This window comes from Enterococcus dispar ATCC 51266, from assembly GCF_000406945.1.
GTDB classification, from domain to species: Bacteria; Bacillota; Bacilli; order Lactobacillales; family Enterococcaceae; genus Enterococcus_C; species Enterococcus_C dispar.
The window spans coordinates 769,406-884,748 of sequence record NZ_KE136354.1; the positions used below are offsets into that span (position 1 = coordinate 769,406).

The 115,343-nt window shown below is 37.0% G+C and carries 113 protein-coding genes, 1 other RNA gene and 1 pseudogene (2 of these 115 running past the window's edge); 77 read left to right on the forward strand and 38 right to left on the reverse strand.

Features of this window, described 5'->3' with window-relative positions; all coding sequences use genetic code 11:
* From pcrA to budA, 12 genes are all read left to right on the forward strand, one after another.
* Nucleotides 1–1,491, forward strand: the 3' portion of a protein-coding gene (gene pcrA, locus RK01_RS03685; protein ID WP_420864520.1) for a DNA helicase PcrA. 756 nt of this gene lie to the left of the window's left edge; the window shows 1,491 of its 2,247 coding nt (coding positions 757–2,247); the start codon falls outside the window, past its left edge; the stop codon is at nucleotides 1,489–1,491.
* Nucleotides 1,492–1,513: 22 nt separating this feature from the next.
* Nucleotides 1,514–3,541: an NAD-dependent DNA ligase LigA gene (ligA, locus tag RK01_RS03690; RefSeq protein ID WP_016171934.1), complete on the forward strand. Its 2,028-nt coding sequence runs from the start codon at nucleotides 1,514–1,516 to the stop codon at nucleotides 3,539–3,541.
* Complete coding sequence (locus tag RK01_RS03695; RefSeq protein WP_016171935.1) at nucleotides 3,531–4,625, forward strand: CamS family sex pheromone protein; 1,095 nt, start codon at nucleotides 3,531–3,533, stop codon at nucleotides 4,623–4,625. Before ligA ends, RK01_RS03695 begins: the two co-directional genes overlap by 11 nt.
* A 95-nt stretch (nucleotides 4,626–4,720) precedes the next feature.
* Nucleotides 4,721–5,026 carry an Asp-tRNA(Asn)/Glu-tRNA(Gln) amidotransferase subunit GatC gene (gene gatC / locus RK01_RS03700; RefSeq protein ID WP_016171936.1) on the forward strand — a complete coding sequence of 102 codons (306 nt, stop codon included), beginning with the start codon at nucleotides 4,721–4,723 and terminating at the stop codon, nucleotides 5,024–5,026.
* Nucleotides 5,026–6,495, forward strand: a complete 1,470-nt coding sequence (gene gatA, locus RK01_RS03705) for an Asp-tRNA(Asn)/Glu-tRNA(Gln) amidotransferase subunit GatA (protein ID WP_016171937.1) — start codon at nucleotides 5,026–5,028, stop codon at nucleotides 6,493–6,495. The genes gatC and gatA overlap by 1 nt, the downstream gene beginning before the upstream one ends.
* Nucleotides 6,495–7,925: an Asp-tRNA(Asn)/Glu-tRNA(Gln) amidotransferase subunit GatB gene (gene gatB / locus RK01_RS03710; protein WP_016171938.1), complete on the forward strand. Its 1,431-nt coding sequence runs from the start codon at nucleotides 6,495–6,497 to the stop codon at nucleotides 7,923–7,925. The genes gatA and gatB overlap by 1 nt, the downstream gene beginning before the upstream one ends.
* A gap of 7 nt (nucleotides 7,926–7,932) precedes the next feature.
* Nucleotides 7,933–8,985 carry a diacylglycerol kinase gene (locus RK01_RS03715; RefSeq protein WP_016171939.1) on the forward strand — a complete coding sequence of 351 codons (1,053 nt, stop codon included), beginning with the start codon at nucleotides 7,933–7,935 and terminating at the stop codon, nucleotides 8,983–8,985.
* 145 nt (nucleotides 8,986–9,130) lie between these two features.
* On the forward strand, nucleotides 9,131–10,510 hold the full coding sequence (rlmD, locus tag RK01_RS03720) for a 23S rRNA (uracil(1939)-C(5))-methyltransferase RlmD (protein WP_016171940.1): 1,380 nt from the start codon (nucleotides 9,131–9,133) through the stop codon (nucleotides 10,508–10,510).
* 264 nt (nucleotides 10,511–10,774) lie between these two features.
* Nucleotides 10,775–10,930, forward strand: coding sequence for a hypothetical protein (locus RK01_RS13605; protein WP_155855679.1), 156 nt, complete (start codon nucleotides 10,775–10,777; stop codon nucleotides 10,928–10,930).
* Nucleotides 10,931–11,156: 226 nt separating this feature from the next.
* Nucleotides 11,157–11,972 carry a bifunctional hydroxymethylpyrimidine kinase/phosphomethylpyrimidine kinase gene (gene thiD, locus RK01_RS03725; protein WP_016171941.1) on the forward strand — a complete coding sequence of 272 codons (816 nt, stop codon included), beginning with the start codon at nucleotides 11,157–11,159 and terminating at the stop codon, nucleotides 11,970–11,972.
* Between the two features lie 239 nt (nucleotides 11,973–12,211).
* Complete coding sequence (alsS, locus tag RK01_RS03730) at nucleotides 12,212–13,864, forward strand: acetolactate synthase AlsS (protein ID WP_016171942.1); 1,653 nt, start codon at nucleotides 12,212–12,214, stop codon at nucleotides 13,862–13,864.
* A gap of 80 nt (nucleotides 13,865–13,944) precedes the next feature.
* A complete protein-coding gene (budA, locus tag RK01_RS03735) occupies nucleotides 13,945–14,658 on the forward strand; it encodes an acetolactate decarboxylase (RefSeq protein ID WP_016171943.1) in 714 nt (237 codons plus the stop codon).
* A 113-nt stretch (nucleotides 14,659–14,771) separates the two neighbouring features.
* Here budA and RK01_RS03740 read toward each other — a convergent pair whose 3' ends face one another.
* Complete coding sequence (locus tag RK01_RS03740; protein WP_016171944.1) at nucleotides 14,772–16,094, reverse strand: metallophosphoesterase; 1,323 nt, start codon at nucleotides 16,092–16,094, stop codon at nucleotides 14,772–14,774.
* A gap of 298 nt (nucleotides 16,095–16,392) precedes the next feature.
* Here RK01_RS03740 and RK01_RS13990 point away from each other — a divergent pair, with 298 nt between their 5' ends.
* Nucleotides 16,393–16,521 carry a hypothetical protein gene (locus RK01_RS13990; RefSeq protein WP_016171945.1) on the forward strand — a complete coding sequence of 43 codons (129 nt, stop codon included), beginning with the start codon at nucleotides 16,393–16,395 and terminating at the stop codon, nucleotides 16,519–16,521.
* 298 nt (nucleotides 16,522–16,819) lie between these two features.
* On the opposite strand, the gene RK01_RS03750 is transcribed toward RK01_RS13990, so the two are convergent.
* The 5 genes from RK01_RS03750 to lexA form a co-directional block, all read right to left on the reverse strand.
* On the reverse strand, nucleotides 16,820–17,602 hold the full coding sequence (locus RK01_RS03750; RefSeq protein ID WP_016171946.1) for an alpha/beta hydrolase: 783 nt from the start codon (nucleotides 17,600–17,602) through the stop codon (nucleotides 16,820–16,822).
* An 11-nt stretch (nucleotides 17,603–17,613) separates the two neighbouring features.
* Nucleotides 17,614–17,982, reverse strand: coding sequence for a hypothetical protein (locus tag RK01_RS03755; RefSeq protein ID WP_016171947.1), 369 nt, complete (start codon nucleotides 17,980–17,982; stop codon nucleotides 17,614–17,616).
* 18 nt (nucleotides 17,983–18,000) lie between these two features.
* Nucleotides 18,001–18,621, reverse strand: coding sequence for a hydrolase (locus tag RK01_RS03760; RefSeq protein WP_016171948.1), 621 nt, complete (start codon nucleotides 18,619–18,621; stop codon nucleotides 18,001–18,003).
* Between the two features lie 301 nt (nucleotides 18,622–18,922).
* Nucleotides 18,923–19,135, reverse strand: a complete 213-nt coding sequence (locus RK01_RS03765; protein WP_016171949.1) for a hypothetical protein — start codon at nucleotides 19,133–19,135, stop codon at nucleotides 18,923–18,925.
* 114 nt (nucleotides 19,136–19,249) lie between these two features.
* A complete protein-coding gene (lexA, locus tag RK01_RS03770; protein WP_016171950.1) occupies nucleotides 19,250–19,870 on the reverse strand; it encodes a transcriptional repressor LexA in 621 nt (206 codons plus the stop codon).
* Nucleotides 19,871–20,037: 167 nt separating this feature from the next.
* Here lexA and RK01_RS03775 point away from each other — a divergent pair, with 167 nt between their 5' ends.
* From RK01_RS03775 to nth, 8 genes are all read left to right on the forward strand, one after another.
* Nucleotides 20,038–20,280, forward strand: coding sequence for a DUF896 family protein (locus RK01_RS03775; protein WP_016171951.1), 243 nt, complete (start codon nucleotides 20,038–20,040; stop codon nucleotides 20,278–20,280).
* A gap of 88 nt (nucleotides 20,281–20,368) precedes the next feature.
* Complete coding sequence (gene tkt / locus RK01_RS03780; protein WP_016171952.1) at nucleotides 20,369–22,363, forward strand: transketolase; 1,995 nt, start codon at nucleotides 20,369–20,371, stop codon at nucleotides 22,361–22,363.
* 249 nt (nucleotides 22,364–22,612) lie between these two features.
* The gene (locus RK01_RS03785; RefSeq protein ID WP_016171953.1) at nucleotides 22,613–23,512 is read left to right on the forward strand and encodes a glucosaminidase domain-containing protein; all 900 of its coding nucleotides are present in this window, start codon (nucleotides 22,613–22,615) and stop codon (nucleotides 23,510–23,512) included.
* A 129-nt stretch (nucleotides 23,513–23,641) separates the two neighbouring features.
* Nucleotides 23,642–24,574 (forward strand): cysteine synthase A, encoded by a 933-nt coding sequence (cysK, locus tag RK01_RS03790; RefSeq protein WP_016171954.1) that lies wholly within the window; start codon nucleotides 23,642–23,644, stop codon nucleotides 24,572–24,574.
* Nucleotides 24,575–24,739: 165 nt separating this feature from the next.
* Complete coding sequence (locus tag RK01_RS03795) at nucleotides 24,740–25,177, forward strand: Fur family transcriptional regulator (RefSeq protein WP_016171955.1); 438 nt, start codon at nucleotides 24,740–24,742, stop codon at nucleotides 25,175–25,177.
* A gap of 1 nt (nucleotide 25,178) precedes the next feature.
* Entirely contained in the window at nucleotides 25,179–25,556 is a 378-nt protein-coding gene (locus RK01_RS03800) for a RidA family protein (protein WP_016171956.1), read from the forward strand.
* A gap of 113 nt (nucleotides 25,557–25,669) precedes the next feature.
* Nucleotides 25,670–26,356, forward strand: coding sequence for a DnaD domain-containing protein (locus RK01_RS03805; protein ID WP_016171957.1), 687 nt, complete (start codon nucleotides 25,670–25,672; stop codon nucleotides 26,354–26,356).
* Nucleotides 26,357–26,358: 2 nt separating this feature from the next.
* Complete coding sequence (gene nth, locus RK01_RS03810) at nucleotides 26,359–27,030, forward strand: endonuclease III (protein WP_016171958.1); 672 nt, start codon at nucleotides 26,359–26,361, stop codon at nucleotides 27,028–27,030.
* A 30-nt stretch (nucleotides 27,031–27,060) separates the two neighbouring features.
* On the opposite strand, the gene RK01_RS03815 is transcribed toward nth, so the two are convergent.
* The gene (locus RK01_RS03815) at nucleotides 27,061–29,355 is read right to left on the reverse strand and encodes a PBP1A family penicillin-binding protein (RefSeq protein ID WP_016171959.1); all 2,295 of its coding nucleotides are present in this window, start codon (nucleotides 29,353–29,355) and stop codon (nucleotides 27,061–27,063) included.
* A complete protein-coding gene (recU, locus tag RK01_RS03820) occupies nucleotides 29,345–29,980 on the reverse strand; it encodes a Holliday junction resolvase RecU (protein WP_016171960.1) in 636 nt (211 codons plus the stop codon). The genes RK01_RS03815 and recU overlap by 11 nt, the downstream gene beginning before the upstream one ends.
* 62 nt (nucleotides 29,981–30,042) lie before the next feature.
* Between recU and RK01_RS03825 the strand changes: the two genes are divergently transcribed.
* The 8 genes from RK01_RS03825 to RK01_RS03855 all read left to right on the forward strand — a co-directional run bounded on the left by RK01_RS03825 (nucleotide 30,043) and on the right by RK01_RS03855 (nucleotide 35,903).
* Nucleotides 30,043–30,585, forward strand: coding sequence for an SLOG family protein (locus tag RK01_RS03825; protein ID WP_016171961.1), 543 nt, complete (start codon nucleotides 30,043–30,045; stop codon nucleotides 30,583–30,585).
* 76 nt (nucleotides 30,586–30,661) lie between these two features.
* Nucleotides 30,662–31,090: a cell division regulator GpsB gene (gpsB, locus tag RK01_RS03830; protein ID WP_016171962.1), complete on the forward strand. Its 429-nt coding sequence runs from the start codon at nucleotides 30,662–30,664 to the stop codon at nucleotides 31,088–31,090.
* A gap of 19 nt (nucleotides 31,091–31,109) precedes the next feature.
* An RNA gene (rnpB, locus tag RK01_RS13460) (RNase P RNA component class B) lies at nucleotides 31,110–31,474 on the forward strand.
* A gap of 149 nt (nucleotides 31,475–31,623) precedes the next feature.
* Nucleotides 31,624–32,784, forward strand: a complete 1,161-nt coding sequence (locus RK01_RS03835) for a THUMP domain-containing class I SAM-dependent RNA methyltransferase (protein ID WP_016171963.1) — start codon at nucleotides 31,624–31,626, stop codon at nucleotides 32,782–32,784.
* A complete protein-coding gene (locus tag RK01_RS03840) occupies nucleotides 32,784–34,283 on the forward strand; it encodes a carboxypeptidase M32 (RefSeq protein ID WP_016171964.1) in 1,500 nt (499 codons plus the stop codon). Before RK01_RS03835 ends, RK01_RS03840 begins: the two co-directional genes overlap by 1 nt.
* 209 nt (nucleotides 34,284–34,492) lie before the next feature.
* On the forward strand, nucleotides 34,493–35,149 hold the full coding sequence (locus RK01_RS03845; protein WP_016171965.1) for an HD domain-containing protein: 657 nt from the start codon (nucleotides 34,493–34,495) through the stop codon (nucleotides 35,147–35,149).
* A 226-nt stretch (nucleotides 35,150–35,375) separates the two neighbouring features.
* Nucleotides 35,376–35,666 carry a hypothetical protein gene (locus tag RK01_RS03850; RefSeq protein WP_016171966.1) on the forward strand — a complete coding sequence of 97 codons (291 nt, stop codon included), beginning with the start codon at nucleotides 35,376–35,378 and terminating at the stop codon, nucleotides 35,664–35,666.
* Between the two features lie 12 nt (nucleotides 35,667–35,678).
* Nucleotides 35,679–35,903 carry a hypothetical protein gene (locus RK01_RS03855; protein WP_016171967.1) on the forward strand — a complete coding sequence of 75 codons (225 nt, stop codon included), beginning with the start codon at nucleotides 35,679–35,681 and terminating at the stop codon, nucleotides 35,901–35,903.
* Nucleotides 35,904–36,014: 111 nt separating this feature from the next.
* Here RK01_RS03855 and RK01_RS03860 read toward each other — a convergent pair whose 3' ends face one another.
* Nucleotides 36,015–36,335, reverse strand: a complete 321-nt coding sequence (locus tag RK01_RS03860; RefSeq protein ID WP_016171968.1) for a hypothetical protein — start codon at nucleotides 36,333–36,335, stop codon at nucleotides 36,015–36,017.
* A gap of 99 nt (nucleotides 36,336–36,434) precedes the next feature.
* On the opposite strand from RK01_RS03860, the gene RK01_RS03865 reads away from it, so the two are divergent.
* Together RK01_RS03865 and RK01_RS03870 are read left to right on the forward strand one after the other, a co-directional pair.
* The gene (locus RK01_RS03865) at nucleotides 36,435–37,586 is read left to right on the forward strand and encodes a VanZ family protein (RefSeq protein ID WP_016171969.1); all 1,152 of its coding nucleotides are present in this window, start codon (nucleotides 36,435–36,437) and stop codon (nucleotides 37,584–37,586) included.
* A gap of 57 nt (nucleotides 37,587–37,643) precedes the next feature.
* Entirely contained in the window at nucleotides 37,644–38,993 is a 1,350-nt protein-coding gene (locus RK01_RS03870; protein WP_016171970.1) for a DEAD/DEAH box helicase, read from the forward strand.
* 99 nt (nucleotides 38,994–39,092) lie between these two features.
* Here RK01_RS03870 and RK01_RS03875 read toward each other — a convergent pair whose 3' ends face one another.
* Nucleotides 39,093–39,524, reverse strand: a complete 432-nt coding sequence (locus RK01_RS03875) for a GNAT family N-acetyltransferase (RefSeq protein ID WP_016171971.1) — start codon at nucleotides 39,522–39,524, stop codon at nucleotides 39,093–39,095.
* Nucleotides 39,525–39,604: 80 nt separating this feature from the next.
* Between RK01_RS03875 and RK01_RS03880 the strand changes: the two genes are divergently transcribed.
* The 4 genes from RK01_RS03880 (at nucleotide 39,605) to cls (ending at nucleotide 46,493) form a co-directional block, all read left to right on the forward strand.
* Nucleotides 39,605–40,660: a DUF7278 family profilin-like fold-containing protein gene (locus tag RK01_RS03880; protein WP_016171972.1), complete on the forward strand. Its 1,056-nt coding sequence runs from the start codon at nucleotides 39,605–39,607 to the stop codon at nucleotides 40,658–40,660.
* 274 nt (nucleotides 40,661–40,934) lie between these two features.
* Nucleotides 40,935–43,577: an alanine--tRNA ligase gene (gene alaS, locus RK01_RS03885; protein ID WP_016171973.1), complete on the forward strand. Its 2,643-nt coding sequence runs from the start codon at nucleotides 40,935–40,937 to the stop codon at nucleotides 43,575–43,577.
* Nucleotides 43,578–43,847: 270 nt separating this feature from the next.
* Nucleotides 43,848–44,993 carry a cation diffusion facilitator family transporter gene (locus tag RK01_RS03890; protein ID WP_016171974.1) on the forward strand — a complete coding sequence of 382 codons (1,146 nt, stop codon included), beginning with the start codon at nucleotides 43,848–43,850 and terminating at the stop codon, nucleotides 44,991–44,993.
* A 33-nt stretch (nucleotides 44,994–45,026) separates the two neighbouring features.
* Entirely contained in the window at nucleotides 45,027–46,493 is a 1,467-nt protein-coding gene (cls, locus tag RK01_RS03895) for a cardiolipin synthase (RefSeq protein WP_016171975.1), read from the forward strand.
* 197 nt (nucleotides 46,494–46,690) lie between these two features.
* Here the strand turns inward: cls and RK01_RS03900 are convergent, their stop codons facing one another.
* The gene (locus RK01_RS03900) at nucleotides 46,691–47,101 is read right to left on the reverse strand and encodes a ribonuclease HI family protein (protein ID WP_016171976.1); all 411 of its coding nucleotides are present in this window, start codon (nucleotides 47,099–47,101) and stop codon (nucleotides 46,691–46,693) included.
* 61 nt (nucleotides 47,102–47,162) lie between these two features.
* Here RK01_RS03900 and RK01_RS03905 point away from each other — a divergent pair, with 61 nt between their 5' ends.
* From RK01_RS03905 to RK01_RS03980, 16 genes are all read left to right on the forward strand, one after another.
* Entirely contained in the window at nucleotides 47,163–47,585 is a 423-nt protein-coding gene (locus RK01_RS03905; RefSeq protein WP_016171977.1) for an EbsA family protein, read from the forward strand.
* Between the two features lie 21 nt (nucleotides 47,586–47,606).
* On the forward strand, nucleotides 47,607–48,296 hold the full coding sequence (locus RK01_RS03910; RefSeq protein WP_016171978.1) for a CBS domain-containing protein: 690 nt from the start codon (nucleotides 47,607–47,609) through the stop codon (nucleotides 48,294–48,296).
* A gap of 16 nt (nucleotides 48,297–48,312) precedes the next feature.
* A complete protein-coding gene (gene lspA, locus RK01_RS03915; RefSeq protein WP_016171979.1) occupies nucleotides 48,313–48,774 on the forward strand; it encodes a signal peptidase II in 462 nt (153 codons plus the stop codon).
* Nucleotides 48,771–49,676 carry an RluA family pseudouridine synthase gene (locus RK01_RS03920; RefSeq protein WP_016171980.1) on the forward strand — a complete coding sequence of 302 codons (906 nt, stop codon included), beginning with the start codon at nucleotides 48,771–48,773 and terminating at the stop codon, nucleotides 49,674–49,676. Before lspA ends, RK01_RS03920 begins: the two co-directional genes overlap by 4 nt.
* Nucleotides 49,677–49,915: 239 nt before the next feature.
* Complete coding sequence (gene pyrR / locus RK01_RS03925; RefSeq protein WP_016171981.1) at nucleotides 49,916–50,452, forward strand: bifunctional pyr operon transcriptional regulator/uracil phosphoribosyltransferase PyrR; 537 nt, start codon at nucleotides 49,916–49,918, stop codon at nucleotides 50,450–50,452.
* A gap of 33 nt (nucleotides 50,453–50,485) precedes the next feature.
* A complete protein-coding gene (locus tag RK01_RS03930; protein ID WP_016171982.1) occupies nucleotides 50,486–51,412 on the forward strand; it encodes an aspartate carbamoyltransferase catalytic subunit in 927 nt (308 codons plus the stop codon).
* Between the two features lie 88 nt (nucleotides 51,413–51,500).
* On the forward strand, nucleotides 51,501–52,781 hold the full coding sequence (locus RK01_RS03935) for a dihydroorotase (RefSeq protein ID WP_016171983.1): 1,281 nt from the start codon (nucleotides 51,501–51,503) through the stop codon (nucleotides 52,779–52,781).
* Between the two features lie 2 nt (nucleotides 52,782–52,783).
* The gene (locus RK01_RS03940) at nucleotides 52,784–53,881 is read left to right on the forward strand and encodes a carbamoyl phosphate synthase small subunit (RefSeq protein ID WP_016171984.1); all 1,098 of its coding nucleotides are present in this window, start codon (nucleotides 52,784–52,786) and stop codon (nucleotides 53,879–53,881) included.
* Nucleotides 53,859–57,041: a carbamoyl-phosphate synthase large subunit gene (carB, locus tag RK01_RS03945; protein WP_016171985.1), complete on the forward strand. Its 3,183-nt coding sequence runs from the start codon at nucleotides 53,859–53,861 to the stop codon at nucleotides 57,039–57,041. The genes RK01_RS03940 and carB overlap by 23 nt, the downstream gene beginning before the upstream one ends.
* Nucleotides 57,042–57,113: 72 nt before the next feature.
* Nucleotides 57,114–57,887 (forward strand): dihydroorotate dehydrogenase electron transfer subunit, encoded by a 774-nt coding sequence (locus RK01_RS03950; protein ID WP_016171986.1) that lies wholly within the window; start codon nucleotides 57,114–57,116, stop codon nucleotides 57,885–57,887.
* A complete protein-coding gene (locus RK01_RS03955) occupies nucleotides 57,881–58,810 on the forward strand; it encodes a dihydroorotate dehydrogenase (RefSeq protein ID WP_271858544.1) in 930 nt (309 codons plus the stop codon). The genes RK01_RS03950 and RK01_RS03955 overlap by 7 nt, the downstream gene beginning before the upstream one ends.
* Before the next feature lie 3 nt (nucleotides 58,811–58,813).
* Nucleotides 58,814–59,536: an orotidine-5'-phosphate decarboxylase gene (gene pyrF, locus RK01_RS03960; RefSeq protein ID WP_016171988.1), complete on the forward strand. Its 723-nt coding sequence runs from the start codon at nucleotides 58,814–58,816 to the stop codon at nucleotides 59,534–59,536.
* Nucleotides 59,529–60,161, forward strand: a complete 633-nt coding sequence (gene pyrE / locus RK01_RS03965; protein ID WP_016171989.1) for an orotate phosphoribosyltransferase — start codon at nucleotides 59,529–59,531, stop codon at nucleotides 60,159–60,161. The genes pyrF and pyrE overlap by 8 nt, the downstream gene beginning before the upstream one ends.
* Nucleotides 60,162–60,333: 172 nt before the next feature.
* A complete protein-coding gene (locus tag RK01_RS03970) occupies nucleotides 60,334–60,876 on the forward strand; it encodes an RNA polymerase sigma factor (protein WP_016171990.1) in 543 nt (180 codons plus the stop codon).
* Complete coding sequence (locus RK01_RS03975) at nucleotides 60,873–61,688, forward strand: PH domain-containing protein (RefSeq protein ID WP_016171991.1); 816 nt, start codon at nucleotides 60,873–60,875, stop codon at nucleotides 61,686–61,688. Before RK01_RS03970 ends, RK01_RS03975 begins: the two co-directional genes overlap by 4 nt.
* Before the next feature lie 21 nt (nucleotides 61,689–61,709).
* The gene (locus tag RK01_RS03980) at nucleotides 61,710–62,405 is read left to right on the forward strand and encodes a carbonic anhydrase family protein (protein ID WP_016171992.1); all 696 of its coding nucleotides are present in this window, start codon (nucleotides 61,710–61,712) and stop codon (nucleotides 62,403–62,405) included.
* Between the two features lie 131 nt (nucleotides 62,406–62,536).
* On the opposite strand, the gene efbA is transcribed toward RK01_RS03980, so the two are convergent.
* Together efbA and RK01_RS03990 are read right to left on the reverse strand one after the other, a co-directional pair.
* Entirely contained in the window at nucleotides 62,537–64,237 is a 1,701-nt protein-coding gene (gene efbA, locus RK01_RS03985) for a fibronectin-binding protein EfbA (protein WP_016171993.1), read from the reverse strand.
* 114 nt (nucleotides 64,238–64,351) lie between these two features.
* Nucleotides 64,352–64,750, reverse strand: coding sequence for a DUF1622 domain-containing protein (locus tag RK01_RS03990; protein ID WP_016171994.1), 399 nt, complete (start codon nucleotides 64,748–64,750; stop codon nucleotides 64,352–64,354).
* A 189-nt stretch (nucleotides 64,751–64,939) separates the two neighbouring features.
* Between RK01_RS03990 and RK01_RS03995 the strand changes: the two genes are divergently transcribed.
* The 18 genes from RK01_RS03995 to RK01_RS04080 all read left to right on the forward strand — a co-directional run bounded on the left by RK01_RS03995 (nucleotide 64,940) and on the right by RK01_RS04080 (nucleotide 86,015).
* On the forward strand, nucleotides 64,940–65,515 hold the full coding sequence (locus RK01_RS03995; RefSeq protein ID WP_016171995.1) for a hypothetical protein: 576 nt from the start codon (nucleotides 64,940–64,942) through the stop codon (nucleotides 65,513–65,515).
* 343 nt (nucleotides 65,516–65,858) lie between these two features.
* Nucleotides 65,859–66,899, forward strand: a complete 1,041-nt coding sequence (gene trpX, locus RK01_RS04000) for a tryptophan ABC transporter substrate-binding protein (RefSeq protein ID WP_016171996.1) — start codon at nucleotides 65,859–65,861, stop codon at nucleotides 66,897–66,899.
* A gap of 1 nt (nucleotide 66,900) precedes the next feature.
* Nucleotides 66,901–67,782, forward strand: coding sequence for an ABC transporter permease (locus tag RK01_RS04005; RefSeq protein ID WP_016171997.1), 882 nt, complete (start codon nucleotides 66,901–66,903; stop codon nucleotides 67,780–67,782).
* A gap of 3 nt (nucleotides 67,783–67,785) precedes the next feature.
* On the forward strand, nucleotides 67,786–68,550 hold the full coding sequence (locus tag RK01_RS04010; RefSeq protein WP_016171998.1) for an ABC transporter ATP-binding protein: 765 nt from the start codon (nucleotides 67,786–67,788) through the stop codon (nucleotides 68,548–68,550).
* A gap of 385 nt (nucleotides 68,551–68,935) precedes the next feature.
* On the forward strand, nucleotides 68,936–69,802 hold the full coding sequence (locus RK01_RS04015) for a shikimate dehydrogenase (protein ID WP_016171999.1): 867 nt from the start codon (nucleotides 68,936–68,938) through the stop codon (nucleotides 69,800–69,802).
* A gap of 16 nt (nucleotides 69,803–69,818) precedes the next feature.
* Nucleotides 69,819–70,844, forward strand: coding sequence for a 3-deoxy-7-phosphoheptulonate synthase (gene aroF, locus RK01_RS04020; RefSeq protein WP_016172000.1), 1,026 nt, complete (start codon nucleotides 69,819–69,821; stop codon nucleotides 70,842–70,844).
* Between the two features lie 3 nt (nucleotides 70,845–70,847).
* A complete protein-coding gene (gene aroB / locus RK01_RS04025) occupies nucleotides 70,848–71,912 on the forward strand; it encodes a 3-dehydroquinate synthase (RefSeq protein WP_016172001.1) in 1,065 nt (354 codons plus the stop codon).
* A complete protein-coding gene (gene aroC / locus RK01_RS04030; protein WP_016172002.1) occupies nucleotides 71,912–73,078 on the forward strand; it encodes a chorismate synthase in 1,167 nt (388 codons plus the stop codon). The genes aroB and aroC overlap by 1 nt, the downstream gene beginning before the upstream one ends.
* Nucleotides 73,079–73,091: 13 nt before the next feature.
* Nucleotides 73,092–74,183, forward strand: coding sequence for a prephenate dehydrogenase (locus tag RK01_RS04035; RefSeq protein WP_016172003.1), 1,092 nt, complete (start codon nucleotides 73,092–73,094; stop codon nucleotides 74,181–74,183).
* Between the two features lie 12 nt (nucleotides 74,184–74,195).
* Nucleotides 74,196–75,488 carry a 3-phosphoshikimate 1-carboxyvinyltransferase gene (gene aroA / locus RK01_RS04040; protein WP_016172004.1) on the forward strand — a complete coding sequence of 431 codons (1,293 nt, stop codon included), beginning with the start codon at nucleotides 74,196–74,198 and terminating at the stop codon, nucleotides 75,486–75,488.
* A complete protein-coding gene (locus RK01_RS04045; protein WP_016172005.1) occupies nucleotides 75,481–75,990 on the forward strand; it encodes a shikimate kinase in 510 nt (169 codons plus the stop codon). Before aroA ends, RK01_RS04045 begins: the two co-directional genes overlap by 8 nt.
* Nucleotides 75,987–76,811: a prephenate dehydratase gene (pheA, locus tag RK01_RS04050; protein ID WP_016172006.1), complete on the forward strand. Its 825-nt coding sequence runs from the start codon at nucleotides 75,987–75,989 to the stop codon at nucleotides 76,809–76,811. Before RK01_RS04045 ends, pheA begins: the two co-directional genes overlap by 4 nt.
* Before the next feature lie 111 nt (nucleotides 76,812–76,922).
* On the forward strand, nucleotides 76,923–78,143 hold the full coding sequence (locus RK01_RS04055; RefSeq protein ID WP_016172007.1) for an LCP family protein: 1,221 nt from the start codon (nucleotides 76,923–76,925) through the stop codon (nucleotides 78,141–78,143).
* Between the two features lie 198 nt (nucleotides 78,144–78,341).
* Complete coding sequence (locus RK01_RS04060; RefSeq protein ID WP_016172008.1) at nucleotides 78,342–79,190, forward strand: DegV family protein; 849 nt, start codon at nucleotides 78,342–78,344, stop codon at nucleotides 79,188–79,190.
* Nucleotides 79,191–79,461: 271 nt separating this feature from the next.
* Complete coding sequence (locus RK01_RS04065; protein WP_016172009.1) at nucleotides 79,462–79,941, forward strand: DUF6530 family protein; 480 nt, start codon at nucleotides 79,462–79,464, stop codon at nucleotides 79,939–79,941.
* Nucleotides 79,942–79,962: 21 nt separating this feature from the next.
* Nucleotides 79,963–82,215, forward strand: a complete 2,253-nt coding sequence (locus RK01_RS04070; RefSeq protein WP_016172010.1) for an AAA family ATPase — start codon at nucleotides 79,963–79,965, stop codon at nucleotides 82,213–82,215.
* 190 nt (nucleotides 82,216–82,405) lie between these two features.
* Nucleotides 82,406–84,148, forward strand: a complete 1,743-nt coding sequence (locus RK01_RS04075) for an ABC transporter ATP-binding protein (RefSeq protein WP_016172011.1) — start codon at nucleotides 82,406–82,408, stop codon at nucleotides 84,146–84,148.
* Nucleotides 84,141–86,015, forward strand: a complete 1,875-nt coding sequence (locus RK01_RS04080; RefSeq protein WP_211212126.1) for an ABC transporter ATP-binding protein — start codon at nucleotides 84,141–84,143, stop codon at nucleotides 86,013–86,015. The genes RK01_RS04075 and RK01_RS04080 overlap by 8 nt, the downstream gene beginning before the upstream one ends.
* 87 nt (nucleotides 86,016–86,102) lie before the next feature.
* Here the strand turns inward: RK01_RS04080 and RK01_RS04085 are convergent, their stop codons facing one another.
* Entirely contained in the window at nucleotides 86,103–86,654 is a 552-nt protein-coding gene (locus tag RK01_RS04085; protein ID WP_016172013.1) for a TIGR01440 family protein, read from the reverse strand.
* A 108-nt stretch (nucleotides 86,655–86,762) separates the two neighbouring features.
* Here RK01_RS04085 and RK01_RS04090 point away from each other — a divergent pair, with 108 nt between their 5' ends.
* The 6 genes from RK01_RS04090 to RK01_RS04115 all read left to right on the forward strand — a co-directional run bounded on the left by RK01_RS04090 (nucleotide 86,763) and on the right by RK01_RS04115 (nucleotide 92,668).
* Nucleotides 86,763–86,987, forward strand: a complete 225-nt coding sequence (locus RK01_RS04090) for a hypothetical protein (protein ID WP_016172014.1) — start codon at nucleotides 86,763–86,765, stop codon at nucleotides 86,985–86,987.
* Between the two features lie 132 nt (nucleotides 86,988–87,119).
* Nucleotides 87,120–88,643, forward strand: a complete 1,524-nt coding sequence (locus tag RK01_RS04095; protein ID WP_016172015.1) for an ABC-F family ATP-binding cassette domain-containing protein — start codon at nucleotides 87,120–87,122, stop codon at nucleotides 88,641–88,643.
* Between the two features lie 352 nt (nucleotides 88,644–88,995).
* A complete protein-coding gene (locus tag RK01_RS04100) occupies nucleotides 88,996–89,577 on the forward strand; it encodes a GNAT family N-acetyltransferase (protein ID WP_016172016.1) in 582 nt (193 codons plus the stop codon).
* A complete protein-coding gene (locus RK01_RS04105; protein ID WP_016172017.1) occupies nucleotides 89,570–90,040 on the forward strand; it encodes an AAA family ATPase in 471 nt (156 codons plus the stop codon). The genes RK01_RS04100 and RK01_RS04105 overlap by 8 nt, the downstream gene beginning before the upstream one ends.
* Nucleotides 90,041–90,256: 216 nt before the next feature.
* Nucleotides 90,257–90,535 carry a DUF3781 domain-containing protein gene (locus RK01_RS04110; protein ID WP_016172018.1) on the forward strand — a complete coding sequence of 93 codons (279 nt, stop codon included), beginning with the start codon at nucleotides 90,257–90,259 and terminating at the stop codon, nucleotides 90,533–90,535.
* A gap of 669 nt (nucleotides 90,536–91,204) precedes the next feature.
* A complete protein-coding gene (locus tag RK01_RS04115; protein WP_016172019.1) occupies nucleotides 91,205–92,668 on the forward strand; it encodes an APC family permease in 1,464 nt (487 codons plus the stop codon).
* Nucleotides 92,669–93,719: 1,051 nt separating this feature from the next.
* Here RK01_RS04115 and RK01_RS04120 read toward each other — a convergent pair.
* From RK01_RS04120 to RK01_RS13880, 4 genes and pseudogenes are all read right to left on the reverse strand, one after another.
* Nucleotides 93,720–94,214 (reverse strand): ECF transporter S component, encoded by a 495-nt coding sequence (locus tag RK01_RS04120; protein WP_016172020.1) that lies wholly within the window; start codon nucleotides 94,212–94,214, stop codon nucleotides 93,720–93,722.
* A gap of 38 nt (nucleotides 94,215–94,252) precedes the next feature.
* Nucleotides 94,253–95,041 (reverse strand): hydroxymethylpyrimidine/phosphomethylpyrimidine kinase, encoded by a 789-nt coding sequence (locus RK01_RS04125; protein WP_016172021.1) that lies wholly within the window; start codon nucleotides 95,039–95,041, stop codon nucleotides 94,253–94,255.
* Between the two features lie 236 nt (nucleotides 95,042–95,277).
* Entirely contained in the window at nucleotides 95,278–95,565 is a 288-nt protein-coding gene (locus tag RK01_RS04130) for a hypothetical protein (protein ID WP_016172022.1), read from the reverse strand.
* Nucleotides 95,566–96,135, reverse strand: a pseudogene (locus RK01_RS13880) (NADPH-dependent FMN reductase). It abuts the gene before it with no gap.
* 80 nt (nucleotides 96,136–96,215) lie between these two features.
* On the opposite strand from RK01_RS13880, the gene RK01_RS04145 reads away from it, so the two are divergent.
* Nucleotides 96,216–96,665 carry a MarR family winged helix-turn-helix transcriptional regulator gene (locus RK01_RS04145; protein WP_016172025.1) on the forward strand — a complete coding sequence of 150 codons (450 nt, stop codon included), beginning with the start codon at nucleotides 96,216–96,218 and terminating at the stop codon, nucleotides 96,663–96,665.
* Nucleotides 96,666–96,781: 116 nt separating this feature from the next.
* Here RK01_RS04145 and RK01_RS04150 read toward each other — a convergent pair whose 3' ends face one another.
* The 10 genes from RK01_RS04150 to RK01_RS04195 form a co-directional block, all read right to left on the reverse strand.
* Nucleotides 96,782–97,129, reverse strand: a complete 348-nt coding sequence (locus tag RK01_RS04150; RefSeq protein ID WP_016172026.1) for a type II toxin-antitoxin system PemK/MazF family toxin — start codon at nucleotides 97,127–97,129, stop codon at nucleotides 96,782–96,784.
* Complete coding sequence (mazE, locus tag RK01_RS04155; protein WP_016172027.1) at nucleotides 97,129–97,350, reverse strand: type II toxin-antitoxin system PemI/MazE family antitoxin; 222 nt, start codon at nucleotides 97,348–97,350, stop codon at nucleotides 97,129–97,131. The genes RK01_RS04150 and mazE overlap by 1 nt, the downstream gene beginning before the upstream one ends.
* A 257-nt stretch (nucleotides 97,351–97,607) precedes the next feature.
* Nucleotides 97,608–98,723, reverse strand: coding sequence for an AI-2E family transporter (locus tag RK01_RS04160; RefSeq protein WP_016172028.1), 1,116 nt, complete (start codon nucleotides 98,721–98,723; stop codon nucleotides 97,608–97,610).
* Between the two features lie 147 nt (nucleotides 98,724–98,870).
* The gene (locus RK01_RS04165) at nucleotides 98,871–99,338 is read right to left on the reverse strand and encodes a GNAT family N-acetyltransferase (RefSeq protein ID WP_016172029.1); all 468 of its coding nucleotides are present in this window, start codon (nucleotides 99,336–99,338) and stop codon (nucleotides 98,871–98,873) included.
* Nucleotides 99,339–99,409: 71 nt separating this feature from the next.
* Nucleotides 99,410–101,182, reverse strand: a complete 1,773-nt coding sequence (locus RK01_RS13995; protein WP_016172030.1) for a metal ABC transporter permease subunit — start codon at nucleotides 101,180–101,182, stop codon at nucleotides 99,410–99,412.
* On the reverse strand, nucleotides 101,179–101,898 hold the full coding sequence (locus RK01_RS04175; RefSeq protein ID WP_016172031.1) for a metal ABC transporter ATP-binding protein: 720 nt from the start codon (nucleotides 101,896–101,898) through the stop codon (nucleotides 101,179–101,181). Before RK01_RS04175 ends, RK01_RS13995 begins: the two co-directional genes overlap by 4 nt.
* 145 nt (nucleotides 101,899–102,043) lie before the next feature.
* Nucleotides 102,044–102,901, reverse strand: coding sequence for a sce7725 family protein (locus RK01_RS04180; protein WP_016172032.1), 858 nt, complete (start codon nucleotides 102,899–102,901; stop codon nucleotides 102,044–102,046).
* A complete protein-coding gene (locus RK01_RS04185; protein ID WP_016172033.1) occupies nucleotides 102,901–103,572 on the reverse strand; it encodes a hypothetical protein in 672 nt (223 codons plus the stop codon). Before RK01_RS04185 ends, RK01_RS04180 begins: the two co-directional genes overlap by 1 nt.
* 100 nt (nucleotides 103,573–103,672) lie before the next feature.
* The gene (locus RK01_RS04190; protein WP_016172034.1) at nucleotides 103,673–104,017 is read right to left on the reverse strand and encodes a hypothetical protein; all 345 of its coding nucleotides are present in this window, start codon (nucleotides 104,015–104,017) and stop codon (nucleotides 103,673–103,675) included.
* A complete protein-coding gene (locus RK01_RS04195; RefSeq protein ID WP_016172035.1) occupies nucleotides 104,014–104,667 on the reverse strand; it encodes an endonuclease III domain-containing protein in 654 nt (217 codons plus the stop codon). Before RK01_RS04195 ends, RK01_RS04190 begins: the two co-directional genes overlap by 4 nt.
* Nucleotides 104,668–104,739: 72 nt before the next feature.
* Here RK01_RS04195 and RK01_RS04200 point away from each other — a divergent pair, with 72 nt between their 5' ends.
* Nucleotides 104,740–105,306, forward strand: coding sequence for an SOS response-associated peptidase (locus RK01_RS04200; RefSeq protein ID WP_016172036.1), 567 nt, complete (start codon nucleotides 104,740–104,742; stop codon nucleotides 105,304–105,306).
* A 47-nt stretch (nucleotides 105,307–105,353) separates the two neighbouring features.
* On the opposite strand, the gene RK01_RS04205 is transcribed toward RK01_RS04200, so the two are convergent.
* From RK01_RS04205 to RK01_RS04250, 10 genes are all read right to left on the reverse strand, one after another.
* Entirely contained in the window at nucleotides 105,354–106,706 is a 1,353-nt protein-coding gene (locus RK01_RS04205; RefSeq protein WP_016172037.1) for a TrkH family potassium uptake protein, read from the reverse strand.
* Nucleotides 106,707–106,834: 128 nt separating this feature from the next.
* Nucleotides 106,835–107,467, reverse strand: coding sequence for a V-type ATP synthase subunit D (locus RK01_RS04210; RefSeq protein WP_016172038.1), 633 nt, complete (start codon nucleotides 107,465–107,467; stop codon nucleotides 106,835–106,837).
* Between the two features lie 5 nt (nucleotides 107,468–107,472).
* Nucleotides 107,473–108,849 (reverse strand): V-type ATP synthase subunit B, encoded by a 1,377-nt coding sequence (locus RK01_RS04215; RefSeq protein ID WP_016172039.1) that lies wholly within the window; start codon nucleotides 108,847–108,849, stop codon nucleotides 107,473–107,475.
* Nucleotides 108,842–110,623: a V-type ATP synthase subunit A gene (locus RK01_RS04220; RefSeq protein ID WP_016172040.1), complete on the reverse strand. Its 1,782-nt coding sequence runs from the start codon at nucleotides 110,621–110,623 to the stop codon at nucleotides 108,842–108,844. The genes RK01_RS04215 and RK01_RS04220 overlap by 8 nt, the downstream gene beginning before the upstream one ends.
* 14 nt (nucleotides 110,624–110,637) lie before the next feature.
* Nucleotides 110,638–110,949, reverse strand: coding sequence for a V-type ATP synthase subunit F (locus RK01_RS04225; RefSeq protein WP_016172041.1), 312 nt, complete (start codon nucleotides 110,947–110,949; stop codon nucleotides 110,638–110,640).
* On the reverse strand, nucleotides 110,939–111,931 hold the full coding sequence (locus tag RK01_RS04230) for a V-type ATPase subunit (RefSeq protein ID WP_016172042.1): 993 nt from the start codon (nucleotides 111,929–111,931) through the stop codon (nucleotides 110,939–110,941). The genes RK01_RS04225 and RK01_RS04230 overlap by 11 nt, the downstream gene beginning before the upstream one ends.
* 58 nt (nucleotides 111,932–111,989) lie before the next feature.
* Nucleotides 111,990–112,586 (reverse strand): hypothetical protein, encoded by a 597-nt coding sequence (locus RK01_RS04235; RefSeq protein WP_016172043.1) that lies wholly within the window; start codon nucleotides 112,584–112,586, stop codon nucleotides 111,990–111,992.
* Between the two features lie 27 nt (nucleotides 112,587–112,613).
* Complete coding sequence (locus RK01_RS04240; RefSeq protein ID WP_016172044.1) at nucleotides 112,614–113,084, reverse strand: V-type ATP synthase subunit K; 471 nt, start codon at nucleotides 113,082–113,084, stop codon at nucleotides 112,614–112,616.
* Nucleotides 113,081–115,057 (reverse strand): V-type ATP synthase subunit I, encoded by a 1,977-nt coding sequence (locus RK01_RS04245; protein ID WP_016172045.1) that lies wholly within the window; start codon nucleotides 115,055–115,057, stop codon nucleotides 113,081–113,083. The genes RK01_RS04240 and RK01_RS04245 overlap by 4 nt, the downstream gene beginning before the upstream one ends.
* Nucleotides 115,047–115,343, reverse strand: partial view of a hypothetical protein gene (locus tag RK01_RS04250; RefSeq protein ID WP_016172046.1) — the 3' portion only. It continues 24 nt past the right edge of the window; only the last 297 of its 321 coding nucleotides appear in the window; the start codon falls outside the window, past its right edge; the stop codon is at nucleotides 115,047–115,049. Before RK01_RS04250 ends, RK01_RS04245 begins: the two co-directional genes overlap by 11 nt.

The window sequence follows — 115,343 nt, forward strand, 5'->3', positions numbered from 1 at the left end:
CAAAGTATTTATGGTTGGCGTGGCGCGGATATGCAGAATATTTTGGATTTTGAAAAAGATTATCCCGATGCTAAAGTCATTTTGTTGGAGCAAAATTATCGTTCGACGCAAAATATTTTAACCGCGGCCAATCAAGTGATTCAAAATAATCAAAACCGTAAAGATAAAAAATTATGGACTGAAAATGATGCAGGCGAAAAAATTACTTATTATCGCGGAGATAATGAGCGTGACGAAGCACGTTTTATTGTTAGTGAAATTCAGACAAAACGCCGTGAAGCGCAGCGCGATTATGGTGACTTTGCTATTTTGTATCGTACCAATGCGCAATCTCGGGTGGTAGAAGAAACGCTATTAAAATCCAACATGCCATACAAAATGGTAGGTGGTCATAAGTTCTACGATCGTAAAGAAATTAAAGATATTTTGGCTTATTTGCAAGTCATCGCCAACCCGGCGGATTCATTAAGCTTTGAGCGAATTGTCAACGTGCCCAAAAGAGGTATTGGAGCTACGTCTTTAGAAAAATTGCGGCAATTTGGCAATCTTCATGGTTTTTCGCTTTTGGAAGCTGCCAGCAATTCAGCCTTAGCCAATATTAGCGGTAAAGCCGGTAAAGAGCTTGAAAATTTCGCTGAATTAATGGCTAATTTTCAAAAAATGCGTTCTTTTTTAACCGTGACCGAATTAACCAAAGAAGTTTTAGCCAAAAGTGGTTACGAAGACGAGTTAAAACGCCAAAACACTTTGGAAGCTCAAAATCGCCTCGAAAACTTAGAGGAGTTTTTAACTGTAACTCAAGAATTTGATAAAAATTATGAACGAGAAAACTCAGAAGACTTGGAAAATGTGGATGATAAATTATCGGTCTTTTTAAATGATTTAGCCTTACTATCTGATGTTGATAGCTTTGAAGAATCTAATAGTCAAATTACCCTGATGACACTTCATGCCGCTAAAGGTTTGGAATTTCCAGTTGTCTTTTTGATTGGACTAGAAGAAGGGGTATTCCCATTATCACGCGCTCTGATGGAAGAAAGTGAATTGGAAGAAGAACGGCGTTTGGCTTACGTTGGTATCACTAGAGCAGAAGAAGAGTTATATCTGACGAATGCTTTCACACGAACGCTATATGGTAAGACACAATATAATCGTCCCTCACGCTTTGTAGAGGAAATAGAAGAAGATCTACTAACAAAGCCTGGTCAAGTAGTGCAGCCAACTAATAATCGTCCTTTTGCAACACGAAAAGCATATGCGACGAAACCGGCATATCAGCAGCCTTCTGTTGCTGGTGTAAGTGCTAAGCAAAGTACCGGTGGTGAACAAGCCGCATGGCAAGTGGGAGATAAACTGCGTCATAAAAAATGGGGGATTGGCACTGTCGTAAAAACTAATGGTACTGCTAAAGATATGGAATTAGACGTAGCTTTTCCAGAACAAGGGATTAAGCGCCTTTTAGCAGCCTTTGCTCCCATCGAAAAAATTTAGTTTTTAGAAAGGAAAAATGGATATGTCAGAATCAATGGCGGAGTTAACCAAAAAAGCGGCCGCATTAAGGCAAGAATTAAATAAATATGCTTATGAATATTATGTCAAAGATAATCCAACCGTAGAAGATTATGTTTACGACAAACTCTATCACGATTTAGTAGCAATCGAAACGCAATATCCAGAGCTTACAACTGCTGACTCTCCAACCCAACGAGTGGGCGGACAAGTCTTACAAGGATTTGAAAAAGTTGTTCATGATGTTCCTTTGTACAGCTTAAATGATGTTTTTAATAAAGAAGAAATTAAGGCTTTTATTAATCGTGTAACCAAAGAGTTAGGGGAGAATGTATCTTATATCTGTGAGTTGAAAATTGATGGGTTGTCTGTGACATTACGCTACGAAGAAGGTCTTTTTGTTCGAGGTGCTACTCGTGGCGATGGAACTGTAGGAGAAAACATTACGGAGAATTTAAAAACTGTTCGTTCGATTCCACTACGGCTAGAAGAACCACTAACTATTGAAGTGCGCGGGGAGTGTTTTATGCCCAAAAAGTCTTTTGTGGCTTTAAATGAAAAACGCGATGAATTAGGACAAGCAATTTTTGCCAATCCTCGCAATGCTGCGGCTGGAAGCTTGCGTCAATTAGATCCAAAAGTAACCGCTAAACGAAATTTAGATACCTTTTTATATACAGTAGTAGATTTTGGTCCACTACATGTTGATAGCCAATCTGCCGCTTTAAAGCAGTTGGAAAATATTGGTTTCCATGTTAATCGCGAGCGACGCTTATGCAAAGATATTGCTGAAATTTGGGATTATATTGAAGAATTTCAAGCCCGTCGAACCACATTGCCTTATGAAATTGATGGTGTTGTTATCAAAGTCAATGATTTTCACCAGCAAGATGAATTAGGCTTTACTGTTAAGGCACCACGATGGGCTACGGCATATAAATTTCCTCCTGAAGAAGCCCAGACAGAACTTTTAGACATCGAATGGACGATTGGACGAACCGGTGTTGTCACCCCAACTGCAGTAATGACTCCGGTACGGGTGGCGGGTACCACAGTGAGTCGTGCCAGTTTGCATAATGTTGATTTTATAAAGCAAAAAGACTTACGCATTGGAGATACAGTAACTATCTATAAAGCAGGAGATATTATTCCTGAAGTCTCACAAGTTGTTTTAGATTTACGAAAAAAAGATAGTGAACCCTACCCTATTCCTACAAAATGTCCTGTTTGTGGTAGTGAGTTAGTCCATTTAGATGAGGAAGTGGCACTACGTTGTATCAATCCAAAATGTCCGGCTTTAATTAAAGAAGGATTGCGCCATTTTGTCTCACGGGATGCTATGAATATTGATGGTTTGGGTCCTAAAGTTTTAGCGCAAATGTATGACCATCAGCTACTGACAGATGTAGCTGGATTATATAGTATAACCGAAGAACAATTATTGACTTTGCCAAAAATAAAAGAAAAATCAGCTAATAATATCTTACAAGCTATTCGTGCTAGTAAAGATAATTCGGTTGAACGTTTATTATTTGGTTTGGGTATTCGACATGTAGGATCTAAAGCGGCAAAAATATTAGCCGAAAATTTTGGTAATCTTGAGGCGATTGCCAAAGCAGATAAAGAAAGTATTGTTGTTTTGGATACTTTAGGAGAAACCATCGCCGACAGTATTGTCACGTATTTTGAAAATGAAGAAGTCCACGACCTTTTACAGGAATTAAAAACTGCAGGCGTAAATTTTGATTTTAAAGGACGTATTTTAAACCAGAGTGAGATAGATTCTCCTTTTAATGGCAAAACAATTGTTTTAACAGGCAAATTAACTCATTATAATCGCAATGAAGCCAAAGAAAAAATTGAAAATCTAGGTGGTAAAGTAACAGGTAGTGTTTCAAAGAAAACTGATATCGTGGTGGCTGGCGAAGAGGCAGGCAGCAAACTTTTAAAAGCAGAAGAATTGGGGATTACTGTCTGGAACGAGCAGCAGATGGTAGAGGCTTTAGATCGGAGTTTAGTTCATGAAGATTAAATCATTATTTTTAACGAGTGCCTTATTGCTGCTACTGGCTGGTTGTGGCAATTTAGATAAGGGTGTCAGTAATGTCGATAATGGTAAAACAGATGGCGGTAATATGACAACAGGCCGAATAGATCGCTCAGAATATCAAGCTGTCATTAATGACGGACGCTATAAAACAAGTGCAGCAAGAGAATTAAATGCCACTAAATTAAACAGTGGCTACAATCAGGATAATTTTGAAACAGGTCTATTACGCTTGTCTCACCAAACTTTTTCTCCAGATAAATATTTCTTTCAAGAAGGTCAAAAATTAGACTACGATACAATTGAAAAATGGTTAGCGCGTAATTCAGATGAAAACAATCAAGGGTTAAATCCTGCTGATGAAAAGCAACCCATTATTTTTCAACAATTAATGGAACAAGATTTCTTAAAAGAGGATGGAAAAACCTTAGCCGGCATGTCTTTAGGTTTTGCTTTTAATTCGGTCTACTATAGTAATGATAGTGAGACCGCGATTTCTCGGGATGAATTAATGGCCAATGCCCGAAAAACAATCAACGCAGTTTTAACAAGAGTACGTAAAATGGATGGTCTAAAGAATATTCCAATTGTGGTAGGAATTTTTGAGCAAGCTTCAAAAGAAGATATTAATGGTGGCAATTATATTTACACAGCCGTTAGTAAAGATGGAGGTACGACCATTGCTGACTTTAAAGGGGTAAATGAGAGCCATTTATCGTTACCTGTGGCGTCTGATACGAAAAATACAGCGACACAAGATGGAATGAGTACAAAGTTCAATTCTTTTCAATCGGCTGTTCAAAACTTCTTCCCCAATCTAGTCGGTGTAACTGGGGAAATTTACTACACAGATGAACAAGTCGAAAGTTTGACGATAAATATTGAAACAAAGTATTATAGTAAAACGGAAATAACTAGCTTTACACAGTATGTTGGCAAACAAGTAGAGTCTATTTTTGATTCTGTCAGCGGCAATGTTGAGGTTCAAATTAATTCTGTCGAAGGACCACAAGCTTTTGTCGCCAAAAAAAGCGAACAAAAAGAGATTATTTCCTATATTTTCAATTAGTGACTTGAAAAATAGGCAGAATTATTTCATTATAGAAAAGAAAAAGTATTTTATGTTTCTTTTGAAATACTTAGTGGCAAGAAAGAAGGGGTAGTATGGCAATTAATGAAGAACAAGTCCTGCATGTAGCAAAACTTGCAAAACTTTCATTTACCAAAACAGAAGCAGCAGAATTCACCGACCAATTAGGAAAAATTATCGAAATGGTCGAACTTTTAGAAGAAGTAGATACAACTGGTGTTCCATTTACTTCCAATGTGGTGGAAACAGTCAATGTTATGCGCCCTGACCGCGCAGAAGCGGGCATGAATCGGGATGATTTAATGAAGAATGTACCAGAAAAAGAAGACGGCTTTATTAAAGTACCGGCGATTATTGATAATGGGGAGGCTGGCGCTTAATGGAAAAATTGTACGATAAAAATTTGAGTGATTTACATGATTTACTCGTTTCAAAAGAAATTACAGCTACTGATTTAACAGCAGCTACAATCGCACGAATTAAAGAGACAGAACCAAAAGTAGAGGCTTTTATTACGGTTAATGAAGAAAAAGCACTAGCCCAAGCTAAAGCTTTAGATTTAAAAGGTATAACAGAAGACAATATTTTAGCGGGTATTCCAATTGGGATTAAAGACAATATTGTCACTAAAGATATTTTAACCACTGCGGCTTCCAAAATTTTATCAAATTTTGAACCGGTTTATGATGCAACCGTTATGGATAAAGTTTATCAAACAGATATGATTCCTGTTGGAAAATTAAACATGGATGAATTTGCTATGGGCGGCAGTAGTGAGACTTCTTACTTCAAAAAAACCAAAAATGCTTGGGATGAAACCAAAGTACCAGGGGGTTCTTCTGGTGGTTCGGCGGCAGCAGTCGCTGCAGGGCAAGTTCCAGTATCTTTAGGTAGCGATACTGGAGGCTCTATTCGCCAACCAGCTGCATTTAATGGAATTGTGGGAATGAAACCAACATATGGTCGTGTCTCTCGCTTTGGCTTAATTGCTTTTGCGTCTTCTTTAGACCAAATTGGACCTTTAACCCGCAATGTGAAAGATAATGCCTTAACATTAAATGCTATTAGTGGATACGATGAAAAAGATGGTACTAGCTCTGGTATTTCTGTGCCAGATTTTACCGCTAATCTTGAAAAAGGCGTGAAAGGTCTTAAAATTGGGTTGCCTAAAGAGTATCTTGGCGAAGGTGTAGATCCTGGCGTTAAAGCAGCCATTGAAAAGGCCGCTGCTACCTTTGAAAAATTAGGTGCGACAGTTGAAGAGGTAAGTTTACCCCATTCAAAATATGGCGTTGCGGTATATTACATTATCGCTTCTTCTGAAGCAAGTTCAAACTTGCAACGTTTTGATGGTATTCGCTATGGCTTCCGTGCTGAAGATGTCGCAAACTTAGAAGATGTTTATGTGAAATCACGTAGCGAAGGCTTTGGTACCGAAGTTAAACGACGGATTATGCTAGGTACCTTCTCATTAAGCGCGGGTTATTATGACGCATATTTCAAAAAGGCGGGTCAAGTACGGACGTTAATCAAACAAGATTTTGATAAAGTGTTTAATGATTATGATTTAATTATTGGGCCAGCTTCACCCACTGTCGCTTTTGGCTTAGGTGAAAAAATCAACGATCCGATTACAATGTATATGAGTGATATTTTGACGATTCCAGTTAACTTGGCAGGCCTGCCAGGAATGTCGATTCCAGCTGGATTTTCAGAAGGGTTACCGGTAGGCTTACAAATTATTGGCAAACAATTTGATGAAGTCACAATGTATCAAGCGGCAGCAGCTTTTGAAGGTGCTACTGATTTCCATTTACAAAAACCAGTGATTTTAGGGGGGAATAAATAATGAATTTTGAAACAGTTATTGGGTTAGAAGTTCACGTGGAACTAAAAACCAACTCTAAAATCTTCTCACCTGCACCGGCTCATTTTGGAGCAGAACCAAACAGTAATACCAATGTTATTGATTGGGGCTATCCCGGTGTTTTACCAGTAATGAATAAAGCGGCGGTTGAATTTGGTATGAAAGCAGCGCTAGCATTAAATTGCGAAATTTCAAAAGAAACCCATTTTGATCGCAAAAACTATTTTTATCCTGATAATCCTAAAGCTTATCAAATTTCACAGTTTGATCAACCAATCGGACATGATGGTTGGATCGAAATTGAAGTAGAAGGTAAAAAGAAAAAGATTCGGATTGAACGAGTGCATTTAGAAGAAGATGCCGGTAAAAATATGCATGGTATCGGTGGCTATTCTTATGTCGATTTAAATCGTCAAGGCACGCCTTTGATTGAAATTGTTTCAGAAGCGGATATGCGCTCACCTGAAGAAGCGTATGCTTATTTAGAAGCGTTGCGTTCTATTATTCTATTTACTGATGTATCAGATGTGAAAATGGAAGAAGGCTCTATGCGTTGTGATGCCAATATTTCCATTCGCCCGTATGGACAAGAAGAATTCGGGACGAAAACGGAATTGAAAAACTTAAATTCCATGAGCTTTGTTAAAAAAGGTTTAGCTTTTGAAGAAAAACGCCAAGCAAAAGTATTACTTGCCGGTGGTGAAATTCAACAAGAAACACGTCGCTTTGATGAAACCACAAATAAAACAATTTTAATGCGGGTTAAAGAAGGTTCAAGTGATTACCGTTACTTCCCAGAACCTGATATTCCCCGGTTTGTTATTGATGATGAATGGATTAGTAAAGTAAAAGCGACTTTACCTGAGCTGCCAGCTTCTCGGCGTTTACGTTACATCAATGAATTTGGCTTACCAGAATACGATGCAAAAGTCTTGACCTTAACCAAAGAAATGTCTGATTTCTTTGAAGCGACACTTGCTGCCGGTGCAGATGCAAAATTGGCTTCCAATTGGCTAATGGGTGAAGTTTCAGCTTACTTAAATAGCGAAAAGCTTGAATTAGGCGAAACCCAACTATCACCAGCTAACTTGGCCGGAATGATTGTCTTAATCCAAGATGGCACGATCAGTTCAAAAATTGCCAAAAAAGTTTTCCGTGAATTGATTCAAAACGGTGGCGATGCCAAAGCGGTCGTGGAAGCAAAAGGATTAGTTCAATTATCTGATCCAGCGCAATTGCTGCCAATCATCAATGAAGTTTTAGATAACAATGCACAATCGATTGAAGATTTTAAAAATGGTAAGGATCGCGCTGTGGGCTTCTTAGTAGGACAAATTATGAAACAAACGAAAGGAAAAGCGAATCCAGCCGTTGTGAACCAATTGTTACAGACTGAATTGGCCAAACGTTAATAAGAGTATGAAAAAAGCACGTGTAATTTACAATCCAACTTCAGGTAAAGAGGCCACCAAACGCAGTTTAGCCGATATTTTACAAGTTTTGGAGCAAGCGGGTTTTGAAGCAAGTGCTTTTGCTACAACCCCTGAACCAAATTCAGCAAAAAATGAAGCTACCCGGGCTGCCAAAGCTGGCTTTGACTTAATTGTTGCCGCCGGTGGTGACGGTACCATTAACGAAGTCGTTAACGGTATTGCCCCTTTAAAGAAACGTCCTAAAATGGCGATTATCCCGGCAGGAACTACAAACGACTACGCCAGAGCTTTAAAAATTCCTCGTGACAATCTAAAAGCTGCCGCTGAAGTCATTTTGAAAAAACAAACGATTAAAATGGATATTGGTCAAGCCAGAGAAAATTATTTTATTAATATTGCTGCTGGTGGTCATTTGACTGAACTGACCTATGATGTTCCTTCTGAATTAAAAAGTATTTTTGGGTATTTAGCCTACTTAGCTAAAGGCGCAGAATTATTGCCCCGGGTAAAACCTATTAAAATGCATTTAAAATATGACGAAGGCGAATACAAAGGAAATGCTTCGATGTTTTTCTTGGCTTTAACGAACTCAGTTGGTGGCTTTGAACAAATTGCTCCCGATGCAAAATTGGATGATGGTAAGTTTTCACTAATCATTGTGAAGACTGCCAATATTTTTGAAATTGTCCATTTGGTGGCTTTAATGTTGAACGGTGGTAAGCATATCAATGACAAACGGATTATTTATACCAAAACAAGTCACTTAGAAGTGGATACAATTGGTGAAAAAAATCAACTGATGATTAATCTCGATGGCGAATATGGTGGCGATGCGCCCATGACGTTTGTCAATCATCATCATCATATCGAAATGTACGCCAATCTCGATGCGATTCCCGATGATGCCGTAGTGGGTTATGAAGAAGAGGAAGCGGAATACGAAGAAGTAAGTCGTGATTTTATTAAAGAAGTCGAAAAATTGACAGATGAAGATATTGATGGCGATGGCAAAATTGCCGATCAAAATGATAAGAAATAATTATAAACTCCACATTCATAAAGACGGATGTGGAGTTTTTGGTTGTATATGTCTAGCTTATGCCTTAGAATAAACAAGGATTGTTTTATGAAAAATCAGTCAGCAACCCAAGTGGTTGTTTTTTGTTCTAAATTTAGGAGGAACTATGAAAAAAACAGATCAAGTATATCCAGTAGAAAAAAATAATGTGTATGAAGTCAGCATTTCTGATTTAACCTATGAAGGAATGGGTGTGGCTAAAATTGACCATTATCCGTTATTTGTTGATAACGCTCTTCCTGGTGAAAAAGTTAATCTAAAAGTGATTAAAGTAGGCAAAAAATTTGGGATTGGTAAAGTTATTTCTTATTTGGAAAAAAGTCCAAAACGGGTAGATATTCCCAATGAAGATTTATTACGGACTGGTATTGCGCCTTTAAGTCACTTAGCATATGAAGAACAGTTACTCTTTAAACAAAAACAAGTTGAAACTGTTTTGCAAAAAATTGCTAAAATGCCCACTATTCCAGTACTACCTACAATTGGAATGGCAAAACCTGAAGGCTATCGTAATAAAGCTCAAATTCCTGTGCGCCGCAAAGATGGAAAGCTCCAAACCGGTTTTTATCGTAAGAATAGCCATGATTTGGTGGCAATTGAAGACTTCTATATCCAAGATCCAGCCATTGATGCCGCAATTATTAAAATTCGCGATATTTTAGAACGATTTAATGTAAAGGCCTATAACGAACAACAACACGAAGGTTTATTGCGTCATATTGTAATTCGACAAGGCCATTATTCTCGTCAAATGATGGTAGTGTTGGTAACATTGCGCAATAAGTTCTTTAAAGGTGAAGAAATTGCGGCCCAAATCCACAAAGAACTCCCCGCAGTTGTTAGTGTCATGCAAAATGTTAATACAGAAAAAACCAACGTTATTTTAGGGGAACACGAAAAAGTTCTTTATGGGACAGATTATATTGAAGATACATTATTGGGAAAAACTTTCCGTATCTCTGCCAAGTCTTTTTATCAAGTCAATACAGAGCAAACCGAAGTTCTATATGAAACTGCTTTTGAAATGGCTGCCTTACAACCTGACGATGTAGTGATTGATGCCTACGCTGGGATAGGGACTATTGGTTTATCCGTTGCAGATCGTGTCAAACACGTTTATGGGATGGAATCAATCCCTGAAGCAGTAGCGGATGCCAAGAAAAATGCGAAATTAAATGAAATTGATAATGCGACTTACTTAGTAGGTGATGCGACCAAGGTAATGGGACAATGGTCAAAAGAAGAAATGCAGCCAGCTGTTATCTTTGTCGATCCACCACGAAAAGGCTTAACGACTGATTTTATTAACGCGGCTTGTGATATGAAGCCAGAAAAAATTATTTATATTTCATGTAACCCAGGGACAATGGCCCGTGATCTGGTTGATTTTAAGGCTAAAGGGTATACGTGTAAAAAAATCCAGCCAGTTGACTTATTCCCACAAACTACACATGTTGAAACGGTAGGACTATTAACAAAGGATTAATCCTTTGTGTCTTTTACTGGCTGAGAGAGTTGTTAAATTGAATAAAAAGTTTTGCGTTGCACGGGAAATTACAACAAAGACGTCTCTTTTTAGAGGCGTCTTTGTTGTATACGAGAATATAAATGATAATCTCGCGAAAATTTTAGCATTGATAAGTTATTAGAGACTTAAAATACATTTTATGCATTAATCTTTTAAAGAATATACATCCTATATTCAAAGCTAAAAAAACAAGAAAATTAGTAAGGGTGATATAATAATAGTGTGGTCATCTATGGTACAAATGCGGGGGCCAATAATCGTGAAATTACGTTCTATTTGGTACCCCCAGATGGTATTGTGGCAAAAGAAAAGCGTGTTTTTCAAGTAATGGCAGATGGAATGTTCTATCAATTAGAATACCCAAAAGAAAATTGGTGACAAGATTACCAGAAAGAAGAATAGGTTTTAATCATTTAGAGAAGCGTGAGAGTTGATTCAAATAAGCAAGTACATAAGAAAATACTCTTATGATTAAAATAATAGGCTAGTTATATGTTTGATTGTTTAAATTTGTACTTCAAACGAGTTTAATTATGCTGTATTAGTCGATTCTATTCGTTCTTTTGATTAGAATTGTCACTGATATAAAAAGGAGATATGGAAAATGGAACAATACCCACAAGCTTTAACAATCGCAGGCTCTGATAGTGATGGATCTGCTGGTATGCAGGCGGATTTACATACATTTTTTGCCAGAAAGGTGTATGGTGCTTCTGTCATTACGGCTTGTGTAGCAGGTAATTCCTATGGTATTCAAGCAAGTATTACATTACCTACAACATTTATTGATAAAGAATTTGAATTATTGGCCGCAGATTACAAGATTAGAGCGAGTAAAACGGGAATGCTGGCAAACTCTGAATTAATCAAAACTGTCGCTAAAAACTATCGCTTATATGATTTTGGACCGTTAGTCGTAGATCCTGTAATTGTAACCAAACACGGTAATATGCTCATTGAAGAAGATGCGCTAGCAACTTTGAAAGAAGAATTACTTCCTTTAGCTACGGTTTTAACCCCCAATTTTTACGAAGCAGAAAAATTAACTGGGATAACGTTAAAAGAGGAACAGGATTTTGTCACAGCCGCAGCTGTTTTACAAAAAATGGGTGCTAAAAATATAGTAATAAAAGGTGCTCATCAAAGTGAAAAGCAAAAAAATGTTGCTGATTACGTGTTGTTAGAAACAGGTGAGAGTCATTGGTTAAAAGCGCCCTATCACAAAACAGATCGGATTAATGGTACTGGCGATTCCTTATCAGCTTGTATTGCCGCTGAGTTGGCAAAAGGTACCGATGTCTTAACCGCTGTGAAAATTGCCAAAAAATTTGTTAATCATGCTATTGCAGAAGAATTGATTATTGGCCACAAATTTGGCCCCATTAATCATTGGGCAGGTAATAATTTTGAATTAGCATAAGCGTTGTGGATTAAAAATAAGAGTAAAAGCCTGATTACAAGCTTATACTCTTGTTTTTAGTTTAAATCGAATCGTTACTAACTAAGCACAGTTTAAAGTCCATAGTTTTCAATTGAAAGAATGTAGAAAATATTTTTCTGCAAAACAGATAATTTTAGTGTATCATCTTTGATAAATAAAGAAATGAGTGGTATATTAACTCTTGTTAGTGATACAGTTTTTCAAGGAGATGTAACACAGTGAGTAAAAAAGGTGCAGAAATCATTGTTAATAGTTTAGAAAATCATAACGTACCATTTATTTTTGGAATTCCAGGTGCCAAAATTGATGGTGTTTTTGATACATTAGCCGATCATGGCCCCAAATTAATTCTTGCTCGTCATGAACAAAATGCGGCTTTTATGGCTCAAGCAATTGGTCGTTTAACAGGGGAGCCGGGTGTGGTAATTGCTACTAGTGGTCCAGGGGCAAGTAATTTAGCTACAGGATTAGTCACAGCGACAGCTGAAGGTGATCCCGTTTTAGCTTTGGCCGGTCAAGTAAAACGTGCAGATTTATCAAAATTAACCCACCAAAGTATGAATAATGCAGCATTATTTGCACCCATTACTAAATATAGTTCTGAAATACAAGATCCTAATACTCTTTCAGAAAATATTGCCAATGCTTATCGCATCGCAAAAACAGCTAAAAAAGGCGCAAGTTTTTTATCTATCCCGCAAGATGTTACTGATGGAAAGGTTAACGGAGCAGCGATTAAACCTTTGGCAACGCCAAAACTAGGGGCTGCTTCTGATGCAGATATTAATGAATTAGTAAAACGTATCAAAGAAGCAAAATTACCCACTCTATTAGTAGGCATGCGAGCTTCTGGTAAAAAAGAAACAGCTGCGATTCGACTACTGGTTGAAAAAACTGGCATCCCTGTTGTGGAAACTTTTCAAGGTGCTGGTATTATTTCTAGAAAATTAGAAGAACACTTTTTTGGCCGTGTGGGATTATTCCGCAACCAACCAGGGGACATGTTGTTAAAACGTAGTGATTTAGTAGTAGCGGTGGGATATGATCCAATTGAGTACGAAGCTAGAAACTGGAACGCAGAAAAAGATGCGCGCATTGTTGTCATCGATGAAGTACCAATGGAAATTGATCAATATATGCAACCAGAAGTAGAACTAATTGGTAATATTGAAAAAACAATTGAAAAGTTAAGTGAAGCCATTGAAAATTATCATTTATCAACAGACGCTAACCATTACTTAGCGACTTTACAAGCAAAATTGAGCCATAATACGCAAGAACATCCAATCAAACAAGGAAAGGTTCATCCTTTGGAAATTATTGACACTTTACAAAAAAATGTTTCAGATGAAATGACTGTTACTGTGGATGTAGGTAGCCATTATATTTGGATGGCGCGTCATTTCCGTAGTTATGAACCAAGACATTTATTGTTTAGTAATGGGATGCAAACATTAGGCGTTGCTCTTCCATGGGCGATTTCAGCTGCATTGGTACGACCAAATACGCAAATTTTCTCTATTTCAGGAGATGGTGGCTTTTTATTTTCTGCTCAAGAATTAGAAACAGCAGTGCGTTTAAAACAAAAAATTATCCATCTTATTTGGAACGATGGAAGTTACAATATGGTGGAATTCCAAGAAGAAATGAAATATGATCGTTCATCTGGTGTGCATTTTGGTTCTGTTGATTTTGTGAAATATGCTGAGGCTTTCGGTGCCAAAGGCTTACGAGCTACTTCAAAATCAGAGTTAGAAAAAGCAATCCAAGAAGGTTTGGCTACAGATGGTCCGGTAATAATTGATATACCCGTTGATTACGCAGATAACAAAGAATTAGGCAAGACAATTTTACCCGATCAATTTTATTAGATTTTAGATATTTACGTGGTTTATGTATTTCATAAACGAATTCTATGTTTTTCTAAAGTCAAAATAGGAGAGGATTTAATATGACTGTGAAAACGACAAGTTATCTTTATCAACATGGGACCTTAGGTGGTCTAATGCAAGATTTAATGGATGGAACAGAAAAAATTGGCACGCTGTCCAAGTATGGCGATTTTGGATTGGGAACATTAGAAGGTTCCAATGGCGAAGTCATTTTTTTAGACGGTACAATTTATCATGCTGATGAAACAGGAAAAATTAATCGATTGACAGGAGAAGAATTAACGCCTTATGCAGCAGTTACGCAATTTGAATCGGATCGTAATTTTTTTGTTGCTGCTAGTGATGATGATGCTTTGAAAACAGAAATTTTGCAAAAGATTAGTCATAATTTATTTGCTGCGATTAAAATTCACGGGACATTTACGCACATGCATGTACGCGTAGCTCCCAAACAAGTGAAGCCATATCCGCGCTTTGTAGAAATAGCGCGCAATCAACCTGAGTTTGAAGCAACTAACATAACAGGAACGATTGTTGGATTTTTCACGCCCGAATTATTTCACGGGGCTGCTGCCGCGGGTTTTCATCTACATTTTATTAGTGATGACCATAAATTTGGTGGACATGTACTAGATTTTACAATAGCCAAAGGAAAAGTAGAACTAATGGAATTAGCGGAGTTCAGACAACATTTTCCTACCGAAAATCCGGACTATTTAGAAAAAGAAATCGAAATTTCAAAAATAGCTAACGACATTAAAGAAGCTGAATAAAAAGTAATAGTTAAGATATTGGATTTCATATTAATTTTGAAAAAGGGATGAGTAATGAAAAGACTTTAGAAAAACGATTAATAATTTGTTTTTCTAAAGTTTTTTTAGTATCACTATTTTAATGGATGGACTACTATCTTTTGATCCGATAAATTATCGTCTTGTAGACTATAGTCAAGATATTGTTGTAAAAAAGGAGAATATTTTTTTAAGTTATCATAGGCTTCGGATTCTTTTATAGCTGCTATTTGGTTTGAAGAATAGTTATCATTACCAGTAAAATAGTTATAATTAACTTTTGCAACTAACTTTGCTGCAGGGGCTAAAATTTCTTCATCTCTAACATTTTGCTCCAATAGTTGTTGATAAGCTAGCCTTTCACCATCTTTTATAAAAAGATTCTTTAAATAGGTATTGTGATGACGCAGGTTTTGACCAGTTTTTTTATTTTCTTTTGCCCATGTCTGGACATTAACTTGTTTACGCTTATAAATAATTTGATTATCTTGTAGTTGTAATTCGCCATAACTATGATCTGCAATTGCAAATGAACTCGTAACAACTTCTATGATTGCCGTTTGTCCAGTCGGATCTTTCATGATGTCTTGAGCATGAATATGGCCAGAAAACACGATGGGAACGTGGTATTTAGCAAAAAGTTTTTTTACGATTTTGTCATTTGATAGAACATATCCTTTATAAATAAGGGGATTATGTTTAAACAAATTGTGATGCATAAAAACAATGGGGATTTTATGATTGTTTTCGGTGGTTTTTAACGTCTCTTCAAGCCAAGCGAGCGTAGCTTCTTTTACTTGTCCACCAGTATGTGGTTGGGCACGACTATTCTGAATCGGATATTCATTTGTGTCTAAAAAAATGAAATCATAAGTTTTGTTAATATTTACCGCATAACTTAATGAAGCAGAATCCGTATCAAAAGCCATTTTATACCCATCAGGAAAAAACTGTTTAAAGTCTGCCGGTGAAACTTGATCGATACGCTCTTTTTTATCTTCTTGATACTTTCTAGCCCAACCGTCATAAATATCATGATTACCCGGGATGGCCAAAACGGGAATATCATTAGTTCTTAATGGAGAAAAAATTTGTGCCATTTCTTTGGCACTTTGCCTTTCACCGTTTAAGGTTAAGTCACCCGTTAATATAATGGCTGCAGGTCGCTCTTTTTTTGCCTTTGCGACAAATGCGCTTAATGATGCTACTTGATAATCCAGATCTTTTCCGGCCGCTGTTTTTTTGATAAACTGAAATTCTTTTCCGTCGTCGTGAAGTGACGGGGCAATAAAGTGAATATCTGTAGCTATCCAAAAGGTATCATTAGTCGATAAACTTTTTGCGAATTTTTCATTTTCTTGGCAGCCAACTAAAAAGAAGCTAGTACCTAACAGCAAAAATAGTAGTATTTTTTTCATTATTCTCACTCCCGCAGTTTATGATAGCACAAAGAAGAAATACAAGTTGAAATTTTTCTTGCAAATTACCGCTTGATTTAAAACGATATGAAATCTTTTTAAAAACTTTACGCTAATATTGGGCTTTTATAAGGGAGGAATAAAGATTAGATTTATTTTAGTGATTACTTTTGAAAATAATGTCCGATTTGCTTTCAATAGAAGCTTCTTGTATAATCAGTAGGCACTGTGTGGAATACACAGCAAGTTGTAAAAGAATAGGTAATTAGTAGCAGGTTGAGCTAATCAAGGAGAAAAAATGAATACAAAAGAAAAGATGCTAGAATTAATTAAGAAAAAACAAGGTGGCGGACGCGTAAAAGAAATGCAAGCCCCAAAAAACGATCGCAAGAATATGCGCAAGGGACCCAAAATTTATAATAAATAGCTTAAAAAGTGTACTTTCTCATTGAGAAAGTACACTTTTTTATTGCCACTAATTAGATGGCCTCTGGATCTATGTTTTGTTTAGCTGCTTTTATTACTTGTCAGACTCTGAATTTGTTACTTTACGAAAGATTAAATTAACAGAAATTTCAATGTAGTGCATTTATAAAAAAAGTTCACTATCATAATAATATGTAAACTAAAAGGATATCGCAATTTATTAATTAAAAGGTTAAAAAACCGCCTTTGAATGAAGAAATCATTCTAGGCGGTCAAAATGAAATGTTGTTTTTCAAATTTTAATTTGCTAAATAGGAAGAAAAGAACGCTAATGTTTGAGGTAATGCCAATTCCCAATAACCTTCACCGTGGACTGTTCCAGAGATTAGTTTTACATCACTGGGAACGTCAACATCAGCAAGTGCCTGCTGTAACTTTAAGACACCGCTAATTGGAACTAATTCATGTAATGAATTCGCTAAAAATATAGGGCCACTTTTTGAACTGACTCGGGTTAGTGGGGTAGCCGATTTTAATAGGTTTAAATCATTACGTACATAATTTAAAATAAACCATTTATAAAATTGGTCATTATTGCCATCTTGATCAATTTCTCGACTTTCATGGGCATCAAAATGTTGTTCTTTATTCATTACTGCTTTTACTTCAGGATGTTGTGTCACCCAATCATACATATCGATAATTCCTGACCATGATGCAGTAGGAATGCCTTTTTGCAAAGCCAATTCAACAGCTAAATTGCCACCGGCAGAAGCGCCTAACGCAAAAATTGGCATATTAGCTGCCAATGTATTTTTTTTCGTCCAAGCGTATGCATTGAAAACATCCGTCAGAGCACTAGGGTAAAGATCAGCAGGAGCAAGGCGATAATTGGGGGTGACGACAAAGAAACCTTCATTGACAAATTTTTCAGCTAGGAAACTTTCTTTTTCTTTATCCCCACGAAACCAACCACCACCATGAATTAGTAATAGGGTTGCTTTTGGTTTTGTATCTGGTGCATAGGTATCTAGTTTTAAATCATTGCCGCTATCATAAATGATATCTTGAGTAATTTTCATCGTCATCACTCCTAAATCAGATTGTTGGGATCATCAGGCTGTAGTGACATAATTTGATCAATTGTTTTTCGTAATGTCTGTTGTGCTTGTTCGTATTGGGGCAATTGATCCCCAAATTTTTCATTGAATTCAGCTAAACCATTACTAGCAAATGCCATTTCATATTGATAAACAGCATCATACTGAGCTGTAAAATCTTTTAGCAAATCCATCTGATTGCCGGCAAGTTGCAATGCCATTTGAGTTACCCGAAAATCCGTATAGGCGAGTTCAAATTGGACTGCCCAAGCCCGCATAAATTCATGTTGATTTTTAATATGCAAAAAGTGGTACTCTATTGTCCAAGCTAAATTTTTTAAAGAGCCTTGAATGTCTAACATGCAAACATCTCCTATTTCTTACTCTAATTTCAAGAAAATTCCTTTGTCTTGCATTGCCTTTACAAATTTTGCTACCGTATCCGTTCGATTCCAATCCCGCTGGAATTCACAAGCTAATTGGGCGAAGGTGGTCATTTTAGCACCCGCTTGTTCAACACGGTGAAGTGCCATTTCGTGTGCGATTTTACTCGTCCCGCCAACAGCATCAACAACAGGATAAACCTCATAGCCTTCTTTTAATGCATCCAAAGTAGGGAAGGTTAGGCAGGCTTCTGTCCACAACGCAGCAATAATAATTTTCTTTTTACCAGTGGACTTCACCGCATCATTAAATTCCCGATCTTCCCACGCATTGATAGAGGTACGATCATAACTTGGCAAATCTTTTACCAGTTCCTTTAACTGAGGAATAGTATCTTTGTTGCGTCCAGTTGCCACATTAACCGTTGACACAATCGTGGGAACATTGTAAGCACGCATTAACGCAGTTAAATTTGTAATACTTTCAACCAGTTCATGGCGGTTCATCGAATTAATCGAGTTGACTTGAGTTGGTTGGTAGTCAATTAAAACAAAAACACCATTGTCGGGGGAAAGTAGTTCATCTTTTTGGGGATTTCGTGGTTCATAACTTGTCATAGTAAAATGCCTCCTTTATTTAGCGCAATATTTTGCTCTTAAAATCAATATACTGCCGTTTTTTAAATAAGGAAAGTAATCTGACTCCTCAAAAGAGATCGCTTACATTTTTGGAATAAATCGTTTAGATAAACGTGAGATAAAGCAACTGTTGTTTAAGAAAACTCTATTTTAATCTCATCAAATTCAGCTATACAAATATTTAAAGAAAAAAACACCTCGCTTGGGAGGTGTTTAAACGGAATTTTAGAAGGGAAAAACCATGTTGTGACTAAAAAAGATACAAGTTACAAAATTTGATCTATTTGTATTGGTGGTAAGTGTTCCGTGAATCTTGATGGTAAGGAGAGAATTTGCGAATACTTTGACGATATTTTTTTTCATCCCATAAGGCAAACCAGATTAAAAAAGGGGGAACAAAAATTAAAGCGGCTAAAGCAACACCATAGTGACTCATGACAAAGCTAACGATTATACCTAAAATGATTAAAGAAATATTGCGAATTGTATTCATCCTTTTCACCTCAATTAAAATATACGAACAAATGTTTGTATATTGATTATACGAAAGTATGTTCGGTTTGTAAAGAAAAAAATAAATCTTCGAATTTTTCGAAGATTTATCAGTTTAAAGTAAATCACGATATAGTCCCACAACTAACCCTAGAATTTTAACATTGGGTAAAATAATTGGCTCCATATAATCATTTTCAGGTTGTAATCGAATGTAATTATTTTCTTTAAAGAATCTTTTACAAGTAGCTTCGTCCTCTTCAGTCATGGCGATAACAATATCGCCATTGCTTGCAGCAGCTTGTTTTCGAACAATAACTTGATCGCCATCTAAGATCCCTGCGTTAATCATACTTTCACCACGAATTGTTAGCATGAATAAAGAGCCGCTATCATTTAATAGATGAGGTGGAATAGGGAAGAAATCGGATGCCTCTTCGACAGCTAAGATGGGTTCGCCGGCTGTCACGACCCCGAGCATTGGGATTGTTTCAGGTTGAGCACCGATTTTTTCTAATCCCGTTTCAGTTAACTCAATTGCACGTGGTTTAGTAGGATCGCGTAAAATCAAACCTTTCTTTTCTAAACGGGAAAGATGACCGTGAACGGTTGATGTAGAAGATAATGAAACTGCCTCGCCGATTTCCCGAACTGTAGGGGGATAACCTTTTTGAGAGACACGATCATGAATAAATTTCAAAATTTCAATTTGGCGATTTTCTGTGCGTTTAGCCATACTGCACCTTCTTTCTTTCGATAGTTTTAGTGTAGCATAAAGCCTAAAACAATTCAAACAGATGTTCGTATGTAGTTAGTGGTTGTCACAAAGTATTTTTTTAGCTAAGATAAAGAAGAATATTAGCTAGAAGAAGTTTAAGTCATAGGTATAAAGGAGATTACAAAATGCTATCAGAGGAAAAATTAGCACGAATTAATGAACTCGCAAAAAAGAAAAAAGAAACCGGCTTAACAGATGCGGAAGTAAGGGAACAAAAAAATTTGCGTGAGGAGTATTTAAAAGCTTTTCGTTCTGGCATGCGGCATCATATTGAAGGGATGAAGGTTGTGGATCCAAAGGGAAATGATGTGACACCAGAGAAGCTGAAACAAATTCAAAAAGAAAAAGGCTTGCACAATCGCGATTGATATTTAATTGCTTTTCAAGCGATAATCCTTTACAATAAGGATGTAAATAATAAAGGTAAAAAAAACCTAAAAACTGGAGGAAGCACAATTGTTTGATAAAATCGATGAATTGAGCGTTAACACCTTACGTACTTTAAGTATTGAAGCAATCCAATCTGCAAATTCTGGTCACCCTGGCTTACCAATGGGGGCTGCACCAATGGCATATGCCCTTTGGACCAAGCATTTGAAAATTAATCCTGCGACTTCTCGTAACTGGGCAGATCGCGATCGGTTTGTTTTATCTGCCGGTCACGGCTCAGCTTTACTCTATAGTTTATTACATTGTGCAGGGTATAACGTAACAGTCGATGACTTGAAAAATTTTCGTCAATGGGGCAGTAAAACCCCGGGACATCCTGAAGTCAACCACACGGATGGTGTTGAAGCGACGACAGGTCCTTTAGGTCAAGGTATTGCAATGGCTGTAGGAATGGCCATGAGTGAAGCCCATTTAGCCGCAACTTATAATCGTGATGGTTTTAATGTGATGGATCATTATACTTACGCACTTTGTGGCGATGGCGATTTAATGGAAGGTGTTTCACAAGAAGCTGCTTCAATGGCAGGTCACATGAAGTTAGGTAAACTAGTTGTTTTATACGATTCAAATGATATTTCTTTGGATGGTCCGACTTCCAAAGCCTTCACTGAAAATGTTGGTCAACGGTTTGAAGCCTATGGCTGGCAACATATTTTAGTCAAAGATGGCAATGATATACAGGCAATTTCAGACGCCATTGAAAAAGCCAAAGAAAATCTAAATCAACCTACCTTGATTGAAGTAAAAACAATTATTGGTTTCGGTGCACCAAATGAAGGAACAAATAAAGTTCATGGAGCTCCTCTTGGCATAGATGGCATTGCTGCTGCCAAAGAAGCCTATGGCTGGGAATATCCTGATTTTACTGTTCCAGAACAAGCAGCTGCCCGCTTCAAAGAAGCTATTAATAACCGTGGTGAAAAAGCCGAAGACGCTTGGAATGAAATGTTTGCAGAATATAGCCAAAGCTATCCCGAATTAGCCGCTCAATTTAAAGCCGCTTTTGCAGGCGAACTTCCTGATAATTGGGACAGCGAATTACCAGTCTATGAAGAAGGCTCGGCACAAGCAAGTCGTGTATCAAGTAAAGAAATGATTCAAGCGTTATCAAAAGCCGTACCATCTTTGTGGGGTGGTTCAGCTGATTTATCATCTTCAAATAATACAATGGTAGCTGCAGAAAAAGATTTTGAACCAGGCCAATATGAAGGCCGTAACATTTGGTTTGGTGTAAGAGAATTTGCCATGGCAGCGGCAATGAATGGTATTCAATTACATGGTGGTACCCGCGTGTACGGCGGAACATTCTTTGTCTTTACTGACTACTTGCGTCCAGCTTTAAGATTATCTGCCATCCAAAATGCACCTGTAGTTTATGTTTTAACCCATGATTCTGTAGCTGTTGGTGAAGATGGACCAACCCATGAACCAATTGAACAATTAGCGAGTGTTCGTTGTATTCCAAATGTTCAAGTTATTCGTCCAGCAGATGGGAATGAAACAAGAGCCGCATGGAAAATTGCTATGTCTACTAGTGACAAACCAACTGTTTTAGTCTTAAGTCGTCAGAATTTACCAGTTTTACCTGGTACGAAAGAAAATGCTGATGCAAATGTAGCAAAAGGGGGGTATGTCGTTTCGCCACAACAAGGACAAAAACCTGATGGGATTTTACTTGCTACTGGTTCAGAAGTAGACTTGGCGGTCAAAGCACAAGCGGAATTACAAAAAAATGGCAAAGATGTTTCAGTTGTATCTTTACCAAGTTTTGACTTGTTTGAAGCACAAAGTCCTGAATATAAAGAAAGCGTACTGCCAAGTGCTGTAACCAAGCGAGTAGCTGTAGAGGCTGCATCACCGTTTGGTTGGGAACGATATACTGGTTTTGCCGGTAAAGTAATTGCAATTGATCACTTTGGCGCATCTGCACCTGGGGAAAAAGTTCTAAACGAATTTGGCTTTACTGTGGAAAATGTGGTCGATACGTACAACTCTTTATGATTAACTATTAAAAGACTCTTTGCAGTTGCTTTTTTACAAAGTAGACTGCAAAGAGTCTTTTGTTTTGCCTCGAAAAAACATTGAGTTAACAACAAAGACATTTAAAAATCTTTTGGAATGTTTCGTATATTAAATATTTGTTACAAGGATAGAATTGTTTGATTAGCAAAAAAATTCAAGCTATAATACATATACTTAGTTATCTTTATAATTATCTTAATTTTATATAAGTTTTTCAGGAGGAAGAAAATGGTAGAGTATTGTACCCGTAGTGAAAGACATCAAAAAAAGCAAGTTGCTTTTAGCTATCGTTTCGATAGTAAAAAAGCTCTGTCCGCGGTGGGAGTTGGGTTGGTTTGCGCTCCTGGCGTGATGGCGTTATTGCCGACACAAGCCACACAAGCCGCAGAATTACAAAGTCAAAGCGTAGACAGCACTACTTCTTTAATTAATCAAATTGGTTCATCCGCTGCGCAAATTGCACAACAAAATGATTTATATGCTTCTGTCATGATTGCGCAGGCAATTTTAGAAAGTGGCAATGGTTCTTCTATACTTGCTCAAGCGCCATATTATAATTTATTTGGTGTAAAAGGGGCTTATAATGGACAATCTGTTACTTTTCCAACGCAAGAATATTTAAACGGACAATGGGTAACTATGAACGAACCTTTTCGCCAGTACAATTCTTATTGGGAATCTTTAGCAGATCATGCGTATGTTTTACGTAGTACAAGCTTCGCAACGGGAATGCCACATTATGCAGGTGCTTGGAAGAGCAATACCAATAGTTACCTAGATGCCACAGCTTATCTAACTGGACGCTACGCGACTGATCCAACCTATAATCAAAAATTGAATTATCTCATTTCGGCGTATAATCTAACACAATATGATACGCCAGCTTCTAATTACGTTCAAACAAATTATGATACTGTCAGTCAAACTGCGGATGTTAATAATGAAACTGTTTCTGAAGCGACAACTACTACTTCACAAGGACAAGCAACCGGAAATGTCTATACTGTTGTATCTGGCGATACACTTTGGGATATTGCAGCAAAATATGGTACAACTGTAGACCAGTTGATGGCAAATAATGGACTTGCTAGTGATACCATCATGGTAGGGCAACAATTAAATGTTTAAGGGTAAGACTGCCGTTTGAATCAAGCGGCAGTTTTTTTGAGACAAAATGTTCGCACAAGTAGCACAATTTCGTTATTATACTACATAAGTACAGTTGTTTTTTTCTAGTATTTATAAGGAGGAATTCGCATGAGTGAAATTTATCAATCTGTTTTAGATTTGGTTGGCCATACGCCTATTGTGAAGTTAAATCATTTGGTTTCTGACAATGATGCAGAGTTATATGTAAAACTTGAATTTTTCAATCCAGGAAGTAGTGTGAAAGATCGAATTGCATTAAGTATGATTGAAAAAGCCGAGAAAGCAGGGTCTTTAAAACAAGGAGGCACAATCATTGAACCAACTTCAGGAAATACCGGGATTGGTTTAGCAATGGTTGGTGCGTCAAAAGGATACAATGTTATCTTAGTGATGCCAGACACAATGAGTGTTGAACGCCGTAAATTAATGCAAGCTTATGGCGCTAAATTAATTTTGACCCCTGGTTCAGAAGGAATCACCGGTTCGATTAAGCGTGCTGAAAAAGAAGCAAAAGAAAATGGCTATTTCTTGCCATTACAATTTGAAAATCCAGCTAATCCTGAAATTCATGAAAAGACAACTGGTAAAGAAATTGTTGATGCTTTTGGTGTTGGCGGATTAGATGCTTTTGTAGCTGGTATCGGAACTGGTGGTACAATTACAGGAGCTGGCCATGAATTACGCCGTGTTTATCCAGAAATTAAAATTTATGGTGTTGAGCCTGCTGAATCGGCTGTCTTAGAAGGCGGAAAACCAGGACCTCATAAAATTCAAGGAATAGGCACTGGTTTTGTTCCAGATACTTTGGATACCAAGGTGTACGATGAAGCTGTTGCTGTTTCAAGCGATGATGCTATTGCTACAGCGCGTAAAATGGGAACTGAAGAAGGAATTTTAGTTGGGATTTCATCAGGAGCTGCAATTAAAGCTGCAATTGATGTAGCTAAACAACTTGGTAAAGGCAAAAAGGTTTTAGCCATTGTTCCTGATAATGGCGAACGCTACTTATCGACGGTTCTTTATCAGTTTGACGAAGAATAAGCAAAATAATTAATCAATTCTAACAAGCTTTCTAGTGATTTAGAAGGCTTGTTTTATTTTGTTTTACATTTTTAACAACGAGTTAAAGTTAAACAGATGCTTTTCTTTTTGGGTATCTCATAGTATTATTACGATATATTAAAAAGATAAAGAGGAGGGAATTAGATGGAAGAGCGACTTAGTATTGATGAAGTAATTGCCAAGTTAAAAAAAGATAATATTCGTGTTACACCCCAACGCCAAGCAATTTTAGACTATTTGATTGGGCATCATTCCCATCCCACTGCCGATGAAATTTATCATGCTTTATCTCCATCGTTTCCTAGTATGAGCGTTGCTACTGTTTATAATAATTTACGCTTGTTTACCGAGATTGGTCTGGTGCAAGAAATGAATTATGGGGATGCTTCTAGTCGCTTTGATTTTGCGGTTAAACCTCATTACCATGCTATTTGTACAAATTGCGGCAAGGTAGTTGATTTCTTTTATCCATCGTTAGAGGACGTGGAAATTGCTGCCAGTCAATTAACTGGGTTTGAGATTAACGCGCATCGTTTAGAAGTTTATGGTCTATGTCCAGATTGTCAGAAAAAGGAGAAATAAAATGAAAAATGTTGAAACAAATTTAGCACCAAAAGCTATCGGTCCGTATGTACAAGGGAAAATTGTAAATGGGTTCTTATTTGCTTCTGGTCAAATTCCTTTAAATCCACAAACTGGGGAAATGGTAGGGACAACAATTCAAGAACAAACAACGCAAGTCTTTGAAAACATTAAAGGTCTATTGAAAAGTTGCGACTTAACACTAGATGATGTGGTGAAGACAACTTGTTTTCTAAAAGATATCAATGATTTTACTGCTTTTAACAATATTTATGCTTCCTATTTTCAAAATTCCTTGCCTGCGCGCTCGGCATTGCAAGTGGGTGCGTTGCCAAAAGATGCAATGGTGGAAATTGAAATTATTGCTGTAGTAAAGTAGTTTTTTGAAGAATTTTACAAGTGAAGCCAGTCCAGCAATTTTTAGTTGGGTTGGCTTTTTTATGCGGTTCATTTGAAAATACGTTATACTAGTTAGGAGAAATGAGGGATACCATGTTAACTTTAGAAGATTATGTTGCAGCGGGACAGACAGTTGTCTCAAATCTTATTTTAGATCATTACCATGCATTGGGGATGGATAGTGATGAACTAGTTTTTTGGCTGCAATTATACCGGCATCACGAGCAAGGAGATCATTTTCCTGATTTAAATCAAATCGCCTCTGAGATGGGAGTAGACCAAAAAAAAGTTTTTGAGCTTTTGAATCAATTAGTTTTAAAACAAGTTATTAAGATCGAAACAGTAGTAGTGAGTAACAAGCAACAAGATCAATATTTATTTACCCCTATGTTCGAAAAAATTGCCCAGTTACTTGCCCAAACTAAAAATAACGACTCAGAAAAAAGTGAAAAAGAAGCTGTTGCACAATTGTTTCAACGTTTTCAACAAGAATTTGGACGTCCATTATCTTCTTTTGAATATGAACGTATTGCCCAATGGCTTGAAGAAGATCACTATACGCCGGAACTTATTACATTGGCTTTAAAAGAAGCTGTTTTAAATAACGCTCGAAGTTTACAATATATTGAAAGTATCTTATCTAGTTGGCATAACAAAAATATTCGCTCGCCTCACGACGTTGCAAATGAGAAAAATCGTTATCAAAAACAAAAACAAAAGCCTGCTGAAATAAAAGAGATTCCACCTATTTCTTTACATAATTGGTTAGAGGGGGATTGAAATTGTTAAATACTGAAAAAACGCGGTATGCGTTGAATATTATGGGGGAAATGTTCCCTAACGCACATGGAGAGCTGGTTTACGGAACGCCATTTCAGTTGTTAATTGCGGTTATCTTGAGCGCGCAAGCTACAGATGTTTCTGTTAACAAAGCAACGCCCGCTTTGTTTGCAGAATTTCCAACAGCTGATAAATTAGCGGCAGCGCCCCTTGATGAAATTATGGCTAAAATAAAAACGATTGGTTTATACCGTACAAAGGCAAAAAATATCAAGAACTGTGCCGCAATCATTGCAAAAGAATATGATGGAAAAGTGCCAAATAGTCGTACTATTTTGGAGTCTTTACCAGGCGTGGGCAGAAAAACGGCTAATGTTGTATTAGCAGAAGCGTACGGCGTTCCAGCGATTGCTGTAGATACGCACGTCGAACGTGTTTCCAAGCGATTGCGCATTTGTAAGTTAGATGCAACCGTTGGTGAAGTGGAAAAGACCTTAATGCGTAAATTACCCAAAGAAGAGTGGATTAAAGATCATCACCGCATGATTTTTTTTGGACGCTATCATTGCTTAGCGCGTAATCCTAAATGTGAAATTTGTCCGCTTTTAGATATTTGTCAAGAAGGAAAAGAGAGAATGAAAATAGGCAAAAAGAACCAGCCAGTATCGCACTAAGTGCGCCTGGCTGGTTCTTTGTTTGGAAAATTAATTATTATTTTCGCCTGCGCTAGCTGAGTTGCTTTCAGCTGGCCTACTATTGCTTTCTGCCGTTGATGAACTTTCCACTGGTGGTGTACTTGGTTCTGGTGTTGGAGCGCTACTACTGCTTTCTACTGGAGCAGAAGATGCTGTAGATTCTTCTACGCTAGAAGAAGTACTTGTTTCTGGTTGTTGTTCCAAACTAGAACTGGAACTTGGAGTGGTTGGCGCTTGATAAGAGGAACTTTGGGATTGCAGAGCTTGTTCATACTTATCACGCCAGTATAATTCGTTACCAACCTGGATTAAATCATCCGGAATTTTCCAATCATTGTTTTCGCCATTTTGGGCGACGTATTGCATCAATTCTCGATAAACATCAGAAGCAATCATGTTTGAATCGGGAGTAATAGGTGTTAAGTGTTTCTCGTAACCTGTCCAAACAGAAATTGCATATTGACGATTGTAGCCAACAAAAGTTACATCAGGAGAAATACCATCTGTAATACCGATTTTTTCTAAATCTTCATCTGAATAATTAGAAGTACCAGTTTTACCTGCTTGAATCAAACCATCGATCATGGCATTGGTTCCTGTTCCTTGTGTGATAACATCTTTTAAGATATCTGTAATCATATAGGCAGTTCCAGCTGACATTGCTTTTTTGCCTTCTGGTTTAAATTCATCAGAAGAGCCATCTTGATAGACAATTTTGTTAACATATTGTGGCTTATAATAGGTGCCCCCATTGGCAAAAGCAGCATAGGCAGCAGCCATTTTAAGAGAAGAAACACCGTATTTAGTGCCATCCTGAGCTGTATTACTAGAAATTGCATTGGATTGTACTAAATCTTTATATTGAATTCCCAAACCATTCAAGAATTTTGTAATATTTTCTTTCCCGGCATCATTAAATAGTTTAACAGCTGGAACATTTCTAGATTCATAAAGTGCAGTGCGTAAGGAGATATTCCCCATATATTGTTTGTCCCAGTTATTAACACTGATATTGGTTCCTTCGTATTTATAAGGCGCATCATCAATGCGTTTAGCTGTAGAGTAATTTAAATTTTCAAAAGCAGGGCCGTAGTCGGTGATTGGTTTTACAGTTGATCCAAAGTCCCGTGCGGTGCTAACAGCTTGGTTATTCCCAAACACCACATTATCCGGTACGTTACGCGCGCCAATTTGAGCTAAAACTTTTCCGGTGTTAACGTCAACCATTGTCGTTGCAACTTGCAATTTTTCATCTGGGTAGTTGACATATTTATTTGTGTTGACGATTTCGTATAACCGTTTTTGTGCGTTTAAATCTAAATTTGTGTGAATTTCAAGACCATCCGTATAAACATCTTTTCCGGTAGCATTTTTCACTTCTTCTATTACTTCTTTAACATAATTGTCCACTAGCTGTAGATTTTCACTGGATTTTTCTAAGTTTTTCAAGCCATCTTTAATTGGCTTTTTCACAGCTGCTTGATACTCGTTTTCAGTGATTTTATTATTTTCTTTCATTGTATAAAGAACAGTATCGCGACGTTCTTTAGCTGCCTCTGGATGTTGATAAGGGTCATAAGCATTTGGAGCTTGCGGCATTCCAGCTAAAAGGGCAGTTTGTGCCAAATCAAGATCTTTCAAATCTTTACCATAGTAAGTATCCGCAGCTGTTTCCATCCCGTATAAACCATTTGCCATATATACTTTGTTAATGTAATAGGTTAAAATTTCTTGTTTGGATTTTTCTTGTTCCAACTGTAATGCCAACCAAGCTTCTTGGGCTTTACGTTTTAACGTCTGATCTGATTTGTTTGTTGAAAAGTACGAAAGCTTAATTAATTGTTGTGTTAATGTACTTCCGCCTTGTAAGCCGCCTTTGGTAATGTTTGACAAAGCAGAACCGACAATGCGAATAGGGTCTACACCAATATGTTTGTAAAAACGCCGGTCTTCGACTGAAACAACAGCATCTTCTAGCAACTGGGGAACGTCTTGAGCAGAGATTTTTTTTCGATTTTCTGAACCTAAATCCGCAATAATATCGTTATTGCTTGCGTATATTACTGATGAAACCGACGCATCTAATTTGCTGTCTTCAATTTTGGGGGCGTCTTTAGCATAAAACCAAAACAATCCCATCCCTGAAAGTAGCGCGATACAACCAACAATAAAAAAACCGATTAAACATTTTAAGATAATGGATCCAGCGGAATTTTTTGTTTTCTTTTTCATTTTCTTAGGATTTTTTTGCGGAGCATTATTCCCGTTATGACGGGATGCTCGTGATGGTGTGTCATTTCCCATTTTTGTTTGACTCCTTTAAAACATATTTTTCTACTGCCTCTAAGTATGGAATTCTGGGGGCAATTTTTGGTGAAATTTCAATTCCAAGTTCTTCAATAAGTGAAAGGGGAATTGATTTTTTTCCATTCTTCTGCTGCTTCCACAATGAGATTAAATTTTTACTATCTAAAAAAAAGCAACGATGTAAGCTAGAAAACCATAATAAAACAAAACAAATCCCATTTTGGGCTAAACAAGCTTCCATGTGCCGAATTTGATGATCATGGAAATTTTTAAAAGGAAAAGATGCTTTATTTTTTGTTTCTTTCGCCTCAAAATCAAGATACAAACCACGGTATACACCATTATAATCGGTGGTAGAAGCTTCTTTAAAATAAGCTTCTTTAATAACTGCGGCACTGCGTTTGGGATAATCTACGTTGACGATTTGAATCGGAGTTGGTTTTTTATGGACAACTGCCTGATTATGGGTTAAGTAATAAAGATTACTTTCATTAATCGCTTCTTCAAACCGCATACCGCGATTACTAAAACTGACTGTTTCTTGAGTTTTTTTCATTGATTGTTTATGCTTAGCAGGTAGCGCAGCTTGATAAACTTGACCGTTGGGATACTTTAAAACCATATGTGTCACACTCCTACCGGTGTATTATACCAAAAAGCCAAAAGGAAAGAAAAGGTATCGTTATGGAAACTATAAAAACATTATTATTAACAGGTTATCGTAGTTATGAATTAGGTGTTTTTCAAGAGAAAGACCCCAAAATCACAATTATTAAGAAAGCAATAAAAAATAATCTGCGTCAATATACCGAAGCAGGACTAGAGTGGGTAATCGTCGGAGGAAATTTAGGGGTCGAAATGTGGGGGGCTGAGGTAATTAGTCAGCTGAAATTGGATTATCCTCAACTCCATTTAGGTGTTGTGTTTCCTTTTGCCGAATTTGGTGAGCAGTGGAATGAAGGCAACCAAGAAAAACTGCTTCGCTTAAAACAAGAAGCAGATTACGTTGACTCAGTCAGCCATAAAGCTTACCAGAATCCGCAACAATTACAAAATCATACAAATTTTTTATTGCAACATTCAGACGGTCTTTTAGCAGTTTTTGATCCGGAATTCCCGGGAAAACCGAAATATTTGCTTGATGCTGCCTACAAAGTTGCACAAAATAACGAATATCTCATTGACCTAATTACAATGGATGATTTACAAAATACCTTCTACGAATGATTTTTGTTGCTTTCTAGCTTATTTTTGATAGAATGTTTTAAGAGAGTTTCTAAAAATAAATGAGGTGTATGAATTAATGGCGAATTTAAACTTTAGTCCAAAAGACATTTTGCAACAAGAATTCAAAACAAAAATGCGTGGTTATGATCCCGTTGAAGTTGATGAGTTTTTAGATAACGTAATTAAAGACTATGAAGCATATAACAAAGAAATTTTAGCTTTACAAGAAGAAAATGATCGCTTGCAGGCTAAATTGAGCCAACAAGCGACGAATCCGGCTCCTACACCGAGTCGCGTCCAAACAGAAGTACCTAAAAGTCAAACAGTAACAAATTTTGATATTTTAAAACGTCTATCTAATTTGGAAAAAGAAGTATTTGGTAAAAAATTAGATCAAGATGCTGCTGATCATAGCGAAGTAACCACTCGGGTATCTCAAGCGTTGAACAGTAATTATACCAACGATGAAAATAGCGATGACAATGAACGGACACGTCGTTTCTAATTTTAATTGAAGCTCTGTGATTTTCGGGTAATCGCGGTCTAGCAATAGGCTGAGGAAAGTCCATGCTCGCACAAGCTGCGATGCTTGTAGTGTTCGTGCCTGGCGAAACCATAAGCCAGGGTACTATTTTAGTAACGGCAGGAAAAATTCCTAAGGCGTAAGCTATGGATCAGTATCCTTGAAAGTGCCACAGTGACGAAGCGTTAAAGGAAACTTTAACGGTGGAACGCGGTAAACCCCTCGAGCGAGCAACCCAAACAATGGTAGGGGCACTTCTTTGACGGAATCAAACGAATACAAGAAGGTATCTTTATGATGCAGATAGATGATTACCCCGTGGTTTTTGACCCTGAAAAAACTACGGACAGAACATGGCTTATAGAAAATCACAGGATTCAGGGCTTATTTTAGAAGTAAATTAAAAGCTGGACAAGTGGGTTCGGCTTTTTTTCTTTGCAATCATTTGCATTCAAGTGATTGTCGTGTTTCAATACATTTAAGAACATTTTGTACCTGCGGGTAAAGGAGAATATATGAAAGAACAAACATTTAATTTAGTAGCAACATGTGCCAGTGGACTGGAAGCTTTAGTTGGAAAAGAATTACGCGATTTAGGGATTGAATGTCAAGTAGAAAATGGTCGCGCGCGGTTTAAAGGCGATTTGCAGACAATTGCTACGGCTAATTTGTGGCTTAGAACTGCTGATAGAATCAAAATTGTGGTAGGAGAGTTTGATGCTTATACTTTTGATGAATTATTTGAAAATGTAAAAGCACAACAATGGGAGGATTTATTACCATTGGATGCTGAATTTCCTGTCAGTGGAAAGTCGATTAAATCAAAACTTTACAGCGTGCCGGATTGTCAAGCAATTACTAAAAAAGCGATTGTGGATCGCTTGCGTTCTTATTATCATCGTCCCAGTCATGTGCCTTTGGCTGAAACGGGAGCACTTTTTCCGGTAGAAGTCGCTCTTTTAAAAGACCATGTGATGATAACGCTTGACACAACAGGCCCAAGTCTATTTAAACGCGGGTATCGATTGGAAAAAGGTGGTGCGCCTTTAAAAGAAAATTTGGCAGCAGCGTTAGTGTTGTTAACAAATTGGCATAAAGATCGTCCTTTTGTCGATCCTGTTTGTGGCTCAGGAACAATTTGTATTGAAGCCGCATTGATTGGCCATAACATTGCCCCAGGATTTAATCGGGAGTTTTTATGTGAGGCATGGGATTGGGCAGATGAAACTGTATTTGAAAAGGTAAGAGCTGATGCAGATCTTGCCGCAGATTATGATGTGAAGCTGGATATTAGCGGTTATGATATTAATGGCAGAATGATCGAAATTGCAAAAGCAAACGCAGAAGAAATCGGTTTAGGCGATTCAATTACTTTTAAACAACAGGCTGTCAAAGATTTTACTACGACAAAAGATTATGGTGTGATTGTGGCTAATCCCCCTTATGGCGAGCGCTTGGGTGAGGCAGAAACGGTTCAAAGATTATATAAAGAGATGGGCGATATTTTGCGTCCGCTAAAAACTTGGAGCAAATATATTTTAACGAGTGATTTACAATTTGAATCATTCTACGGTGCAAAAGCTACTAAAAAACGCAAGTTATATAATGGTGCGTTACGAACAGACTTGTTCCAATATTGGGGTACGCGACCACCACGACAAAAGGAGGAAGCTTAATGAAAGAAAAAGAGTTTTTAACAGAATTAGAAGAATTGGCCTTACTCAATCAAACGTTGGCCTTACTGGATTGGGATAGTCAAACGGGAATGCCAGAAACTGCGGCCGAAGAAAGAGGCGCTGCTAGCGGTTATTTGAGTGGGTTAGCCTTTGAAAAACAAACGAGCTCTAAAATAAAAGAAGCCCTTGATTACTTTGATCACCACGCGGATGAACTTTCTGAGGTTGGAAAAGCAGCCTACCACGTAGTTAAAAAAGATTATGATGAATTACATGCGATTCCTAAAGAATTGATGGTAGAACGAAGCCGTTTATACAGCGAAGCCCATTCTGCTTGGTTAAAGGCAAGAGAAACCAAAAATTTTGCAGATTTTGAACAGGCTTTAGCAGAAAATATTCGTATTACAAAAGAGCTAATTCCCTATTATAAAAAAGATGAGGCAACCGATTATGATGTCTTGCTAAATATGTTTGAACCAGGGATGACAACTGCTGTTTTGGACGCTGTTTTTGCAGAACTTAAAGAAGGTCTCGTAAAAATTCGCCAAGTCATTGCCGAAAAAGGCAGTCAACCAGATATCAGTTTTAAAGATCGAAAAATGACAAAGAACCAACAAAAATATTTTGTTAAAAATTTAGTCGCCGAACTAGGCTTTGATTTTAATCGTGGTCGTCTTGATGATACTGTTCATCCTTTTGCAACACGAATTACTCGTAATGATGTACGTATTACAACTCGTTGGAATGAACAGGATTTTACTATGGGGATTTTCGGTGTCATTCATGAATCAGGTCACGGTATATATGAACAAAGTATTGCCGAAAAATATAATATGACACCAGTTTATGACGCCCCTTCGATGGGGATTCATGAATCGCAATCTTTGTTTTATGAAATTATTATAGGCAGTAAACGCAGTTTTTGGAAAAAACAATATCCAGTTTTTCAAGCGGCTGCTAATGGTACTTTTGATGATATTGACTTCGAAACATTTTATCGCTCTTTAAAAGCTACTGCAGCAAGTCTAATTCGTATTGAAGCAGATAGTCTAACTTATCCTTTACACATTATTATTCGTTACGAGTTGGAAAAAGCACTCTTTAATGACGACCTCGCGGTAGCAGATTTACCCAAAGCTTGGAATGATAAATACGAAGAGTACCTAGGTATTCGTCCTGAAAATGATTTGGTAGGAGTCTTACAAGATGTCCACTGGTCTGGAGGGATGTTTGGTTACTTCCCATCGTATGCGTTAGGTTATATGTATGCTGCGCAATTGCTGCATAGCATAGAAAAGAATCTTGCTGTGGATACATTACTAGAGCAAGGAGACTACGCTCCAATCAAAGCGTGGTTAACTGAACATATTCATCAATTTGGCAGAAGTAAAACACCAAGTGAGCTAATTGAAGCTGCCACAGGAGAGACATTAAATCCGCAATATTTACTCACTTATCTAACTGATCTTTATGAGGATGTTTATCAAATTAAAGGATAGCTAGCAGATTTAATAAAAATAGCTATCAAAATAATGCCAGGCAATTTTGCCTGGCATCTTTTGGGGAAGTGGCTAGAATTTTGGCTGCAACCATGACCAGTTCATGACAAAGAAGAAAATAGATTGTATTACAATAAATGACTGTTCTAATAACATTGTAAACGCTTTATATAAATTGGGGAAATTCGAATTTGCATAAAGGAGAAATAATGGAAAAGATAACTGAAATAATAGCTTTTGCCAAAAATAAACTACAAGATGATTTGACAGGGCATGGTTTTGATCACGCCAAAAGAGTAGCTACATTGGCAAGTCAAATTGCAGAAGGAGAAAAAGCTCAAGTAGATAAAATCGTTTTGTTAGCAGCGGCATATCTCCACGATACCATTGATGATAAAGTCGTTGCAGATGTAACTGTTGCTATTAGTGAATTACAACAGTTTCTTCAAGAAATCGGTTTAACAGTTCAGCAGCAAGAAGAAATTATTTTTATTATTACTAATATGTCTTTTTCAAATGAATTGGGCAAAAAAGTTGCTTTGACTGCTGCAGGACAAATCGTTCAAGATGCGGATCGCTTAGAAGCATTAGGCGCAATAGGGATTTTGCGCACCGCATATTTTGGTGGCAGCCATCAACATCCTTTACACGATCCCACGATAAAACCCGTTAATTTGACGAACAAACAAGAGTATCGGAAAGCAAGTACGGTGATCAATCATTTTTATGAAAAATTGTTTCTCTTACCGGACAAAATGAATACCCAGACGGCATATCATGAAGCGATGCGGCGGCAAAAATTTATGGAAGAATTTTTAAAGGAATTTTACCAAGAGTGGGAACCAGAAGAGTTTGATCGTCTGTAAAAATTATTTAAAACATCTTCTTTTAGCTGATAGTAATTGTTTAGATGTTAGTTGGAATAAGACTTTAAGAAGCTCATTAGTTTAGCCGTTGCTTTTTGGTTACAACACTTATTATTTTTTTTTACTGTAGATATCTCCTATAATTGTCTTAAGGGGGGATAATGATGTTTTACCAACAAGCTATGGAACCTGCTGAGCTTTTGAATACTTTAGCAGCTAATAATGAATGTTTTTTGTAATTGAAGCGCAATTACCCCAAAAGCACTATCATGTAGCTATTTATAAGTATGAGAAAGAATACTTTTTACTCTTAGACCCTCGTTTATTTCAACAGATTATTAAAACCAGAACTGAAGTCCATGGGGATGAAGAAGAAGTTTTACCTTATATCGAAGAGGCTTTGGAAGAAAATCTTTATCAGCTAGTAGCGGAAGATTATGTAAATTTAGATCTTTATACATTAACAAATTTAGCGCAAAAAAATACTGTCAGTATTCGTTTTTATGAATTTTATTAGGAGCTGTTAAAAATGAAAAAAACAGAGTATTTAACTTTTAAGGATAAGAATTTTATCAAATTATTTCAAAATTTAGGTGAGGATTATTCTGCTGTTGAATTCATTGATGAACAAAACGATGTGGATGTAGTGGTTTTATCGCAAGCAGATTTTAACTATTTGATCAGTCAACTAGACGAAGAATCCCGTAGTCAATATGTTGAAGATAACGATGAATCGGAATTTTTAGAGGACTAAGTCAAAAAAATCAAATTAAATTACCCAAACTAACCGGTGCATTCTTGTTTTCAGCTTGAATGGAAAAAGGAAAGTTTGGGCGTTTTTTATTTGTGTTTTATACAGAATGGCTTATGATTTAAGTTGGGGTGAGATCCGCTTATATGCACGAAAAATATTAACTATAACCAAAAGAATACCTACACCTAATGGTAAATAAAGTAACCAAAAAGGATAATTTAAAACCAACGTTACCCCAGTTTGATCTAATTGGCTTTGTTCTTTTAACGCATATTGCAATACTTGATAACTAAAAGCGACCATAAATCCTGCTATAATAAACAAAACAAATCCGAGATAGGGGATTTTACTTTTTTTACGGAGTACTAAAATTATTCCATATAAAATGATTAGTGCAACAGGAACACCTAATGCAAAATATCTGTTTAACATAATTGCACCTCCTAATAATTATCATACGCCAAACTATATTTTTTGGGAAATATTTAAAAATTTTTATTCGATACCAATAAAACGAAGAAAGGATTTTTTATGTCTGCCTATATTGAACCAATTAAAACAGCTTTATTGATTTTCCCTTTTTTAGCTTTGTTTATTTCCTCTTTTTTCTTTATTTATGAATACCGCAAGTTCGGTCGCTTTATTATTAGCCGTGCCATCATTTTGTATTCTTTTGTTTTTTATTTATTGTGTGCCTACTTTTTGGTGATTTTGCCTTTACCACCCATTAGTGAAGTTGCTCACTACGGAGGACCACATTACGAATTACATTTGGGGGCTTCGTTACACAATTTTCTCAATCAAACTGTTTTAAAAATTAACGATCCAAGTACCTATCTGCCTGCAATGCGTCAAGGTGTTTTTTTAGAACCAGTTTTTAATGTGTTGCTTTTATTGCCATTTGGTGTTTATTTACGCTATTTCTTTGGCTTTTCTTTAAAAAAGACGATTCTAGCTAGTTTTTTATTGTCCTTATTTTTTGAATTAACCCAACTGACGGGACTTTATTTTATCTACCCTCGAAATTATCGCTTAGCAGATGTGAATGATCTTCTTCACAATACGATAGGTGGTACGCTAGGCTATCTATTAGAGCCGTTGTTTACCTTATTACTTCCTTCCCGTGAACAATTAGATGAAACGGCTTATGAAAAAGGGAAGGATGTTACCCTTTTTCGGCGCTTTGCAGCCTTTTTCTTAGACTGGTTTATTATTTACTTCTTTACCTTTATTCTTTCAGTCGGCTTACGTTTAGCTACAAACGGTTATTCTGATAAGTTTTTTGATTCGCCCCTTTGGTATTTTGCTACCATTTTGGTTTATTTTATTTTCTTAAACTATCTATTAAATGGACAAACACTCGGCAAAAAAATCGTACGGATTCGTGTTGTGGAAAATAATCATCAGCATATCACTTTAAAAGCTTTATTTATTCGTTATGGTTTATTATATTTCGTTTATGGCGGCATCGGACAACTTGGAACGATTTTTGCTCCACTGGTCGGGGATAAAAACCATTTCTTAGTCGGGATTGCCTCTTTTTTTACCATTGGCGCAACCATTATCCAATTTTTATTTGTGGTCAATGTCCTGTGGTCTGTTATCCGCAAAAAAAGACAGTTATTTTATGAAAAGAGAAGTGGAACATACGTTATCAGCACAATTTTGCCAAAAGAAATCTGACGTGGCGGTCCTTTTGTGCTATAATCCCTAAGAACATTATGAAAAGAAGGTGGAAACATGCAATTTACGGATTTTCAATTTAAGCCCTTTATATATGAAGCCCTTAAAGAAAAGAAATTTGAAAAACCAACGGAAGTTCAAGAGCGGCTCATTCCGGTCATTCAGCAAAATAGAAGTGTTGTGGGACAGTCACAAACGGGAACCGGCAAGACGCATACATTTTTACTACCCTTATTAGATAAAGTTGATCCAGCTAACGAAAGTGCTCAAGTGGTTATTACTGCACCAAGTCGTGAACTCGCAAATCAAATTTATACGGCAGCAAAACAAATTGCCGATTTTTCACAACCTGCTATTCGAGTTAGCAATTTTGTAGGGGGAACAGATAAGCAAAGACAAATCGATAAATTGAAGCACCAACAACCTCATGTGGTTGTTGGCACACCAGGTCGTTTATTGGATATGATTAATGAACAGGCTTTGTTTATTCATAAAGCATTTGCTTTTGTGGTAGACGAAGCAGATATGACATTAGATATGGGCTTTTTACAAGAAGTCGATCAAATTGCTAGCCGTTTACCTGAGAAAGTTCAAATCTTGGTCTTTTCGGCAACTATTCCCGAAAAATTACGACCATTTTTAAAAAAATACTTGGAAAATCCAGTGATAGAAGAAATTCAACCACAAGCTATCATTGCAGATTCAATTGACAATTGGCTAATTGCGACAAAAGGAAAAGACAGAAACCGGCTTATTTATCAATTATTAACCACCGGTCATCCTTATATGGCATTAGTATTTGCCAACACTAAACAGCACGTTGACGAAATCAGTGATTACTTAAAGGAACAAGGGCTAAAAGTTGCTAAGGTTCATGGGGATATTACGCCACGCGAACGTAAACGGATTATGCGTAATATTCAAAATATGGACTATCAATATGTAGTTGCAACTGATTTAGCTGCCAGAGGGATTGATATCGAAGGAGTTTCTCACGTTATAAATGCTGAAATTCCCAATGATTTAGAATTCTTTATCCATCGGGTAGGGCGGACTGGACGCAACAACCTTGAAGGTACTGCTATTACCCTTTATAGTCCTCAAGATGAAGAAAAAGTGGCTGCCATTGAAAAACTTGGCGTGATTTTTAAACCCAAAGAAATTAAAAATGGTGAAATTGTGGACAGCTATGACCGAAACCGTCGTAAAAAGCGGGAGCAAACCAAAAAAGAGGAATTAGATCCTACGCTAATTGGGCTGGTTAAAAAGAAAAAGAAAAAAATCAAGCCAGGCTATAAGAAAAAAATTCAATGGGCTGTAGATAAAGACAAAAAACAAAAACGCAAAGTTGAAAAACGACAACAGCTGCGGTCTGCCCGTAAACACAAGAAAAAATCAAGCCAATAATAAAAAAACGCTCCCATTAGACTGTGTAGATTATGGTCTATGGGCGCGTTTTTTTTTGCTCACTTTCCTTTTAAGAAAGAAGAGATATTTTTGGACATATTATAATGCTTTTTCCATTTTGCGACACCAAACTCCGTCTTCTAAAAAAGGAGCACTACAAATTTGATAGTTCATTTTGAGGTAAAAGGGGATCGCTGCTAGTTCTGCTGATAAACTCGCGCGGGTATAGCCATCGCTAAACGCGTGTCTTTCGTAAAATGTGAGTAATTTTTTTCCAATGCCTTTGTGGCGCCACGCTTTTGCGACACAAAAACGATCCGGCTGTATCGTTTGATTATCCAAGGCTTGATAACGGATGGTGGCGATTGCTTGTTCGTTATGAAAAAATACAAAATATTTGGCCTGACTGCTATCAAAAGCATCAAACTCTAATTCGGGTTTGATTTTTTGTTCCAAAACAAAAACGTGATAACGAATGTAAAAAGCAGCAGCTTGCAAATAACAATCCGATCCAAAAGAAATTTTATCCATAATAGACTCCAATCGTGCTATACTTAATTTTAGCAAGTTTTCATAAGAATAGCATAGTAATTGTTTGAAGGGGAATTTCGATGAATTTATTTGAAATGCTACGTTGGAATAATTGGAAAAATTTAACAGATGAGACAAAAATCCAAGCTTTTCAACAAGTTTTGATGTATTTTGTCAGTCCGTTAAAAGAAATTACCAATCTTGAATTATTAACTTATCAACTGGATGGGGTAAAATGTCGTACTTTTGAATTAGAAATTGATGGCGAGGCTTTCGTGTTTGTGCCCGGCCAAAACGAAGCAATCTTAGGTTGGGATTTAGGTGTTCAAAGTTTACCTACGAATGCCTGGTCAACGATGGAAAAGAATACTCTGACTGAATCAGATAAAAAAATTATCAATGAATATCAATTAACAAATTTGGACAACTGGGATCTCTATGTTGACTTACATACTTCACCTTTACGTAAAAAAGATATCCCGCCAATGCTTGTCCAAAAACACGCTTTACCGGCGGGTACGCGTTATTTGGGGATGTTAGATACCATTACAGGTGAATTCACAGGCGATGTTGAAAAATTTAGTCCGTTTGCAGACAAAATTAAAGAACAATTTGTCGGCCCGCAAACATTTGCCGAAAGCTTAAATTTTTCATTGCCCTATCATGTTTTAGCACCCAATGAATTCTATTTAGAAATTGCCGATGGCACGGATAGCTACTACGTCTTTCAGCATTTTGATTGCACACAGACAAGCTTAATTCACACTATTCAAAATGACGGTTTTGATTTATTAAGTGAAGATCAGTGGGAATTTACGGTGGGGGCGGCAACACGTAAGTTATTTCGCTGGGGAAATGCAGCCGATGTAGATGAAAGTTACTGGGGCAGACAAGTCAAAACTTTAAAAGAAGGTCCTAATATGTTTGGGGTAGTAATAAATGGTGGTGCTAATCGCTATGAAATAACGACCGAAGCAGTTTTGAAAATGGACCATACCACAAAAAGTGCGCTTCCGTTGTTAACATTATTACCAGAAGCCACTTATTATCGCGCCAATCGTCGTTTAAAAGCGGATGAAAAGTTAACGCCCCAAGATTTTTTATATCGCAAAGCAATTTTAATAGAATTAGATTAAATCGTTGACAAGTGTGGGTTTGTCACCTATACTTTGTAAGGAAAAAGGATATGACCAGACAGCTTCTTTGTTACAGAAAGCTTTTGATTGCTGAGAAAAAAGCACAAATCTGTTTGTGGTTGCTCCCTTTTGAATTTCAGTAGCAATACTGACGCAACTCTGCGTTATAGAGCTTAAGAGGTAATGAATGACATCATTGCAAACAAGGTGGTACCGCGGTTTTCGTCCTTGTCTTGCAGTGGTGTCTTATTTTTTTGTGAAAGTAGGAGAAATAATGAAAGAATTATCTAGCGGCCAAGTCCGCCAAATGTTTTTAGACTTCTTTAAGTCAAAAGGACATAGTGTTGAACCCAGTGCGTCTTTAGTTCCAGTTAATGATCCCACTCTTTTGTGGATTAACTCTGGTGTAGCTACGCTAAAAAAATATTTTGATGGGTCCGTTGTGCCGGAAAATCCCCGGATTACCAATGCGCAAAAATCAATTCGGACCAATGATATTGAAAATGTTGGGAAAACGGCCCGTCACCATACCATGTTTGAAATGTTAGGTAATTTTTCGATTGGTGATTACTTTAAAAGAGAAGCGATTCATTGGGCTTGGGAATTTTTGACTGATGAAAAATGGATGGCTTTTGATCCGGAAAAATTATATGTTACCGTTTATCCAAAAGATACAGAAGCAAAGCGAATTTGGCATGAAGAAGTCGGTCTTCCTTTAGATCATATTGTCGAAATTGAGGATAATTTCTGGGATATCGGCGCAGGTCCTAGTGGTCCAGATACTGAAATTTTTTATGACCGTGGCGAAGAATTTAATGATTTGGCTGCTGACGATCCAGAAAATTACCCTGGTGGAGAAAACGAGCGCTATTTAGAAATTTGGAACTTAGTCTTTTCTGAATTTAATCACAAGCCAGATGATACTTTTGAACCATTGCCTCATAAAAATATTGATACGGGAATGGGATTAGAACGGATGGTTTCCATCGTTCAAAATGCGCCAACAAACTTTGAAACTGATCTATTTATGCCAATAATTAAAGAAGTTGAAACTTTAAGTGGTAAATTCCAATACGGAGACGCACCACAAACAGATATTTCTTTTAAAGTTATTGCCGATCATATTCGCGCTTTAGCTTTTGCCATTGGTGATGGTGCACTACCTTCAAACGAAGGACGGGGTTATGTTTTACGTCGTTTGTTACGTCGCGCTGTTATGCATGGTAAAAAATTAGGCATTGACCAAGCTTTCTTATACAAATTAGTTCCGGTTGTAGGTAAAATCATGAACAGCTATTACCCGGAAATATTGGAGCAACAAGAGTTTATTGAAAAAGTAATTCGGACAGAAGAAGAACGTTTCCACGAAACAATCAATGAAGGGTTGGAAATTTTGACTCAAGTCATTGAAAAAGTGAAGGTTGAGAAAAAAGATACATTAAGTGGCGAAGATATTTTCAAATTGTATGACACTTATGGTTTTCCAGTTGAATTGACTGAAGAAGTTGCCGAAGATGAAGGCCTAAAAGTAGACCATGCTGGTTTTGAAGCCCAAATGCAAGCACAAAGAGAACGCGCTCGTGCTGCGCGCAATACGGATATGTCAATGGGGGTACAATCTGCTTTATTAACCGAAATTAAAGTAGATAGTAAATTTGTTGGGTATACTAACTATGAGACTGAAAGTGAATTACTGGTTGTCATTCAAGATGAAGCAGTTGTTAGTGAAGTGAAGGCTGGAGAGGCGCAATTAATTTTTGCCCAAACACCATTTTATGCTGAAATGGGTGGACAAGTTGCTGATACTGGTATTATTTGTGATTTAGAAGGTAATATTGTGGCAGAAGTTCACGATGTGAAAAAAGCACCAAACGGCCAATTTTTACACACTGTTACGATTCAAGCACCAGTAACAGAAGGGACGACTTACTTCTTACAAATTAATGTGGGGCGCCGTAATCGGATCATCAAAAACCACACTGCGACCCATTTGTTGCATAAAGCATTAAAAGAAGTATTAGGAAATCACGCTAATCAAGCTGGTTCATTAGTAGCACCAGGTCATTTACGTTTTGACTTTACTCATTTTGGGCAAGTAACTACAGAAGAGTTGCGTCAAATGGAAGCAATTGTTAACCAAAAAATTTGGGAAGCTCTTCCAGTTGTAACGATTGAAACAGATATCGATACCGCAAAAGGGATGGGTGCGATGGCTCTCTTTGGCGAAAAATATGGTCATGACGTGCGTGTAGTAAATATTGCGGATTGGTCCATTGAACTTTGTGGTGGGACCCATGTTGCCAATACAGAAGATATCGGTATTTTTAAAATCGTTGCAGAATCTGGTATTGGAGCAGGCGTACGCCGCATTGAAGCAGTAACAAGTAAAGAAGCGTATGAATTACTTTACAGTGAAGAAACACAATTAAAAGAAATCGCGACAATTGTAAAATCACCACAATTAAAAGAAGTCGTGACAAAAACAGAACAATTACAACAACAGTTAAAAGATTTACAAAAAGAAAATGAACAGCTGGCAAGTAAGTTGGCAAATCAACAAGCAGGCGATGTTTTCAAAAATGTTGAAACTGTAAATGGTATCTCATTTATCGCGGCTGAAGTAAAAGTTAAAGATATGAACCAATTGCGTCAATTGGCTGACCAATGGAAACAAAAAGCTACTTCTGATGTTTTAGTGTTAGCAAATGCGAGTGATCAAAAAGTTAACTTATTGGCAGCAATGTCTCCGGATGCTGTAGCCCGCGGCTTAAAAGCAGGGGATTTAATTAAGATGATTGCTCCCCTTGTTGGCGGCGGTGGTGGCGGCCGACCAGATATGGCGCAAGCCGGTGGTAAAAATCCAGCAGGGATTAAAGACGCTTTAGCAAAAGTAGCTGAGTTTTTACAACAAGCTTAATAAAATAATCTAAAATAGCTATTTTCTAAATAGTATGTAAAACTTATGACCCGAATTATGGTGCAGTTTTCTCTTTTTGCTAGCTTTTTCAAAAAGCATTTGCAAATGGGAAAACCAACCAAATTCGGGTTATTATTTATGTCCATTCAGGGGACATTTTTCAATTCATTTAGACGCCAATTATTTTTTGTCAAATATGACCTTAAATTTGTTTGAAATTGGCAAACAAGGTAAAATGAAGAGAAGTTTAGGGTAAGGAGTTTATCGGCAATGCTGAATTATTTTATAAAAAAGATTAACACCAAAGATTCGAATAAAACACGAACTTCTTTTGGTTTTTTAGCGGGAAGTTTAGGTCTGGTATCAAATGGACTTTTGTTTGTGATGAAGTTTCTAATTGGCCTTTTTGCGCAAAGTGTTTCCATCATGGCAGATGCCATTAACAGTTTAAGTGACACCGCTTCTTCTGTTTTGACTTTAGTGGGTTTTCGGATTGCAGCCAAGCCTGCAGATAAAGAGCATCCATATGGTCATGAGCGCTTTGAATACATCAGCGGCTTTATGATTTCGATTATTATTACATTTGTAGGGTTCCAATTTCTAATTTCATCGATAGAAAAAATTATGGATCCTAGCAATATCAAACTTTCACCATTAGTTTTTATAATTTTATTATTATCCATTGTGATTAAGATTTGGCAGAGTTTTATGTATCAAAAAATCGCGGCCAAAATTGATTCTGAAACTTTGAAAGCCTCCTCACAAGATAGTCTAAATGATGTTATTACCACCGCTGCGGTTCTTCTCTCGGCATTGGTTGAGCTTTTCACTGGCCTTCACATTGATGGCTGGATGGGACTTTTGATTGCACTTTATATTTTATATAGCGGTCTGAAGATGGTAAAAGAATTTATTGATGAACTATTAGGAAGCCGACCTAGCGCAGAAGAAATCTTAGTGATGGAAGAACATTTAAAAGAATACCCCGCTATTTTGGGTTATCACGATTTATTAGTTCACAGCTACGGGCCTAAAAAGCAGTTTGCTACAGTGCATATTGAAGTTGATGATACTTGGAGTTTAAATCATGCCCATGATATCATTAATAGTATCGAAAAAGACTTTCGCGAAACTTTGAAAGTGGAACTTGTTTGTCATCTTGATCCAGTGGCTGTGAAAAGTGCTGAGTATCAACAAAAATGGGAAATCGTCAAAGAATCTATCACAGCTTTGCAATTGAATTTGAGGGTCCATGATTTTCGCATTGAAAAAAATCAGCTGTCTTTTGACGTAGTAGTTCCCCCTAAATGTCCCCAGACAGATGCTGAGATACGTAAGAAATTGACGAATTACTTAACGACTCGATTAGGAGACGTCACTTTAGAAATAACATTTGATCATAATTACTTATTATAATTGAACGAAAATCAAGATAAAGGAGTTTAGCCTATGACGATTCAACAGGATTTAAGTATTTTGCAATCTGTTTTTCTATTGGTAATTTTTATCAATACCATTGGCGCGTTGATTACTGTCTTTCGTAAGCCACGATCGATTACCAGTATTTTAGCATGGTCTTTAACATTGGTTTTTATTCCGATTATCGGCTTTATAGTCTATTTATTCTGTGGCCGTGGAATTGATGGGGAAACAGTTTATAAATATGACCTCGAAACAAATCGAAAAGTTAAAGAAATTAACGCTTTGATACAAAAAAATAATAAACGTTATGACGTAGAAGAAGTGGAAATTGAACTAAAGTTATTAGAACGTTACTTAAAATCAGTCGACGAGTCTCCTTTAACTCGCGGAAACAGCGTAACGCTTTATACAGATGGTAATGAGAAATTTCAAGCTTTATTTGAAGATATAAAAGCCGCAGAAGATAATATTCACGTTGAATATTATGCCTTTTTTCCAGATCGAATTGGTCACCAATTTTTACAATTGTTAATTGAAAAAGCAAGAGCCGGTGTAGAAGTGCGGCTCATTTATGATCCATGGGGCGCAAAAGGATCAAGTGACAAATTTTTTCAACCTTTAGTAGCCGCAGGGGGCAAAGTAGCAGCGTTTATTACTTCTCGGGATTTAATTCGTAAAACCCGTTTAAACTATCACTTGCATCGAAAAATTGTGGTTATTGATGGCAAAATTGGTTGGACAGGTGGTTTTAATGTCGGAGACCAATATTTAGGTCGGAGTGAAAAATTTGGCTATTGGCGCGATACCCATGGTCGAATTGTTGGGACTGCAAGTTTTAGTTTACAAGAAATTTTTATTCGGGACTGGAATGCCTCTGTTAAAGACAAAACAGATCAGCTTGATTATGAAGCCCGCTATTTTGTTGTGACGGAAAATACAGGTGGAGAAGCCGAAATTCAAGTAGTAGCAGATGGTCCAGAAAATCAAATTGATATTTTGAAAAGTGCATTTGTGAAGATGATCTTATCTGCTAACGAAAAGGTCTGGATTCAAACACCATACTTAATTCCCGACGATGTAATGTTTAACGCCTTAGTTACAGCAGCACGTTCGGGTGTAGATGTACGGGTAATGATTCCGAATATGCCTGATCATCCTTTTATTTATCGGGCGACACAGTATTATGCTAATTTATTGCATAAACGCGGCGTTAAGATTTATCAATATGAAAATGGTTTTTTACATGCGAAGACAATTGTAATGGATGATAATCTTTGTTCATTTGGCTCGACTAATCAAGATATTCGTAGCTATGAGTTGAATTTTGAAGTAAATGCTTTTGTTTATGATGAAACATTGACAAAACAAATGCAACAAATCTTTTTATCTGATCTAGAGAAATGTTATGAATTAACCGATGAAATTATCGCCAAGCAGTCATATTGGCTACGATTTAAACAAAACTTTTCTCGGTTGTTGTCGCCAATCTTATAGAATAAGGCCAATCATGTAGGATAGCTTTTTGCTAAACCATCACAGCTGTGCTCCACTTTTTTAAGAGTTACACGTGCGCCGAGTAGAACGTGTCTATTCTCTTCAGTAAAAGCCCCCAACGATTAAATTACAAAGGAAAAGGTCACTTTGTTTTTAAGCGGGCGTTGGGGGCTTTTATTGCATAAAGTTGAAACCCTTTAACTTTTTTTCTGTAATGCTTTTTGTAATCCTTGTCTTGCCAATTGATCGGCACCTTTATTTTTATTTTCAGGAAGCCATTGTAGGATTAATAATGTAAAGTTTGGCAGCAAAGCTTGAATTTTTTGAAAAATTTCTTGGAAATTTTCGTTATTAGTGTAGTTTTTATCCACCGTTTGGACTAGAATCTTACTATCGGAATAAACAAAGATTGTTTCACTCGTATAATTGTGGCGTTTTAAATACATCAGTAACTCATAAAATGCCCAAAATTCTGCCTGATGGTTACTCATTGTTCCAGTTAGAGGCAGCGGAATTTGTTCATGAAGATTTTCGGCAACTAAAAGTATTCCAGCACCACTAGGACCTGGATTTCCTTTTGTTGCAGCATCAATGTAGGCTTTAATCAATACATTCATCCTTTTTAAATTTTGTGATTTAACTTTAACAGAAGAGGGGCAATTTGTAAGCATGAAAAATAGAAAATATCGTTGGCAGCCTGAACTTGCTGTCAGTATCATTTATTGGTCATTAACATTCATTGTTCTCTTTTATAGTTTGACGTTGTCCTTAGAAAATACGCGCCCTTATTGGAAAAGTAATTTGGTCATGGTCTTCTTTTTCGTCTGTGTTATAATTGGCTGTCTGCGTCGTTTTGTTCTGACGGAAGACCATATTATTGTTTTTTTTGCCCGTTTTTGGAAAAAGCAGGAGTTTTATTATCATAATATTACCCGTGTTGCCCTTGTTCCTAATGGAATTGAGTTTTTATATTTAGGAAAAGAATATCATTTTCTAATGCGAAAGAAAACAAAAAATGCTTTTGTAGCAGCGCTTCAAGCTCACATTTCGACAGAAAAATTTGTGACAAAAGATAGTGACCTATTTCAATAAAAATAACAAAGGAGTATGGAGATGGCCACAAGTGCAGATTTATTTTTGGCAAGTTTTAATCGAATTAACAAGTGGTTGAAAGATCAATTGGACAATCCAAAAAATATGGGTTTTAGCGAGATGGTACGCCGCTTAAATAAAAAGCCAGAACTTTTAGCCAATGAGTATATGGATGATCTATTGCAAATGGCACAATTAAGAAATGCGATTGTCCACGATCAAATTGGGACGGATTTTGTCATTGCAGAACCCAATGAGTGGGTAGTAAAACGAATTACAGAAATTGAAGATGCTTTATTACAACCGGAGCTTGTTTTGCCCCGTTTTCAAAAAAAGGTGACGGGTTTTGAAATTACTCTGCCCATTCATGAGATTTTGAAAACAATCGCTAAAAAGCGTTACTCACAATTTCCCTTATATCAAAAAGGAAAATTCAAAGGTTTAATAACTTTGCGTGCACTAGGATATTGGTTTGCGAAAGAAAGTGTTAAAGGAGAAATTATTCTAGGCAACCGGTTGGCTGACGAGTTGATTATTGCAGATGGAAAAGTAACCAATTATCAATTTGTAGACAGTACCACTACTGTCGCTCAAGCGAAAAATATGTTTCATCAAAATGCTTTATTAGAAGCAATTTTAATTACGCGAGACGGGGATCCTGATGGAAATTTATTAGGTATTATTCGCCCACGGGATTTATTTAATGTTTAAGAAATGAGTTGAATTTATGTTATTTTTTATTATTATTGCTGCAGTTTTGATAGTAGCAGATCAATTGGTTAAAGCTTGGATTGTGGCAAATATTGCTTTAGGTGAATCCGTGTCTCTGGTAAAAAACTTTTTTTCTTTAACGTATTATCAAAACACTGGTGCCGCTTGGAGTATGTTAGAAGGGCAAATGGGCTTTTTTACCATTGTCACAATTATTGCAGTTGGCGTTTGCGGTTATTTATTATATAAGAATCGTCATGGTGCTAAGTTATATTCTTTAGGGTTAAGTTTGGTACTTGCCGGTGCTCTTGGCAACTTCATTGATCGTGTGCGTTTGGGTTATGTAGTAGATATGTTTCAAACGGATTTTGTCTCATTTCCGATTTTTAATGTGGCTGATTCTTGCCTTGTGATCGGCGTCATTTTGATTTTTATTTACATTTTATTTGAAGAGCACTTTAAAGGAGCAAAATCATGAATGAACTTTTAATCATTATAAAAGAAAATGGCCCGAGAATTGACAAGGCGTTAACGGAGTACTTACCAGATTATACGCGTTCACAGATACAGCTGTGGCTCAAAGAAGGCGTTGTCTTTTTAAACGGACAGCCTTTAAAAGCAAATTATAAAGTAAAGGCTGGGGATGAAATCGTAATTAAAATTCCTGAGCCCGAAACTTTAGACTTAGTGCCGGAAAATCTTGCTTTGGAGATTGTTTATGAAGATGAAGATGTGGCTGTAGTCAATAAGCCACAAGGAATGGTGGTTCATCCTTCTGCTGGACATAGTCATGGAACGTTAGTTAATGGACTGTTATTTCAACTAAATAATTTATCAACCATTAACGATGTTGTCCGTCCTGGAATTGTTCATCGCATTGACAAGGATACTTCAGGATTATTGATGGTTGCTAAAAATAATGCGGCGCATGAATCTTTGGCAGCGCAATTAAAGGACAAAACTAGTTTACGTAAATATATTGCTTTAGTGCATGGGGATATTGCACATGAAAAAGGCACGATTGAAGCACCGATTGGGCGATCTAAAGTTAATCGTAAAATGCAGGCTGTTCGAGAAGACGGTAAGCCTGCTATTACACATTTTACTGTTTTAGAACGCTTTGGCGACTTTACTCTTGTTGAGCTGCAATTGGAAACGGGGCGCACACATCAGATCCGCGTTCATATGCAATACATTGGTTTTCCTTTGGCAGGGGATCCAACTTACGGTCCCAAAAAAACTTTAAAGGGGAATGGCCAGTTTTTACATGCCAAATTGTTAGGATTTACTCATCCACGCACACATGAAAAAATGGTTTTTGAAGCACCACTACCAGCAGTGTTTGAAAAAACATTAGCAAACTTACGAAAAAAAGATTGATTTTTGCTTTAAAGAAGTGTAGTCTATTTCTAGGAAAACTAAATAGTAATCCTTTAAGAGTAGTCCCGTGAGGCTAAGAAGGAGTTGAGCAAGAACTTTAGTAAGGTGCGCCTTAGTAGAACTTGCCTAGTGAATTGTAGTAAAAAGGGTCAGTGGATCCAGATACTAAATCAATTATCACTCCTGCCTAATTTCGGGTAGGAGTTTTTTTGTCTTTCAAATGAACGAGGAGGAAAAAAATGGCAGTAAAAGAAGTAGTAGATGCAGTAACAATGAAGCGCGCTTTGACTCGGATCACTTATGAGATTATCGAACGCAATCACGGTATTGAGGATTTGGTTTTAGTCGGAATTAAAACCAGAGGGATTTATATTGCCCAGCGTATCGCCGAACGTTTGCAACAATTAGAAGGTATCGAGGTACCGGTGGGAGAATTAGATATTACCCTTTATCGCGATGATGCCAAAAAAGATGATGATCCGACTGTTCATGCATCCGATATTCCAGTCAATTTGGAAGGTAAAGAAGTAATCGTAGTCGATGATGTTTTATTTACAGGACGTACTATTCGGGCTGCATTGGATGCAATTATGGATTTTGGCCGCCCTCGGAAGATTTCGTTAGCCGTATTAGTAGATCGTGGTCATCGAGAACTCCCAATTCGGGCTGATTATGTTGGAAAAAATATTCCAACTTCCTTAGCAGAACAAATTATTGTGGAAATGGAAGAAGTAGACGGCAAAGACCGTATTGTCATAAATAAAGAAACGGAATAAAAACTGAACGCCAAATAGGTAGGGGGAAAAAAGATGATTATCCAACAAGAAAGAATTAGTCTAAAACACTTATTAACAGTCGAAGCTTTAACGGACCAAGAAGTGATGGGGTTAATCCGTCGTGGACAAGAGTTTAAAAACGGTGCGAAATGGACACCAGAAAAAGAACAATATTTCGCTACGAATCTATTTTTTGAAAATAGTACCCGTACCCACAAAAGTTTTGATGTGGCAGAAAAGAAATTAGGAATTGAAGTGATTGAATTTGATGCTTCGACTAGTTCTGTTCAAAAAGGAGAAACATTATACGATACTGTTTTAACAATGTCCGCATTAGGGGTAGATGTGGCAGTCATTCGCCACGGAGATGAAAATTATTATGACGATTTGATTCAAAGTAAAACAATCCAATGCGGCATTATTAACGGTGGCGACGGCAGTGGACAACACCCTACTCAATGTTTATTAGACTTAATGACAATTTATGAAGAATTTGGTCGGTTCGAAGGATTAAAAGTTGCAATTGTCGGCGATATTACACATTCGCGAGTAGCAAAATCCAATATGCAGATGTTAAAACGTTTAGGTGCACAAGTTTTCTTCTCTGGTCCTGCCCAATGGTATGATGAAGAATTTGAAGTATATGGTCACTACCTACCATTAGACGAACTTGTTGGTGAAGTAGATGTGATGATGATGCTACGGGTCCAACATGAACGTCATGATGGCAATGAAAGTTTTTCAAAAGAAGAATATCATCAACAATACGGCTTAACAGTTGGTCGCGCCAAGAAGATGAAAGAAGGTGCGATTATTATGCATCCGGCACCGGTTAATCGCGACGTTGAATTGGCAGATTCATTAGTGGAAGGTTATCAAGCCCGGATTATTCAACAAATGACCAATGGTGTTTTTGTTCGTATGGCAATTTTAGAAGCAGTTTTAGCTGGTAGAGCTTAAATTCAATGAATAAGAAGATGTGCTATTTATTAGTCATCTCTTTTACAGTAAATAGCGCAATTTCCCTACAAATTTTAGGAGGATGATTATGAAAACACTCATTCAAAACGGTAAAATCAATACTTATGAAAATCACTTAACAACAGCAGAAATTTGGATTGAAGATGGGGTGATTCAGGCAATCGGCACCGCTTTTGATCCAAACCTTTTTGATGAAGTGTTTGATGCTAAAGGGCAGTTAATCACTCCAGGTTTAGTAGATGTCCACGTACACTTAAGAGAACCAGGATTTGAATACAAGGAGACTATTAAAACGGGAAGTCAAGCCGCTGCAAGAGGTGGATTTACAACCGTTTGTGCGATGCCCAATTTGAATCCTGTTCCAGATACGGTTGAAAAATTTGAAAAAATCCAAGCGATTATTAAATCTGACGCCGTAGTAAAAGTTTTACAATACGCTCCCATCACAGAAGAATTGCGCAGTGATGTTTTAACCGATCAAAAGGCTCTAAAAGCTGCGGGCGCCTTTGCTTTTACAAATGATGGCGTTGGTGTTCAAACAGCGGGAACCATGTATTTGGCAATGAAAGAAGCTGCAGCCAATAATATGGCACTTGTAGCCCACACAGAAGATGAATCGCTGTTGTTTGGTGGAGTTATGCATGCCGGCAAGAAAGCAGAAGAGCTCGGCTTACCTGGAATTTTAAGTGCGACTGAAAGTTCTCAAATTGCTAGAGATTTAATTTTGGCTGAAGAAACTGGTTGTCACTATCATGTTTGCCATGTTTCTACTAAAGAAAGCGTACGGATTATTCGTGAAGCAAAAAAAGCAGGAGTTCATGTTACTGCTGAAGTTTCTCCCCACCACTTAATTTTATCAGAAGAAGAAATTCCCAATGACTTTGGTTACTGGAAAATGAATCCACCATTACGAGGGACCGCAGACAGAGATGCTTTAATTGAAGGCTTATTAGATGGCACAATTGACTGCATTGCGACTGATCATGCACCCCATGGTTTTGAAGAAAAAAATCAAAGTTTCCTAAAAGCGCCTTTTGGAATTGTCGGTTCAGAATATGCTTTCCAATTGATTTACACTCATTTTGTCAAAACCGGCATTTTCACATTAGAACAAGTAATTGCATGGATGGCCACAAAACCAGCAGCAATTTTTGGCTTACAAGCTGGACGCTTGCAAATTGGGCAACCCGCTGATTTAGCTGTCTTTGCTATAAATGAAGAATCTGAAATTGACGCTGAAAAATTCTTATCCAAAGCAGTTAATACACCTTTTAATCACGAGAAAGTTTATGGCGAGACCTTGTTAACATTTGTTGACGGTCAAGTAGTTTGGCAAAAAGGGGAGTAAGTATGAAACGATGGTTAATCTTAGAAGACGGCACCTACTTTGAAGGGGAAGGTTTTGGCGCTGGCAACAATGTATTTGGTGAAATTGTTTTTACTACCAGTATGACCGGTTACCAGGAAACTATTACTGATCAAAGTTTTAATGGACAAATTATTACGTTCACCTATCCAATGGTAGGAAATTATGGGATTAACCGGGATGACTATGAATCCATTGCACCTACATGTAAAGCGGTTGTGGTCAAAGAACATGCGCGGCTTGCGAGTAATTGGCGTAATCAAATGACATTGGATGATTTTTTAAAACGAAAAGAAATTCCAGGTATTGCCGGAATTGATACTCGGGCATTAACACGAAAAATTCGAAAATATGGCACTATGAAAGCCAGTATTGTGGCAGAAGAAGATTTTACCCATGCTTATGATCAATTAAAAGCAGCCGTTTTACCCAGCAATCAGGTAGCTCAAGTTTCCACTGCAAAACCTTACCCGAGTCCTGGTGTAGGTCATAACGTCGTAGTGATTGATTTTGGCTTAAAACATAGTATTTTACGGGAACTGTCAAAACGAAATTGTAATTTAACTGTCTTGCCTTATAACACTAAGGCAGCCACGATTTTGGAGTTGTGTCCAGACGGTGTCATGCTAACCAATGGACCGGGAGATCCTAAAGATGTGCCAGAGGCTATTGAAATGATTCGAGAAATTCAAGGCCAAGTTCCAATTTTCGGCATCTGTTTGGGGCATCAATTATTCTCATTAGCAAATGGTGCAGACACATTCAAAATGAAGTTTGGCCATCGGGGATTAAATCATCCGGTGCGAGAAATCGCAACAGGACGGATTGATTTTACTTCTCAAAACCATGGCTACGCAGTGGAGGCAAACTCCATTGATAATGAGCGCTTAATGATAACCCACATAGAAGTGAATGATGGCACCATCGAAGGCGTGCGCCATAAAAACCATCCTGCATTTACGGTTCAGTTTCATCCTGATGCAGCACCAGGGCCTCATGATGCCCTGCACTTATTTGATGAATTTATTGAAATGATGGATGCATGGAAGGAGCAAAAAGATGCCAAAGCGGACGGATATTAAAAAAATTATGGTAATCGGTTCTGGTCCAATTATCATTGGCCAAGCGGCTGAATTTGATTATGCCGGCACTCAAGCGTGTTTGGCTTTGAAAGAAGAAGGATATGAAGTTGTTTTAGTCAATTCCAATCCAGCAACCATTATGACAGACAAAGAAATTGCCGACAAGGTTTATATTGAACCCATTACTTTTGAATTTGTTTCCCGGATTTTACGTAAAGAAAATCCTGATGCCCTCTTACCGACATTAGGCGGACAAACGGGGTTGAATATGGCAATTGAGCTGGCTGCTTCTGGTATTTTGGCAGAGTTAGAAATTGAACTTTTGGGTACTAAACTTACTGCGATTGATCAAGCCGAAGATCGTGATTTATTTAAACAGTTAATGGAAGAACTCGGACAGCCGATTCCTGAATCTGCGATTATCAATACAGTAGCTGAAGCAGTGGCTTTTGCTACTGAAATTGGTTATCCCGTGATCGTTCGTCCTGCCTTTACTTTAGGCGGAACAGGTGGTGGGATGTGTGATAACGAAGAAGAATTACGCCTTATCGCTGAAAATGGCTTGAAATTATCACCGGCTACGCAATGCTTAATTGAAAAAAGTATCGCAGGTTTTAAAGAAATCGAATACGAAGTGATGCGAGACTCAGCAGATAATGCCATTGTCGTTTGCAATATGGAAAATTTTGATCCGGTTGGAATTCATACAGGAGATTCTATCGTCTTTGCACCAAGCCAAACATTATCAGATATCGAATATCAAATGTTGCGGGATGCTTCTTTATCCATTATTCGCGCGTTGAAAATTGAAGGTGGCTGTAATGTTCAACTCGCGCTAGACCCACATAGTTTTAATTATTATGTCATTGAAGTGAACCCGCGCGTTTCCCGCTCTTCAGCTCTTGCTAGTAAAGCTACGGGATATCCAATCGCCAAGTTAGCTGCCAAAATTGCTGTAGGTTTAACCTTAGATGAGATGAAAAACCCGGTTACAGAAACAACCTATGCTGAATTTGAACCAGCCTTAGATTATGTTGTAGCCAAAATTCCGCGTTGGCCCTTTGATAAATTCGAAAAAGGGGAACGTATTTTAGGTACACAAATGAAAGCTACTGGTGAAGTGATGGCGATTGGCCGCAATATTGAAGAATCACTGTTAAAAGCGGTCCGTTCTTTAGAAATTGGAGTCTGCCATGTTGAAATAAAGGAATTAGCTGAATTAAGTGATAATGAACTAACAGAAAAGATGATTAAAGCACAAGATGACCGTCTTTTTTATGTGACTGAAGCGATTCGACGCAACTACTCTATTACAGAAATTGCAGAAATGACCAAAATCGATCTTTTTTTCTTAGATAAGTTGTTGCATATTGTTGAATTAGAAAATGCCTTAGAAAAGACGCCAAATGATCTCGGTATTTTAAAAAAAGCCAAACAAAATGGCTTTACAGATAAAAAGATTGCCACTCTTTGGCAAATGACAGAAGAGGAAGTACGCAGTTTTCGTACAGAACATAACTTGCAGCCTGTCTACAAAATGGTAGATACTTGTGCCGCTGAATTTGAATCAGAAACACCTTATTTTTACAGTAGTTATGAATTTGAAAATGAGAGTCAAGTGACAGAAAAGCCTTCTGTTTTAGTGCTAGGCTCCGGACCTATCCGGATTGGTCAAGGAGTAGAGTTCGACTACGCTACTGTTCACTCTGTTAAAGCAATTCAAGCGGCAGGTTATGAAGCAATCATTATGAATAGTAACCCGGAAACTGTTTCTACTGACTTTTCGATTTCGGACAAATTGTATTTTGAACCTTTAACGTTAGAAGATGTTTTAAATGTGATTGAATTAGAACAGCCAATCGGAGTTATCGTGCAGTTTGGCGGACAAACCGCAATTAATTTAGCAGAACCACTACAAAATGCGGGTGTCAGAATTTTAGGAACGAGCATTGAAGACTTAGATCGCGCAGAAAATCGGGATTTATTTGAACAAGCACTAAAAGAGCTTGATATACCGCAACCCCCTGGGGAAACAGCGATAAATCATCAAGAAGCTGTTGCGATTGCTGAAAAAATCGGCTATCCTGTCTTAGTTAGACCAAGTTATGTTTTAGGTGGACGGGCAATGGAAATCGTGGAAAATAAAGCGGATCTAGAAGATTATATGAAAAATGCAGTTAAAGCATCCCCGGAACATCCCGTTTTAGTCGATCGCTACTTAACCGGCAGTGAATGTGAAGTTGATGCCATTTGTGATGGTCACACCGTTTTAATTCCAGGTATTATGGAACATATAGAACGAGCAGGGGTACATTCCGGAGATTCAATGGCAGTTTATCCACCTCAATTTTTAAGTCCCGAAATACAAGCCACTATTGCAGAATACACTGAAAAATTAGCCTTAGGTTTAAATTGTATTGGCATGATGAATATTCAATTTGTCATCAGCGAGAATAAAGTTTATGTTATTGAAGTAAATCCGAGAGCCAGCCGAACAGTACCATTTTTAAGTAAAGTAACCGGCATTCCTATGGCACAAATTGCAACAAAAGCTATTTTAGGGGAAAAAATTATTGCACAAGGCTATGGAAATGGATTATATCAAGAAGATACTGGTGTCCATGTTAAAGCCCCTGTCTTTTCTTTTACCAAGTTACAAAAGGTCGATACTTATTTAGGGCCGGAAATGAAATCTACCGGTGAGGTCATGGGTAGCGATCGTAACTTAGAAAAAGCGTTATATAAAGCTTTTGAAGCAGCTGGTTTAAAAGTTCCGGAATTTGGTTCGGTTTTGTTTACTATTGCTGACGAAACAAAAGAAGAAGCTTTATCTTTAGCCAAACGTTTTGCCGAAATTGGCTTTAGCTTAATTGCCACTAAAGGAACGGCAAATTACTTGGCGGCAGCTGGCTTACGTGTTAAAGAGATTGCAAAAATTTCAGAAAGTAAAGATCGGAATGTCGTGGAATTAATTCGCAATAATCAAGCACAATTGGTGATTAATACAATGGATACGGATCGTCAAAGTGCTTCTATTGATGGCTTTGTTATTCGACGTGAAGCAGTGGAACATGGGGTACCACTTTTAACTTCATTAGATACAGCAGATGCGATTTTAAAAGTTATGGAAGATAGAGCTTTTTCAACAAATGCGATATAAAATAAACGGAGTGTGCGATATTCGCACACTCCATTTGTGAGAATAATGTATTTTAATAGCAGGAGGAGCAGCATGAAACAAGGAATGTTGACAGTAATAGCACAACAAGAGATTGCACCTAATATTTTTGAATTAATCCTACAAGGAGAACTGGTAAAAGCAATGGAAAAACCAGGTCAATTTTTACATATTTTGGTGCCACAAAAAGATTTATTGCTGCGTCGTCCGATTAGTATCAATCAATTTAATCGTGAAAATTTGACCTGTCATTTAATTTATCGTGTTGAAGGTCAAGGGACTAAAGCCTTTACCCAACTACTACCAGGAGATAAAGTGGATTGTCTGGGGCCATTGGGAAACGGATTTGATATCAGCGCATTAAAAGCCGGTGATATTGCTTATATTATCGGTGGGGGTATTGGGGTACCACCGCTATATGAATTATCCCGTCAATTAGTAAAAAAAGGGATTACGCCTATCCACTTTTTAGGGTTTGCGAAAAAAGAAGTTGTTTATTATGCTGAAAAATTTCAAGCGCTTGGTGAATCGCTTTTTGCCACTGATGATGGCAGCTTTGGAATGAAAGGAAATGTATCGCATCTTTTAGAAGAACGCACAAAAGAAAGTCCTGCCGCTGTTTTTGCTTGTGGTAATAACGGAATGCTAAAAATGGTGGATGCCAAATATCAAAATCACCCCAATGCTCAAATTTCGATGGAAGCGCGGATGGCCTGTGGTGTAGGAGCCTGCTATGGTTGTGTTTGCCACGTCAAAAATGAACCAACGAAGAGTGTAAAAGTTTGTGATGAAGGACCAATTTTTAAAACGGGGGTAATCGTATTATGAGTAATCCACTACACATTCAATTACCAGGGCTTGATTTACCTAATCCGATTATGCCTGCCAGCGGCTGTTTTGGTTTTGGTGATGAGTATGGTAAGTTTTATGATCTCAATAAACTCGGTGCTATTATGATTAAAGCAACCACACCTGAAGCGCGCTTTGGTAATGAAACACCGCGAATCGCAGAAACACCAAGTGGTATGTTAAATGCTATTGGGTTGCAAAACCCAGGATTAAAGGTCGTTCAGTCTGAAATATTACCTAACTTAAATAAGCTTTATCCCACTTTGAACATTATTGCCAATGTAGCAGGTTCTTGTGAAGAAGATTATGTGGCAGTTTGTGAACAAATCGGCGATGCGCCGAATGTCAAAGCAATTGAACTTAATATTTCTTGTCCCAATGTAAAACATGGGGGAATTGCTTTTGGAACAGATCCTAAAGTTGCCGCGAGTTTAACTGCAGCTGTTAAAAAAGTAGCAAAAGTACCGGTTTATGTTAAATTATCTCCTAACGTAACAGATATCGTGCCCATTGCTAAAGCAATTGAAGACGCTGGAGCAGACGGATTTACTATGATTAACACTTTATTAGGTATGCGAATCGATTTAAAAACTAGAAAACCGCTTTTAGCCAATCAAACAGGTGGCTTATCTGGTGGGGCAATTAAACCAGTCGCTATTCGTTTAATTCATCAAGTTTTTCACGCGACGAATATTCCAATCATTGGAATGGGGGGCGTTCAAACGGTTGATGATGTATTGGAAATGATGATGGCCGGAGCCAGCGCTGTCGCAATCGGAACGGCCAATTTCACCGATCCCTTCATCTGTCCTAAATTAATCGATGCCCTACCAACTCGAATGGCTGAACTTGGTATTAATAGTTTGAATGAACTAATCCAACAAGTAAGAGAGGAAAAATAAAAAATGAATGAACGTCCAATTATTGCACTAGATTTTTCAAGCAGAGGAGAAGTTGAGCTATTTTTCAAAAAATTTCCAAAAAAAGAATCATTATTTGTTAAAATTGGAATGGAACTTTTTTATCAGGAAGGTCCAGAAACTGTTCGTTGGCTAAAAAGAAATGGCCATGACGTGTTCTTAGACTTAAAATTGCACGATATTCCTAACACAGTAGAAAAAGCGATGCGGGGCTTAGCAGGACTTGGTGTGGATATTACTTGCGTCCATGCAGCCGGCGGTGTCAAAATGATGGCAGCGGCGATGCGAGGCTTAGAAGAAGGTACACCGATGGGCAAAGAGCGGCCTAAACTTTTAGCCATTACCCAATTGACCTCAACCACTGAACAAGAAATGCACGATGACCAATTAATCGAAGTACCTTTAGCCCAAAGTGTGATTCATTATGCGCAATGTGCAAAAAAAGCTGGATTAGACGGTGTCGTTTCTTCTGCTTTAGAAGTTGCGGATATTAAGGGGGCAACAAGCGAAGAATTTATTTGTTTAACACCTGGAATTCGTCCGACAGGTAGTGAAGTGGGGGATCAAAAACGCGTGGTGACACCGGGAAATGCCCGCAAAATCGGTTCTAATTTTATTGTGGTGGGACGCCCGATTACTTTAGCCGAAGATCCTTACAAAGCGTATACCCAAATTAAAAATGAATGGAATGGTATTGAAAATGACTAGTTTAGAAACGACAATTGCCAAAGATTTATTAGCAGTAGAAGCGGTATTTTTGAGCCCAAATGATCCTTTCATGTGGGCCAGTGGGATTAAAAGCCCAATTTATTGTGATAATCGGATTACCATTAGCTATCCTAAAGTTCGTAAACAAATTGCCCAAGGCTTAGCAGATAAAATTAAAGCCCAATTTCCTGATGTCGAAGTAATTGCTGGAGCGGCTACAGGAGGCGTACCTCATGCAGCGTGGGTGGCTGATATTTTAGACTTGCCTATGGTTTATATTCGCGCGAAGGCCAAAGATCATGGTAAAGGTAAACAAATTGAAGGACGGATTGAAAAAGGCCAAAAGATGGTAATTATTGAAGATTTAATTTCAACTGGCGGCAGTGTATTAGGTACTTGTGAAGCTGCTAAAAAAGAAGGCGCAGATGTTTTAGGCGTAGCCGCAATTTTCACTTATGAACTGCCAAAAGGGATTGCCAACTTTGAAGCAGCTGACATGCCTTTAGTGACATTGACAAATTATTCGACTTTAATTGAAGTGGCTTTAAATAGTAATTATATCAACACTAATGAACTAGTTTTATTAAAAGCATGGAAAGAAGATCCAGAAAACTGGCTAAAATAGAAATTGAAAGTTGTGACGCTACTACTATGCTAGCATCACAACTTTTTTTATAGGTAATCTCCTTTTTTATATGGAAATTTTATTTGTGGATAATTTTGCATAAATTTTTGTTTTAGCGATAGAATGAGGACAGATCATTCGTATATTAAGTGAACAAAGAGGAGGAGGTCAGATGACAGACGAAGAAATTGTAAGATTAATTACAGCACAAGATTTTATCGGACTGGAAAAAATGATTACCGTTTACGGTCAAACGATTATTAAAACCATTCGCGGTGTATTATCAGAAAGTAGTGAGCGGACATTTTGGGCAGATTGTGAAAATGAAGTTTTTTATACTCTCTGGCAAAAGATACCAACCTACGACAAAGATAAAAGCAGCTTTGCGACTTTTATTATGGTGATTACCCGTAATAAGGCGATTGATTTTAAGCGTAAACAACAACGACAAAACAGTCACCAAACAGAATTACTTGAAGAAAAAATTGATAAAAGTTACCCCCAAGAAGAAAGTCCTTTGGCTAAAGAAGGGTTTTTGGAATTGCTAGATACACTGTCTGAACAAGATCAATTAATTTTCTTACATTACTATTTTTATCAAACAAGTCCCAGTGAAATTGCACAATTATTGGGTCTCAAAGTCAGTGCTGTTTACAATCACTTATCTCGGGGAAAAGTACGGTTGCAAAGTGCCTTAAAGGAGGAATTATCATGAGCTTCAAAGAAGTTATTTATGAAGAAAATGCTAAATTACAGCCTGAATATTTAAGTAATCTGGATAAAAAAGCCCTTTTTGAGCGTAGTAAGTACTATATTCTCTTCCAAGAAATTAAAGAAAAATTACAGCCACAATTAGAACAATCAGAAGAAATTATGGGTTACTTGCCGATGACAAACGAAGGAAATTCGGGCATTATGACAGCTGGACCAATGGGTATGGGGTATGCAAGAAGCACACAAGCGAGAAAATATGTCACGACATTTCATGATAATCGTGGGAATCGCTTATTAATTTTTACCACTACGCGTATGATTTTTTTAACTGTTTTGGACTTTTTTGAAATGAATCATTTCTCCAGTTTTGATTATGATAAAATTAAAGGGATTACAACGAAAAAATGGAGTATTCATTACTGGGATGAAAAGCGCCAACGCCAAACTGTTAATTGGTATTTTTTAGATTTTGCGGCAGATACAAAAATTTTCAATGAAGTTTTAACGGAAAAAGAAATGCAGTTATTTAAAGATAACTGGAAAAAAATTGAAAAAATGCAGACAATTCCTGAGACGGGGAAAATCTTACGGAATCAAAAAATGGATATGGTTTTCAGTAATTTAAGGCTTGGGTTCAGTTTATTACAAGGCATAAATGTCTTATTCATTATTTTGGCAATTGTGCTTATTTTGGTTATTTTATTTATGCTAGGGCCAGGGAAAACGTTATTTACTGGTATTGTGTTTCCAACTAGCCAGTTTGGAAATTTGCCACTTGCTAGTGCATTTGATATGCTATTAAAAATATTTTGACAAATTTAGCGAGGTGAGAAAATGCAACGAAATTTAGATGTTCCTTGGAGTTATACAGGCAGTAATGGTCCGCAATATTGGCACACTTTATGTGATTGGTATGCTGAAGGGGCAGACTATGCCTATCAATCACCAATTGCCATTAATAGTGATGAAACATTGGTTGGTACAGAAAAACATCGTTTGACTTTTTCTTATCAAGTTGAAAAATTTACCGAAAAAGAATTTAAAAATACCATACACTTTGTACCTTTTGATTGTCAGAGCTATGTTTTATTTGCTGGGGAAGAATATGGCTTAACAGACATCCACTATCATTTACCTAGTGAGCATATTTTGGATAATGAACAGGCCCCCTTAGAAATCCATTTGGTGCATATGAAAAAAGATGGTACCAATTTAGTCGTGGGAGTGTTGTGTGATATTCTTCCAGGTATCTTACCCAATGGTCCCTTAAAAAAGGCGCAACGCTGGGATTTAGATGAACATATCGAAGTTTTTAATCCTAATTTATTTTTACCAACCGAGCAGAGTTATTTTCACTATGTTGGTTCCCTTACGACACCCCCAACAAAGGGTCCGATTAACTGGTTTGTCTTTCAAGAGCGCCATCAAATTTCCCGAGCCTTTTTATCTCAGTTTCAAGAGGAAATTTTAAAGGGGAATAATCGCCCCCTACAAGCCAGAAAAGGTCGTAAAATCTATTTTTGTGATTAAACTAAAAAAGTGAGTAAAAGTTAATAACTTACTTAGAGTAATCTATCTTCTCTGAGTTACACGATAAAATTAGCTAAAAAAATCGAACATCACCTGAGATTTGCCTTAGATCAGGTGATGCTCGATTTTTTTTAGCGTTTTTGCAAGCGTGTTATAATATCGGCTTCTGGTGTCACATAATACGTTTTTTGATTTTCATAAATAACATAACCAGGCTTAGCGCCGTTTGGTTTTTTTATATATTTTACTTGAACTAAGTCCACTGGAACTTGAGCAGAATGACGATACTTGGAAAAATAAGCGGCAAGCTCAGCAGCTGCCAAAATGGTTTCTTCACTTGGCTCACTACTTTTGATAATAACGTGAGAGCCGGGAATATTTTTGGTATGTAACCAGTAATCTGTTTTTCGTGCTGTTTTTAAAGTGAGTTGATCATTTTGCAAATTATTTTTGCCAACTAAAATAAGCGTACCATCTGGAGCTAAATATTGATCTGGCTGTGATTTTGACTGAGATTTTTTACGTTTGGTTGTCTTTTTCAAATATCCTTGGGCGATTAATTCTTCACGTATCAAATCCAAATCCATAGGTCCCGCAATCTCAATTTGAGCTAAGACCGATTCTAAGTAAGCAATTTCTGCTTGTGCTTCTTCAATCTGCTGATAAATTAATTTGACCGCATTTTTCAATTTTTGATACCGATGAAAATATTTTTGGGCATTTTGGCTAGGAGATAGTGCTGGGTTTAGTTTAATTTCTAAAGGCTGATCTTCTTCGTAGTAATTGGCTAAAACAACACTGTTTGCGCCTTTAGGTACCTCATGTAAAAACGTAGTTAGAAGTTCCCCTTTTTGCCGGTATTCTTCTGCATTTTCTGATTCTTTTAATGTTTGCTGGCGTTTTTTTAATTTTGTCTGATTACGGGTCAATTCATTCTCGACCTTTTTAAGCAATTGTCCGCCTTGTTGCTTCACACGATCACGTTCAGCTTTATCACCATAAAAAGCATCTAGTAGCTCATTTAAATTATTATAAGTAAGATGACTGATTGCTCTTTCAGATAAATAATCATAAGCTATAGGTGTAAAGAATTCTTTTGTTTCCGTTACAGTCAATGTGGGTTGCAAGCGTTCCAAATCTTTGAAAAATTGGCGCCAAGTAGCAACTTTTTCATTTTCATTTTTGCTAAGCCGAAAAGCGAGCTCTTGAGCTGTATCAAAGCCCAACCCTTGGAATTTTTGCTGTAAAGCTTTGCCGTTTATTGCAAAAAGTTGCGACAATGCATCAAAAAGAGCGACATCCTTCACGGTAAAAGGGTTGAGGAGATCTTGTTTTGGAGGCGCAATGTAAAGGGCACCTGGTAAAATAGAACGATAGCTATTTTGGCTACTGCCAATATGTTTAATTGCATCTAAAATTTTTCCATTTGCCTCATTTAGTAGTAAAATTGTACTGTGCCGTCCCATTAATTCGACCACTAAAACAATATTTTGCAAATCACCTAATTCATCGCGTTTATTAAAAGTAAAATGAACTACACGATCATTTTCTAGCTGTTTTATTCCCGTTAAAATTGCGCCGTCCAAATACTTTCGTAACATCATCACGAAATTTGGGGGTGTATCAGGATTTTGATAAGCAATTTCCGTTAATTGAATCCGTGCATAGCTGGGATGGGCTGATAATAATAATTTATGATTTTTTCCTTTTGAACGGATAACTAAAATGATTTCATTTTGATAAGGCTGGTGGATTTTAGAAATACGCCCCCCAACCAATGTTTCGGATAACTCTTTTGTAACCAAATGGGTAAAAACACCATCAAAAGACATGCTGTAACCTTCTTTCTTGACAGATTAAGTCTATTATAGCAGAAAAAAACCAGATTCTTACATAATCGAATCCGGCTAGAGAGTAGCTGTTTTATTTATAGAAGTACCGTGTCATCATTTCTTAGCATTGATTTTTTCCATAGTTTCTTCGTTATCCAGAGCATCTTGAATTTCACGATGTAAAAAGTATGAAATAACCGTTCGAATTACTACCACCGCAGCTAAACGCAAAATATCCGCTGATGTCGGATTAATAATGGACTCAATAATGTCAGCTGCAATCAAAATTTCTAAACTGAGCAAAACATAGCTGCCTAAAAAATTGCGAATAAAATTATTATGGCGAGCAGCTTCAACGTGGTTGGCATAAGAACATTCTGACTTGATGAAGTCGTAGCCTGCGATAATGACACCCCAAACTAAGACGATAATGGATAAAAAGTTAAGAAAAACAATAATAACATCAAAAACGGGTGTCGCGACATTCATAATAATGTGTCCTAAATTTGCCATCTTGCGATCCTCCTTAAAAATTTCCATGAGTACTATTATTTTATGATAGCGAATATTTAAAGAATTGCCAACTATCTTGACGATAATAAACATTGCTTGCTACTATAAAGGAAGTAAAATAAAAATGCGATCATCCAGAACATCCACAATACTATTTTGTTTTTTAATAATTTTCTTAGGAGCAAAACAATGAAGATAATTCAAAAATTTTTGGTCAGCGTAAAAGCTGGTTTCCTGCAAATATGGCATGATTTTGCTAGTTGGGCAGAAGCAAATCAACGAAAAGCGCTTTTGACGGTTTTAGGTCTATTGCTTGGGGTTACGCTTTTTTCTGCTTCGATGATAGTGGCGGTAGCACACATTCGCCAATCCGAATATACCGAACTTTTAGCACCAACCATCAGTAGTAAAAAAATTAAACTTTTTGCTTATGGTAGTGAGGATCAAGAAATAAAAAATACGAATGCTATTTCGGTTATGTTTTCACCGCCTTATGGTGCACAATACGATAAAGTGATGCAAACATTAGGTGGAAAACAAGGGGCCGAACTAAATCGTACGTTTTATTACTATCCTTTAGTGTATGACACCCAAAATGTAACCCAAAAATATCGGATTGATCCCAATAAAGTAACATTCATCTTCTTTGAAAAGGGTGTTGAAAAGAATCGCTTTGAAGTAGAAGATCTGACCGATTATACAGATGAATTTATTCCAGAATTGAACCGACTGCCAATGTGGAATATTAAAGACTTAGACGAATAATCTGATTGAATTTTCTGGAAATTGAAAATTAGCCTTGACGCCTGAATTTTTCTGCGGTATTCTTAATTACAACAAAAACAAACGAGGTGAGCCATCATGAAACTATTTACTACAACCCAAGGAACTTTATTAACATGGCAATTTTGGCGTAGATAGTTGTATTGATGGATTTTTCCATAGATACAACTTTTTAGAGAACTCTAAAACTTGTATCTATGCTGGCAATATTGAGATGATTCCGCATAGAGACAATCTCTATGCGGATTTTGTTTACTTAAAGCAATTTCCGTAGGGGGAAATTGCTTTTTTTCATCTCAAAATTATATCTTAGGAGGAAATAAAAATGAAAAATAAGGGATTAATGTACACAGTTATGGCATTGGGAATTCTTCTGATTGGTTTTTTAGGCTTCCAAATTTTAACAGGGGCAAAAGATGATTCGGCAAAAGATACACCAACAGTTAAAGAAAAAATTCATACTGTTGGTGTTTTACAATTTGTCAGTCATCCAGCTTTAGATCAAATCTATGAAGGCGTCAAAGAAGGATTGAAAGAAGCTGGCTATGAAGAAGGCAAAAACTTAAAAATTAATTTTCAAAATGGTCAAGCAGATCAAAGTAAACTTGATACTATGAGTAAACAATTAATTAATGATAAAGCAGACGTTTTAGTGGGAATTGCAACACCAGCTGCTCAAGCATTGGCAAATGCCACGACAGATATTCCGATTGTATTAGGCGCTGTCACTGATCCAGAAGGGGCCGGACTGGTAGCAAGTAATGAAAATCCCGGTGGTAACATTACGGGAGTTTCCGATCAACCACCAGTTGCCTCTATTATTGAATTAGCACATAAATTATTACCCGATGCCAAAAAAGTCGGTCTTTTATATTCTTCTTCTGAGATGAATTCCAAATTTCAAACCGGTCAAGCAGAAGCTGCCGCAAAAAAACTGGGGTTAGAAGTGGAACGAAAAGCAGTAACATCAACCAATGAAGTAGCACAAGCAGTTCAAGTTTTATCCCAATCAGTGGATTTTATCTTTATTCCCAATGACAATACGGTTGCCAACGCGATGGAAACCGTTAGTCAAGAAGCCGATAAAAATAATGTTCCCGTTTTTCCCTCGGTAGATACCATGGTGGAACAAGGTGGTTTAGCAACAATTGGCATTAACCAAAAAGAATTAGGGGTAAAAACTGGGGAGATGGTCGCTGAAATTTTAGCAGGTAAATCCAAACCTGCTGATACACCGGTTTATACATTTACAGACGGGGATACGATTATTAATGAAGATCAGTTGGCAAAATTCCATTTAACTTTACCGGCAGATTTAAAAGATAGTGCCAAGTTAGTGGAAACAGTTAAAGGAGACAGCAAATAAAATGATTATTTCAACCATTGGACAAGGGCTTTTATGGTCCTTACTAGGAATAGGTATTTATTTAACTTACCGTATTTTAAATTTTCCTGATATGACAACTGAAGGAACGTTTCCCTTAGGTGGCGCTGTTTGTGTAACAGCAATTACGAGTGGTATCCCGCCACTAGTAGCGACTTTATTGGGAGTGTTAGCTGGAGTGGCAGCGGGTTTTGTAACGGGAATTTTATTTACTAAAGGAAAAATCCCAGTCATTTTAGCGGGTATCTTAGTGATGTCTGGGCTCAATTCCGTCATTTTATTTGTCATGAAGAGTCCAAATAAGGGATTGAGTAATTTTCCCCGCATCCAAACATTTTTTACCAATTTAAATCTACCTAATTATTTTGATATTGTCATTCTTGGATTAATCGCTGTGATTGTGACCATACTTTTTGTACTTTTTTTCATTAATACAGAATTAGGACAAGCCTATATTGCAACGGGTGATAACGAGGTAATGGCCCGCTCTTTAGGGATTAAAACCGATCGCATGAAAATCTTGGGATTGACTGTTTCGAATGGTGTTATTGCACTTTCTGGTGCATTGATTTCACAAAATGACGGATACGCCGACGTCTCAAAAGGAACAGGTGTGATTGTTATTGGACTTGCTTCTATCATCATCGGTGAAGTTCTATTTGGAGAGTTAGCCTTTTTAGAGCGCTTAGTGGCAGTAGTGGTAGGGAGTATTATTTATCAAGCGATTATCACCTTAATTATTTATTTAGGCTTTGATACAACGTACTTGAAAATTTTCTCTTCTGCAATTTTAGCAATTTGTCTAATGATTCCAACGTTAAAAGAAAAGCTGAATTTAAAAACTGGGTTGGAAAAGGAGGCGTAGTCAGTGAGTGTTTTAACAATTAAAAAGGCCGTAAAAAAAATCAAGAATGGCGTTAATGACGAACGCATAATTTTAAACAACGTCAGTTTAACTTTAAATTCAGGTGACTTTGTCACAATTGTTGGCGGCAATGGGGCAGGCAAGAGCACTTTATTTAATACGGTTACTGGAACACACTTTTTAAACAGTGGCCAAGTCTTTTTAAAAGATGAAAATGTAACAGGATACGGTGAAGAAAAAAGAGCAAAATATTTAGGACGTGTTTTTCAAGATCCCAAAATGGGGACTGCACCGCGCATGACAGTCGCAGAAAATCTTCTTTTAGCTGAACGTAGAGGGCAAAAGAGGACTTTACGTCCCCGCAAGCTTAACGAGCGCAAAGAATTTTTTAAAGCTTTATGTGGGAAAGTTGGCAATGGACTAGAAGATCAGCTGGATACTCCCACAGGACACTTATCTGGGGGGCAACGCCAAGCATTGAGCCTTTTAATGGCAACCATTCAAAGACCTGAACTTCTGTTATTAGATGAACATACAGCTGCTTTAGATCCTAAGACATCAAAAAACATTATGGCTTTGACCAATGATTTAGTAAAAGAAAACAATTTAACGTGTATGATGATTACGCATCAAATGGAAGACGCTTTAAAATACGGCAATCGTTTGCTACTTTTGAAAAAAGGCGAAATTGTTAAAGACTTAGATCAGATTGAAAAAGCTAAACTGACTCTCTCTGATTTACTGCTCTTTTTCGAAGAAGAATTGTGAAAACTGATGAAAATATTTGCAATTCTTCCAAAAACGTATTGACAGCTTAATAAAATCAATCTATACTTAACAACATCTTAATCAGTTCGGAGGACTTTTTTATGTTAGAAAAAAGCAAACCACAACTGAATAATTATTACTTTGGCTATTTTAGATAGTTTGTATTCATGAAAAACATGGATACAAACCAAACTGTTTGTATCTATGATGGCTAAGGGATTTTGTAATGACTTTAAAGCCACGTAGATCAAGAATCTATAGTGGCTCTTTTTATTCCCATCGGAAAATATATTTTTTCGCATTAGGTGTTCACTGTAGATTGTTGTATCTTAGGTGAACACTTTTTTTGTACCCATCAGCTTTCAATAATTAGGGAGTGATAAAAATGGAAGTTACTGGTTATACGCGTTTGGCAGGTTTAATCGCAAAACCCGCTCGCCATAGCATTTCGCCGTTAATGCATAATACAGCTTTTAAGGCAAATAACATCGATGCTGTGTATTTATCTTTTGAAGTAGAAAAAGAGCAATTACCTCAGTTTATAAAAGGTATTTCAGCGTTTGGTATGATTGGCGTAAATGTTTCAATGCCCTATAAGCTGGCAGTCATTCCTTATCTGGATGAATTGAGTGAAGCGGCAACTTTAATTGGTGCTGTGAATACCATCGTTCCGCAAAAAGATGGGCGCTTAGTCGGACACAATACCGATGGCAGTGGTTTTATGCGCAGTTTGGTTGATAGTAATGTGGAGATTATTGGAGAAGAGATTACAGTAATCGGTACAGGTGGTGCGGCCACGGCGATTTGTGTCCAAGCTGCTTTAGACGGGGTTCAAAAAATCAATGTCTTTAACCGTCAAGGTGAGTTCTTTACTCAGAAACAGCAAAAAATTAATGAGATTGCCCAAAAATCACAGTGTACATTATCCTTAACAGATTTAGCCGATGGTAAAGCCTTAAATAAAGCGCTGGGAAATAGCAAACTGTTAGTAAATGCAACTGATGTTGGTATGAAACCAAATGAAGCTCAGACACCAATTCAGGATTTTAGTGCATTTCATGATGATTTAGCCGTATATGATGTGATTTATAATCCGCGGGAAACAAAACTGATTCAAATTGCTAAAGAAAAAGGATTAAAGACTGTCAATGGTTTAGGTATGTTGCTGTATCAGGGCACGTATGCTTTTGAATTATGGACAGGTAAAAAAATGCCATTAGAAATCGTTAAGCCACTCGTGGCTAACAGTTAAAAAGGAGAATATGAAAATGATTGTAATTATGAAACCAGGTGCTACCAAAGAGCAAGTTGAATTAGTGGTCAAACGCATTCAAAAAGAAGGTCTAGATGTCAATATTGATCAAGGTACTGAACATATTGTCATCGGCTTAAAAGGTGACGTAAGAGGGATTCAAGATGTCCCGTTTAATACTTACGACGGGGTAGAAAAAACACTAAAAATTTCGAATACTTACAAATTAACTTCACGGGAATTTCACCCTGGGGATACGGTCGTTGATGTGGATGGTGTCAAAGTTGGTAATGGTAATTTTGTAACAATGGCTGGTCCATGTTCTATTGAAGGTTTAGAACAAATTCGCGAATGTGCCAAAATTGCCAAAGCTGGTGGGGCACAAATTTTACGTGGAGGCGCATTTAAACCACGTACCTCCCCTTATGCTTTTCAAGGGCTAGAAGAAGAAGGTTTAAAATACATTCGGCAAGCAGCTGATGAATTTGATATGAAAGTCATCACAGAAGTAATGGATGAAGGCCATATTGAAATGGTAGCAAAATACAGCGACATTTTGCAAATTGGTGCGCGAAATATGCAAAATTACAAATTATTACAAGCCGTTGGTAAAACAGGCAAACCGATTGGCTTAAAACGAGGGATTGCCGGCACAATTGATGAATGGTTAAATGCAGCTGAATACATTGCTGTCCAAGATAAGTCGCAAGTTATTTTCATTGAACGAGGGATTAGAACATACGAGACAGCAACCCGCAATACTTTTGACTTATCTGCTGTCCCCTTAATTAAGAAGTTAAGTCATTTTCCAATTATTGTTGATCCAAGCCACGGAACTGGCGTTTGGGATCTTGTTACGCCAATGGCGCGAGCAGGGGTTGCTGCTGGAGCTGACGGTATGATTGTTGAGATTCATCCTGATCCCCAAAATGCCTGGTCTGATGGACAACAGTCATTAAATGAAGCAAATTACTTAAAAATGATGCAAGAAGTGGATATCTTGACAGCTGCCATGAAGCAAATTAAAGAAATCGAGGGCTAACTCATGCAAGTTAACTTAAAAGAACATTCCTACGAAATTCTGATTAAACGTGGCGCTTTAAAAGAGTTGGGGCGCTGGATTAATTCCTTATGGACGCCTCAAAAAATTGCCGTCATTACCGATACCAATGTGGCACCCCTTTATAGTCAAACTGTGATGAAACAATTAACAGCTGCTGGACACGCACCGCATTTAGCGGTAGTGCCCGCAGGAGAAGCGAGTAAATCGTTGAAAACTGCAGCAGAATTATATGATTTTCTAGCAGAAGCAGGATTTACTCGCAGTGATGGTATTCTTGCACTAGGTGGGGGGGTAATTGGTGATCTAGCAGGATTTGTGGCTTCAACGTATATGCGGGGTATCCATTTTGTCCAAATTCCAACGACATTACTAGCGCAAGTAGATTCTAGCATCGGCGGCAAAACTGGAGTAAATACGAGTAAAGCAAAAAATCTGGTGGGAACTTTCAGTCAGCCTGCTGGCGTCTTAATCGATCCAAATGTTTTAGAGACATTAGAAATGCGACGGGTACGAGAAGGAATTGCCGAGATCATTAAATCTGCGGCAATTGCAGATTTGCATTTATGGCAGCAATTAACCCAGTTAAAAGACGAAACAGATTTATTATATCACGCTGAAACAATTATCACTGCAGCTCTTGAAGTAAAGCGTCATGTCGTAGAAGAAGATGAATTTGATAATGGCATGCGTCTGATCTTAAACTTTGGGCATACCATTGGCCATGCCATTGAAAATACGGCAGGATATGGGGTTGTTAGTCACGGAGAGGGTGTGGCTTTAGGAATGCTGAAAATTAATCAGGTCTCAGAAATAAAAGGTTTGACGCCTATGGGGACCACAGCACAACTTAAAGAGATGATTATGAAATTTCATTTGCCAACAGAATTACCAAATTGGGATGAAAATGCCTTGTATCAAGCGATTACCCATGATAAAAAAGCACGAGGGACAAATTTGAAATTAATTTTATTAGCTGAAATTGGTCAAGCTAAAATTGTAGAAATCCCTTTAATAGAAATGAAAGATTATCTAAAGGAGGCGTTATAATGCGTTATTTAACAGCAGGAGAATCTCATGGCCCGGAACTAACGGCTATTATTGAAGGGCTACCAGCTGGTATGCCACTTTTAGCAGAAGATATTAATTTGGAATTGGCAAGACGGCAGGGCGGCTATGGACGAGGTGGTCGGATGAAAATTGAAAAAGATCAAGTACGGATTACCTCTGGTGTACGACATGGGAAAACATTGGGTTCACCTGTTACTTTGATTGTCGAAAATCGCGATTGGAAAAATTGGCAAACTGTTATGTCAGCCAAAGAAGTACCGGAAAAAGAGCAAAAATTACGACAAGTAACCCACCCAAGACCTGGTCATGCAGATCTAGTGGGAGGAATGAAATATCACCACGATGATTTACGAAATGTTTTGGAGCGTTCATCTGCCAGAGAAACTACAATGCGCGTAGCTATTGGAGCCATTGCCAAAAAATTATTAAAAGAATTAGAAATCGAAGTCGCAGGACATGTTACCGTTTTAGGTGGTATTAAAGCAGAAATTCCAGCAGAAATTAGTTTAGCGGAAGTAAAAAAACGTTCTGAAAAGTCTGAAGTGCGCGTGGTGGATGCAAGTGTTGAAACCCAAATGAAGCAACTGATAGATCAGACGAAAAAAAATGGCGATACTATCGGGGGCATTGTAGAGGTTTTAGTGGGAAATGTTCCAGCAGGACTGGGTAGTTATGTCCAATGGGATACAAAGCTAGATGCCAAATTAGCCCAAGCAATCGTTGGAATTAATGCTTTTAAAGGGGTAGAATTTGGCGTTGGTTTTGAAGCTGCTAATTTACCCGGCTCGAAAGTAATGGATGAAATTATTTGGACAAAAGAAGTCGGCTATCGGCGTAAAACCAATCATCTTGGTGGTTTTGAAGGTGGTATGACAAATGGTGAGACTATTATCGTCAAAGGGGTTATGAAACCAATTCCAACTTTATACAAGCCTTTAATGAGTGTCGACATTCAGACCAAAGAACCTTATAAGGCGAGTGTAGAACGCTCCGATAGCACGGCAGTTCCTGCGGCGAGTGTGGTTGCTGAAAATGTGGTGGCTACTGTTTTAGCAGAGGAAATTTTAGCCAAGTTTTCTAGTGATTCGTTTGAAGAGTTAAAAGAAGCTGTTATGAACTATCGCCAATATGTTAAAAACTTTTAGGAGGTCTATTAAGATGGAGCAAAAAGTTTTAATCGTTGGTTTAGGATTAATTGGTTCATCGCTTGCCTTAGCAATTAAAAAAGAGCACCCAAAAGTTATGATTACAGGTTTTGATTTACATGAAAAAACCTGTGAGATTGCTTTACAAAAAGGAGTTATTTCTGAGGTTGCGTGCAATTTTGCCCAGAGCGCAGCACTTGCAGATATCATCATTTTAGCGGTACCGGTTTTTAAAACGATTGCTTATTTAGAAGAACTCGCACAACTTTCACTAAAAGAAAATGTGATTGTGACAGACGTTGCAAGCACCAAAGAGATGATTATGCATACGGCTAAGACTTTACCCTTTGCATTTATTGGGGGTCATCCCATGGCAGGCTCGCATAAATCGGGAATAAAAGCAGCAGACAGCAACTTATTTGAAAACGCCTACTACATTATTACCAACCAAAAAGAATCCCAGAACAAAGTAGTACTTTTAGAGACGCTACTGGCAGGCACAAAAGCAAAATTTGTTGCACTTCATCCGACCGAGCATGACCAAATTACAGCCATGCTAAGTCATTTACCTCATATAATTGCTGCTGCATTGGTAACGCAAGGAGATCTTTTTAATCAAGACTATCCGCGAGCAAAGCAATTAGCCGCAGGGGGATTCCGGGATATTACACGAATTGCTTCTTCTGATCCGGTGATGTGGACAGAAATTTTACTAAGTAATCAAAAAGCTATTTTACACCAGTTAGATAATTGGCAACTAGAGGTTAGTCATATCAAAGAATGGGTAGCAGCAGCGGACAAAAAAGCTATTTTCAATTTCTTTGACCAAGCCAAAGATAATCGTGATCGTTTACCTGTTCATAAAAACGGTGCAATCCCTGCCTTTTATGATCTTTACCTCGATATCCCCGATGAACCAGGTGTAATTGCTGAAGTAACCGGACTTTTAGGACGTCATCAAATCAACCTGATTAATCTGAAAATTCAGGAAACAAGAGAAGACATTAATGGCATTTTACAAATTAGTTTTCGTAATGAAAATGATTTACAACGGGCACAAGGATGCCTTTTAGAAAATACAAATTATCCTATCCGCATAAAATAAAAGGAGGCCGCTATGAAATTATTACAAGCACCAAACGGCTTATATGGCAGTATTACTGTTCCTGCAGACAAATCAATTTCGCATCGCAGTATTATGTTTGGCGCCTTATCAATTGGTCAAACAACAATTAAAAATTTTTTACGCGCACAAGACTGTTTAAGTACATTAAATGCATTTAAAAAACTTGGTGTTCCCATTACAGATGATGGTACTACAATTACAGTAACTGGTGTCGGTTTCAATGGTTTAACCAAAAGCCCGGCAGCAATTGATATTGGTAATTCTGGTACAACAATTCGCTTAATGATGGGCATTTTAGCAGGACAAAACTTTACTACAACCTTGTTTGGCGACGAATCACTTAATCGGCGGCCAATGGAGAGAGTAATGGCACCGTTACGCCAAATGGGAGCACACCTTACGGGTAAAGAGGATAGTGAATTTCCACCGATTACAATTCAAGGTACAAAAGAGCTAGTATCAATTGACTATCAAATGCCAGTAGCGAGTGCTCAAGTCAAATCGGCAATTATTTTTGCGGCTTTACAAGCAAAAGGTACGTCAACGATTATTGAAAAAGAGATTTCCCGTAATCATACCGAAGAAATGATTCGGCAATTTGGTGGCAAAATTATGACAGACGGCCGAGAAATTAGACTAACAGGACCACAGACTTTGAGCGCTCAAAATGTTATAGTACCAGGCGATATCTCTTCTGCTGCATTCTTTTTAGTGGCTGCTGCAATTACGCCTGATAGTCAGTTATACCTTAAAAATGTGGGCATGAACCCCACCCGAACCGGAATTATTGATGTTTTAACCCAAATGGGGGCTAAATTAGCAGTAGAAAATATTGATGCAGAAAACCAAGCAGCTGATTTAAAAATTGAGACCACTAACCTTGAGGCAATTACGATTGAAGGGGAGATTATCCCCCGTTTAATTGATGAACTACCAATTATTGCTCTACTTGCCACCCAAGCGAATGGTCAAACAATTATCAAAAATGCTGAAGAGTTAAAAGTAAAAGAAACCAATCGAATCGATGCAACCGCTGAAGAATTACAAAAAATGGGTGCCGATATTATTCCCACTGCCGATGGCTTAATTATTAATGGACCGACGCCGTTAAAAGGGGCTGAAGTCTCAAGTCGTGGCGATCATCGCATTGGCATGATGTTGCAAATCGCGGCTTTAATTGCCGAGGGCGTCACCACGCTGCAGTTTCCAGAAGCTATTAATATTTCCTACCCCAATTTTTTCAACGATGTTAAAAAAATCATAGCAGGTGAAAATAATGCGTAGTATTTTACTCATTGGTTTTATGGGCGCTGGAAAATCAACTATCGGTAACACTTTAGCTAAAAAATTAGGATATCCATTAATTGATTTGGATGATCTAATTACTGAAAAAATCGGGATGCCCATTAATACCTATTTTGACCAACACGGCGAAGCTGCTTTTCGCCAAGTAGAAACAGCTGTTTTGAAAGATAATTTGACGACAGATGCAATTGTTGCCACTGGGGGTGGTATTGTTGTAAATGAATTAAACCGTAATCTTTTAAAAAGTCATCCGCAAGTCATTTATTTACAAGCAGATTCTGAAACGTTAATTAGACGCATCAAAAATGATACTCAAAATGTTCGTCCTTTGGCTTCTGAAAAAAAGGAAGACACAATTATTTCATTATTAAACTCACGTTTGAAACATTATGAAGAAAGTGCAGCAATTATAATTGAAACTTCACAGCGTCCCCCTGATGAAATTGTAGCAGAAATTATAGAAAGGCTGGAAAAAGCATGAAGATTGGTTATTTAGGTCCTGAAAGTTCTTTTTCTTACCATGCTGCCAAAAGACAATTTGATACAGCTGATCTAGTAGCATACGCTTCTATACCGGCCTGTTTACAGGCTGCATTGCAAGCAGAAGTGGATCTGGCAATTGTCCCCATTGAAAATTCTCTGGAAGGCTCTGTTCATGCTACAATCGATACTTTATCACAAAATCCAGAACTGCAAGTATTAGCCGAGGTCATCTTGCCGATAAAACAACAACTATTAGCAGTGAATCCAGCTGATTTTCAAAAAATTTATTCTCATCCACAAGCTTTGGCCCAGTCACAGAAATTCTTAGCAACGAATTATCCCCTGGCTGAGTTGATTCCTACCGCTTCAACTGCTGCCGCTTGTGAATACGTCGCTAAGCAACATGCCGACCAAATTGCCGCAATTGCATCTTTTGAAGCAGCATCGGCCTATGGGCTAGAGATTGTCAGTAGTGACATTCAAGACAATGATTTCAATCAAACACGTTTTTGGATTGTGAGTCCAAAAAAAGTAATGGATTTTGGCTGTGCTGAAAAAATGTCATTAATTTTGACCTTACCTTCCAATCAAGCAGGAGCACTCCATCAAATGTTGGCAGCCTTTGGTTGGCGCCAAATCAATTTAAGTAAAATTGAATCTCGGCCTCTTAAAACGAGTCTGGGAGAATACTTTTTCGTGGTCGACCTCTTATTAAATCGTCCGTCTGAATTAATTGAAAATGCAATTGAAGAAATCGAATTGTTAGGAGGAATGGTTGTCCGGTTAGGTGCCTATCCTGTGACAATTACTAGCGACTAACAAATTTGAAAGAAATGCTATGAAATGATTAAATTTTTTCATAGCCTCTTTTTTTGCCATCAAGTTGGGGTACACTTGAAGAGAAACGATTTACTTTTGGAGGTAGCCAGTATGAGTCGCATGGATCGCTATAAAAAAATTCATGAAGAAACAAGCAAAAAAGAAAGTGTCTTTGCCCGTAAACAAATAAATGAAAAAGAAACTGCAGAAAATGAAACGGACAATGATAAAGACAATTACCCAAATAACAGGCCTGTGCCAGAATCTTATCAGGAGGAGGCTACTAGCAAAAAAGCACTTCCTAGTTTTGGCATTAAAAAAAATAAGTTCAAAACTAATCGTAGCTATAACAGTGGTGGCGGAAATGAAGGAAGTAATAGAAATAATCAGAAAAAAGCAGCCTCTTCTGCAAAAAAAACACAACCTAAAGCGCCTAAGAAAAAACGACCTATTATTCGGTTTATCATTGGCTTGCTTGTTTTTCTACTTATCTATAGCGGAGGTGCTTTTGCGCTAGGCAAAATGGCGGCCTCTTCTGATAAAGAGATTCCCAAACAAGAGACCGAGAGCTTTAACGGTTTTACCTCAGCGGATGGTTCCAATAATATTTTGTTGCTAGGTAGTGACAGTCGTAAAGGAGAAACCGCGCGTGCAGACACCATTATGGTATTGCAATTAGATGGTCCGAGTAAAAAACCAAAATTGGTCTCCTTTATGCGGGATACATTAGTTGATATTCCTGGCGTAGGACAAAATAAGATTAATGCAGCTTATGCATATGGGGGCGCAGAATTGGTACGACAGACAATCGCACAAAATTTTGGTTTAGAATGTAAATATTATGCTGTGGTGGATTTCAAATCATTTGAAAAAGTAATCGATACCTTATTTCCCGGCGGAGTTGCGATTAACGCTGAAAAAGATATGAGTACCAACTTGGAAGTTCCGATTAAAAAAGGGCAACAAAATATGGATGGTTTGCATTTATTACAGTATGCTCGTTTTCGGATGGACGAAGAAGGGGACTTTGGGCGTGTTAGACGCCAACAACAAGTGATGGATGCTATTTTTAGCCAAATGAAAAATCCACTTGCGATTGCTAAGTTACCATATGCAGCCGGAAAAGTTTTAGGTTATACTGGAACAAACCTTAAAACCAGCTTCTTAGTGAAAAATAGTTTGCATATTTTAAAAGGGGCTAGTGGCATTGACCGCATGACAGTTCCTGCTAAAGATACATGGGAATATGGTAACACCGCAGAAGCAGGCAGTGTTTTAGTGGTGGATAAAGAAGCAAATAAAACAGCGCTAAATAATTTTTTAGCAAAATAATTTTTTTGATCTAAGAAGAATATGTATATTAAATTTTGTCATTAAAAAAGGATTGGGAGACAATCCCCCATCCTTTTTTCCATTTTATTTTTAACGACTGCTTCTTTTCAAGTGAATCCAGCATAAACTATTTTCCTGTCTCTTAGTTTATGCTATATTTGTAGAAGTAGTGAAATTTTCTTGAAACGAGGATTATAAATGAAATTAGCAGTTGTAACAGATAGTTCTGCATTTCTACCTGAAACCATCAAAAATCATTCAGATTTATATATTATTCCTGTCCCTGTCATTATTGACGGAAAAAGCTATAACGAAGGTGTTGATATTGAAGCTGATGAATATTACGATATGTTGAATAGTAGTAAAGAGTTTCCCACGACTTCTCAACCTGCATTAGGGGAAGTAATCGAGCTTTACGAGAATTTAGCCGCCAAAGGATATGATACGATTTTGAGTATTCATTTATCTGGAGGGATTTCTGGATTTGTAGCAACTCTAAATACAATTAAAGATGAAATAGACGGTGTAAAAGTTATCCCCTATGATTCAAAAATTACCAGTATGCCAATGGGACATATGGTAGAAAGTGCTATCCAGATGAAGGATGCCGGTAAAACATTAGAAGAAATCATTCAACACTTAGATATGATTCGTGACAATACTTATGCCTACTTAATCGTAGATGATTTAAACAATCTTGTTCGCGGTGGACGTTTAACCAATGGAGCGGCCTTAATTGGTGGTTTACTGAAAATCAAACCTATTTTAACCTTTAATAATGGTAAAATTGAATTATTTGAAAAAATTCGTTCTAGTAAAAAAGCCTTTAATCGCGCGGAAGAAGTGATTGGCCAGCGAGATGAGGAGATTAAGCGACCTGTTAAATTGTATGTGATTCATGCCAATAATTTAGTGGTAGCACAAGAAGAAAAAGAAAAATTAGCAGCAAAGTATCCGAATGCGGATATTGAAATTGGGTATTTTGGTCCTGTTATTGGTACCCATTTAGGAGAAAAAGCAATTGGAATTGCTATTTCCGCCCTGTAAAAAAGCAAGCAGCTTCCAAAGAGTAGAAATTTTTCTACTCTTTTTTTATTTTTCAATCAAGTCATATCTAGCCCAAGAGTAAAAGCTAACACGTCTGACAGTTTTTCCAAGAAATTGCGAGATTTTTTAGTAAGTTGGAATTCAAATAATTGGGTATAAGTCAAAATAATTGGCAATTTATCCGACCTTTTTTATACTTTAGTAGAGTAGTATTTTACTAAATTACTGCGTGGCAATAATAGCCACGGAAAAAACTAGAGGAGTGAAGATATTGGAAATTCCAACAAATCTAAAACATAAACCGGTTCTTGTCGTAGAAAATTATGATAATGCTGATGGCAAACAAGCTTTTGAATCAGATGCAAAAGGGATTTCATTGGGACTGGCACAATGGAATGATCGTGGTAAAGTGGATATTTCTGGTAAGGTGTGGCGTCATACTGGTGAAAAATGGTCGCGTCAATCAGAAGAATTACCGATTAATCGCATTTTGGATTTGGCAATTTTAGTCGCGCAAGCCAGCATCTATTTTCAAGATGCATATCGTTATCCTAAATTTTACGATCCAGAAAATCCTGTAGTTGATATTATTGGCGTACAAGGAAATCGGATGACAGTTGAAGTCGATACAAATAACCCAATGATTGATGAAGATATTAAACTTTTCCATGACACTTGGCAAAAAGATGGTGAAATTCTAGGGGAACGTTTCCGCATTTTGAAACGACTATTAGAAGAAGCGGGTTACTAATACAAAGTAGGTGAAATAACTATGACGATGCCCTATGCCGTTACAAACGAACGAATATTTAGTCGCTTGGAAAAACAAATGATTTGGCAAAAACCAAAAAGTCATCAAACAAGTGAGATAGAATTACGGATTGCTTCAGAGATCAAAAGTAATTGGAACGATTCGGACATGAAAATAATGAATGTACTCTTAGAAGGCGATGCCGGCTCTGGTAAAACGCAATTAGCCAAAGCTCTATCGTATGATTTGCAACTACCGTATACCAAAGTAACTTGTTTTGCAGATATGGATAAATCTGATGTTTTTGGTGCTTTATTACCAGTCGTTGCAAGCGATGATGAAAGCGATGGTGAATTACTAGAAGCTATTTATCAAACCGACAGCTTAGACGCTGTTCTAAACTTAATTGCGCAACATTACAGTATTACGATCGCACGTGCCAAAGTGCGTTTAGCAGAACTGGTGGAACGGATTAATCAGAATGAACAAGAAGTAGTTCATTACAAGTTTTATCCTTCCGAAATTGTCCGAGCGATAGAAAAAGGTTACCTGTTGGAAATTCAAGAGCCCACGGTGATACGTGATGCATCTGTATTGGTCGCATTAAATTCGGCTTTAGAAGCAAATGGGATGTTGAATTTACCAACCGGAATGATTAAAAGACATCCCGATTGCGTCATTATCATTACTACCAATCGTAACTATCAGGGAAATCGGCCGTTAAACGAATCGCTACGGGATCGTATGCAACATGCCGAACGGATGGATTTACCTGAACTTGAAGTGATGGTAGAACGAGCCGTAGCAAAGACGGGGGCCAATAATCTGCCGGTTATTACCAAAATGGCTGAAATTATTCGTTTATTAGATGAAACTGCTAAAGCCAATGCTATTAAAGGTGTAGCAGGGATGCGTTCTTATTTTTATTGGGTCAATACCTTTAAGCAAGGACAAAATATTTTTGAAACACTTTATCCAAAGGTGATTTATAAGTTAACTACTGAACCAAGCGAAATAGCATTGTTACAAGAAGCGTTAGATGACAGTCAGCTACTTGTATTATTACGTCAGGAACTTGTTCCTAACGCTAAAGAAGTCTTTAAAGAAATTAAAGGGCGAAAAATTTCTACCACTGAAGCCGATTTGCGTAATATTGCTCAAGAAGCTGAAAGTGAAGCAATTTTAGGAAGTACCCTTACAGAAGATGAAGATAGCCAAAAAGAAGATTCTATAAGTGAAGCCGAGCCAATCCAAGAGCAGTCCGTAAAAACGACGCCAAAAGAACAGGCTGCACTGAATAGCGAAAAAGATGCTCACGATGGGGCCAGCCAAAAGGGAAAAGAAAATGATGAAGGGATTTCAAGCGAGCAAAATGTCGACATTGCGACTTATGAAAAATCCGAAAAAGAATTAAGGAAAGAATTGAATAAAGCTGCCCGTACTGCAATGAAAGGCACCCTTCATGAAAAAGAAGGACTAATTGTTCAGCGGCCCACATTTACTAAAGAAAATGTTGTACAAGCAGCAGTTTTGCGTCAAAGTGTAGCCTCCGTCGTGGAACGTTTAACAAAAAAAATTACTGATATTTTAGAAAATGAGCAAAGTGAAGTTTATGGAAAGGGAAAATATAGTGGTACTCGCTTTGATGCCAGTCGGGTTGCCTATGGTGATTATCGCACTTTTGATAAGAAGACACCTCCTCACAAAGAGCCTTCTTTAGCTTTAGCCATTCGCATTGATGAATCTGGCTCAATGTTAAAAGACGATCGCATTGCAAGTGCCCGTTTAGCGGCTATAGCAGTCGCAAGCTTTGCAGAAAAAATGGCAATTCCGTTCATGATTTATGGGGATACCGCGGACTTATCAACTCGTGAAAAAACTTCTATTTATTCGTATAAAGAATTTGAAGATGATTTTACCTATTTAGGGGCAAAACTTGTTACGATGAAACCACGTCAAAATAATCGTGATGGCGTACCTCTCCGTCTCTTAAGCCAAAAATTAGCGAATGAAAAGGCGACCACCAAGTTATTGATTAATATCTCTGATGGACAACCTAAAGCACTGCCAGATTATACTGGTGATAAAGCAAAAAAAGATATTCAAAATGTTATAGCAGAATTTGAACGCCAAGGTGTTATTTATTTAGCCGCTGCCATCGGTGATGATAAAGAAGCAATTAAAAATATCTATGGCAGTGAACGCTTTTTAGATATTGGTGATCTTAAAACATTCCCAGAAGATTTAATTCAATTGATTTCACGTTATTTGTGAAGCTTGCGCAATTCTGACTACTAAAGTTTCTTTTTAGAGAAACAAAACGCAAAAATATTCTAATTGATGAGAAAAATGAGAAACTTATTGTTTGAAGGACGTATTTTTATCAGTTAAAGTAAATAAAGACGCACTAGCCGCAGCTTGTGGCTAGTGTCTATTTTCATATGAAAAAGAAAGGACGGAGGATATGATCAAAAAACTATTAGCTAATGTGGGCCAGTACAAAAAAGATAGTTTACTAACACCGATTTTTGTTGCCGGCGAAGTTGCCCTTGATGTTATTATGCCACTTATTATGGCCATGATGATTGACCAAGGTGTGGAAAAAAGTAATACGAGTGTCATTTTGAAACTAGGTGGGCTTCTTTTTTTCTGTGCCCTGATTGCCTTAATTTTTGGCGCACTAGGAGGGCGAACTGCGGCAATTGCTTCAGCCGGTTTTGCACGTAATTTACGCCATAATATTTTTAGTCGAATACAAGACTTTTCATTTTCCAATATTGACCGGTTTTCAACTTCAAGTTTAATTACACGGCTGACAACAGACGTCACCAATGTGCAAAATGCCTACCAAATGATTATTCGAATACTGGTTAGAAGTCCATTGATTTTAATTTTTTCCCTGATTATGGTTAGTTTTATCAATCCCCAACTAATGTTAATCTATTTAGCTGTATTACCCTTTTTAGCGATTGGCTTGGCAATTGTGATTCATTTTGCCCATCCTTTATTTATGAAAGTCTTTCGCATTTATGACAAGCTTAATAACGTGGTCCAGGAAAACTTACAGGGTATTCGCGTTGTTAAATCATATGTGCGTGAAGAACAACAGGAAAAGGTATTTGATGAAGTGTCCACCGATGTTTACAAAAACTTCACCAAAGCACAACGAATCGTAGCCTTCAATAATCCCTTGTTACAAATTTCTGTTTATACTTGTATGCTTTTGCTTTCATGGTTTGGGGCGCAATTAATCGTTGATAAAAGCAGTTTAACAACGGGCGAATTGGTCAGTATGTTCAACTATACTATGCAAATTTTAATGAGTTTAATGATGATGTCAATGGCTTTTGTCCAAATTTTAATTGCCCGTTCCTCAGCTGAACGGATTACAGAAGTTCTATCAGAAGAAAGTGATTTAAAAAATGATGCGCAACCACTGCTTGAAGTAGCGGACGGTTCGATTAGTTTTGATGATGTCTGCTTTAGTTATGCAGATGATATGGAAAAATTAGCACTCGAGCATATTAGCCTATCTATTAAATCTGGGGAGGTTATTGGACTTATTGGTGGAACAGGGAGCTCAAAATCTACATTGGTTCAATTAATCCCTCGTCTTTATGATGTAACATATGGCACAGTTAAAGTTGGTGGTGTGGATGTGCGAAAATACGACCTAGCCACATTACGTGATCAAGTAAGTATGGTTTTGCAAAACAATGTTCTATTTACAGGCACTATCAAAGACAATTTACGCTGGGGGAATGAATCTGCAACCGACGAAGAATTAATTGCTGCTTGTAAAATTGCGCAAGCGGATGATTTTATTAATGAATTTCCAGATAAATATGACACAATGATTTCTCAAGGCGGCAATAATGTCTCTGGTGGACAAAAGCAACGGTTAACCATTGCTCGTGCCTTGCTTAAAAAACCTAAAATTTTAATTTTAGACGATTCAACTAGTGCAGTAGACACAAAAACAGATCGTGCTATTCGTGAGGGTTTAGCTAAAGCAATTCCTGGTATGACCACCTTAATCATTTCACAGCGCATCAGTTCCATTCAAGATGCAGACCGTATCGTTGTTTTAGATGATGGTAAAGTAAATGGTATTGGCACTCATGCAGAATTATTGGCTGATAATCAGATTTATCAAGAAGTTTATCAATCGCAACAGAAAGGATTTGGTGAAAGTGGAAATGAGTAAACCGGTAGTGAAACGTTCAACTGGATCTAATCTAAAGCGGTTATTAACTTTAATGTTTAAAGAATATAAGATTCAGCTGGTCTTTGTTTTAGTCATGATTTTATTAAGTGCATATGCTAACGTCAAAGGTTCTTTATTCTTACAAGTGGTTATTGATCAATATATTACACCTTTGATTGGCCAAACACATCCTAATTTCAGCGGGCTATTACAAGCAATTTTACAAATGGCTTTGATTTATTTAGTTGGGGTCATTGCCTCACTTACCTATAATTTTATGATGGTTAAAATTAGTGAAGGAACGCAAAAGAAAATACGGGATCAAATGTTTACGCATTTAGAAAGTTTGCCAATTCGTTATTTTGATGCGAATTCTGATGGGGATATGATGAGTCATTTTACCAATGACACCGACACATTGCGGCAAATGATCTCGCAAAGTATTCCCAATTTGATGATGGCATTGGTAACTTTTGTTTCTGTTTTCATTGCCATGTTCACGATTAGTTTGCCCTTAACCGGCTTTGTCTTAATTTCTGTCTTTTTGATGATGAATGTGATTCGTTTTATCTCCAAAAAAAGTGGCCGCTTCTTTGGTGCTCAACAAAAAGATTTAGGCCAAGTAAATGGCTATATCGAAGAGATGATGCACGGACAAAAAGTGGTTAAAATTTTTAACCATGAAAAAAAAGTAATGGAAGAATTCGATACTTTAAATGATCAACTACAAGAAAGCGCCACGAAAGCCAATATCAATGCAAATACTCTAATGCCAATTATGATGAATCTTTTAAATGTGCAGTATGTTTTAGTCGCAATTATTGGGGGGCTTTTTGCAATTAACGGTATTTCTGGCTTAACAGTCGGCATGATTGCCTCTTTTTTACAATTGAGTCGTTCTTTAAATGGACCGATTAGCCAAATATCACAACAAATTAACTTTGTTATTATGGCATTAGCCGGTGCCGGCCGTATTTTTAATTTACTGGATGAAAAATCCGAACAAGATGACGGTTATGTTACTTTAGTTAATGCTAAAAAAGTTGACGATCAATTAGTGGAAACAAAAGAGCGTACCGGCTTGTGGGCATGGAAGCACCCCCACGAAGATGGCAGCATTACCTACACCGAACTGACAGGTGACGTTGTTTTTGAAGATGTTGACTTTGGCTATGTTGACAATAATATTGTTTTACATGATATTAATCTTTACGCCAAACCGGGTGAAAAAGTGGCCTTTGTTGGCGCTACAGGCGCAGGTAAAACGACCATTACAAACCTGATTAATCGATTTTATGATATTCAAGATGGTAAGATTCGTTATGACGGAATCAATATTAAAAAAATCAAAAAAGACTCTTTACGCCGTTCGCTGGGGATTGTTTTACAAGACACCCATTTATTTACCGGCACAATTCGCGAAAATATCCGGTTTGGTAAATTAGATGCAAGTGATGAAGATGTATTGGCTGCTGCAAAATTAGCCAATGCCGATGGCTTTATTAATCATCTGCCGGATAAATACGATACTGTCATTACTGGTGATGGCGAAGGTCTTTCACAAGGCCAGCGCCAATTGCTGGCGATTGCCAGAGCTGCAATTGCCGATCCGCCAGTCATGATTTTGGATGAGGCAACTTCAAGTATCGATACCCGAACAGAAGGAATTGTTCAGTCAGGGATGGACAGACTAATGCATGGACGCACAGTCTTTGTGATTGCTCACCGTTTATCGACTATTCAAAATGCCGACGTTATTATGGTTTTAGACCATGGACGTATTATTGAACGAGGAAGTCACGAAGCCTTATTAGCGGAAAAAGGCATGTATTATCAACTGTATACTGGAAAAGTAGAATTGGATTAATAAATATAAAAATGCAGAACGTATTCGCCTTTTAAAGCGATAGGTTCTGCATTTTTTAAGTTGGAAAAACTTTTCTAAAAAAGACTTTTATTCATAAGCTGCCCGCGGACCACCGATATATTTTGGTCGTGAACGCAAAGCTGTCACGTGAGCACTACCTAAAGTATTGGCAACGGGTCGTACAGGTACTTGGACATGTTTCACATGCATACCGATAGACGTATCACCAATATCAATTCCTGCTTGGGCGATGATATGTTCCACTTCGACAGGATTTTCAAATTGTTCAAAAGCCGCAACGGAGCAGGATCCTCCTGCGTGCAGTGCTGGTCTAACCGAGACAATTTCAAAATTATTTGCCTTAGCAACGTCACGGTCTACAACTAAGGCGCGATTTAAATGCTCACAACCTTGAACTGCCAAATTGATTTTTAACGGATCTAATATACCTTTTAATGTTTCAATAACCCATTGACCGACTTTTGCACTAGAATTTTTCCCAATGACACCACCTATAATTTCACTTGTAGAACAGCCCAGGACAAAAATATCATCTTCTTCTAAATTAGCTGCCGCAAGGATACTTTCAACCATCGCTGTTAACTGTTCTTTTAATTCATTTTCAGTAATTTGGCTCATTTTTTTCACCTCTGGTTTTATTATCGCTAAAATTTAAAACATTGCAAGTAACTCTAGTATCAGAAAAAACAGACACCGTGGTAAAATGAAGAATAGGAGGGGATTATAATGGAAGAAACAGTTTTTTTCAATCTTGGGAATGCTATTGCATCTAACTTTGATACCAAAGAATTAGCTCGCACTGCACAAATTGAACAATCAAAGGATTTAAAACGACGGGGACTGGTGATTGCAACTGATCTTGATTCTGGGGAACACTTCCTCTTTTATGCCGATGATGTAGCAGATGCATCAAGTGATACAACGGAGTTTAAACTTCGCCATACATTATAATTTGTCTGTAGGCTGTCTTTGACAAGCTTGGAGCTTCATGTTAGGCTTTAATTTATACCATCTGGATATGAACCAAAAGCGGCGGATGATTTTTGTCTGGCGCTTTTTACTATGAGAAATGAGGATTTAACCATGTTACGCTTAGAAAATATTACCCAGCAGTTTGGCGATAAAGTTTTATATGAAGCTGTTTCGGTTCAAGTGAATCGCGGAGAACACGTCGGTTTAATTGGTCGCAACGGGGCAGGGAAAAGTACATTAATTAAGATTATAACTGGCGAAATATTGCCAGATGACGGTCAAGTTGTCTTTCCTAAAAATTTACGTTTAGGCTACTTAGACCAGTATGTCGGAGTAGACGAACATTTAACGATTCGTAAATTTATGCAAACTGCTTTTAAAGAAGATTTTGATAAAGAAGCAAAAATAACTAAGCTCTATGAAGAATACGGCGAAAGTTTTGATGATCGTTTATTAGAACAAGCCGGACGTTTGCAAAATGAATTAGATCAAGGCGATTTTTATCAAATGGATACACTAATTGATGATTTGGCCACAGGACTTGGGATCAACGTCTTGGGAATGGACAGTCTTTTGAAAAATTTAAGTGGCGGGCAACGTTCTAAAATTATTTTAGCCAAAATGTTGTTAGAAAAGCCTGATTTACTAATTTTAGATGAACCAACCAATCATTTGGATGACAATCATATTCAATGGTTGACGCAGTTTTTACAAGATTTTGATGGAACTTTTGTTGTTGTTTCCCATGATCAAGCCTTTTTGGATGCTATTACCACTCATATCATTGATATCGAGTTTGGCAAATTAACCAAGTACACTGGTAATCTAAACCGCGCATTGAAATTAAAAGAATTGCAACAAGAAACTTATATGCGCCAATACGAAGCCCAACAAGAACATATCAAAAAAACAGAATCTTATATCCGAAAGTATAAAGCGGGCTCTCGTTCGACAATGGCAAAAAGTCGTGAAAAACAACTAGCAAAAATTGAGCGTTTAACCCCTCCAACAGATGCTCCAAAACCGCATGTCACCTTTACTTATGCCCCAATTGTAACTACTTTGGCACTGGAAACAACGCAGCTTGTAATCGGTTATGAAAAACCTTTACTTGCACCAGTTGATTTGACGATTCGCGCGGGTGAAAAAATCGCTTTACGAGGATTTAACGGTATTGGAAAATCAACCTTAATCAAAACGTTGTTGGGCATTATTCCAGCTATCGATGGCGAATTTCATTTCCCTCAACATACAAAAATTAATTATTTTGAACAAGAATTAGCCTGGGAAAATCCATTGGCAACGCCTTTACAGTATTTAAGTGATAAATATCCAACCATTAACAATAAAGAATTACGGCGCTATTTGTCCCGTGCAGGTTTGACAAGTCAGCATGTCCAAGAATCATTAAAGTATTTAAGCGGGGGCGAACAAACAAAAGTGAAGTTAGCAGAAATGATGATGCCTAAAAGCAACTTCTTATTTCTTGATGAACCTACTAACCATATCGATCAAGCTTCTAAGGAAAACTTACAAGAAGCATTAATCGCTTTTCCTGGAACAATCGTTGTCGTTTCTCACGAAGCAGAATTTTATGAAGATTTTGTCGATCGTGTAATCGAATTAGAGAGTTAATAAAAAAAGCCGCACCAGCGCTATAAAGAATAGTCTGGTGCGGCTTTTTTATTAGACTTTAAACTAAGGCGCCCTGAATAGTCTTTTCCAAAATATTGCTAGTTTTTAAAGATAATCGTGTTTCTTTCTACTAATTTCAGTAGGTATTTGAGATTTAGCACACTATTTTGCCATTATGCTGCTATCTATTTCCATTTGTATGTTGCATCTAAAAAGAGAACGCGAAGGTTATCAAAGACAGTGGTTGGTACGAATAAAAATTGGCGTAAATCCTAGCTTTTCTTCAAGATTAAGGTAGATTATGCTACAGTAAAGTAATAAAATTGCAAAAAGCCGTACAAGGAGGAAAATCATGAACTTAGACTTAGAGGCCAAAACAGCACCGATAACTATTCGCAACGTAACAGAGACTGAATTACAACGTTTGTGGGAAATAAGCTATGGTCCCAAAGCGGATTTAACGTGGAAAAATTTTGATGGTCCTTATTTTAACGATCCGATTCTCTCATGGGAAGAGTATAAAGAAGGATTTGGCTGCCGTTTTTTAAATGACACAAATGGGGGTGTAATCTTTTTTGAAAATGAGATGGTCGGTGTTGTAACGGCATATTTTGAAGATGGCAAGTTAAAACGGTGGTTGGAATTTGGTATTGCGATTTATCACCCACACAATTGGAATAAGGGAATCGGAAGTAAAGCTGCCGATTTATGGATAAAACATTTATTTCAATGTTATCCCGAGATTGAGCGGGTCGGCTACACCACTTGGTCTGGGAATGACCGGATGATGGCATTGGGTGAAAAAATTGGTATGAAAAGAGAAGCGCAAATTCGGAAAGTTCGTTATTGGCAAGGACAATTTTGGGATTCCATGAAGTATGGCATTTTAAGAGAAGAAGTAAAATTTGGCCAAAAGGTATTTTCAAATGTCTAAGCTAATTATTTTACGCGGAAATTCCGGCAGTGGTAAAACTACTATTGCAAAAACACTACGCAATAATTTTCCCAATGGCTATATCATGACAATTGGACAAGATGAAATCCGTCGTGAAATATTAAATGTAAAAGATACTCCTGATAATTTAACCGTTTCTGTAATTAAAAATCTCGCTTTATTTGGTCGTGAACATTATCCAGTTGTCATTATCGAAGGAATTTTAAATCGGGGGATATATGGCAACATGCTTGAAGAACTAGCTCTTTTTTTTGAACAGACGGATTGTTACTATTTTGACCTTACTTTTAGTGATACTGTAGCCCGCCATCAAACAAGAAAACATCTCACCACATTTACTACTTGTGATATGGCTAGATGGTGGTTAGCAGACGATTATTTAGGTTTTGCTGATGAAACACTCTTTACAGCAGAAATGACAAAAAAACAATCGTGGATATGATAATGGCAAGATTATCGGAAAAATAAGAAAGGGCAGCCTCACAAATGTTGTAAAAAAAGATAATTCTTAAATTAGACGTGATAAATCAATAGACTTCAATAGATAGCAAATTATCAAAATTAGTTTTTAAGTGAACATTTTCGTGCTTTTTGATAGAGAAAATTCCATGATATGCTTGAAAGCAAGCCTTAACATTTTATGCAAAGGAGTTTTGTAATGTTAAAAAAAATTTCAGAAAAGATTGGATATACAAAATTAGTTTATGATCGCGTTAGTAAGAAACTAAGGACTAATTACACAAAAAAACAAATTGAAGAATTAGTAGAGGCAATTTTAAACGATAACCAAACAAAGCTAAGTCGCGTAGGAAAAAATTATTATCTCTGGCATTCTGAAAAACATATTCAGCTCACAATAAATGCTAGCAGTTATCGCTTAATTACGGCAGACAGACAAGAAAAAATTCCTATATCCAAAAAGTCAGCAAAATCTTAATGGCCTAAGCACTTAACACATGCAGAACATCTAGTTTATTTAGATAGTGAAGCAAAAGAACTAGCTCAACTTTTAACTGGGGAGAAAACCACGATTACGCGGGGAGCAGCTGGACGAAAATCACCATTAGGAGGGCAGGCAAAAGTAGGGGAGAGTATCTACTTTGTCGAAACTGGTGGAAATTTTAACGTTGAATATCACGGAATAATAAAAAAAGTCACTTGAAGAATCTACACAATTTATAAAAAAATACGCTAAACAACTGCAACTATCTGCAAAACAAGAGCAAAGATGGTTGGGAAGGAAATATTTAGTAGTCTATGAAATTAGTCATTTAGAAAAAATTCTTCCTTTTCAATATAAGCAAGAAAAAATATGGATGATTGGATTATTGCCGAAAATATCATGACACTTGCACAATAAAAATAGGCTCCAGGGGTTACTCAGATGAACCCTCCTAAAACTTTATTTGCCGCTTAAAGTTCCATGACGGTTTTATTGCTTAAATATTCTTTTTGAAAACTATTTCACGAAAATTTCGTTATCTAAATGAAAATTTTATTAATTGTTGGTGAAACTGCGCTAAAATCCACATTTTAGTAGTTGAAGATTCTTTTAAAAATAACTATGATATAGAAGTTGCAATTTATTATTTAAAGGAGTTTTCTTATGAGTCAAAATCAAAAACAAATGCGGTGGTTCACCGTTGGCTTAATTGCTTTTAATATGGTTTGGGGCCTGGGAAATGTAGTGAATAACTATGCCCAACAAGGAATTTCAGTAGTAACTTCATGGATTCTTATTTTAGCACTATATTTTATCCCCTACGCTTTAATTGTTGGCCAATTGGGTTCAACTTTTAAAAGCAGTAAAGGTGGCGTGAGCTCTTGGGTGGAAAATACATCAACCAAACGCTTGGCCTATTATGCGGCATGGACTTATTGGGTCGTACATATTCCATACCTTGCGCAAAAGCCACAAGCAATTTTAATTGCACTAGGATGGGCTGTTCAAGGGAATGGCGATATGGTCTCTAATATGTCGATGACGACGATTGCTTTACTAAGTTTAGTTATTTTCTTGCTATTTTTATTCTTATCAACAAAAGGATTGACGACATTAAAAGTCATCGGTGGTTTAGCCGGTACTGCAATGTTTGTAATGTCGATTTTATTTATTCTATTAGCTGTAGGCGCCCCTGCAGTAAGTAAAGGAATGGAATTTGCTACTCCAGATATGGGGAATATTAAAACCTACATTCCAAAATTTGACTTCTCTTATTTTACTACGATTTCAATGTTAGTTTTTGCCGTAGGGGGAGCAGAAAAAATCTCGCCTTACGTTAACCAGACAAAAAATCCGGCGAAAGAATTTCCACGCGGTATGTTCTTATTAGCGGGTATGGTAGGGGTATCTGCTGTTTTAGGTTCAGTAGCAATGGGTATGCTTTTTGCAAGTAATAATATTCCAGCAGACTTAATGCGAAATGGCGCTTATAGTGCCTTTCAACAATTAGGCAATTATTACGGTGTAGGTAACCTGTTAATGATTATTTACGCTTTAACCAATACAATTGGTCAAATTTCTGCCTTGGCATTTTCTATTGATGCACCATTACAAATTTTACTTGCTGACGCTGATCCGATGTTTGTACCAAATTGGTTGCGGAAACGTTCTGCCAAAGGAACATTGGTAAATGGGTATTTATTAACAGGTATTTTAGTTAGTGTTATCATTTTATTACCAATTCTAGGGATTGGTAATACAGATGAACTGGTAAAATGGATGACAAATCTTAACTCTGTGGTAATGCCAATGCGTTACTTGTGGGTATTCTTTGCTTATATGATGTTAAATAAAGCGTGGAAAAACTATCAATCTGAATACAAATTCTTAAAAAATCCAAAACTTGGCTTTATTGCTGGTACTTGGTGTTTTGCATTTACAGCTTTTGCCTGTGTCTTAGGAATGGTGCCAAAATTGGATTACGCAACAAATCCAAAAGCTTGGTGGTTCCAATTAATGACTAATATCTTAACACCAATCGTCCTAATCTTGTTAGGCATGATTTTACCTGCGATTGCACGACGGGATAAAGATAAAACAGCAATGCCTGAATTAAAAGAAATTTAACCAATAAAAGCTGCTGATCACATACGATCAGCAGCTTTTTAAAAATGAAAAAAACTTACAATAGGCGGGGGAGTAACATTATATTTTACTGACGGTTTCAATCATCTTTGTTAGAGTTTATTTTTGAATCTTTAATAAGTTGAATTAGCTTATTTTCTAGCCCAAAGTTCAACGTTTATAGCTTAGTTGCAATTTCTTTTGCAGATTCTGTAAAGTAGCTATTCGTTACAACGAACGCGTTATCTAAAGAATAAAAACCGATGCCTGGACATATTTTTTGGTTCGCTTTATTGTCAACTTTATTTTTTGGCGCTTACATTAAATGCCGATTTTAACCGATCTGAATACACTGAAGTAACTTTTACATTTTCATAATTAAGCTTTTCCAGTAAAAACGCTAGATATTCTTCAAACTCGTTTCCAGCCATTGTATCAATTAAACTTAATTGCGTATTGGCAAAACGGCGCCTTTTGGAAACTATAGAAATTAGTTCAGCTAAAAAGTAGAATCAAATTATCTTTTTTCATAATAATCATGCGCAAACTAATTTATTTTAACAAAAGTATAGCATAGTCTAAATAGCGAAAAGATATAAAGGATACACAGAAATAGGGGCAAAAAATAGGCTTATCAGCTCTTAATTTAAATTATTAACTTCGTATAATATATATTATGTAAACTAAAAATAAAAAAATATTGTTAAATACGCGGATTTTCCTTTATTTTACTCTTCCCTTTCAAAATATGCTGCTGCATTTAGAAACTGTTAAATGCAGTAGCTCTTTGAACACTAAGCTGATAATCATTTTTAGTGTTCAAAGAGACAGCAACATTTTTTCGTCACTGAAGCTATTTAAACAAAATAATCATTTCAAATCCAAGTAAAATCTACTTGGAAATTTTTTAGAGTTAATTTTTCAATTAATATTCCATTCCTAAGTTTCAAAACTCAACCAAAAAATAGTCAATTTCAAGTAGTCATTCCAATCTTATAATGAAGATTAATAATGTATCCTATTATGGATATTATTAACTCATTTGAGGCATTTATTAAGAATTATATTTTAAACGGTTCCCAGTAGCCTTTTTTAATATTTTAACTAACGGTATTGCGACAATAACCCCAAAGCCAGCTTGACAAAAATTACTTGGAATTGAAGCAATTCCAGCGCCAAATCCATAAAGTAAATTAGTAGCTAGCGCATAACCTACTACCATAATAATCGCCCCCAGGATAAGGCCCAATACTTTTGCAACATTCTTTTGTTGAAAAAAATATCCAAACATAAAACCTTCTAAGCCGTGAATCACTAAGGAGAAAAAAATCCATTGAGGATACCCTGCTAATAAATCAATAAAACCTCCGCTAATGGCCCCAACAAAAAGACCTGCAATCGGTCCAAATAATAAAGCGGTCACCGCAATACCCACATCACACAAAGTCACTATTCCATTAGTTCCTGGTATTGGAATAACCACAACTAACGAAATGGCTGTAATCAAAGCTGATAAAATGGCATAGTGAGATATTTTTTTTATTTCCATTTTTCTCCCCCCGCTTTCCTAAATAAATTGATTATGTTCTATTTAATATTTCGTTCGTAATAGACACTTCCAAACTCTTTTGTTACCATTATTCCCTTTTGTATGCTTTGATAAACATAATTTTTTGCTTTTTTGACAGCTTCATCCAATTCAGCGTTTTCAGATAACCTAGCTGCAATTGCAGAAGATAAACTACAACCAGCACCGTTTATCGATTGGGTATTAATCTTTTTAGTTGTAAAGTGTCTAAGTTCTCCATGGGATAAGGACAATATATCAACAGCATCCTCCCCTGCTAAACGACTACCACCCTTTAATAAAACGGCTGTATTAAAGGCCTTTTGTAAAGTTGTAACAGCCGCTTGCATTTCAGCTAAAGTTGTAATCTTTTTGTTAAGGAGGGTTTCTGCCTCTACTAAGTTTGGTGTAATGATAGTAACAAAAGGTGCTAAATCTGTTTGCATCCCCGCTACCACCGCTTTTTTGAGCTTCAAATCGCCTTCTTTAAACGCTAAAACAGGATCCAACACAACGGGAATATCAGGACGCCCTCGTAGAAACTCTTTAATGAGGGGAATAAAAACCGGATTGGCAATTAAACCAATCTTAATTGCAGCAAAAGACACATCTTGAATACTTTTTAATTGTGCGGCAAATACTTCTTTGTCGACTAGATGAACGGATAGACAATTGCCGCTGAATGTTACGATGGAAGTTAAGACTGACATACCGAAAGTCTGATGATCACTAAATGTTTTTAAATCTGTTTGGATACCACCGCCAGCAAAAGGATCCGAGCCACCAATTGTTAATACTATTTTTGTCATCGGTCTGCCTCCTTAATGATTTAAAGTGTACCAAAATTTATAGTAGTTGCCCACGACCAATTGGAATGTTTTAAAACCAACCAATTTAAGCTGAAAATTACATTTTATCACAGTATTTACGGTTTATTGAAACCGTGTTTTACAAAAAACCACCCGCAAAAAGTTAAATTAAAAATACAACCTTTGCGAGTGGTAAAATATATTATCTGTAATGATCACTTTGAAAACGAAAAGAATCATCTTTTTCTAGGAAAAGTAACTAAGCCGACTGTTGTACTACAAGTGCCAATAGTTACTAGGACAATTTTACGTATCATCCGATCTCTCTCATTGTCTTCTTGAGTCCAGTTAAAAAAATTTGAAACACGATTATTATCTATTACTTCATGGATAAATTTCGCTTTTCTATTTTCACCTTTTACTTCCTGTACTTCAAAAATAAAATTGAACATATACAATCCCAAGCAAATAGCTGCGACAACTAAACATAGGCGAGAAATGAATGTCTTTATAGTCTTACCCAATTAATTTTCTCCTTTTTCAGATGAAAATAAGGATATAAATTCTTCAGAAACCATTTTAACTTGGGGACTTATCTTTTTAAACGAATGATCGATATCAATAAACTGATTATTTTCATTAAACATCTCTTTTGATATATTCAAAGGAGGATTTACTGACATATTATACATATTTAAACCTTGAGTCACTAATTTCATAGAAATCAAACCTTGAAACCCACCATGTCCACCGTAAACCATAATGCTTACAGGTTTGTGACGCCATTCATCATATAAATAATCTAACGCATTTTTTAAAACTGCTGGATATCCCTAATTATATTGCGGAAAGACTAATACACAACCATCGTATTGCTTAATTGTTTTACTCCAATTTTTTGTGTGTTCTTGTTGATAGTTACCTTGAGCCGGAATGTTGGGTTCATCTAGGAACGGAAGATTTATTTTAGCCAAATCAATAATATCAATTTCAAGTTTTTCATGTTCCATAGTCATTTTGACCCACTGCGCCACATCCCCACCAATTCTATTTGGTCGATTACTGCCCAAAATGATTCCTACTTTATTTTTCATATCTCTTATCCTCTCTCAGAGCAATTTATGTGCATTTTGCACATAAATTATTATAGAGGTATTATGCTATAATTACAAGTATGGAAAAAGAAATCTTTAAATCCCTTTTTCAAATAGTCAATTTCTTCAATGATTCCAAGCATGACATCGATTTATTAAGAAAGGTAGGCGTAAAAGAAGATCAAAACTTATTACCCATAATTGTTCGTGTAGGAATGGCTGAAACCATTAATATTGGCGATTTAGCAAAACAGATGGGGAAAACTCACTCCTCTACAAGTAGGCAAGTTGATAAATTTGAAAAACAGGGATTACTTACCACAACCTATAACAATAAAGATAGACGAATACGCGAAATTTCATTAACCAGTCAAGGAATTGCACTATTTGACCTGATAAGTGAAGTACGATTTAGTCTATTTAGTAAAATATTAAATGAAGTGTCCTTAACCGACGCTAACAAGATAAATGAAGGTCTATCGTTACTTGCTGATATCTTGAAAAAAATAGAGATACAGAGCGAGGATTAATTGAGACAAAAACTATTAAAATTATGGCGCAATTTAGTTTTTTTGCAAAGTTCACAAGCCTCTCTTCAAATAAAAAAGTACTCATCAGGTTCTTTCTGATGAGTACAAATTGTAATCTATTCTCCTAAAAGTTCATCAAAGCTAAAAATCATCGCGACAATTTGAGCGACATTGCCTAACTCCGACAGTGTTGCCGTCTCAATTTTTTTCCAACTGCGGGCCTTATAATCCAACGTTTTAACTTGTAGCGGATTGATGTACCCTTTTATTTCATGTGTTTTATCTAAAGGTACAAAATGGGGTTTATTTGTACTAGTGATGGGACAAACTGCTACTAATCCAGTCACTGCACTATAATTTTTTGTGCTGACTACAAGTGCCGGCCGCCTTTTTTGAATTTCACGCCCAGCGCTAGGATCAAAGTTCAAGGTAATAATATCACCTTGCTCGGGATGGCCATGCATTATAAAATTTCCTTTCCTTGCGGCTGATCTTCTAAAAATCCTGAAGTCGCTTCCAGTTGTTTTCCTTTTGCCATAGCTTCATCAAAGATATTCTTTTTCTTTTTAATGAAGGTAATTGATTCATCTGCACCTTTTACTGCCAAATACTCCACATTTTCTTCTATACCAAATTTCGTAGGGACAGTGAGCACAATTGCGTTACCTTGCCGCCGCGTTTTCATGATATCCCCTCCTCAAAAGTAATTACAATGTAATTATACCAAAAACAAAAAGTAAATACAATGTAATCACATCCACAATAAAACATTAATAAAACATTTTCCGTTATTTGCAATAAAAGAGCTTTTTCGTGAAGCTAGCCAAAAATAACTTTGGTATACAGACCTTATTTGTAAAAACCATCGAATCCCTTTTTCCTAAAAAAACACTCATTTTACCTACGTGATACGGTAAAATGAGTGTTTAACTAAAGAAAAGATTACTCCTCTTCTTCTAAATTAGTCGTCAGTGCTTCAGATTTTTTTAATAGATAAATTTTGCGGATATTAATGATAAGTGTCTTAATCACGGCATAAACCGGAATACAAATCAACATACCCATAATGCCTGAAACGCGTCCAGCACCTAATAACACTAAGATAATGGTAATTGGATGTACATTCAACGATTTCCCAAATAAAAGCGGCTTAATGATATTTCCATCTACTTGTTGGATAACTAAAACTGAAAGTGCCATATATAATGCTTGCCAAGGAGAAATAAACAGTCCCACAATCACAGCGGGGACTGCGCCTATAAAAGGTCCAACATAAGGAATAATATTGGTTATTCCACATATTAATGCCAGTAACAAAGAATAAGGTTGCTGAAAAATCGTCATGGCAATAAAACTCATAATACCGATGATAAATGCATCTAAAACCGTACTACTAATATAAGCAGACAAAGTATCATTTAAGTCGCGCACTGTTTGTCTAAGCTCGTGACGAATCGTGCGGGGAAAGAAATTCGAGACCGCATCTAAAAAACGATGGCCATCTTTAAACATAAATAATAAAATAAACGGTACCGTAAACAAGAGAATGAAAAATTTTGTTAAGACAGAAACGATAGAAGACAAACTGGAAGTCACGCTAACAATAATAAAGTTAATAATGCGATTAATTGTGATATTTGCCGACTCCAATTGTTGCTCTAAATTAAAGTTTTTAAATTCATCTTGTTTGGCTAAGCCATCCAGCCACTGCACAAATTCATCTGCATACGTCGGCAGCTGTTGGGTTAATTGAACAGTCTGCTCAATCAATTGTGGAATGACATTCATTGCTGTTAAAACAATAATAATCACAACAACTAAAAAGGACAATAAAAAGCCTAAAACCCGCGATAGCCCTCTTTTTTGTAAAAAATTGACGATTGGATCAAACATATAATACAAAAATCCCGCAATAAAAACTGGTAACAACACGGCTCCTAACATTTCCAGTACCGGTTTAAAAATACCAGGCATCTGCCATAAAAAATAGACACCAATAATAACTAAGACCAATTCGGCGGTCCAATAAAACAATTTTGAATTCTTAAACGACTGCATACTAAAACTCCTAAACAATTTAATATCTCTATTTTAGCATAACAAATACTGAAATCGATTTTTTGTCTAAATATTATTATAAAATTTTTGTATATTTGATAAAAAAGCTAACCGAGTGGTTTTACACAAGGTTAGCTTTAAACGCACTTATTTTCTCCTATCGTCCTTAGATGAAACGATCAAATTTTTCTGATATATAGAAAGACAGCGGTTGAAAATATCTATTTGTTCGGCAATTTTATGATAGCCAAATTTTTCATATAAACCCACATGTTGCGTCGCGATAAATGTACTTTTAAAATCTAAAGAATAAGCTTTTTGTTCTGCTTTTTTCACAAACTTCTCACTCATTCTTTTACCACGGTATTTTTCAGAAACAAATACCATACTGATAAAAGGTGTTAACGCTGTTTCTTTTAGGATATCTTTTCTTAATAATGCACAAAAACCAACGAGTTCTTCATTTTCCCAACAGATTAAAACATCTTCCCAATCACGTAGCTTATTATTTTCCATTTGTCTGGCTAAATATGCTCCTGCAGGCCAAGGAACTTGTGCTATTAACGGGATTGTCCGTTCCCATTCAGCTGTCTCTTTAACCCAAGTAAACCTCATAGTCCTCATCTCCTAAGAAAAGAATAGCATAAAAAGACAAAATATTTGGATAACCTGGCTTTCTTATCGGTTTATTTGGTCTCACTCGCTAAACCTGCAAAAATAGTTGTCAAATTTTCTTTCATCATATCATAATAACTATCGCCACGATTCCCAGGCTCTGCAATTGAATCGGTAAAAACCTCCTCATAAATTGGAATACCGCTATCTTTTGCCACACTTTGCATCGGTTTTTTATTAACAGAACTTTCAACAAATAATGCTTTTACATTCGATTCTTTTAGCTGAGTAACTAAAGTAGTAATTTGATTGGGGGTACCTTCTTCTTCTGTATTAATTTCCCAAATGTAAGCAGAAGGGATATCATACGCCTTCGAAAAATATTTGAAGCATCCTTCACTTGTTACAATTAATTTCTCCTTTAGTGGAATACTTGCAAATTGTTCTTTGGCTAATTTATCCAAATTAGTCAATTTTTCAACGTACTTAGCCAAATTATCCCTATAGGTTTCTTTATTGACAGGGTCTTTTGCGATCAATGTGCTGGCAATATTTTTCGCATATAAAATACCATTTTCAATATTCAACCAAGCGTGAGGATCTGCTTTACCCTGTTCTTCTCCTTCTAAATAAATAACTTCCACGCCGTCACTGACAGCAAAGTAATCTTCATTAGTTTTTTTGTTGCCGTTTACCATCAGTTTAGTAAACCAACCATTTCCGCCAGTTTCAAGGTTGAGACCATTATAAAAAATTACATCAGCTTCTTGCGTATTTCTTACGTCTACGGGTAAAGGCTCATACTCATGAGGATTTTTTCCTACGGGTACAATGCTGTGTAAATTTACTTTATCCCCCGCAACTTCTTTAACCATATCCGCAATGATAGAGTTTGTCGCTACCACAGTCAATTTATTTTCAGCAGCATTATCATCCGGTCTAAGAAAACGTTGATAACTAAACATCCCCATTCCAATTAACGCCATTACTGCAATAACGGTGAAAATTCTTTGTTTCGTTTTGGTTTGTTCTACTTTTTTGGGTGATAGGAAAAACCCGATTAAAAACAGGCTCGCTGCAGTCAAAACAATGGCAGATCCTGCTGCAATATTAAAACTATAACCGATAAATAGACCAATAAGAGAGGATAACCCACCTAAAGTTGCTGCTAATAAAATCATGGATTTCAATCGCTTTGTAAATAAATACGCCGTTGCAGCAGGGGTGATTAATAGGGCTACGACTAAAATGGTACCTACACTTTGCATTGCAGTCACCGAAACCAATGTCAACATTAACATCAGTAAATAATGATATCTATTAACCTGCATACCAAAAGCTTTTGCCATCATCGGATCAAAAGATGTCAAAAGTAATGGGCGATAAAAAATTATCAGTAACAACAAAACCACAGCAGCAATACTAATGGTAATCCATTTATCTATATCTTGAACTGCCAACACATTGCCAAACAAAATATGGAATAAATCTGTAGAACTATTGGCTACACCAATCAAAATGATGCCCAATGCTAAAAAAGAACTAAAGGTAATGCCAATTGCAGTATCACTTTTGACAGTGCTATTGTTTGCAATATAAGTAATAAGCACGCTCGCCAAAATACCAAAAACAACTGCACCGACAAAAAAATTAATTCCTAAAATATAAGACAATGCCACGCCTGGTAAAACCGCATGTGAGATAGCATCTCCCATCAGTGACATACCACGCAAAATGATAAAACAGCCGATTGCTCCTGAAACGATGCCAATGACAATTGAAGTGATGAGAGCATTTTGTAAAAAATGATAGTCATGTAATCCCGCTATAAAATGTGCAATCAATTTGTCTCACCTCCAATGAAAAGATAATCACCATAAGCTTCCTTTAAAAATTCGGAAGTAAAAACGTTTGGGACGGGGCCATAGGCAATCTTTTTTTTGTTTAATAATAAAATTTCATCAAAATAATCCGTAACTTTACTTAAATCGTGATGAACGATAAAGATAGTCTTTCCCTTTTGTTTCAAATCGCGAAGGAGACTCATAATAATTTGTTCACTAGTAGTATCAATACCAACAAAAGGTTCATCTAAAAAGATTAAGCTTGCATCTTGTACAAGGGTACGTGCTAATAAAACCCGCTGAAACTGACCGCCTGAAAGTTCCCCGATTTGTCGTTTTGCAAACTCTTGCATATCCACTGCCTGGAGTGCAACATTGACTTTTTCCCAATGATTTTTCATCCTGCTCCATGGTTTTAAACGGGGATATAGACCCAACGATACTACTTCTGCCACAGTAATTGGAAAAGTATAGTCAATTGCGCTTTTTTGCTCTACATAAGCAACTTCCCTTTGTTTTTTGAATAAGGGTTCATCATGGTACGTAACATTACCACTGGCAGGGATTAATTTTAAAGCAGCTTTTAAAAAAGTGGATTTTCCCGCACCATTGGGCCCTAAAATACCAACAATTGTGGGGTTATTCACTTCAAAGCTCACATCATCAATAGCGATACGTTGATTATAAGCTGCAGTAATATTTTGAAACCGAATCATTCTCTTCACCTCGTCATATTTTTAGGCTCACCTAAATATCACCTTTTGAACTAGTATAGTGAATTTTTTATTTTTAGGCAACCCTAACTTTTTTGCGAGATAAAAAAAGACCCGTTTCACAACGGTGTCTTTGGATAATGGATTCTTAAATTTGTTTATCAAAAAAGCGACTCATCAATTCCAAATGGTGCATTACACTTGCTTTACGTAAAATACCCATTCCAGGAAATTTATTTTTAAAGTAACTTTCTTTTAAAATTTTTAAACCTACTGTTTCTTCTTTTGGGAAAAAAGGAAAAGCTATAACTTCTGCCATAACCGCTAGAAAACGGCTAGAAAAGTCTGGTAATTCTTCACTTGGTGAAACAAAATGATGAATACGCAACTGATTATTTTCTGCAAAGTAAACCAGATGCAATACAATTTCTCTGGCTGGATAACTTTGTTCGTAATAAAGGCGGCTATCAATTGAAAAATCACTGAATCCTTTAAATCCTCTTTTGGTAAAGTTTAAATGAGCAGTTGAGAAAATTTCGTCTGGTTGCTCTAGGTAATAACTTGGTCTAACCCGTAAAAAATTGTCTTCTGACAAAATTAAAGGTCCTTTTATACGTTGTAACAAGCGAAATTCCATTGGTACGATAGTCGGAATAGAAAAAATTAGAGAGCCATAGTCTTTTAATACTTCTGCATTTTGAGCAATTAATACTTGATAATGGCTAGAAGAATTCAAAGGGGTAGTTAAAATATGCGCGCTACTTGTAGTTATTTGTTGTAATTTTTCTTGACCCGCAACAGTTAAGAAATCACCCGACTGAGGATTTTCAATTAACGAATAAGGTTGTTTCACTTTATCAAATTGTTGTAATAACTTATATAATGCCGGATTGTCTTTAACGGGTTCAATAATGGGATGAATAGCTTGGCTAAGTTTATCAGCTTCACTTAATTGGCGCAAAGCCAACAAATCAAATTGTTTTCCACGAAAATAAGGATAATACATTAATCTTCCCCCAAAAAGCGTTTTTCCAGTTGAAAATAGGCATCACGGGTAGCCTCAAGTTCTTCTTTTAGGGTTTCAACAGCTTGAGCTTGAGTTTCGGCGATAAAGCGATCATAGTAATTAACGCCACCACCAAAAAGGTCATAGTCTTTTTGACGTCTTTTTAATTCTTTATACAATTGTTCGGTCCCAAAAACGCGTAATCCTCTTTCCGTTTGTTTGGCTTTGCTTACCTCTCTTGCTTGTGCCGTGATTAAGCGATACAAAAGCTCCTGTTCATTCACTTGCAATATTTGGCGTTGCGCTTTTTTGATCGTTTCAAAATAACCCGGAACGTCATACTCTGAATCTGTCAAATAAGGATGAAAGATCAGCACACCAATATGAGAAGGAATTTCTGTTTTAACTTGTTCATATAATGAGTGAGGTAAAACAAAATAATTCAGATGACCAACAAAAGATAATTTGGCTGTACTTCTAAAATCTGCTTTTGTTACCTTTAACTCATAACAGCGCCATTCAAACGTCTGATTAGGTAGAATTTTGCAAGACAGGGTATCAACTATTCCTTGATCATCTGGCATAACTACTTCTTCAATTACCACATCGCCTTTTTGCCGACAATGGAAATACAAAGCTTCTTCCATTGCTAAAGTCAATGCTGTTTTCATAAAATCCCTCATTTAATAAAATTATTTACCTGCTCTATTGGCAAACCAATAGCTGATTGGTAACACCTTCAGTATAGAACGTTCGTTCGCAAATGTGAAGTCAATTTGACCACAAATAGTCAATATCAGATAAGATATTTTGTGCATCTTCTTTTTTACTAAAAGGTAACTGAATTACCTCTTTGGGGACTTTTAAATATATTGTAGATTTTTCCATGCTTATTTGCACCTCTGGGGGTGAAAAGTAACTATGCGTAAAATCATCTAAAGACACGTTGGGTATAACTACATAGAGGCCATTTTGACTAATAAAACAAAAACGTTCATCATTGGTTTCATTTAATAAAAAAGTCATTAATTCATCATCCGTCATAATTTCATCAGCATAGGCTTGTAACAATAGAAATTGCTGAGTCTTTTTAAAAACATTAAAAAATTGATTCAAACTTCTTCCTCCTCACGTAAGTTCAATCTCGTATGAGCTAAAAAACTTTCTTCAAACGATGCACCTTTAAAAAAAGCTTTACCAAATTCATCGATGAGTCCATGAAATTCTTGCGCTTCTGCTAAGGTAAAACCGGCGATATCAACCAAACTTTTTAAAGACTGGTAATTTGTAAGTTCAGGTGTGCCCAGCTGTGCAAATAAACGCCGCCCATATGTATCTGCTACAAAAACTGGCACGTCAAACACATAAAGCATTAAAACATCAGCCGTTTCTTCCCCAATTCCGTGAAGCTGGAGTAATTGTTTTCGTAAATCATTACCATAGTAATTTCTAGTTTTTATAAAGTCGCTATCAAACGAAAGTAACCAAGTAAAAACTTCATGAATGGCACGACTTTTATTTTTAAAAAAGCCACTAGGGCGAATAAGAATTTGTAGTTCCACTTCTGACAAGCCCACAATTTGTTGACTGGAAAAATTTGTGACCTCTTTCAAATTATGTAAGGAAAGAGCCGCGTTTTGCCAGTTAGTATTTTGAACTAAAATGGCGCCTAAAATAATTTCTTCTTTTGAGTCAGCCGGCCACCAACCTTGTGGGCCCATCTGCTGGAACATTTTCTGATATAATGCATATACACGTTGATCCAAGTTATCACCTCGTTTTTATTATATCGCAATTATAAAATAAAGCATGGAATTGCTACGAGAGGAGTTTTTTTTATGTGTGGGCGCTATCTTTTTGATTTGAAAACGACTGAATTAAACAGATATTATGAGCAATTGCAACATTTGGGCAAAATTGGCGAGGTTTTTCCTAGCGAAAAGGTAATAACATTAGCCACTAATCCCGCTGGAAAAGTTCATTTAGGCATCACCAATTGGGGCTTTACCACTTCGAAAAATAAGAGGCGGATTATTAATGCACGCTGTGAAACGGTAACCGAAAAGCCACTATTTTCTGAAAGTTTTCGTCAACGTCGTTGTGTATTCCCAATGACAGGTTTTTTTGAATGGGATTCAGGTAAAAATAAAATACTATTTAGACCCACTGCTGAAGAAGCAATCTATGTAGGAGGGTTTTATCGTGAACATCAAAATGAACTAGAATCCGTTATTCTAACGACTATACCAAATAAAACAGTAGCTCCAGTTCATGATCGAATGCCTTTGATTATTAAAAAAGACGAAATTCGTGCTTGGTTAACAGACTTCAACTTTGCATCTAATTATTGTCGCCAACAATGCGATTCCCAATTAATTTTAGAAAAAAGTATGCCAGAAAATTAATGGCATACTTTTTTAGTTTACATATTCAGATTATGAGTAACTTATTACTAACCAATTAAAACTGATTCTTCCGGATACTTAAAATGTTGCTCTTGTTGGCGAGCTTTGGCAATCAACGAAAGTAATACCGTCATAATCCCTACTCTGCCAATAAACATTAAAGAAATAATAATCACTTTACCTACAATACTAAGTTCCGGTGTTAATCCCATTGTCAATCCGACAGTCCCAAAAGCGGACACGACTTCAAACACAATGTATTCTAACCCGAGTCCGTCGACATCGGGGATTTTTTCTGTCACAGATAATATCATGGTAGCCAAAATACATAACGACAAGGTAATAAAAAATAGCGTAAGGGCTCTGAAAATAGCCCCAGCTGGAATGGTACGGCCGCTAAATTCAGCGCGATTTCTTCCTTTTAAAATACTTTTCATCTGTATAAGCAATACGCCAAAAGTTGTCGTTTTTAAACCACCTGCTGTTGAACCTGATGTGCCCCCGATATACATCAATACAATCGTTAAAATTAAACCAGCGTGACTCATTTCAAAATAGTTCACTGAATAATAACCTGCTGTTCTTGGTGTAACCGCCATAAACATCGTATTAAAAAAGCGTTGCAACCAATTGCCTGTGACCAGTAATTGTCCGTTGTGCTCTGTTAAATAAAAACCAATAGCACCTAAAATTAAAAGACTACCCGTCATTAATAACGCAATTTTCGAATGAATGGACAAACGTTTTTGTTTACGATATTGGATTAAGTCAAACCAGACCAAAAAGCCCAGACCACCAGCAATAATTAAAATCATGATGACAGAAAGCATCCAAATATCCTGCTGATTATTTGCCAGACTATCGCCCAAAAGATCAAAACCAGCATTACAAAAACTGGAAACAGAGTGAAAAATACTAAACCAGATCCCTTTTAGCCACCCATACTGTGGAACAAAAGAAAAACTCAATGCAATACTGCCTAATCCTTGAATAATTACAGAGGTTAAGAGAATGTAACGCATCAAATTCACACTACCATTCATTTGTTCCAAATTAAGAGAATCCTTTAAAATCATCCGTGTTCGCAAATTGATTTTCTTTCTAGCAATCATAAAAAAGAATACGGGTAAAGACATGAAACCTAAACCGCCTGTTTCGATCATCACTAAAATGACAAATTGGCCAAAAGGTGTCCAATGTTGTGCTGTATTGACGGTCGTTAACCCCGTGACACATGTTGCCGACGTTGCAGTAAAAAGAGCATCAATAAAGGGCGTAACTCCCCCAGAACGGCTCGAAATCGGTAACATCAATAATAAAGCACCACATAAAATTACAGTTGCGAATCCTAATGATATCAACTGTGGTGTTGCTAAGTGGCCTTTTTTCAATTGTTTCAACAAACTGACCTCCACATTACCCAATTAATTTTCATGAGATGAGGGTTAATTGGATAAAACATTTTTATTACTATTGATTGTACCAGATAAAGGGAAAAAGTTTCCGTTTTTAAACGGAAACTTTTGTGTTAATTGCGATTCATATTTTTTATCTTAATCATACGCGTGACTTCAGAGCGCTCGTTTTCTTCTAGCTTCATTTTAATGTAGTAAATGGTTTCTTCAAGTTCAGGAATCGTCATATATTCCAATGCATTCACACGGCGACGTGTTTTTTCGATTTCACTTGCCATCAGCTGACATGTTTTTTCGATTTCAGTTAATGCCAGTAATTTAGGTAAGACCGTAGTAAAACGTTCTATCGCGTTGTCTAGTGGTACATTGGAATTAATATACCCATACTCTAAAGGTGCTTCAAAAATATCCTCGTCATAATGAAAGTTCAAAACCGGAACTTCTACACTCATAATATTTTTTTGATCCATTTCGAGTTCTACTCGGGTTGCAGGTAAAATGAAGAGTTCTTCAATAAAGGCTTCGTTTAAAGTCGCATTGGCTAAACGGAAAGAACGCATCGCACTTTCCATCATCTCCTCAACTGCTTGACGTAAATGATTGTTTTCTTTGACCATTAAAATGAAGCGGCGCATTAATTCATCTTGTTTATCTTTTAGTAATTTATGTCCTCGCTTGGCTGTCGTTAGCTGTTTTTGTAGCCGGGCTAACTCCATTCGCGTCGGATTAACATTTAAACGCGCCATCTAAATTACCCCTTTTCTGGCAAATACTTTTCAATCATGTCATCTTTAATCCGTTTCAATTCTGTCTTCGGCAAGATACTTAGCAGCTCCCAACCCAAATCAAGTGTTTCAATGATAGAACGATTGGTTTCATAGCCTTGATTCACGTATTCAGTTTCAAAACGTTCCGCAAATTGCGCATAAATTTTATCGACATCAGATAAAGCAGAATCACCTAAAACCACGGCTAATTCTTTTGCTTGTTTTCCTTGTGCATAAGCAGAAAATAACTGGTTCATCGTGGCCGCATGATCTTCTCTGGTTTTGCCAGGTCCGGTCCCTTTGTCTTTTAAACGTGACAGTGATGGTAAGACATCAATTGGTGGTTTGATACCACTTTTGTATAAATCACGCGACAAAATGATCTGGCCTTCAGTGATATATCCCGTCAAATCGGGGATGGGATGTGTTTTGTCATCTTCTGGCATTGTTAAAATTGGAATCTGAGTTACAGATCCCTTTAATCCCTTAATTCTACCGGCACGTTCGTATAATGTCGCCAAATTGGTATACAAATACCCCGGATAGCCACGACGACCTGGAACTTCCCGGCGTGCAGCTGAAATTTCACGTAACGCCTCACAGTAGTTGGTCATATCTGTCATGATAACTAAAACGTGCATACCTTTTTCATAAGCTAGATATTCTGCAGCAGTAAGAGCCATCCTTGGTGTAGCAATTCGTTCAATCGCAGGATCATTCGCCAAGTTCATGAAAACTACAGAGCGATCAATAGCACCTGTTTTACGGAAATCTTCCATAAAATATTCTGCTTCTTCAAAGGTAATCCCAATACCAGCAAAAACAACGGCAAAATCATCATCAGTATTTAATACAGAAGCTTGTCTGGCAATTTGAGCCGCTAGTTCTTTATGAGGTAAACCTGAACCAGAAAATACCGGTAATTTTTGTCCCCGCACCAACGTATTCAAATGATCAATAGAAGAAATCCCAGTTTGGATAAATTCATCTGGATAATCTCTGGCCATCGGATTGATAACTTCACCGTTAATGTCCAACATTTTCTCCGGTAAAATTTCAGGTCCATTATCTTTTGGTCGTCCTAGACCATCGAAGGTGCGGCCAATCATATCCATCGAAACACCTAATTGTAGGGGATGCCCTAAAAAGCGTACAGCCGAATCTTTTAAATTAATGCCGCCTGTTCCTTCAAAAATTTGAACTAAGGCTTTATCTTCAGATATTTCTAAAACTTGACCTTTCCGTAGTTCACCCGTTTGTAAACGGACTTCGATTAGTTCTTCATATTTCACACCTGCTACTTTATCGACAGCCATTAAGGGGCCAACCACTTCACCAATCGTTTTATATTCTTTAATCACGGTTCATGCCCCCTTCTTGGATAATAGTTTTGATTGTTTCTTTAATTTCTTGTGCTAAATCTGTGATCTTACTAATTTCATCTTCTGGCACATATTTCATGCGGGCAATTTTATCACGCAGCAAAACAGTTCCAGCCATAATCTCAGATAAATAAGAACCTAATTCTAAAGCTTTTTCGGCTTCTTTACCAAATGACAAGATATTTGAAAGCATTTGGAATTGTTTTTCCCGTGAAGTAAAAGTATCCACATCATCAAATGCATTTTGTTGCAAATAGTCTTCGCGAATAGATTTTGTGACTTCTAGTAGCAGCTGATCTTTTTCTGATAAAGAATCAATCCCTACCAGGCGCACAATCTCTTGTAACTCAGATTCTTTTTGAAGTTGTCGCATCGCATCAGCTACGAGTTCAGACCAGGGTACTTGTAATTCTTGATCTAAATAATTTCCTACCTCGGTATCGTATAAAGAATAGCTCTTTAGCCAATCAATGGAAGGGAAATGACGTTTTTGAGCTAATGTGGAATCTAAGCCCCAAAACACTTTTACTACTCGTAATGTATTTTGGGTTACTGGCTCTGAAATATCTCCGCCAGAAGGTGAAACGGCACTAATTGCAGTAATGCTACCTTCTCGTCCTTCTTGGCCCAAGGCGATAACTTTACCAGCCCGCTCATAATATTCAGCTAAACGTGAGCCTAAATATGCGGGATAGCCTTCATCCCCTGGCATTTCTTCTAAACGGCCAGACATTTCCCGTAACGCTTCAGCCCAACGAGAAGTCGAATCCGCCATAATCGCTACAGAATAGCCCATGTCACGGAAGTATTCCGCAATGGTAATACCAGTATAGATGGAAGCTTCTCGGGCAGCTACGGGCATATTTGAAGTATTGGCAATCAAGATTGTTCGCTCCATTAATGATTCCCCGGTATTTGGATCAATTAATTCCGGAAATTCATTCATAACATCTGTCATCTCATTACCACGTTCACCACAACCAACATATACCACCAAATCGACATCCGCCCATTTGGCAATCTGATGTTGGACTACCGTTTTACCAGCACCAAAGGGGCCCGGAACTGCTGCCGCTCCGCCTTTTGTAACTGGAAAGAAGGTGTCAATTACACGTTGTCCGGTAATCATAGGTGCCTGTGGATTCATTTTTTCTTTCACGGGACGAGCGCGTCGGACAGGCCATTTTTGTAACATGGTAAATTCTTTATCACCCGTTGGTGTTTCGAGAACATAAATTACATCATCCAAAGTAAATGAACCAGATTTGATTTCTTTAATCGTACCTGAAATACCATTTGGTACCATGATTTTATGCGTAATAATTTTCGTTTCTACAACGGTACCGAGGATATCTCCGGTTGAAACAAAAGTTCCTACCGCTACACTTGCTTCAAAGTCCCATTTTTTTTCATGATCTAAAGGAGGCAATTGCACACCCCGAGTTAGAAAATTACTTTTTGTTTGGGCCATGAAAACATCCAGCGGCCGTTGAATCCCATCAAACATTTGAGAGATAATACCCGGTCCTAGTTCAACCGATAAAGCTTCTCCAGTTGAACGTACCGGCTCTCCTGGTCCAATTCCTGCAGTTTCTTCATAAACCTGAATAGAGGCAATATCGCCTCGCATTTCGATAATTTCGCCAACAACACCAAGACTACCTACAAAACAAATATCTTGGATGCTGGCTTCACTCATATTTTCGGCCATTACTAAAGGACCGGATACTTTGATTATTTTGCCAACTTGCACTATTTTTAGCTCCTTTACAAAATGTTTTGACCGACTGCTTTTTCGACATTGTCTTGAATCATTTGGCGTCCAATTCCTAAAGTACCATCATGATTTGGAATTAAAACGACGGATAACTTAGGATTGGACTTGTGACGATCGATTTCATCTGCAATTGCTTTGCCGCATTCTTCAGTTAGATAAATAACGCCGTATCCTTCTGATGCCATGTGGCGAAAAGCTTTTAAAACAGCCTCTTTACTGGTATCAGAGTAGACCGAAAACCCAAACAATTTAAAGGGTAATACAGACTCTTTATCTCCGATTACGCCAATTTTATATGTCATAGGTCATACGCATCCTCTCTTTAATTTGTTCATTCGTAAAGCCACTTCTTTTTCCAGTAACAATTAACCGTAAATTTTTTGTTTCAATTTCCTTTGCATTTAAATAAGCCAGTAATGGTAGTGGACCAAAAGCTTGTGTTTGGGCGGATGCAAACATTTCTGTCAGGCGATTGTCTTTAATTCGATCCAATTGAGCAAAATCAATGGTTTCACCGGTAATAGCATTGGCTAAAAGATCCGCATATTCGCTGGTTAACAAATAATCTCGCAAAGTGGTAATATCTTTATCAGCAAAATTTAAATAAGTTTCTTTTGGAATACTTCCCGAACTGGATAAAACAGCAGTTAAAAATGCTTGACTACGCTTTTGTAAAACACAGCGTAAAGCAGTAATGATATTGGTCAAATCGATAAAAGTAATAATTTCTTTTAGCAATTCTGGGTAGCCTAACTGCTCTCCTAGGCGACGCTGTTCTTTTAAAAAGCCACGATCATAAATAACATCGATTCCTTGTAAAATAGCAGATTCCGCTAGGTATTCTCGCACTTCATTAATGCTGTCTAAAATTGATACCGGTAAAACTGCTGATTTCCCCGTTTCAATGGCATGTTTTAATTCTGCTAAGGAATAAAAACCATCTGGTAAATAGAGATAATCGTAATTTTCACCAATATAGTGAGCTTTTGTCAACACCTTCAAATTATGGAGTGTAAACCGCATTGTAAAAATGAATACAACTTCAGGAACAGGTGCTCGTTCCACCAATTCACTATAACTGGCTAAAAGCTCTTTATTTAAAACCGCATCAAAATCATTCGGAAATTCTGCGGTTAAATATTTGCCATAGGCGGTTGCATTTAGAAGTTCTCTTATTTTTGGTAAATCAGCAGCAATTAACTGCTCATAAAAAGCAGGAGCTAAAATTTCGGTTTCTTTCAAACGAACATAAGGATTCAGTTGATGATATAAATCTTGTTTCATAAACGCGCTCCTTGTCATAAAATCACCTTTTGTAACATACAGTTAAAAGGTAGTACTCTTATACCTCAAACAGCATTTTTGAAATACTGTTACTATCAGTTGTTTTAATCTCATTTAATAAATCACGGTATAAAAAATTATATTGGACACCCTTATCATCTACTACAAATCCATAAGATTCAGTTGCAATGGGGTTGCCATAAAGTAATTCGTAACGTAGTTTACCATTTAATTTTGCTAGCCACTCTGAGGTATATATTTCTGTTGGCATTTGTTTAGCGGGTTGAAAGAAAACTTTTTTGCCTTCTTCAAAGGGCAACAGTTCCAAACAACGCGCTGCAAAGCTTTGGGCTTCATTTGTGTCCCAAGCTTGCATTTTAGCGTAAGCCTCTGAAAATACTTTACTTAAATAGCTCTGTTTTGCCAGCAGTGTGTCTTGTTTGACTTCCATTTGCTGACGTGCATGAAGTTGTTTGTATTTTACTTTTTGATTTTTGGCTAATTGTGCTTGTAGTTTTTGATCTTCTGCTTCTAATTTTTGTTTTTGTTTCAAAAAATCTTCTTCAATTTGGGCACGTTGCTCTGCATCAAAAGTGGTGCGTTTTGCTAATGCAGCTTCATCAATTTGTTCGATAATTTTTGTAATTGCATCCATATGTTTGCCTCCTTCTACAATTAGAAACTAGATGCTACCTAAAAGTAGAAATGAGATTACGAAACCTAAAATGGCATACATTTCAACCATTACCGCAAACATTACTCCTTTAAAGAAATGTTCTGGTTTTTTAGCCAAAATTTGAATTCCGGCCGCAGCAACTTTACCTTGGGCCATACCAGAAAATAAACCAGTAAAAGCAACCGGTAAAGAAGCCATTAAGTAAGCCATCCCCGTTACAATCGACATATCACTTGATAAACTACCATAAATCATAAAAGCAATAACGAATCCATAAAGACCTTGCGTACCAGGTAACAATTGTAGAATTAACGCTTGACCAAATTTTTCAGGCTGACTTGTCGTTAAAGCTGCCGCAGCTTCACCCGTCAACCCCACACCTTTAGAAGAACCAATTCCAGAAAATATTGTTGCAATCCCCATTCCGATAATTGCAAAAATCATGCCACCTTGGTTGTTAATTAAAAAATCAATCATTTATTTTTTCCTCCATTTTCTTCATTAAAGTTTACATATTTTTCTTTTGGTTTAAATGTTTTAAAAGCACGGCCACCACCGTTATAGAATTTACCGAAAAACTCGACATATTGTAAACGCGCAGCATGAACATAAGCACTTAGCAAAGATAAGAATATATTTAATCCCTGCAAGGCCACAATCAATACCGCACCGGCAGTAAAACGGGCGGCTGGCGGCATATACCCCACCAACATATTAAAAGCTGCCGCAATGCTGCCACCAGAAATTCCTAAAGCCATCAAACGGCTGTAACTCACAAAATCACCAATATAGCTGGTGACTCCATAAAGTTCGTACAAGCCCATGAAAAAACCACCAACTTTAGATTTCCCTGTCACAGCAGGAATTAATAACACACATAAAGCGCCGATAATTGCCACAATCACACCTAATATGAAAAGTGCATTTGAAGCAACTACCATTTTACCTGCTGCAGCGATGATAATTCCCGCTAAAATAGCTTGCCAAGAAAAACCTTGATTAACTGCTTGTAAGTAATCTTTTTTCTTGATGTTTTCTTTGGCAGCTAAGAATAAACCTGTAAAAAGTTGAATCCCCCCAAAAACCATAGAAATACCAAAAATTGCCATAAAGTCTTTTGATGGCGACAAGAGGTAAAACGGCAATTGTGCGCCAAAACAGCTTCCGTAGATGAGCCCCCAAATAATGGTTGAAACTGATAAATACTGAAACAGCTTCATAAATCGAGCAACACCTTTGCTTAAGGTTAGTTTCTTTAATGCAAAGGTTGTAACGAAAAGCATTAAAATACCATATCCTAAGTCAGCCACCATCATACCAAAAAAGACAAAGTAAAAAGGTGCGAGCCATGGTGTTGGATCAATTTCACGGTATTGGGGCAGACTGTACATTTCCGTCAGCATTTCAAAAGGTTGAACAATCGCCGCATTTTTCAATTTTGTGGGGGTTTTTAAAGTGACTATTTCTGCTTCGGTTGGTTCACTATAAGAATAATAAATTTCGTTATTAGGGAAGTGCTGGGCTAATTGCGTTTCAAAATACTGGCAATCAGTTTCGGCCAACCAGCCAGATAAAACAACCAAATTATCTGATTTTACTAAGCCAGCCTTAACAAGTTCCCGTTCCCTTTTAGCTAAAATAGCTTCCTCAGCCAACTGTAATTGTGCTATCTCTTTTTTGTGCTGACCAATTTCGGCTACAAGAGACTGTTCTTGTTTAGCTAGTTGTGCTAATTGTGTTTTTGCTTCTTTCAATGCTTGTTTTGGCAACTTGTTATAAGGGTTAGTTTCTTCTTTTACACCAAATTTTTGCATTAATGATTGAACGGATTTTGCTTCTCCATTTAAATATACTAGTGCAAAGCCAGTTACCTGTTGCTCGGTAAATACATTTTCAACATATAGGTTATTATTTTCATTGGCTTCGCTTAGAAAATCCAACCACGACTGATCTTCCATTGTTCCAAGAACCATTTGGGCACTAGCAGTACTATCTGCTGTATAAGCATCTAAACTTTGCCACAGTGTTGCCCACTGTTCTTTTTCTTGATTAATTTTCTTGGCCTCTTCCATCGCCAGCCAGCGCTTTTGTAGATCTTCCAAGTCTTTTAATTGAGTGATTAATGTTTTTTCATCAAACTGATTTTCAAAAGAGAGAAAATCCAAGTTCTTTCGTTTTAATTCAATCGTTTTTTCTTTAGCATTGCCATGATTTCTGACAAAGCGTAGGTTTGTCTCAATTTGTTGTAATAATTTTTCGTATTTTTGTAGGTCGTCTGGGGAAGATAATAAGCCTTCCGGAAAATAATAGTCAATCCATTTTTTATTTTCTTCATCTGCTAATAAATCCGTAATTTCAACTGTTTGTAGAGCTTGCAAAAGTTGCAATAGCTCATCTTGGTGGGATTTTTCCAATATAAGCGAAATCTTTTTAACCGCTTCAACTGCCATAAGTTTGTTGCACCCTTTCTATAATGAAAGTGGCGACTTTTTCATGGCACTCTTTATAAAGCTCAGTAAATGTCGCTTTTTCTTTTTTGGCAACTGCTAAAAGTTCTTCTTTTTCACTTTGTAAGGCTGTAGCTGCAATTTTTTCGCTAGTATCACTAGCCTGTTGCCGTTTTGCTTTTAATCCATCTTGCAACAATTGTAATTCAGCTTCTTTTTGCGCCGAATATTCTTGCAAGTCTTTTTGTAACTCCATTTGTAATTCTTCGTTGCGCATTTCTGCTGCTTT

What these genes read in the sequence shown, in the direction of transcription:
- aroC (WP_016172002.1), top strand. Translation starts at nt 71,912, where the DNA reads ATGCGTTATTTAACAGCAGGAGAATCTCATGGCCCGGAACTAACGGCT.
- RK01_RS04060 (WP_016172008.1), top strand. Translation starts at nt 78,342, where the DNA reads ATGAAATTAGCAGTTGTAACAGATAGTTCTGCATTTCTACCTGAAACC.
- recU (WP_016171960.1), bottom strand. Translation starts at nt 29,980, where the DNA reads ATGGTTTTAAAGTATCCCAACGGTCAAGTTTATCAAGCTGCGCTACCT.
- RK01_RS04245 (WP_016172045.1), bottom strand. Translation starts at nt 115,057, where the DNA reads ATGGCAGTTGAAGCGGTTAAAAAGATTTCGCTTATATTGGAAAAATCC.
- pyrF (WP_016171988.1), top strand. Translation starts at nt 58,814, where the DNA reads ATGAATGAACGTCCAATTATTGCACTAGATTTTTCAAGCAGAGGAGAA.
- RK01_RS03920 (WP_016171980.1), top strand. Translation starts at nt 48,771, where the DNA reads ATGAATGAACTTTTAATCATTATAAAAGAAAATGGCCCGAGAATTGAC.
- RK01_RS03750 (WP_016171946.1), bottom strand. Translation starts at nt 17,602, where the DNA reads ATGAAAATTACTCAAGATATCATTTATGATAGCGGCAATGATTTAAAA.
- lexA (WP_016171950.1), bottom strand. Translation starts at nt 19,870, where the DNA reads ATGGCTAAACGCACAGAAAATCGCCAAATTGAAATTTTGAAATTTATT.
- RK01_RS04090 (WP_016172014.1), top strand. Translation starts at nt 86,763, where the DNA reads ATGGAAGAAACAGTTTTTTTCAATCTTGGGAATGCTATTGCATCTAAC.
- RK01_RS03800 (WP_016171956.1), top strand. Translation starts at nt 25,179, where the DNA reads ATGAAAAATGTTGAAACAAATTTAGCACCAAAAGCTATCGGTCCGTAT.
- RK01_RS04015 (WP_016171999.1), top strand. Translation starts at nt 68,936, where the DNA reads ATGGAAGTTACTGGTTATACGCGTTTGGCAGGTTTAATCGCAAAACCC.
- RK01_RS04115 (WP_016172019.1), top strand. Translation starts at nt 91,205, where the DNA reads ATGAGTCAAAATCAAAAACAAATGCGGTGGTTCACCGTTGGCTTAATT.
- rlmD (WP_016171940.1), top strand. Translation starts at nt 9,131, where the DNA reads ATGAAAAAAACAGATCAAGTATATCCAGTAGAAAAAAATAATGTGTAT.
- RK01_RS04120 (WP_016172020.1), bottom strand. Translation starts at nt 94,214, where the DNA reads ATGGAAATAAAAAAAATATCTCACTATGCCATTTTATCAGCTTTGATT.
- RK01_RS03970 (WP_016171990.1), top strand. Translation starts at nt 60,334, where the DNA reads ATGACAGACGAAGAAATTGTAAGATTAATTACAGCACAAGATTTTATC.
- gatA (WP_016171937.1), top strand. Translation starts at nt 5,026, where the DNA reads ATGGAAAAATTGTACGATAAAAATTTGAGTGATTTACATGATTTACTC.
- aroA (WP_016172004.1), top strand. Translation starts at nt 74,196, where the DNA reads ATGAAATTATTACAAGCACCAAACGGCTTATATGGCAGTATTACTGTT.
- RK01_RS04100 (WP_016172016.1), top strand. Translation starts at nt 88,996, where the DNA reads ATGAACTTAGACTTAGAGGCCAAAACAGCACCGATAACTATTCGCAAC.
- RK01_RS04070 (WP_016172010.1), top strand. Translation starts at nt 79,963, where the DNA reads ATGACGATGCCCTATGCCGTTACAAACGAACGAATATTTAGTCGCTTG.
- trpX (WP_016171996.1), top strand. Translation starts at nt 65,859, where the DNA reads ATGAAAAATAAGGGATTAATGTACACAGTTATGGCATTGGGAATTCTT.
- RK01_RS03840 (WP_016171964.1), top strand. Translation starts at nt 32,784, where the DNA reads ATGAAAGAAAAAGAGTTTTTAACAGAATTAGAAGAATTGGCCTTACTC.
- RK01_RS04180 (WP_016172032.1), bottom strand. Translation starts at nt 102,901, where the DNA reads ATGTATTATCCTTATTTTCGTGGAAAACAATTTGATTTGTTGGCTTTG.
- RK01_RS03740 (WP_016171944.1), bottom strand. Translation starts at nt 16,094, where the DNA reads ATGAAAAAAATACTACTATTTTTGCTGTTAGGTACTAGCTTCTTTTTA.
- RK01_RS04085 (WP_016172013.1), bottom strand. Translation starts at nt 86,654, where the DNA reads ATGAGCCAAATTACTGAAAATGAATTAAAAGAACAGTTAACAGCGATG.
- pheA (WP_016172006.1), top strand. Translation starts at nt 75,987, where the DNA reads ATGAAGATTGGTTATTTAGGTCCTGAAAGTTCTTTTTCTTACCATGCT.
- RK01_RS03825 (WP_016171961.1), top strand. Translation starts at nt 30,043, where the DNA reads ATGGAAACTATAAAAACATTATTATTAACAGGTTATCGTAGTTATGAA.
- RK01_RS03930 (WP_016171982.1), top strand. Translation starts at nt 50,486, where the DNA reads ATGATTATCCAACAAGAAAGAATTAGTCTAAAACACTTATTAACAGTC.
- RK01_RS04230 (WP_016172042.1), bottom strand. Translation starts at nt 111,931, where the DNA reads ATGAAACAAGATTTATATCATCAACTGAATCCTTATGTTCGTTTGAAA.
- RK01_RS04150 (WP_016172026.1), bottom strand. Translation starts at nt 97,129, where the DNA reads ATGCATGGCCATCCCGAGCAAGGTGATATTATTACCTTGAACTTTGAT.
- RK01_RS03860 (WP_016171968.1), bottom strand. Translation starts at nt 36,335, where the DNA reads ATGTTAAACAGATATTTTGCATTAGGTGTTCCTGTTGCACTAATCATT.
- RK01_RS03935 (WP_016171983.1), top strand. Translation starts at nt 51,501, where the DNA reads ATGAAAACACTCATTCAAAACGGTAAAATCAATACTTATGAAAATCAC.
- RK01_RS03850 (WP_016171966.1), top strand. Translation starts at nt 35,376, where the DNA reads ATGTTTTTTGTAATTGAAGCGCAATTACCCCAAAAGCACTATCATGTA.
- RK01_RS04160 (WP_016172028.1), bottom strand. Translation starts at nt 98,723, where the DNA reads ATGCAGTCGTTTAAGAATTCAAAATTGTTTTATTGGACCGCCGAATTG.
- aroF (WP_016172000.1), top strand. Translation starts at nt 69,819, where the DNA reads ATGATTGTAATTATGAAACCAGGTGCTACCAAAGAGCAAGTTGAATTA.
- RK01_RS03980 (WP_016171992.1), top strand. Translation starts at nt 61,710, where the DNA reads ATGCAACGAAATTTAGATGTTCCTTGGAGTTATACAGGCAGTAATGGT.
- cysK (WP_016171954.1), top strand. Translation starts at nt 23,642, where the DNA reads ATGAGTGAAATTTATCAATCTGTTTTAGATTTGGTTGGCCATACGCCT.
- RK01_RS03940 (WP_016171984.1), top strand. Translation starts at nt 52,784, where the DNA reads ATGAAACGATGGTTAATCTTAGAAGACGGCACCTACTTTGAAGGGGAA.
- RK01_RS03760 (WP_016171948.1), bottom strand. Translation starts at nt 18,621, where the DNA reads ATGACAAGTTATGAACCACGAAATCCCCAAAAAGATGAACTACTTTCC.
- RK01_RS04240 (WP_016172044.1), bottom strand. Translation starts at nt 113,084, where the DNA reads ATGATTGATTTTTTAATTAACAACCAAGGTGGCATGATTTTTGCAATT.
- RK01_RS03785 (WP_016171953.1), top strand. Translation starts at nt 22,613, where the DNA reads ATGGTAGAGTATTGTACCCGTAGTGAAAGACATCAAAAAAAGCAAGTT.
- RK01_RS04125 (WP_016172021.1), bottom strand. Translation starts at nt 95,041, where the DNA reads ATGACAAAAATAGTATTAACAATTGGTGGCTCGGATCCTTTTGCTGGC.
- RK01_RS04185 (WP_016172033.1), bottom strand. Translation starts at nt 103,572, where the DNA reads ATGAAAACAGCATTGACTTTAGCAATGGAAGAAGCTTTGTATTTCCAT.
- aroB (WP_016172001.1), top strand. Translation starts at nt 70,848, where the DNA reads ATGCAAGTTAACTTAAAAGAACATTCCTACGAAATTCTGATTAAACGT.
- RK01_RS04175 (WP_016172031.1), bottom strand. Translation starts at nt 101,898, where the DNA reads ATGATTCGGTTTCAAAATATTACTGCAGCTTATAATCAACGTATCGCT.
- gpsB (WP_016171962.1), top strand. Translation starts at nt 30,662, where the DNA reads ATGGCGAATTTAAACTTTAGTCCAAAAGACATTTTGCAACAAGAATTC.
- carB (WP_016171985.1), top strand. Translation starts at nt 53,859, where the DNA reads ATGCCAAAGCGGACGGATATTAAAAAAATTATGGTAATCGGTTCTGGT.
- RK01_RS03875 (WP_016171971.1), bottom strand. Translation starts at nt 39,524, where the DNA reads ATGGATAAAATTTCTTTTGGATCGGATTGTTATTTGCAAGCTGCTGCT.
- gatB (WP_016171938.1), top strand. Translation starts at nt 6,495, where the DNA reads ATGAATTTTGAAACAGTTATTGGGTTAGAAGTTCACGTGGAACTAAAA.
- RK01_RS03835 (WP_016171963.1), top strand. Translation starts at nt 31,624, where the DNA reads ATGAAAGAACAAACATTTAATTTAGTAGCAACATGTGCCAGTGGACTG.
- RK01_RS03695 (WP_016171935.1), top strand. Translation starts at nt 3,531, where the DNA reads ATGAAGATTAAATCATTATTTTTAACGAGTGCCTTATTGCTGCTACTG.
- RK01_RS03995 (WP_016171995.1), top strand. Translation starts at nt 64,940, where the DNA reads ATGAAGATAATTCAAAAATTTTTGGTCAGCGTAAAAGCTGGTTTCCTG.
- RK01_RS03815 (WP_016171959.1), bottom strand. Translation starts at nt 29,355, where the DNA reads ATGGGAAATGACACACCATCACGAGCATCCCGTCATAACGGGAATAAT.
- gatC (WP_016171936.1), top strand. Translation starts at nt 4,721, where the DNA reads ATGGCAATTAATGAAGAACAAGTCCTGCATGTAGCAAAACTTGCAAAA.
- RK01_RS04225 (WP_016172041.1), bottom strand. Translation starts at nt 110,949, where the DNA reads ATGACATATAAAATTGGCGTAATCGGAGATAAAGAGTCTGTATTACCC.
- RK01_RS03845 (WP_016171965.1), top strand. Translation starts at nt 34,493, where the DNA reads ATGGAAAAGATAACTGAAATAATAGCTTTTGCCAAAAATAAACTACAA.
- RK01_RS04200 (WP_016172036.1), top strand. Translation starts at nt 104,740, where the DNA reads ATGTGTGGGCGCTATCTTTTTGATTTGAAAACGACTGAATTAAACAGA.
- thiD (WP_016171941.1), top strand. Translation starts at nt 11,157, where the DNA reads ATGGAACAATACCCACAAGCTTTAACAATCGCAGGCTCTGATAGTGAT.
- pyrR (WP_016171981.1), top strand. Translation starts at nt 49,916, where the DNA reads ATGGCAGTAAAAGAAGTAGTAGATGCAGTAACAATGAAGCGCGCTTTG.
- RK01_RS04110 (WP_016172018.1), top strand. Translation starts at nt 90,257, where the DNA reads ATGTTAAAAAAAATTTCAGAAAAGATTGGATATACAAAATTAGTTTAT.
- RK01_RS03890 (WP_016171974.1), top strand. Translation starts at nt 43,848, where the DNA reads ATGCTGAATTATTTTATAAAAAAGATTAACACCAAAGATTCGAATAAA.
- RK01_RS03870 (WP_016171970.1), top strand. Translation starts at nt 37,644, where the DNA reads ATGCAATTTACGGATTTTCAATTTAAGCCCTTTATATATGAAGCCCTT.
- RK01_RS04105 (WP_016172017.1), top strand. Translation starts at nt 89,570, where the DNA reads ATGTCTAAGCTAATTATTTTACGCGGAAATTCCGGCAGTGGTAAAACT.
- ligA (WP_016171934.1), top strand. Translation starts at nt 1,514, where the DNA reads ATGTCAGAATCAATGGCGGAGTTAACCAAAAAAGCGGCCGCATTAAGG.
- RK01_RS04045 (WP_016172005.1), top strand. Translation starts at nt 75,481, where the DNA reads ATGCGTAGTATTTTACTCATTGGTTTTATGGGCGCTGGAAAATCAACT.
- RK01_RS04210 (WP_016172038.1), bottom strand. Translation starts at nt 107,467, where the DNA reads ATGGCGCGTTTAAATGTTAATCCGACGCGAATGGAGTTAGCCCGGCTA.
- RK01_RS04055 (WP_016172007.1), top strand. Translation starts at nt 76,923, where the DNA reads ATGAGTCGCATGGATCGCTATAAAAAAATTCATGAAGAAACAAGCAAA.
- alaS (WP_016171973.1), top strand. Translation starts at nt 40,935, where the DNA reads ATGAAAGAATTATCTAGCGGCCAAGTCCGCCAAATGTTTTTAGACTTC.
- RK01_RS04075 (WP_016172011.1), top strand. Translation starts at nt 82,406, where the DNA reads ATGATCAAAAAACTATTAGCTAATGTGGGCCAGTACAAAAAAGATAGT.
- RK01_RS03775 (WP_016171951.1), top strand. Translation starts at nt 20,038, where the DNA reads ATGCTATCAGAGGAAAAATTAGCACGAATTAATGAACTCGCAAAAAAG.
- RK01_RS04080 (WP_211212126.1), top strand. Translation starts at nt 84,141, where the DNA reads ATGAGTAAACCGGTAGTGAAACGTTCAACTGGATCTAATCTAAAGCGG.
- RK01_RS03990 (WP_016171994.1), bottom strand. Translation starts at nt 64,750, where the DNA reads ATGGCAAATTTAGGACACATTATTATGAATGTCGCGACACCCGTTTTT.
- RK01_RS03765 (WP_016171949.1), bottom strand. Translation starts at nt 19,135, where the DNA reads ATGAATACAATTCGCAATATTTCTTTAATCATTTTAGGTATAATCGTT.
- RK01_RS03855 (WP_016171967.1), top strand. Translation starts at nt 35,679, where the DNA reads ATGAAAAAAACAGAGTATTTAACTTTTAAGGATAAGAATTTTATCAAA.
- RK01_RS04235 (WP_016172043.1), bottom strand. Translation starts at nt 112,586, where the DNA reads ATGGATGCAATTACAAAAATTATCGAACAAATTGATGAAGCTGCATTA.
- pyrE (WP_016171989.1), top strand. Translation starts at nt 59,529, where the DNA reads ATGACTAGTTTAGAAACGACAATTGCCAAAGATTTATTAGCAGTAGAA.
- mazE (WP_016172027.1), bottom strand. Translation starts at nt 97,350, where the DNA reads ATGAAAACGCGGCGGCAAGGTAACGCAATTGTGCTCACTGTCCCTACG.
- lspA (WP_016171979.1), top strand. Translation starts at nt 48,313, where the DNA reads ATGTTATTTTTTATTATTATTGCTGCAGTTTTGATAGTAGCAGATCAA.
- RK01_RS03975 (WP_016171991.1), top strand. Translation starts at nt 60,873, where the DNA reads ATGAGCTTCAAAGAAGTTATTTATGAAGAAAATGCTAAATTACAGCCT.
- RK01_RS04005 (WP_016171997.1), top strand. Translation starts at nt 66,901, where the DNA reads ATGATTATTTCAACCATTGGACAAGGGCTTTTATGGTCCTTACTAGGA.
- cls (WP_016171975.1), top strand. Translation starts at nt 45,027, where the DNA reads ATGACGATTCAACAGGATTTAAGTATTTTGCAATCTGTTTTTCTATTG.
- RK01_RS03910 (WP_016171978.1), top strand. Translation starts at nt 47,607, where the DNA reads ATGGCCACAAGTGCAGATTTATTTTTGGCAAGTTTTAATCGAATTAAC.
- RK01_RS04035 (WP_016172003.1), top strand. Translation starts at nt 73,092, where the DNA reads ATGGAGCAAAAAGTTTTAATCGTTGGTTTAGGATTAATTGGTTCATCG.
- RK01_RS03715 (WP_016171939.1), top strand. Translation starts at nt 7,933, where the DNA reads ATGAAAAAAGCACGTGTAATTTACAATCCAACTTCAGGTAAAGAGGCC.
- RK01_RS04145 (WP_016172025.1), top strand. Translation starts at nt 96,216, where the DNA reads ATGGAAAAAGAAATCTTTAAATCCCTTTTTCAAATAGTCAATTTCTTC.
- RK01_RS03795 (WP_016171955.1), top strand. Translation starts at nt 24,740, where the DNA reads ATGGAAGAGCGACTTAGTATTGATGAAGTAATTGCCAAGTTAAAAAAA.
- RK01_RS03805 (WP_016171957.1), top strand. Translation starts at nt 25,670, where the DNA reads ATGTTAACTTTAGAAGATTATGTTGCAGCGGGACAGACAGTTGTCTCA.
- RK01_RS03880 (WP_016171972.1), top strand. Translation starts at nt 39,605, where the DNA reads ATGAATTTATTTGAAATGCTACGTTGGAATAATTGGAAAAATTTAACA.
- RK01_RS13990 (WP_016171945.1), top strand. Translation starts at nt 16,393, where the DNA reads ATGAATACAAAAGAAAAGATGCTAGAATTAATTAAGAAAAAACAAGGT.
- RK01_RS03905 (WP_016171977.1), top strand. Translation starts at nt 47,163, where the DNA reads ATGAAAAATAGAAAATATCGTTGGCAGCCTGAACTTGCTGTCAGTATC.
- RK01_RS03755 (WP_016171947.1), bottom strand. Translation starts at nt 17,982, where the DNA reads ATGTTAGACATTCAAGGCTCTTTAAAAAATTTAGCTTGGACAATAGAG.
- efbA (WP_016171993.1), bottom strand. Translation starts at nt 64,237, where the DNA reads ATGTCTTTTGATGGTGTTTTTACCCATTTGGTTACAAAAGAGTTATCC.
- RK01_RS04095 (WP_016172015.1), top strand. Translation starts at nt 87,120, where the DNA reads ATGTTACGCTTAGAAAATATTACCCAGCAGTTTGGCGATAAAGTTTTA.
- budA (WP_016171943.1), top strand. Translation starts at nt 13,945, where the DNA reads ATGACTGTGAAAACGACAAGTTATCTTTATCAACATGGGACCTTAGGT.
- RK01_RS03950 (WP_016171986.1), top strand. Translation starts at nt 57,114, where the DNA reads ATGAAACAAGGAATGTTGACAGTAATAGCACAACAAGAGATTGCACCT.
- RK01_RS04165 (WP_016172029.1), bottom strand. Translation starts at nt 99,338, where the DNA reads ATGAGGTTTACTTGGGTTAAAGAGACAGCTGAATGGGAACGGACAATC.
- RK01_RS03865 (WP_016171969.1), top strand. Translation starts at nt 36,435, where the DNA reads ATGTCTGCCTATATTGAACCAATTAAAACAGCTTTATTGATTTTCCCT.